79 protein-coding genes (1 of these 79 only partly in view) are annotated in these 95315 nt (G+C 73.0%); 55 read left to right on the top strand and 24 right to left on the bottom strand.

All coding sequences use genetic code 11. The features are described 5' to 3' along the window. Positions 1-402: 402 nt before the first annotated feature. The 5 genes from leuS (at position 403) to ACZ4FH_RS21230 (ending at position 9684) form a co-directional block, all read left to right on the top strand. Positions 403-3270, top strand: a complete 2868-nt coding sequence (gene leuS / locus ACZ4FH_RS21250) for a leucine--tRNA ligase (protein WP_467306549.1) — start codon at positions 403-405, stop codon at positions 3268-3270. A 170-nt stretch (positions 3271-3440) separates the two neighbouring features. Beyond that, positions 3441-4187 (top strand): hypothetical protein, encoded by a 747-nt coding sequence (locus ACZ4FH_RS21245; protein ID WP_467306548.1) that lies wholly within the window; start codon positions 3441-3443, stop codon positions 4185-4187. A 271-nt stretch (positions 4188-4458) separates the two neighbouring features. Continuing rightward, positions 4459-5304 carry a DegV family protein gene (locus ACZ4FH_RS21240; protein WP_467306547.1) on the top strand — a complete coding sequence of 282 codons (846 nt, stop codon included), beginning with the start codon at positions 4459-4461 and terminating at the stop codon, positions 5302-5304. Positions 5305-5914: 610 nt separating this feature from the next. After that, the gene (locus ACZ4FH_RS21235) at positions 5915-6709 is read left to right on the top strand and encodes a ComEA family DNA-binding protein (RefSeq protein ID WP_467306545.1); all 795 of its coding nucleotides are present in this window, start codon (positions 5915-5917) and stop codon (positions 6707-6709) included. A gap of 176 nt (positions 6710-6885) precedes the next feature. Next, positions 6886-9684 (top strand): ComEC/Rec2 family competence protein, encoded by a 2799-nt coding sequence (locus ACZ4FH_RS21230; protein ID WP_467306544.1) that lies wholly within the window; start codon positions 6886-6888, stop codon positions 9682-9684. Between the two features lie 248 nt (positions 9685-9932). Here the strand turns inward: ACZ4FH_RS21230 and ACZ4FH_RS21225 are convergent, their stop codons facing one another. Beyond that, positions 9933-10412 carry a pyridoxamine 5'-phosphate oxidase family protein gene (locus ACZ4FH_RS21225; protein ID WP_467306543.1) on the bottom strand — a complete coding sequence of 160 codons (480 nt, stop codon included), beginning with the start codon at positions 10410-10412 and terminating at the stop codon, positions 9933-9935. A 101-nt stretch (positions 10413-10513) separates the two neighbouring features. Between ACZ4FH_RS21225 and ACZ4FH_RS21220 the strand changes: the two genes are divergently transcribed. Continuing rightward, positions 10514-11380: an arylamine N-acetyltransferase family protein gene (locus ACZ4FH_RS21220; RefSeq protein WP_467306541.1), complete on the top strand. Its 867-nt coding sequence runs from the start codon at positions 10514-10516 to the stop codon at positions 11378-11380. Between the two features lie 185 nt (positions 11381-11565). Further along, positions 11566-12450 (top strand): YceI family protein, encoded by an 885-nt coding sequence (locus ACZ4FH_RS21215; RefSeq protein WP_467306539.1) that lies wholly within the window; start codon positions 11566-11568, stop codon positions 12448-12450. Positions 12451-12481: 31 nt separating this feature from the next. Here ACZ4FH_RS21215 and ACZ4FH_RS21210 read toward each other — a convergent pair whose 3' ends face one another. Continuing rightward, positions 12482-12727: a hypothetical protein gene (locus tag ACZ4FH_RS21210; protein ID WP_383633232.1), complete on the bottom strand. Its 246-nt coding sequence runs from the start codon at positions 12725-12727 to the stop codon at positions 12482-12484. An 85-nt stretch (positions 12728-12812) separates the two neighbouring features. On the opposite strand from ACZ4FH_RS21210, the gene holA reads away from it, so the two are divergent. Beyond that, entirely contained in the window at positions 12813-13805 is a 993-nt protein-coding gene (holA, locus tag ACZ4FH_RS21205; protein WP_467306536.1) for a DNA polymerase III subunit delta, read from the top strand. A 249-nt stretch (positions 13806-14054) separates the two neighbouring features. Here the strand turns inward: holA and rpsT are convergent, their stop codons facing one another. Further along, the gene (gene rpsT, locus ACZ4FH_RS21200) at positions 14055-14321 is read right to left on the bottom strand and encodes a 30S ribosomal protein S20 (protein WP_266778644.1); all 267 of its coding nucleotides are present in this window, start codon (positions 14319-14321) and stop codon (positions 14055-14057) included. A gap of 214 nt (positions 14322-14535) precedes the next feature. On the opposite strand from rpsT, the gene lepA reads away from it, so the two are divergent. The 4 genes from lepA to hemW all read left to right on the top strand — a co-directional run bounded on the left by lepA (position 14536) and on the right by hemW (position 22016). Further along, positions 14536-16410 carry a translation elongation factor 4 gene (lepA, locus tag ACZ4FH_RS21195; protein WP_383633225.1) on the top strand — a complete coding sequence of 625 codons (1875 nt, stop codon included), beginning with the start codon at positions 14536-14538 and terminating at the stop codon, positions 16408-16410. A gap of 238 nt (positions 16411-16648) precedes the next feature. Next, positions 16649-18538: an AMP-dependent synthetase/ligase gene (locus tag ACZ4FH_RS21190; RefSeq protein WP_467306535.1), complete on the top strand. Its 1890-nt coding sequence runs from the start codon at positions 16649-16651 to the stop codon at positions 18536-18538. Positions 18539-18784: 246 nt separating this feature from the next. Further along, the gene (locus tag ACZ4FH_RS21185) at positions 18785-20683 is read left to right on the top strand and encodes a SpoIIE family protein phosphatase (RefSeq protein ID WP_467306569.1); all 1899 of its coding nucleotides are present in this window, start codon (positions 18785-18787) and stop codon (positions 20681-20683) included. 91 nt (positions 20684-20774) lie between these two features. Next, the gene (gene hemW / locus ACZ4FH_RS21180; protein WP_467306534.1) at positions 20775-22016 is read left to right on the top strand and encodes a radical SAM family heme chaperone HemW; all 1242 of its coding nucleotides are present in this window, start codon (positions 20775-20777) and stop codon (positions 22014-22016) included. Between the two features lie 36 nt (positions 22017-22052). Here hemW and ACZ4FH_RS21175 read toward each other — a convergent pair whose 3' ends face one another. Further along, positions 22053-22874, bottom strand: coding sequence for a DUF3097 domain-containing protein (locus ACZ4FH_RS21175; RefSeq protein WP_383633216.1), 822 nt, complete (start codon positions 22872-22874; stop codon positions 22053-22055). A gap of 70 nt (positions 22875-22944) precedes the next feature. Continuing rightward, complete coding sequence (locus tag ACZ4FH_RS21170) at positions 22945-23676, bottom strand: MBL fold metallo-hydrolase (protein WP_467306532.1); 732 nt, start codon at positions 23674-23676, stop codon at positions 22945-22947. Between the two features lie 185 nt (positions 23677-23861). Here ACZ4FH_RS21170 and hrcA point away from each other — a divergent pair, with 185 nt between their 5' ends. The 9 genes from hrcA (at position 23862) to ACZ4FH_RS21125 (ending at position 34338) form a co-directional block, all read left to right on the top strand. Continuing rightward, the gene (gene hrcA / locus ACZ4FH_RS21165) at positions 23862-24878 is read left to right on the top strand and encodes a heat-inducible transcriptional repressor HrcA (protein ID WP_383633211.1); all 1017 of its coding nucleotides are present in this window, start codon (positions 23862-23864) and stop codon (positions 24876-24878) included. Then, a complete protein-coding gene (gene dnaJ, locus ACZ4FH_RS21160; protein WP_383633208.1) occupies positions 24879-26018 on the top strand; it encodes a molecular chaperone DnaJ in 1140 nt (379 codons plus the stop codon). A gap of 116 nt (positions 26019-26134) precedes the next feature. Then, entirely contained in the window at positions 26135-27208 is a 1074-nt protein-coding gene (locus tag ACZ4FH_RS21155; RefSeq protein WP_467306530.1) for a nitronate monooxygenase, read from the top strand. After that, positions 27205-27951: a 16S rRNA (uracil(1498)-N(3))-methyltransferase gene (locus ACZ4FH_RS21150; RefSeq protein WP_467306528.1), complete on the top strand. Its 747-nt coding sequence runs from the start codon at positions 27205-27207 to the stop codon at positions 27949-27951. The genes ACZ4FH_RS21155 and ACZ4FH_RS21150 overlap by 4 nt, the downstream gene beginning before the upstream one ends. Before the next feature lie 104 nt (positions 27952-28055). After that, positions 28056-28604, top strand: coding sequence for a hypothetical protein (locus tag ACZ4FH_RS21145; RefSeq protein WP_467306526.1), 549 nt, complete (start codon positions 28056-28058; stop codon positions 28602-28604). Positions 28605-28683: 79 nt separating this feature from the next. Continuing rightward, positions 28684-31896: a S41 family peptidase gene (locus tag ACZ4FH_RS21140; protein WP_467306524.1), complete on the top strand. Its 3213-nt coding sequence runs from the start codon at positions 28684-28686 to the stop codon at positions 31894-31896. Positions 31897-32023: 127 nt separating this feature from the next. Next, positions 32024-32383 (top strand): histidine triad nucleotide-binding protein, encoded by a 360-nt coding sequence (locus ACZ4FH_RS21135; RefSeq protein WP_467306523.1) that lies wholly within the window; start codon positions 32024-32026, stop codon positions 32381-32383. A gap of 19 nt (positions 32384-32402) precedes the next feature. After that, positions 32403-33311: a ribonuclease Z gene (locus tag ACZ4FH_RS21130; RefSeq protein WP_467306521.1), complete on the top strand. Its 909-nt coding sequence runs from the start codon at positions 32403-32405 to the stop codon at positions 33309-33311. A gap of 34 nt (positions 33312-33345) precedes the next feature. Next, on the top strand, positions 33346-34338 hold the full coding sequence (locus tag ACZ4FH_RS21125) for an adenosine deaminase (RefSeq protein WP_467306519.1): 993 nt from the start codon (positions 33346-33348) through the stop codon (positions 34336-34338). Here the strand turns inward: ACZ4FH_RS21125 and ACZ4FH_RS21120 are convergent. Then, on the bottom strand, positions 34302-35654 hold the full coding sequence (locus ACZ4FH_RS21120; protein ID WP_467306517.1) for an MFS transporter: 1353 nt from the start codon (positions 35652-35654) through the stop codon (positions 34302-34304). The two genes, ACZ4FH_RS21125 and ACZ4FH_RS21120, sit on opposite strands and share 37 nt — an antisense overlap. Before the next feature lie 376 nt (positions 35655-36030). Here ACZ4FH_RS21120 and ACZ4FH_RS21115 point away from each other — a divergent pair, with 376 nt between their 5' ends. The 5 genes from ACZ4FH_RS21115 to ACZ4FH_RS21095 all read left to right on the top strand — a co-directional run bounded on the left by ACZ4FH_RS21115 (position 36031) and on the right by ACZ4FH_RS21095 (position 40486). Further along, positions 36031-37146 (top strand): PfkB family carbohydrate kinase, encoded by a 1116-nt coding sequence (locus tag ACZ4FH_RS21115; RefSeq protein WP_467306516.1) that lies wholly within the window; start codon positions 36031-36033, stop codon positions 37144-37146. A gap of 141 nt (positions 37147-37287) precedes the next feature. Further along, positions 37288-38337, top strand: a complete 1050-nt coding sequence (locus ACZ4FH_RS21110) for a PhoH family protein (protein WP_467306514.1) — start codon at positions 37288-37290, stop codon at positions 38335-38337. 9 nt (positions 38338-38346) lie between these two features. After that, on the top strand, positions 38347-38844 hold the full coding sequence (gene ybeY, locus ACZ4FH_RS21105; protein ID WP_383633177.1) for an rRNA maturation RNase YbeY: 498 nt from the start codon (positions 38347-38349) through the stop codon (positions 38842-38844). Then, positions 38841-40136, top strand: a complete 1296-nt coding sequence (locus tag ACZ4FH_RS21100) for a hemolysin family protein (protein WP_467306513.1) — start codon at positions 38841-38843, stop codon at positions 40134-40136. The genes ybeY and ACZ4FH_RS21100 overlap by 4 nt, the downstream gene beginning before the upstream one ends. After that, positions 40133-40486, top strand: coding sequence for an MmcQ/YjbR family DNA-binding protein (locus ACZ4FH_RS21095; RefSeq protein ID WP_467306512.1), 354 nt, complete (start codon positions 40133-40135; stop codon positions 40484-40486). Before ACZ4FH_RS21100 ends, ACZ4FH_RS21095 begins: the two co-directional genes overlap by 4 nt. A 16-nt stretch (positions 40487-40502) precedes the next feature. Here ACZ4FH_RS21095 and ACZ4FH_RS21090 read toward each other — a convergent pair whose 3' ends face one another. Next, on the bottom strand, positions 40503-41150 hold the full coding sequence (locus ACZ4FH_RS21090; RefSeq protein ID WP_467306510.1) for a dihydrofolate reductase family protein: 648 nt from the start codon (positions 41148-41150) through the stop codon (positions 40503-40505). Positions 41151-41207: 57 nt separating this feature from the next. On the opposite strand from ACZ4FH_RS21090, the gene ACZ4FH_RS21085 reads away from it, so the two are divergent. Then, complete coding sequence (locus tag ACZ4FH_RS21085; protein ID WP_467306508.1) at positions 41208-41756, top strand: winged helix-turn-helix transcriptional regulator; 549 nt, start codon at positions 41208-41210, stop codon at positions 41754-41756. A gap of 31 nt (positions 41757-41787) precedes the next feature. On the opposite strand, the gene ACZ4FH_RS21080 is transcribed toward ACZ4FH_RS21085, so the two are convergent. Continuing rightward, positions 41788-43200, bottom strand: coding sequence for an MFS transporter (locus ACZ4FH_RS21080; protein WP_467306507.1), 1413 nt, complete (start codon positions 43198-43200; stop codon positions 41788-41790). A gap of 102 nt (positions 43201-43302) precedes the next feature. Between ACZ4FH_RS21080 and ACZ4FH_RS21075 the strand changes: the two genes are divergently transcribed. The 5 genes from ACZ4FH_RS21075 (at position 43303) to era (ending at position 48243) form a co-directional block, all read left to right on the top strand. Next, complete coding sequence (locus tag ACZ4FH_RS21075; protein WP_467306506.1) at positions 43303-44196, top strand: helix-turn-helix transcriptional regulator; 894 nt, start codon at positions 43303-43305, stop codon at positions 44194-44196. A 52-nt stretch (positions 44197-44248) separates the two neighbouring features. Then, complete coding sequence (locus ACZ4FH_RS21070; RefSeq protein ID WP_467306504.1) at positions 44249-44602, top strand: cytidine deaminase; 354 nt, start codon at positions 44249-44251, stop codon at positions 44600-44602. Between the two features lie 182 nt (positions 44603-44784). Then, a complete protein-coding gene (locus tag ACZ4FH_RS21065) occupies positions 44785-46161 on the top strand; it encodes a WxL domain-containing protein (RefSeq protein ID WP_467306503.1) in 1377 nt (458 codons plus the stop codon). Between the two features lie 74 nt (positions 46162-46235). Continuing rightward, on the top strand, positions 46236-47207 hold the full coding sequence (locus tag ACZ4FH_RS21060; RefSeq protein ID WP_467306501.1) for a WxL protein peptidoglycan domain-containing protein: 972 nt from the start codon (positions 46236-46238) through the stop codon (positions 47205-47207). A gap of 61 nt (positions 47208-47268) precedes the next feature. After that, complete coding sequence (era, locus tag ACZ4FH_RS21055; RefSeq protein ID WP_383633147.1) at positions 47269-48243, top strand: GTPase Era; 975 nt, start codon at positions 47269-47271, stop codon at positions 48241-48243. Positions 48244-48271: 28 nt separating this feature from the next. Here era and ACZ4FH_RS21050 read toward each other — a convergent pair whose 3' ends face one another. Both ACZ4FH_RS21050 and ACZ4FH_RS21045 read right to left on the bottom strand, forming a co-directional pair. Then, on the bottom strand, positions 48272-48538 hold the full coding sequence (locus ACZ4FH_RS21050; protein ID WP_467306500.1) for a protealysin inhibitor emfourin: 267 nt from the start codon (positions 48536-48538) through the stop codon (positions 48272-48274). A 31-nt stretch (positions 48539-48569) separates the two neighbouring features. Beyond that, entirely contained in the window at positions 48570-49646 is a 1077-nt protein-coding gene (locus tag ACZ4FH_RS21045) for a M4 family metallopeptidase (RefSeq protein ID WP_467306499.1), read from the bottom strand. Positions 49647-49938: 292 nt separating this feature from the next. Between ACZ4FH_RS21045 and leuA the strand changes: the two genes are divergently transcribed. From leuA to ACZ4FH_RS21010, 7 genes are all read left to right on the top strand, one after another. Next, positions 49939-51735, top strand: coding sequence for a 2-isopropylmalate synthase (gene leuA / locus ACZ4FH_RS21040; protein WP_467306497.1), 1797 nt, complete (start codon positions 49939-49941; stop codon positions 51733-51735). A gap of 217 nt (positions 51736-51952) precedes the next feature. Continuing rightward, entirely contained in the window at positions 51953-52657 is a 705-nt protein-coding gene (locus tag ACZ4FH_RS21035; RefSeq protein ID WP_467306495.1) for a TerB family tellurite resistance protein, read from the top strand. Positions 52658-52804: 147 nt separating this feature from the next. Beyond that, a complete protein-coding gene (locus ACZ4FH_RS21030; RefSeq protein WP_467306494.1) occupies positions 52805-54898 on the top strand; it encodes an MMPL family transporter in 2094 nt (697 codons plus the stop codon). Between the two features lie 65 nt (positions 54899-54963). Further along, positions 54964-56235 (top strand): sensor histidine kinase, encoded by a 1272-nt coding sequence (locus ACZ4FH_RS21025; protein WP_467306568.1) that lies wholly within the window; start codon positions 54964-54966, stop codon positions 56233-56235. Beyond that, positions 56232-56915: a response regulator transcription factor gene (locus ACZ4FH_RS21020; RefSeq protein WP_383633130.1), complete on the top strand. Its 684-nt coding sequence runs from the start codon at positions 56232-56234 to the stop codon at positions 56913-56915. The genes ACZ4FH_RS21025 and ACZ4FH_RS21020 overlap by 4 nt, the downstream gene beginning before the upstream one ends. Before the next feature lie 58 nt (positions 56916-56973). Further along, the gene (gene recO, locus ACZ4FH_RS21015) at positions 56974-57720 is read left to right on the top strand and encodes a DNA repair protein RecO (RefSeq protein WP_383633128.1); all 747 of its coding nucleotides are present in this window, start codon (positions 56974-56976) and stop codon (positions 57718-57720) included. Positions 57721-57741: 21 nt separating this feature from the next. Continuing rightward, positions 57742-58560: an isoprenyl transferase gene (locus ACZ4FH_RS21010; RefSeq protein ID WP_467306491.1), complete on the top strand. Its 819-nt coding sequence runs from the start codon at positions 57742-57744 to the stop codon at positions 58558-58560. Between the two features lie 48 nt (positions 58561-58608). Here the strand turns inward: ACZ4FH_RS21010 and ACZ4FH_RS21005 are convergent, their stop codons facing one another. The 4 genes from ACZ4FH_RS21005 to ACZ4FH_RS20990 form a co-directional block, all read right to left on the bottom strand. Continuing rightward, entirely contained in the window at positions 58609-59043 is a 435-nt protein-coding gene (locus ACZ4FH_RS21005) for a Fur family transcriptional regulator (protein ID WP_383633122.1), read from the bottom strand. Positions 59044-59108: 65 nt separating this feature from the next. Next, positions 59109-60002 (bottom strand): metal ABC transporter permease, encoded by an 894-nt coding sequence (locus ACZ4FH_RS21000; RefSeq protein WP_383633119.1) that lies wholly within the window; start codon positions 60000-60002, stop codon positions 59109-59111. 2 nt (positions 60003-60004) lie between these two features. Further along, positions 60005-60829, bottom strand: coding sequence for a metal ABC transporter ATP-binding protein (locus ACZ4FH_RS20995; RefSeq protein ID WP_467306490.1), 825 nt, complete (start codon positions 60827-60829; stop codon positions 60005-60007). Then, entirely contained in the window at positions 60826-61779 is a 954-nt protein-coding gene (locus ACZ4FH_RS20990) for a metal ABC transporter substrate-binding protein (RefSeq protein ID WP_467306488.1), read from the bottom strand. The genes ACZ4FH_RS20995 and ACZ4FH_RS20990 overlap by 4 nt, the downstream gene beginning before the upstream one ends. A gap of 155 nt (positions 61780-61934) precedes the next feature. Here ACZ4FH_RS20990 and ACZ4FH_RS20985 point away from each other — a divergent pair, with 155 nt between their 5' ends. Together ACZ4FH_RS20985 and ACZ4FH_RS20980 are read left to right on the top strand one after the other, a co-directional pair. Beyond that, complete coding sequence (locus ACZ4FH_RS20985) at positions 61935-63317, top strand: glycine--tRNA ligase (protein ID WP_467306487.1); 1383 nt, start codon at positions 61935-61937, stop codon at positions 63315-63317. A gap of 219 nt (positions 63318-63536) precedes the next feature. Then, entirely contained in the window at positions 63537-63779 is a 243-nt protein-coding gene (locus ACZ4FH_RS20980) for a DUF6243 family protein (RefSeq protein WP_467306486.1), read from the top strand. A 63-nt stretch (positions 63780-63842) separates the two neighbouring features. On the opposite strand, the gene ACZ4FH_RS20975 is transcribed toward ACZ4FH_RS20980, so the two are convergent. After that, entirely contained in the window at positions 63843-64094 is a 252-nt protein-coding gene (locus ACZ4FH_RS20975) for a hypothetical protein (RefSeq protein WP_467306484.1), read from the bottom strand. Positions 64095-64305: 211 nt separating this feature from the next. On the opposite strand from ACZ4FH_RS20975, the gene ACZ4FH_RS20970 reads away from it, so the two are divergent. Then, a complete protein-coding gene (locus ACZ4FH_RS20970; protein ID WP_467306482.1) occupies positions 64306-65265 on the top strand; it encodes a LysR substrate-binding domain-containing protein in 960 nt (319 codons plus the stop codon). A gap of 53 nt (positions 65266-65318) precedes the next feature. On the opposite strand, the gene ACZ4FH_RS20965 is transcribed toward ACZ4FH_RS20970, so the two are convergent. The 5 genes from ACZ4FH_RS20965 to ACZ4FH_RS20945 all read right to left on the bottom strand — a co-directional run bounded on the left by ACZ4FH_RS20965 (position 65319) and on the right by ACZ4FH_RS20945 (position 69696). Then, entirely contained in the window at positions 65319-66311 is a 993-nt protein-coding gene (locus tag ACZ4FH_RS20965) for an amidohydrolase family protein (RefSeq protein WP_467306481.1), read from the bottom strand. 2 nt (positions 66312-66313) lie between these two features. Then, the gene (locus tag ACZ4FH_RS20960) at positions 66314-66835 is read right to left on the bottom strand and encodes a 3-hydroxyanthranilate 3,4-dioxygenase (RefSeq protein WP_383633094.1); all 522 of its coding nucleotides are present in this window, start codon (positions 66833-66835) and stop codon (positions 66314-66316) included. Beyond that, on the bottom strand, positions 66832-67269 hold the full coding sequence (locus ACZ4FH_RS20955; RefSeq protein WP_467306478.1) for a RidA family protein: 438 nt from the start codon (positions 67267-67269) through the stop codon (positions 66832-66834). Before ACZ4FH_RS20955 ends, ACZ4FH_RS20960 begins: the two co-directional genes overlap by 4 nt. Next, entirely contained in the window at positions 67269-68033 is a 765-nt protein-coding gene (locus ACZ4FH_RS20950; protein WP_467306477.1) for a 2-keto-4-pentenoate hydratase, read from the bottom strand. Before ACZ4FH_RS20950 ends, ACZ4FH_RS20955 begins: the two co-directional genes overlap by 1 nt. 187 nt (positions 68034-68220) lie before the next feature. Further along, positions 68221-69696 (bottom strand): 2-hydroxymuconic semialdehyde dehydrogenase, encoded by a 1476-nt coding sequence (locus ACZ4FH_RS20945; RefSeq protein WP_467306476.1) that lies wholly within the window; start codon positions 69694-69696, stop codon positions 68221-68223. A 290-nt stretch (positions 69697-69986) separates the two neighbouring features. Between ACZ4FH_RS20945 and ACZ4FH_RS20940 the strand changes: the two genes are divergently transcribed. Both ACZ4FH_RS20940 and ACZ4FH_RS20935 read left to right on the top strand, forming a co-directional pair. Then, positions 69987-71312 carry an MFS transporter gene (locus ACZ4FH_RS20940; RefSeq protein WP_467306475.1) on the top strand — a complete coding sequence of 442 codons (1326 nt, stop codon included), beginning with the start codon at positions 69987-69989 and terminating at the stop codon, positions 71310-71312. Continuing rightward, the gene (locus ACZ4FH_RS20935) at positions 71309-72523 is read left to right on the top strand and encodes a carboxylesterase family protein (protein WP_467306474.1); all 1215 of its coding nucleotides are present in this window, start codon (positions 71309-71311) and stop codon (positions 72521-72523) included. The genes ACZ4FH_RS20940 and ACZ4FH_RS20935 overlap by 4 nt, the downstream gene beginning before the upstream one ends. A 66-nt stretch (positions 72524-72589) precedes the next feature. On the opposite strand, the gene ACZ4FH_RS20930 is transcribed toward ACZ4FH_RS20935, so the two are convergent. Continuing rightward, the gene (locus ACZ4FH_RS20930) at positions 72590-73567 is read right to left on the bottom strand and encodes a LysR substrate-binding domain-containing protein (RefSeq protein WP_467306473.1); all 978 of its coding nucleotides are present in this window, start codon (positions 73565-73567) and stop codon (positions 72590-72592) included. A gap of 238 nt (positions 73568-73805) precedes the next feature. On the opposite strand from ACZ4FH_RS20930, the gene ACZ4FH_RS20925 reads away from it, so the two are divergent. From ACZ4FH_RS20925 to ACZ4FH_RS20905, 5 genes are all read left to right on the top strand, one after another. Then, complete coding sequence (locus ACZ4FH_RS20925; protein ID WP_467306472.1) at positions 73806-74618, top strand: ABC transporter ATP-binding protein; 813 nt, start codon at positions 73806-73808, stop codon at positions 74616-74618. A 32-nt stretch (positions 74619-74650) separates the two neighbouring features. Next, entirely contained in the window at positions 74651-75721 is a 1071-nt protein-coding gene (locus tag ACZ4FH_RS20920) for a sugar phosphate isomerase/epimerase family protein (protein WP_467306470.1), read from the top strand. Continuing rightward, the gene (locus tag ACZ4FH_RS20915; protein WP_467306468.1) at positions 75718-77181 is read left to right on the top strand and encodes a chlorohydrolase family protein; all 1464 of its coding nucleotides are present in this window, start codon (positions 75718-75720) and stop codon (positions 77179-77181) included. The genes ACZ4FH_RS20920 and ACZ4FH_RS20915 overlap by 4 nt, the downstream gene beginning before the upstream one ends. Continuing rightward, a complete protein-coding gene (locus ACZ4FH_RS20910) occupies positions 77178-78689 on the top strand; it encodes an amidohydrolase family protein (protein ID WP_467306466.1) in 1512 nt (503 codons plus the stop codon). Before ACZ4FH_RS20915 ends, ACZ4FH_RS20910 begins: the two co-directional genes overlap by 4 nt. Positions 78690-78844: 155 nt before the next feature. Beyond that, positions 78845-80221 carry an MFS transporter gene (locus ACZ4FH_RS20905; protein WP_467306464.1) on the top strand — a complete coding sequence of 459 codons (1377 nt, stop codon included), beginning with the start codon at positions 78845-78847 and terminating at the stop codon, positions 80219-80221. A 63-nt stretch (positions 80222-80284) separates the two neighbouring features. On the opposite strand, the gene ACZ4FH_RS20900 is transcribed toward ACZ4FH_RS20905, so the two are convergent. The 3 genes from ACZ4FH_RS20900 to bla all read right to left on the bottom strand — a co-directional run bounded on the left by ACZ4FH_RS20900 (position 80285) and on the right by bla (position 83911). Continuing rightward, positions 80285-81280, bottom strand: a complete 996-nt coding sequence (locus ACZ4FH_RS20900) for an AraC-like ligand-binding domain-containing protein (protein WP_467306462.1) — start codon at positions 81278-81280, stop codon at positions 80285-80287. A 162-nt stretch (positions 81281-81442) separates the two neighbouring features. Further along, positions 81443-82945 (bottom strand): MFS transporter, encoded by a 1503-nt coding sequence (locus ACZ4FH_RS20895; RefSeq protein WP_467306461.1) that lies wholly within the window; start codon positions 82943-82945, stop codon positions 81443-81445. Between the two features lie 15 nt (positions 82946-82960). Further along, on the bottom strand, positions 82961-83911 hold the full coding sequence (gene bla / locus ACZ4FH_RS20890) for a class A beta-lactamase (protein WP_467306460.1): 951 nt from the start codon (positions 83909-83911) through the stop codon (positions 82961-82963). A gap of 141 nt (positions 83912-84052) precedes the next feature. Here bla and dusB point away from each other — a divergent pair, with 141 nt between their 5' ends. From dusB to ppdK, 6 genes are all read left to right on the top strand, one after another. Next, complete coding sequence (gene dusB / locus ACZ4FH_RS20885) at positions 84053-85201, top strand: tRNA dihydrouridine synthase DusB (protein ID WP_467306458.1); 1149 nt, start codon at positions 84053-84055, stop codon at positions 85199-85201. Positions 85202-85290: 89 nt separating this feature from the next. After that, positions 85291-86526, top strand: coding sequence for a hypothetical protein (locus tag ACZ4FH_RS20880; protein ID WP_467306457.1), 1236 nt, complete (start codon positions 85291-85293; stop codon positions 86524-86526). Further along, the gene (locus tag ACZ4FH_RS20875) at positions 86523-88784 is read left to right on the top strand and encodes a VMAP-C domain-containing protein (protein WP_467306456.1); all 2262 of its coding nucleotides are present in this window, start codon (positions 86523-86525) and stop codon (positions 88782-88784) included. The genes ACZ4FH_RS20880 and ACZ4FH_RS20875 overlap by 4 nt, the downstream gene beginning before the upstream one ends. 22 nt (positions 88785-88806) lie before the next feature. Continuing rightward, a complete protein-coding gene (locus ACZ4FH_RS20870; RefSeq protein WP_467306455.1) occupies positions 88807-89796 on the top strand; it encodes an AAA family ATPase in 990 nt (329 codons plus the stop codon). Beyond that, complete coding sequence (locus tag ACZ4FH_RS20865; protein ID WP_467306453.1) at positions 89796-93326, top strand: SAV_2336 N-terminal domain-related protein; 3531 nt, start codon at positions 89796-89798, stop codon at positions 93324-93326. Before ACZ4FH_RS20870 ends, ACZ4FH_RS20865 begins: the two co-directional genes overlap by 1 nt. Positions 93327-93822: 496 nt before the next feature. Further along, positions 93823-95315, top strand: the 5' portion of a protein-coding gene (gene ppdK / locus ACZ4FH_RS20860; RefSeq protein WP_467306451.1) for a pyruvate, phosphate dikinase. It continues 1219 nt past the right edge of the window; 1493 of the gene's 2712 nt are visible here — the first part of the coding sequence; the start codon lies at positions 93823-93825; its stop codon lies off the right edge, out of view.

The raw sequence follows: 95315 nt of genomic DNA, 5'->3' as shown, positions 1-95315 counted from the left end.
CACCTCCCCATGTGTCTTGGGGGTCCGCGCCCTTCTTTGTAGTCGGTCATCACTTCTTAAATTCCCCCAAACCCCAAAACAACAAACCCCCGGCGGGCCCCCCCCCCCCCCCGCCCCCCCCACGACGCGTTTACGGGTCCGTGCGCCGTCCTCCGCCGGACCCTGCGCGGTGTCCACGGACCGGCCGCACCCGATGCCGTCCGGGGCAGTGCGGTACCCTGACGCCATGCGTGCCGTACGCCTTCTGCTTAGCGAGCCGCGCTGATCAGTCCCGACCGGTGAGAATGCCTGGTCGGCATCAGCGCGGCGTCCCCTCCTGTGCGAGGGGATTTTTCGTTTCCGTGGACCCGTGTCCGCAGACGTGGACGCCGGCAGATGACGATCGATGGAGCTTTGAGGATCATGAGCGAGACGAATTCCGCAGCCGACGTCGCTGCGCCGCACCGCTACACGGCAGCGATGGCCGCCGACATCGAGGCACGCTGGCAGGACTTCTGGGACGCCGAGGGCACGTACGAGGCGCCGAACCCGAGCGGTGACCTGGCGGGCGACCCCGAGATGGCCGCCAAGCCCAAGAAATTCATCATGGACATGTTCCCGTACCCCTCGGGCGCGGGACTGCACGTCGGACACCCGCTGGGCTACATCGCCACCGACGTCTACGCCCGTCACCAGCGGATGAGCGGCCACAACGTGCTGCACACGCTGGGCTTCGACGCGTTCGGCCTGCCCGCCGAGCAGTACGCCGTCCAGACCGGCACGCACCCGCGGGTCTCCACCGAGGCCAATATCGAGAACATGACGGCGCAGCTGCGCCGGCTGGGCCTGGGCCACGACAAGCGCCGCTCGTTCGCCACGATCGAGTCCGAGTACTACAAGTGGACCCAGTGGATCTTCCTGCAGATCTTCAACTCCTGGTACGACACCGACGCGGACCGCGCCCGGCCGATCGCCGACCTGGTCGCGCAGTTCGAGTCCGGTGAGCGCGCCACCCCCGACGGCCGCGACTGGAGCGCGCTGAGCGCGAAGGAGCGCGCGGACGTCCTGGGCGAGTACCGCCTGGCGTACGCCTCCGAGGCCCCCGTCAACTGGGCGCCCGGCCTGGGCACCGTCCTGGCCAACGAGGAGGTCACCGCCGACGGCCGTTCCGAGCGCGGCAACTTCCCCGTCTTCAAGGCCAAGCTGCGCCAGTGGAACATGCGCATCACGGCCTACGCGGACCGGCTGCTGAACGACCTGGACGGGCTGGACTGGCCCGAGGCGATCAAGCTGCAGCAGCGCAACTGGATCGGCCGCTCCGAGGGCGCCCGCGTGGTCTTCCCGGTCGACGGCGCCGGTGCCGTCACCGTGTTCACCACCCGCCAGGACACCCTGTTCGGTGCCACGTACATGGTGCTGGCGCCCGAGCACGAGCTGGTCGAGCGGATCATCCCGGCCGCCTGGCCCGAGGGCACCCACCCGGTCTGGACCGGCGGACACGCCAGCCCGGCCGAGGCCGTCACCACGTACCGCAAGCAGGCCGCCGCCAAGTCCGACGTGGAGCGCCAGGCCGAGGCCAAGGACAAGACCGGCGTCTTCACCGGCGCGTACGCGACCAACCCGGTCAGCGGCGAGCAGATCCCCGTCTTCATCGCCGACTACGTCCTGGCGGGCTACGGCACCGGCGCGATCATGGCCGTGCCGGCGCACGACGCGCGCGACTTCGCCTTCGCGCGCGCCTTCGAGCTGCCGATGCGCTGTGTCGTCGAGCCGTCGGACGGCCGCGGCACCGACCCCTCGACGTGGGAGGACGCCTTCTCCTCGTACGAGGCGAAGCTGGTCAACTCCGCCAACGACGAGATCTCCCTGGACGGTCTGGGCGTCGTCGACGCCAAGGCGCGCATCACCGAGTGGCTGACCGAGCACGGCGTCGGCGAGGGCACCGTCAACTTCCGTCTGCGCGACTGGCTGTTCAGCCGCCAGCGCTACTGGGGCGAGCCCTTCCCGATCGTGTACGACGAGGAGGGCATCGCCCACCCGCTGCCCGAGTCGATGCTGCCGCTGGAGCTGCCGGAGGTCGACGACTACTCGCCGCGCACCTTCGACCCGGACGACGCCGACACCCAGCCCGAGACGCCGCTGTCGCGCAACGCCGACTGGGTCCACGTCACCCTGGACCTGGGCGACGGCCCCAAGAAGTACCGCCGCGAGACCAACACCATGCCCAACTGGGCGGGCTCCTGCTGGTACGAGCTGCGCTACCTGGACCCGAACAACTCCGAGAAGCTGGTCGACCCGGCCATCGAGCAGTACTGGATGGGCCCGCGCGAGGGACAGCCGACCGGCGGCGTCGACCTGTACGTGGGCGGTGCCGAGCACGCCGTGCTGCACCTGCTGTACGCCCGCTTCTGGTCCAAGGTGCTGCACGACCTGGGCCACGTCTCCTCCGCCGAGCCCTTCCACAAGCTGTTCAACCAGGGCATGATCCAGGCCTTCGTCTACCGCGACAGCCGTGGCATCGCCGTCCCGGCGGCCGAGGTCGAGGAGCGCGACGGCGCCTACTACTACCAGGGCGAGAAGGTCTCCCGCGTCCTGGGCAAGATGGGCAAGTCCCTGAAGAACGCCGTCACGCCGGACGAGATCTGCGGCGAGTACGGCGCGGACACGCTGCGGCTGTACGAGATGGCGATGGGCCCCCTGGACGTGTCGCGTCCCTGGGACACCCGCGCGGTCGTCGGCCAGTTCCGGCTGCTGCAGCGGCTGTGGCGCAACATCGTGGACGAGGAGAGCGGCGAGGTCACCGTCGTCGACACCGAGCCCGGCGAGGAGACGCTGCGCGCCCTGCACAAGGCCATCGACGGCGTCGGCGGCGACATGGAGGGGATGCGGTTCAACACCGCGATCGCCAAGGTCACCGAGCTGAACAACCACCTGACCAAGGCGGGCGGGCCGCTGCCCCGCTCCGTCGCCGAGTCCCTGGTGCTGCTGGTCGCGCCGCTGGCCCCGCACGTCGCCGAGGAGCTGTGGCACCGGCTGGGCCACACCGAGTCGGTCGTGCACCAGGACTTCCCGGTCGCCGACCCGGCGTACGTCGTGGACGAGACCGTGACCTGTGTGGTGCAGGTCAAGGGCAAGGTCAAGGCGCGCCTGGAGATCCCGCCGACGATCGCGGACGCGGAGCTGGAGGCCCTGGCCCTGGCGGACCCGGCGGTCGTCGCCGCGCTGGGCGGGGCGGGCATCCGGAAGGTCATCGTCCGGGCGCCCAAGCTGGTGAACATCGTCCCTGCCTGACCGGCGGGACACCCTCCGGTCCGGGCGGACCGGGGCGGGCCGGGGTGTGAGGGCTTTCCCCTACGGGCAGGTTGGGGGTTCCGACGGAACCCCCAACCTGCCCTTTCCGTTTACGGTGGAGGGGCGGGTGAAACCGTGCCGTATGCCGCCACACCATCCGAGGGGCGCTCATGGAAGCCGTGATCCTGATTCTGGGGCTGCTCGTCGTGGCCTTCCTGGCCCTGGGCGTCTACGCGACGGTCAAGGTGGTCGGGGCGGCCAAGCGCGGTGTGGACCGCACGATCGGCCAGGCCCGTCGCACGGTGGAGGACACCGCGCTCAAGGCCAAGAGCTATGGACAGGTCGGTGTCGGCGGCGAGCTGGCCCAGCTCCGCCTCTCCCTGCGCACCTCGATGCGCGCCACGCAGGAGGCCCTGCGGGCGGGCGTGGCCGAGGACCCCTCGCTCAAGGAGTCCCTGGCGCTCTTCGAGCGCCTGGGCGTGCACGGCCACGAGCTGGAGAACGACCTGAAGCGCCTGGAGCGCGAGCCGGACAGGGCGACGGTCGCCGCACGTCTGCCCGACCTCAAGGAGCGCGCCGGACGGATCACCCACGCGGCGGAGTCCCTGCGCTGGGCCGCCCGCGACCGCGCCCGGCAGTTCGCCGACGACGATCTCGCCGCGCTGAACGAGCAGATCGACATCGAGGCCGGCGCGCTGCGGCACTGGACGAGGGCGGAGCAGGGGACCGGGACGGACGGGGGCGGGGAGACGGGCGTGGGTTCCGGGACGGACGTGGGTTCCGGGACGGGCGTGAGTTCCGGGACGGATGTCGGTGCGCGCGGGGGCGGCCGGGCCGAGGCGATCACGGCGGGGGAGACGCTGCGGGGGATGGGGTATCCGTGGCGGAAGACGGCTCGTCCGGAGACGACGAACTGACCGACGAACTGACCGACGAACTGGCCTGAGAGCGGCGTTGCGCGTCGCGCGCCTCGCGTTTCGCCCTTGCGCCTCGCGTCGCGGGACTGATCACGGTCGTGGGCGATTCCGGGGCCGAAATCCCTTCGGGCCCGGTACGCAGACGGGTTCCGGGCGTGCCGGGCGTGATCGGTGACCGGACGTGGCAGGATGCGGCCCGAAGCGACTGGAACTGATCATTCGGTCGGGGTCGGACTGCCGGGCCGCGCCCCCGGGAGGTAACCTCCCGCTCATGTCCCGCCATGTCGCGATCGTGACCGATTCCACGGCCTACCTGCCGCCCCAGGCGATGGAACGGCATGGCATCACCTCAGTGCCGCTGACCGTCGTGCTCGGCGACGAGGCGCTGGAGGAGGGCACCGAGATCTCGTCCCGCTCCCTGGCGCTGGCGCTGCAGAAGCGCCGGTCCGTGACGACCTCGCGGCCCAGCCCCGAGGTCTTCGCCGCCACCTATCGCGCGGTCGCCGAGGCGGGCGCGAGCGCCATCGTGTCGCTGCATCTGTCGGCGGAGTTCTCCGGTACGTACGACGCCGCGCTGCTCGCCGCGAAGGACGCGCCGGTGCCGGTGCGGGTGGTCGACACGGGCATGGTCGCCATGGCCCTCGGCTTCTGCGCCCTGGCCGCCGCCGAGACGGCGGAGGCCGGGGGCGGCGCGGACGAGGCGGTGGCGGCGGCGGAGAAACGGGCGGCCGGCACCTCCGCCTACTTCTACGTCGACACCCTGGACTACCTGAGGCGCGGCGGCCGGATCGGGGCGGCGCAGGCGCTGTTCGGCTCCGCGCTGGCCGTGAAGCCGCTCCTCCAGCTGGAGGGCGGCAGGATCGAGATGCTGGAGAAGGTACGGACGGCCTCGAAGGCCATTGCCCGGCTGGAGGAGATCGTCGTCGACCGGGCGGGGGACGGGCAGGTGGACATCGCCGTCCACCACCTCGCGGCCCCCGAACGCGCCGACGCCCTGGCCGAGCGGCTGCGTGAACGCGTGCCGGGTCTGGCCGACCTCCACGTCAGCGAGGTCGGCGCGGTGATCGGCGCGCACACCGGGCCGGGTCTGCTGGGAGCGGTGGTCTCGCCGCGCTGAGCGGGTGGGACCGGCATCCGACCGGGTGTGGCATCACTCTTCGTGGTGGCCGAGTTATCCACAACTGCTTGCTTTTCCACCGAAATTCGGTGCGCTCAGCGGGATTTCGGGAAGGCGCCTAGCGTCGTGAGGCATGGCTTCCCGATCACATCGTGCAATCAGTCGTGCCGTGCGTTCTGCCGGCAGCGGTCCCGGCGGCGGTCCTGGCCGTGGTCCCGGGCGTGGTCTCGGCCGTGGTCCCGGGCGGGGCTTCGCGACGGACGTCCGAACGAGGTCCGGTACGGGGACCGGTCCCGGCCGCCGTCGCGCCCGTCACCGCACCGCCCTCGCCGCGGCCTCGCGCAGCCGCGCGGACGCGCTCATGTCCGGCGGCGCGTATGCAGGAGGAGCGGCGCCTCCGGTGCGCGGGACGGGGGCGGGCGAATCGTGGTCACAGGCGCCGCCAGACGCGGGCGCGGGCGCGGGGGCGGGGGCGGGTGCGGGAAAGACGGACGTGGGGATGGGCCCGGGGACGGGTGCCGACGCCGGGGTGGGGGCCGGGCGTGGGGCCGAGTACGACGTGGGTCCGGGGTTGGAATCGGCTACGGCTACGGCTGCGCCCGCGGAGGCCGTGGGGTGGCGGTCGCGGGTCGGGCCCGCGCTGCGGGAGCGGCTGCCGGTGTGGCTCCAGGTGAGGTGTGGCCTGGAGCCGAGGACTCTGGCCGCGCTGGCTGTTGTTCTGGTCGCTGCGGCCGTGTTCGCCGTGACGCACTTCTGGTCCGCGCGCCCCGGTTCCGTGCCCGCCCCGGAGCGGGTCGCGGTCGACGAGGCCGCGCGGGAGCCGTCGGCGAAGACGGGTGGCGGTGCGGATTCCGGCGAGGTGGCCGGGGCCGGCATGGACGCCTTGAGCGCGGAGGCGGGCGGGGCCGTGGATCCCGGTTCGTCCGGCGGAGTGCCGCCGGGCGCGGGGCCGGGCAGCCGGATCGTGGTGGACGTCAGCGGGAAGGTGCGCCGTCCGGGGATCCAGGAGCTGCCGCCCGGTGCCCGGGTCGTGGACGCGCTGCGCGCGGCGGGCGGGGCCCGGCCCGGGGTCGACCTCGACGACCTCAACCGCGCCCGGCTGCTTGTGGACGGGGAGCAGATCGTCGTGGGGGCCCCGCCGGGCCAGGTCGTGTCCGGCGGTACGGGAAACGGCGCGGGCGGCGGGCCGTCGGCGTCCGGGGCCGGCGCCACGGGGCCCGTGAGCCTCAACAGCGGGACCGTGGACCAACTCGACACGCTGCCCGGCGTCGGCCCCGTCCTGGCCCAGCACATCGTCGACTACCGGGTCAGGCACGGGGGGTTCCGGTCCGTCGACGAACTGCGCGAGGTCAACGGCATCGGTGACCGCCGCTTCGCCGATCTGCGACCGCTGGTGCGGCCGTGAACGGCGGCCGGTTCGTGATCCCCGGTGCGGGGCGACGCGGCGGTCGGTCCTCGATTCCCGGTGCGGGCATGGACGGCGGTCGGTCCGAGGGCTCTGGCGCGGGCGCCGGCGTTCGGTCCGCGAGGTCTGCGACGCCCGGGACGTTTGGCAGGTCCGCGGTGCCTGAGACATCTGAGATGTCCGCGAGGTCTGTGACTTCTGCGAGGTCCGTGACTGAGGGTGCGGTGCAGGGCTGCCGGTCCGCGACTCCCGGCGTGGCGGTTCCCGGCGCCGGGTTCGCGGATGGCGGGTTGTCCGGGACCCCCGAGGACATTCACGCGGCGTCGGGCCTGCGGCTCGGGGTGTCCCACCCGCGTCAGGAGGGCCCGCTCGATCTGCGCCTGGTCCCGCCGGCCCTCGCGGCTTGGGCGGGCGCGGCAGCGGCTCTGGGCGCTCCGGGACGTTGGGTGATTGTGGGCGTGGTGCTCTGCGTCGGGGCGGCGATGGTGCTGCTGGCCTTACCCGGGGCCGGAGGGGCGGGGCGGGGAGGTGGAGCCAGTGGGACCGGTGGGGCCGCTGGGGTCGCTGGGCGGGAAGGCGGGCGTCGGCGGCTCGGGGGCGGCCGGAGCGGCGGGGCTGGGCGGACCAGTGGGGTAGACCACAGCAGCGGGGTGGGGCCGAGGGGTGGGGTGGGTGTCGGGTGGGGTGGGGTGCGCCAGGGGAGGGCCGTGTTTCCGGTGGTGTCCGCCACGGCACTGGCGGCGGTGCTGTTGTGCGGGGCGGCGGGAGCGACGGCGGCGGGGCTGCAGCGGGCGGCGGCACGTCAGGGGCCGGTCCCCGCCCTGGCCGGGGAGTTCGCGCGCGTCGAGGCGGAGATCACCCTCACGTCGGACGCCCGGCGCACCGTTCCCCGGGTGCGGGGCGACCGCAGCACCCCCGTGTCCCTGCTGCTGGACGCCGAGATCGTCCGCCTGACCGTACCGGACGGCAGGAGGACCCGGCTGCGGACACCGGTCCTGGTCGTCGTCACGCCGGGTCAGGGCGGAGGCGGGCCGTGGGAGCGGCTGCTGCCGTCCACCCGGCTGAGGGTCACAGGCCGGCTGGCCCCGGCCGCGCACGCCGGGGAACGTGCCGCGGCCGTGCTGAGGCCGGAGGGGAAGGGGCCTCCGCGCGTCGTCGGTCCGCCCAGCCGGCTCCAGCGCACGGCGGGCGCGTTGCGGGCCGGTCTGCGGGAGGCGACGGAGGGCCTCGACCCGGACGCACGGGCCCTGCTGCCCGGACTGGTCGTCGGCGACACCACACGCGTGGACCCGGCCCTGCGGGAGGCGTTCCGGGCGACCGACCTCACGCATCTCATGGCCGTGTCCGGGGCGAACCTGGCGATCCTCCTCGTCCTGCTCATCGGCCCGCCGGGCCGCGCGCTACGGGCCGAACGAGGTGGGCTGGCGCCCCGGTTGGGCCTCTCGCTGCGGGGGACCGCGTTGCTCGGGGGTGGGCTCACGCTCGCGTTCGTGCTGGTCTGCCGACCTGAACCGAGCGTGCTGCGGGCCGCCGCCTGCGGCCTGATCACCTTGCTGGCCATCGGCACCGGGCGGCGTCGGAGCCTGATCCCCGCCCTGGCCGCCGCCGTTCTGCTGCTGGTGCTGTACGACCCCTGGCTGGCGCACAGTTACGGCTTCGTCCTGTCGGTCCTGGCCACCGGCGCCCTCCTGACCCTGGCCCCGCGGTGGAGCGAGGCGCTGCGCCGGCGTCGGGTGCCGCCGAGGCTCGCGGAGGCGCTGGCCGCCGCCGCGGCGGCGCAGGTGGTGTGCGCGCCCGTCGTGGTGCTGCTCGCCTCACGGGTGAGCCTGGTGGCGGTGCCGTGCAATCTGCTGGCCGAGTTCGTGGTGGCGCCCGCCACCGTGCTCGGGTTCGCGGCGCTGGCCGTCGCTCCGGTGGCCATGCCGGTGGCCGAACTGCTGGCCCGGATCGCAGGGTGGCCGGCCGGATGGATCGCGTCGGTGGCCCGCACCGGGGCCGGGCTGCCCGGCGCCGGGGTGGACTGGCCCGACGGGCCGGCGGGGGCGCTGCTCCTGGCCGCCCTGACCGTGCTCCTGGTGGTGGCGGTCCGGCGGATCGGGCACCGGCCCTGGGTGTACGTGGCCACCGCGCTGCTCCTGCTCGTCGCCGTGCTCCGCCCGGTGCCGTTGACCCGGGTGCTCACCGGATGGCCGCCGCCCGGCTGGGCGTTCGCGATGTGCGACGTCGGCCAGGGGGACGCCCTGGTCCTCGCGGCGGGCCCGGGAGCCGGGGTGGTGGTCGACGCGGGACCCGACCCCCGCCCCGTCGACCGGTGCCTGAGCGAACTGGGTGTCACCCGCGTCCCGTTGCTCTTGCTCACTCACTTCCACGCCGACCATGTGCGTGGACTGCCCGGTGTGCTGAGGGGCAGGACGGTCGCGGCGATCCAGACGACGAGCCTGGACCGGCCCCCGGAACAGGCCGCGTTCGTGCGGAGGACGGCAGCGGCGGCCGGTGTCCCCGTGCTGCGCACCGTGCCGGGCGAGCGGCGCCGGATCGGGGCCCTGCGCTGGCAGGTGCTGTGGCCGCCCGGACCGGGGGCGGGGGCGGTGCCCGCCGGGCCGGTGCCCCAGGAGCCGAACGATGCCAGCGTCACCCTGTTCGTGCGGGCCGGACCGCTGACGCTGCTGCTGCTCGGGGATCTGGAACCCCGCGCTCAGCAGGCGTTGTTGAGGAGCCGTCCGGTGATGCCCCGGGTGGATGTGCTGAAGGTCGCCCACCACGGTTCGGCGTACCAGGACCCGGCCCTGATGCGCGGCGTCCGGCCCCGCTTCGCGCTGGTCAGCGCCGGCCGCGACAACCCGTACGGACACCCGGCCCCACGGACGCTCGCGGCCCTCGGGGCCGGAGGAGCGGTGGTGCTCCGCACGGACCGGGACGGGGCCGTCGCGCTCACGGGCACCGGCGCCGGACTGCGGGCGGTGAGCCGGTCATGAGGCGGGGAACGTACCGGCGGAGTTCCGTACGGGCGCGTGCGACGACCGGCCGCACCGGGACCGGCCGTACTCGGGCCGGCCTCACCGGAGTCGGCTTCACTCGAACCGGCCGTACCCGGGCGGGCCTCACCGGAAGCGGCTTCACCGGTACCGGCCTCACCGGAACCGAAGGAACCGAGGCCGGCCGCACCGACCCCGGCCGCACCGGCCCCGGCCGGATCAGCCCCGGCCGGCCGGGGCCGGTTCCGTCACCGCTCGTCGGTGTGAGGGTCCTCGTCCAGCCAGCGTCCGTCGGCCATCAGCTCGCGGCCGGCCAGTTCGTTCTCCTCGCGCCAGGCGCGGATCGCGTACGGGGTGAAGCGCAGATAGACCCAGGAGGGACGGCCGCGCAGATCCCACGAGAGCTTGGCGGCGAAGGCGTCGCCGGAGGTCTGCGGGAGATCCGTGCCCTCGACGAGTTCGGCCGTGGCCTCGATGAGCACGACGTCGCGGGTGGGGCCGAGTGCGATCCGGGCCTGTCCGGACGGTGTCAGGTTGACGGCTGTGGGGTTGGTGCGGCGGGTGGCCATGAGAAGGGTCCCGTCGTCCCAGACGAACGACAGGGGGACGAGGGTCGGCACCCCGTCCGCGGACGCGGTCGACACCCAGGCGTCCTCGTCCTTCTCCAGATGGTCGAACACGTCCTGCTTGCGCTGTTCCCGGCTGCGCGCCGGTTCACGAACGGTCATGCCCGGCACGCTAGTGGGGCGGGTTCCTCCGGCGCCACGGGCGCAGGACCTAGGACCACCGGCTCATGGCGGACCGTGGCGCGCCGGGACAGACTCGCCGCATGGAACCGAGAGCGCAGCAGACCGTCGACGCCTACCTGGAGCGGATCGGGGCGGTCGCGCCCGTCCGCGCCGATGCCGCCGCGCTGCGGGAGTTGCAGGGACGCCATCTCGCCGCGGTGCCCTTCGAGAACCTCTCGATCCACCTGGGCGAGGACATCGTGCTGGAGGAGGCGGCGCTGCTGGACAAGGTGGTGGCCGGCCGGCGGGGCGGGTTCTGCTACGAACTCAACGGGGCCTTCGCGGTGCTGCTGCGCGCGCTCGGGTTCCGGGTCGACCTGCTCCAGGCGCGGGTGTACGGGGGCGACGGGCGGCTCGGCATCCCGTACGACCACATGGCGCTGCGGGTGGAGACGGTGGACGGGAGCGGGCCGTGGCTGGCCGACGTGGGGTTCGGCGACCACGCCCGGCATCCGCTCGCGCTCGACGGACGGGCGGACCAGGAGGATCCGGCCGGCACCTTCCGGATCGGTCCCGCACCGGCGGAGGACGGGGTGCGGGGCGGGAGCGGCGGACCGGCGGGTGACGGAGACCTCGACGTGCTGCGGGACGGTGCGCCGCAGTTCCGGCTGGATCTGCGGCCCCGGGCGCTGGCGGACTTCCGGGCCGGGGCCTGGTACCACCGGACCTCGCCGGATTCCGGCTTCACCCGCGGACCGGTCTGCTCACTGTTCACCGAGGACGGGCGGATCACGCTCAGGGGCCACCGGCTCCTCACGACGCGAGGGGAGCGGCGGGACGAGACGGTGCTGGGAAGCGACGCGGAGGTGTTCGCGGCCTACCGTGAGCATTTCGGAATCCGGCTGGACCGGCTGCCTCCTGACCAGGGAGCTGGCCCGTTTACGGTGTTTTCTTCTGCGAATGGGTGATGCACACAAGCGGAACTGTGAATTCGGACCTTCGGTAACACCTCCACCCAAGCCCCTGCGAGCTGCTCTGTTTGCCTCGAACGCCGCAAGGGTGATCGAATGCATGCTCGTCGGCGGGCCGCTGCTCCGACAACGACGTCCAGACCTTCGGCCCGAGGTGAAACCGCCCCCGGGAGTGCGTGAAGATGTTCGGCCGTTGGCTCGGAAACAAGAGAGGGACCGGTGCCGTGCGCGGCGGCGCCCTCGCCGGACTCGCGGTGCCGGAGTCCGCGGGTGTTCTCAGCTGCCGGGTTCTCGACCCGGTCAACGAGCCCGTGCAGCAGGCCGAGTTCGTGGTCACGGACGCGGCGGGACGCAAGATCGTCGGCGGCGAGACGGACCCGTACGGCAATGTGCTCGCCACGGTGCCGGCGGGGGAGTACCGGCTGGCCGTCACCTCGGAGGGCTTCACCCCGTTCCATGGCACGGCCTCGGTGGCCGAGAGCGGGCACGCGAGCCTCGGGGACGTGATGCTCCAGGTCGCCCAGCCGCCCCAGCTGCCCGATCCGGGCGAGTGGGAGATCGAGCCGATGCACTCGCAGATCGGCTTCACGGCCCGGCACATCGGGATGGCCCGCATCCACGGCCGGTTCAACACGTTCGCGGGTGCGGTCCGGATCGCCGACCGCATGGAGGACTCGGCGATGCACGTGGTGATCGACGCGGCGTCGATCGACACCAACGTGCAGATGCGCGACGACCACCTGCGCTCAAGCGACTTCCTGGACGTCGGCCGCTTTCCGACGCTGGAGTTCTACAGCGACCGCTTCGTCCACCGGGGCGGCACGCGCTGGGGCGTGAGCGGCGCGCTCACCCTGCACGGGGTGAGCCGTACGGTCACGCTGGACACCCAGTACCTGGGCCTCGGCAACGGGCTGGAGGGCGAGACCCGGGCCGCCTGCCGGGCCACCACCGAACTGCACCGCGAGGACTTCACGCTCACCTGGCAGACGATGCTGGCGCGGGGGATCGCCGCGGTCGGATCCAGCATCGCCATCGACATGGACATCCAGATCGTCCCGAAGAGCTGACCCCGGCGCACTCCGCCCCGGCCGGTCCGGGCTACGGGGCCTCGCGCCACCCCTCGTACTCCGCGGCGAAGGCGTCGAGCGCCGCGGGGTCGAGCCGTCCGTCCGGGTCCTCCACGACGACCAGCCACTGGGCGTCCTCGGCGTCGTCCTCGCCCGCCAGGGCGTCCCGCACGATCTGCGGTTCCTCGTCGACCCCGAACCGCGCGGCCAGCTCCTCGGAGGCCTCCTCCGCGGCGTCGCGGTCGGGCAGGACCAGTACATGTCTCTCATCGCTCACCCGGACATTCTGGGGTACGTCCGGGGCGGCCCGGACGGGCGGTGGGCGGCCGGGCTGTCAGTGGCCCGTGGGATGCTGGACGGCGATGGCCACCAGAAGGAATTCCACCGACGACCCGCTCGCCCCCCTCACGCTCGCCGTGGGCCAGGAGGACCTGCTCCTGGACCGCGCCGTGCAGCAGGTGGTGGCGGCGGCCCGCGCCGCCGACGCCGACACGGACGTCCGTGACCTCACCTCCGACCAGCTCCAGCCGGGCACCCTGGCCGAGCTGACCAGCCCTTCGCTCTTCGCCGAGCGCAAGGTGGTGATCGTGCGCGGCGCGCAGGACCTCTCCGCCGACTCGGTCAAGGACGTCAGGAAGTACCTCGACGACCCGGTCGAGGAGATCACCCTCGTGCTGCTGCACGCGGGCGGCGCCAAGGGCAAGGCGCTGCTCGACGCCGCCCGCAAGGCCGGGGCCCGCGAGGTCGCCTGCCCGAAGACCACCAAGCCCGCCGAGCGGCTCTCCTTCGTCCGGGCCGAGTTCCGGACGCTGGGACGCTCCGCGACCCCCGAGGCCTGTCAGGCCCTGGTCGACGCGATCGGCAGCGATCTGCGGGAGCTGGCGAGCGCCGTGTCGCAGCTCGTCGCGGACGTCGAGGGCACGATCGACGAGGCCGTCGTCGGGCGGTACTACACGGGCCGCGCGGAGGCGTCCAGCTTCGCCGTCGCCGACCGGGCCGTGGAGGGCCGGGCGGCGGAGGCCCTGGAGGCCCTGCGCTGGTCGCTCTCGACCGGGGTCGCCCCCGTCCTGATCACCAGCGCCCTCGCCCAGGGCGTCCGCGCCATCGGCAAGCTCTCCTCGGCGCGCGGCGGCCGGCCGGCCGATCTCGCCCGGGAGCTGGGCATGCCGCCGTGGAAGATCGACCGGGTGCGCCAGCAGATGCGCGGCTGGACGCCGGACGGCGTCGCGGTGGCCCTGCGGGCGGTCGCGGACGCGGACGCCGGCGTCAAGGGCGGCGGGGACGATCCGGAGTACGCGCTGGAGAAGGCCGTCGTCGCGGTGGCCCGAGCCGCCCGAGCCGGGCGTGGTCGGTAACCACCCCCCCCGCCCCACCTCCACCCCCCCGCCCCGCCCCGCCTCCACCCTCCCTGCCCCTACCCGCCGCACCCCCAACAGCCGAAGGCCCCGGTCGTTTCCCTGGGGAGGGGAACGGCCGGGGCCTCGGATCACGCTTGGTGCGCCGCACCCGCGTGGCGAACGCAGGTTCGGTGTGCGGCGCGGGGTGCCGGTCAGGAGCGGGAGAGAGGGCCCGCTGGATCCGTTCCGGCGATCACATCAGAATGCTCAGCCCTGGAGGGTGGCAACCTTGGTGGCCAGCGCCGACTTCTTGTTGGCGGCGGCGTTCTTGTGGATGACACCCTTCGAGACGGCCTTGTCGAGGGCGCGCGAAGCGTCGCGAACGGCCACGGTGGCCTTCTCGACGTCGCCCGCGACGACGGCCTCACGGGCCTTGCGGATCGCGGTCTTGAGCGAGGACTTGACGGCCTTGTTGCGCAGGCGCGCCTTCTCGTTCGTCTTGTTCCGCTTGATCTGGGACTTGATGTTCGCCACGAAAGAGCCTTTTCAGGTTCGTTGGATCTTTGATGTGCGCCCGGTGGCGGAAGAGCCACCAAACACAGCTGTCCACGGTACCAGCCGCGCTCCGACCGGCCCAAACCGGCCTCCGCCCCCCGGGCGTGGGACGATGGAGGCTACGTACAGATCCGACCCGACCCGACATCGACCCGAGACACGGCGTTCGGCGTCTCAAGAATCAGGACCCTGCGTGCCCGCGACTCCTCTCCACGTGCCCGAGCCGAGCCGTACCGACCCGGCGCTGATCCGCAATTTCTGCATCATCGCGCACATCGACCACGGCAAGTCGACCCTTGCCGACCGGATGCTCCAGCTGACCGGGGTGGTCGACCAGCGGCAGATGCGCGCTCAGTACCTCGACCGGATGGACATCGAGCGCGAGCGCGGCATCACCATCAAGTCCCAGGCGGTCCGGCTGCCCTGGGCGCCGACGAGCGGCGAGGGCCAGGGCAGCACCCACGTCCTCAACATGATCGACACCCCGGGACACGTCGACTTCACCTACGAGGTCTCCCGCTCGCTGGCCGCCTGCGAGGGCACGATCCTGCTGGTCGACGCCGCGCAGGGCATCGAGGCCCAGACGCTGGCCAACCTCTACCTGGCGATGGAGAACGACCTCACCATCGTCCCGGTGCTCAACAAGATCGACCTGCCGGCCGCCCAGCCCGAGAAGTTCTCCGAGGAGCTGGCCACCCTCATCGGCTGCCAGCCCGAGGACGTGCTCAAGGTCTCCGCGAAGACCGGCATGGGCGTGGACGCGCTGCTGGACCGCGTGGTCAAGGACATCCCGGCGCCGGTCGGCGTCGCGGACGCCCCGGCCCGCGCGATGATCTTCGACTCGGTCTACGACTCCTACCGGGGCGTCGTCACGTACGTCCGGGTCGTCGACGGTTCGCTGAACAAGCGCGAGCGCATCCGGATGATGTCGACCGGCGCCACCCACGAGCTGCTGGAGATCGGTGTCTCCTCCCCGGAGATGACCCCGTCCGACGGCATCGGCGTCGGCGAGGTCGGCTACATCATCACCGGCGTGAAGGACGTCCGGCAGTCCAAGGTCGGTGACACGATCACCTCGCTGAACAACGGCGCGACCGAGGCGCTGGGCGGGTACAAGGACCCCAAGCCGATGGTGTTCTCGGGGCTCTACCCGCTGGACGGCTCGGACTACCCGGACCTGCGCGAGGCCCTGGACAAGCTCCAGCTCAACGACGCCGCCCTGGTGTACGAGCCCGAGACGTCCGCCGCGCTCGGCTTCGGCTTCCGCGTCGGCTTCCTCGGCCTGCTCCACCTCGACGTGGTCCGCGAGCGCCTGGAGCGCGAGTTCGGTCTCGACCTCATCGCCACCGCGCCCAACGTGGTCTACCGGGTCGAGATGGAGGACGGCACCGAGCACACCGTCACCAACCCGAGTGAATTCCCCGAGGGCAAGATCGACAAGGTGTACGAGCCGGTCGTCCGGGCCACGGTCCTGGCGCCCAGCGAGTTCATCGGCGCGATCATGGAGCTGTGCCAGCAGCGCCGCGGCACCCTGCTCGGCATGGACTACCTCTCCGAGGACCGGGTCGAGATCCGCTACACCCTGCCGCTCGCGGAGATCGTCTTCGACTTCTTCGACCAGCTGAAGTCCAAGACGCGCGGTTACGCCTCGCTGGACTACGAGCCCACCGGCGAGCAGGACGCGCAGCTCGTCAAGGTCGACATCCTGCTGCACGGCGACAAGGTGGACGCCTTCTCCGCGGTCACGCACAAGGACAAGGCGTACGCGTACGGTGTGCGGCTGGTCGCCAAGCTGCAGAAGCTCATCCCCCGGCAGAACTTCGAGGTGCCGATCCAGGCCGCCATCGGGTCCCGGGTCATCGCCCGTGAGACCGTCCGCGCCATCCGCAAGGACGTGCTCGCCAAGTGCTACGGCGGTGACATCTCCCGTAAGCGGAAGCTGCTGGAGAAGCAGAAGGAGGGCAAGAAGCGGATGAAGATGGTCGGCAACGTGGAGGTGCCCCAGGACGCCTTCATCGCGGTGCTGTCGACCGACGAGTCCGCGGGCGAGGCCAAGGCCAAGAAGTAACTACCGGCCGGTAGGAAAACGGGCCCCCGTGCCGCAGAACCCTGCGGCGCGGGGGCCCGTTCGTTATGAAGCGGGGTCCCGTTGCCTCTTACGCCCGGCGCGCGGGCGCTTTACCCTGATCACGGCTTCGTAGTTACTCGCCAGTTAAACAAGCAGGATCAAGCACATAGACGCACGCGGAGAGCAAGCCGCAACCAGCAGCCGGTCGTGAAGCACTGCCGTAGGCCCGGAGGATGTCGTGAGCGACACACAGACCATGATCGAGAACCGTCCGCCGTCCGTGGCGACCCTCTTCATCGACCGGGTGGCCGCCACCCCGGACGCGGAGGCCTACCGCTACCCCGTCCCGCCGGCCGACGGCGAGGGCCCCGACGCCTGGCGTTCGCTCAGCTGGGCCGAGGCCGCCGAGCGCGTCTACGCCGTCGCGGCCGGGCTGATCGCGCTGGGCGTACGCCCGGAGGAGCGCGTCGCGCTCGCCTCCAGCACCCGGGTCGAATGGATCCTCGCCGACCTGGGCGTCATGTGCGCGGGCGCCGCGACCACCACGGTCTACCCCTCCACCAACGCCGACGAGTCGGCGTTCATCCTCTCCGACTCCGAGAGCCGGGTCCTCATCGCCGAGGACGCCGCCCAGCTCGCCAAGGCCCGCGAGCGCCGCGCCGACCTGCCCGCCCTCTCCCACGTCGTCGTCATCGACGCCGAGGGCGTGGAACCGGCCGAGGGTGACCCCGAGGGCTGGCTGCTCACCCTGGCCGAACTGGAGGCGCTGGGCAACGAGCACCTGGCCGAGCACCCGGACGCCATCAAGGCGCGGGTCGGGGCGATCACCTCCGACCAGCTCGCCACCCTCATCTACACCTCCGGCACCACCGGCCGCCCCAAGGGCGTACGGCTGCCGCACGACAACTGGTCGTACATGGCCAAGGCCACCGTCGCCACCGGGCTGATCACCAAGGACGACGTCCAGTACCTCTGGCTGCCGCTCGCCCACGTCTTCGGCAAGGTGCTCACCTCCGGCCAGATCGAGGTCGGCCACGTCACCGCCGTCGACGGCCGGGTCGACAAGATCATCGAGAATCTGCCGGTCGTCCAGCCGACCTACATGGCGGCCGTCCCGCGCATCTTCGAGAAGGTCTACAACGGGGTCGCGGCCAAGGCCCGCGCCGGGGGCGGGGCCAAGTACAAGATCTTCCAGTGGGCGGCCGGCGTCGCCCGCGAGCACGCCCGGGTCTCCCAGGACAACTTCCGCCGCACCGGCACCGCCTCCGTGCCCTTCGGCCTCGGCGCCAAGCACAAGGTCGCCGACACCCTCGTCTACGCCAAGATCCGCGAGGCCTTCGGCGGCCGGCTCCGCGCCTGCGTCTCCGGCTCCGCCGCGCTCGCCCCCGACATCGGCTTCTTCTTCGCCGGCGCCGGCATCCACATCCTGGAGGGCTACGGACTCACCGAGTCCAGCGCCGCCTCCTTCGTCAACCCCGGCGAGGCCTACCGCACCGGCACCGTCGGCAAGCCGCTCCCCGGCACCGAGGTCCGCATCGCCGACGACGGGGAGATCCTGCTGCGCGGCCCCGGCATCATGCAGGGCTACCAGGGCCTGCCCGACAAGACGGCCGAGGTGCTGGAGGCCGACGGCTGGTTCCACACCGGCGACATCGGCGAGCTGTCCGTGGACGGCTATCTGCGGATCACCGACCGCAAGAAGGACCTGATCAAGACCTCCGGCGGCAAGTACATCGCGCCCGCCGAGGTCGAGGGCCAGTTCAAGGCCGTCTGCCCGTTCGTCTCCAACATCCTCGTGCACGGCGCCGACCGGAACTTCTGCACCGCGCTGATCGCCCTCGACGAGCCGACCATCCTCGGCTGGGCCGCCGAGAACGGCATGGAGGGCAAGGCGTACGCCGACGTGGTGGCCTCCCCGAAGACCGTCGAGCTGATCGACGGCTACGTCAAGCGCCTCAACGAGGGACTCCAGCGCTGGCAGACCATCAAGAAGTTCCGTCTGCTCCCGCGCGACCTCGACATCGAGCACGGCGAGGTCACGCCCAGCCTCAAGCTGAAGCGACCCGTCGTCGAGCGCACCTACAAGGACCTCATCGACGAGATGTACGCGGGTTCGCGCGAGGCCTGAGACACGACACCGCTCCACGGCCCCACCAGCCCGGCGCGCACCGTGCGCCGGGCTGGTGCGCCGGAGTGCGCCGCGCGGCCAATTCCGTAACTCGTCGCGTATGCCAGGAGCCGATCTGTCACTCTGTCCGTGTCGTCGTCGGTCCTGGGCCGGCACCGCGAGCCCTCCCACGGCCCGCGGCACCGCCCGAACGGAGAACAGGCAGAGCGAGAACAGGTCAGGAGCCGCCCTGTGGGGTCCATTCCCTTGCAGCGGGACATCGTGGAGCATTCCGGAGCCGCCGGCCCGTCCGGCGCGGGACAGCCGGTCGCCCGGACGAGTCTGCCCGGGAACCTGCTGGCGCCCGCCGCGGCCCGGCGTTTCGTCGCCGCCGCGCTCACCGAATGGAGCGGGCTCGGGCTCCCCGCGGCCGTCGGCTTCAGCGAACGGCTGTCCGACGACGCGGCGGTCGTCGTCAGCGAACTCGTCACCAACGCCGTCGTCCACGCCGGAACCAACGTGGAACTCCTCTTCCGGCTGGAGGAGGCCACCGACGAGGAGGCCTCCGCCCTGGTCCTGGAGGTCTCCGACCACCACCCCACCCGCGCCGTGCGCAGCGACCGTGCCGACCACGCCGCGGCGGCCGGCGCCCCGGGCGAACCCGCCGAGTACGGACGCGGTCTGGAACTCGTCGCCACCCTCGCCGAACGCTGGGGCATCACCTACCGCACCGGCCTCAAGACCGTCTGGGCCCGGCTCCCCGTCGACGACTGGAACCCCTTCCCCGACAACCGCCCCGAATCCGGCTTCCAGCAGGGGCTGCGCGCCGCCGAACTCCTCGCCCCCACCGCCCGGCGCGCCCTGCGCGACGACGCGGACTGGGCGGGCCGGGGCGCGCTCTCCTTCCTCGCCGAGGCCTCGGACCTGCTGGCCGGACAGCTCGACGAGGACATCGTCGCCGCGCTCGCCGGACAGTTACTGGTCCCCAGGCTCGCCGACTGGTGCGCGATCTGGCTGGAACCGGAGAGCGGCGGCCGGGCCGCCGTCCCGCGCCTGGCCAAGGTGTGGCACGTCGACGAGACCCGCATCCCGAACCTGCGCGCCCAGCTGGAGGACGACCCGCTGCGCCTGCCGGAACGGGTCGGGACCGGCCCCGTCTCCATGGACTGGCCCGGCAGCGGCGAGGAGGAGGGCGAGAAGCCCGGCGAGGGCGTCGCCCTCGCCTACCGGATCACCTCCGGCGGCCGCACCCTCGGCGCCGTCTACCTCGGCCGCGAGGGCATCGTCCGGGTCCCCGACGAGGTCACCGCGCTGATCGAGGACTTCGTCCGCCGGGTCGGCCTCGCCGTCGGCGCCGCCCGCGCCTACACCCGCCAGGCCACCATCAGCCGGATCCTCCAGCGCGGACTGCTGCCCAGCAAGGTCGCCGACATACCGGGAGTGGCCAGCTCCCTCGTCTACGAGCCCAGCGACGACGGGGTGGTCGGCGGCGACTTCTACGACATCTTCCCGTGCCCCGGCGACCGCTGGTGCTTCGTCCTCGGCGACGTCCAGGGCAGCGGCCCCGAGGCGGCCGTCGTCACCGGGCTCGCCCGCCCCTGGCTGCGGCTGCTGGCCCGCGAGGGCTTCCAGGCCGACGAGGTCCTGGTCCGGCTCAACCGGCTGCTCCTCGACGACGCGATGGAGGCCGCCGAGGCCGCCGCCCTCATGGTCGCCGCCGCCGGGGGCCAGCACTCGGCGGACAGCGGGCAGTCCCGGTTCCTCTCCCTGCTCTACGGGGAGCTCGTCCCGCTGCCCGGCGGCGGGGCCCGCTGCACCCTGGCCAGCGCCGGCCATCCGCTGCCCCTGCTCCTGCGCCCCGACGGCACGGTCCGCCCGGCCGCCGAACCGCAGCTGCTCCTCGGGGTGATGGACGACGCCGTCTACGAGACCCAGAGCTTCGAGCTGGCCCCGGGCGACAGCCTGCTCTGCGTCACCGACGGGGTGACCGAGCGGCGCTCGGGACCGCTGATGTTCGACGACGGGGACGGGCTCGCGCAGGCGCTCTCCGGGTGCGCGGGGCTGGACGCCGAGGGCATCGCGGAGCGCATCAAGAACGCCGTGCACGCCTTCGCCGAACGCCCGCCGGACGACGATCTGGCCCTGCTGGTCCTCCAGGCCGAATAGCGAGGCCGAGCGGCCGTCGTGCGGCCCTTCGTACGGCCGTCGTGCGGCCTTCGTACGGCCGTGGCGTCCGTTCGCCGGACGGCGCGCGACAATGGGCGGTATGCCTTCCGTACTGCCCGATGGTGAACCCGTGCCCGACGACGGGGCGCTGCCCCGCCACGCCCTGGAAGGCGCCGCAGACCGCCCGCTCGGCTTCTACCTGCACGTGCCCTACTGCGCGACCCGCTGCGGCTACTGCGACTTCAACACCTACACCGCGACCGAGCTGCGCGGCTCCGGCGGGGCACTGGCCTCCAGGGACAACTACGCCGCCCATCTCGTCGGCGAGGTCCGCCGGGCCCGGAAGGTCCTCGGCGACGACCCCCGGCAGGTCCGTACGGTCTTCGTCGGCGGCGGCACCCCGACCCTGCTGGCCGCGGCCGACCTGGTGCGGATGCTGGCCGCGATCCGGGAGGAGTTCGGACTCGCGGACGACGCGGAGATCACCACCGAGGCCAACCCCGAGTCGGTCGGCCCCGCCTACCTCGCCGAACTGCGCGGGGGCGGCTTCAACCGGATCTCCTTCGGCATGCAGAGCGCCAAGCAGCACGTCCTGAAGATCCTCGACCGCACCCACACCCCCGGCAGGCCCGAGGCGTGCGTCGCCGAGGCCAGGGCTGCCGGCTTCGACCACATCAACCTCGACCTGATCTACGGCACGCCCGGCGAGTCCGACGACGACTGGCGCGCCTCCCTCGACGCGGCGATCGGCGCCGGTCCCGACCACGTCTCGGCGTACGCGCTGATCGTGGAGGAGGGCACCCAGCTGGCCCGCCGGATCAGGCGCGGCGAGATCCCCATGACGGACGACGACGCCCACGCCGACCGCTATCTCATCGCCGACGAGGTGCTGGCCGCTGCGGGCTACTCCTGGTACGAGGTGTCGAACTGGTCCCGGACGCCCGAGGGCCGCTGTCTGCACAACGAGCTGTACTGGCGCGGGGCCGACTGGTGGGGCGCCGGTCCAGGCGCCCACAGCCACGTCGGCGGGGTGCGCTGGTGGAACGTGAAGCACCCCGGGGCGTACGCGCAGGCGCTGGCCGAGGGGCGCTCGCCCGGCGCGGGCCGCGAGATCCTCTCCGACGAGGACCGGCGCGTCGAGCGGATCCTGCTGGAGCTCCGCCTCGTCGACGGCTGCCCGCTCTCCCTGCTCGCCCCGGCCGGACTCGCCGCGGCCGCCCGCGCCGTGGCCGACGGCCTGCTGGAGCCGGGACCGTACGGCGAGGGGCGCGCGGTGCTCACCCTGCGCGGGAGGCTCCTGGCGGACGCGGTGGTACGGGACCTGGTGGACTGAGCCCCCGGGGCCCGGCGGACGCTCCCCGGCCCCGCCCTACTCGGCGGGGGCGGTCACGAAATCGATGAGATGCTCCACCCGCCCCAGCAGCTCCGGCTCCAGGTCCTTGTACGAGCGAACCTTCGACAGGATGTGCTGCCAGGCCGCGCCCGTGTTCTCCGGCCAGCCCAGCGCCCGGCAGACGCCCGTCTTCCAGTCCTGGCCGCGCGGGACCCGCGGCCAGCCGGGGATGCCCAGCGACGACGGCTTCACCGCCTCCCAGACGTCGATGTACGGATGGCCGACCACCAGCACGTTCCCGTCGGTCACCCGGGCCGCGATACGGGACTCCTTGGAGCCCGGGACCAGATGGTCGACCAGGACCCCGAGCCGGGCGTCGGGCGCCGGCCCGAACGCGTCGACGATCGCGGGCAGGTCGTCGATGCCCTCCAGGTACTCGACGACCACGCCCTCGATCCGCAGGTCGTCGCCCCAGACCCGCTCCACCAGTTCGGCGTCGTGCCGGCCCTCCACGTAGATCCGGCCGGCGCGCGCCACCCGTGCCCGCGCGCCGGGCACCGCGACCGAGCCCGAGGCCGTGCGCGCGGGACGCACCGGCCCCCCGGCCGCCGGGCGCACCAGCGTGACCACGCGCCCCTCCAGCAGGAAGCCGCGCGGGGCCATCGGGAAGACCCGGTGCTTGCCGAACCGGTCCTCCAGGGTGACGGTCGGCCCCTCGGCGGTCTTCTCGCAGCGGATCACCGCACCGCAGAAGCCGGTGGCGACCTCCTCCACGACCAGATCGGGATCCGCGGGCACCTCGGGCACGGGGGCGGACCGCTTCCACGGCGGGGTCAGGTCCGGCTGGTAGCTGCGCATCGCACGACGATAAGCGGCGGGCGGTCCGCGGTCCCGCCTTTCGGCTCCACGCCGGGCCCGCCCATCGGAATCACGCCGGGTGCGGCACGCCGAAGCGCCGGGCCAGTTCGTCCCGCTGGGCCCGGACGAACGCGGCGTCCACCACGGCCCCGTGCCCCGGCACGTACCGGGCCTCCTCGCCGCCCAGCTCCAGCAGCCGGTCCAGGGAGGCCGGCCAGCGCGCGGGGACGGCGTCCGGGCCCGCCTGCGGCTCGCCCGACTCCTCGACGAGATCGCCGCAGAACACGACCGGGGGAGACCCGGGCACCAGGACGGCCAGATCGTGGCCGCTGTGCGCCGCGCCGAGGTTCACCAGCAGCACCTCGCGCCCGCCGCCAAGATCGAGCACCGACTCGCCCCGCACCTCGTGCGCCGGGGCCACCAGCGCCTCGGCGGACTCGGCGGCGTCCCGCTCCGGCAGTCCGTGGGCCACGGCGTCGGCGCGCAGCTCCCCGGCCCCGGTCCGCAGCAGTGCGGCGGTGCCGGCCGCCCCGTACACCTGTGCCCCGGGGAACGCCGCGGTGCCGAGCACATGATCGAAATGGGGGTGGCTGAGTGCGATATGCGTCACCCTCCGGCCCAGCATCGCCTCTGCCTGGGCGCGCACTTCGGCGGCTTCGCGGAGTGACGAGCCGGTGTCGCAGAGCAGCACACCGTCGGCCCCGGCCACCAGGAGAACGGTCGCGTCCCACACCGGAAGGCGTCGCCGCCCCACCCCGTGTCCGAGCCGCTCCCAGCCGAAGTCTTCCCAAGAGGCGTCCATACCGCGACGCTATCGGCAACGACCTGCGCAGTCTCGGGGTAGCGTGGCCGGTCGCCCTTGCTAGGGGGCCACCCCGTCGCCGTACACTGACCGGGGCAGGGCTGGCACTCGTCCGCGCAGAGTGCCAGGGACGGACCCGGGATCGGCCCGAGAACGACCGAGGTACACAGCTGGAGGTGTGCGCGATGCTCAGCGAACGCAGACTCGAAGTGTTGCGCGCCATCGTCCAGGACTATGTCGGCACCGAGGAGCCCGTCGGCTCCAAGGCGCTCACCGAGCGGCACAAGCTGGGGGTCTCCCCGGCCACCGTGCGCAACGACATGGCGGTGCTGGAGGACGAGGGCTTCATCGCCCAGCCGCACACCAGCGCCGGGCGCATCCCGACGGACAAGGGCTACCGGCTCTTCGTCGACAAGCTCGCGGGCGTCAAGCCCCTGTCGTCGCCGGAGCGCCGCGCGATTCAGAACTTCCTCGACGGCGCGGTCGACCTCGACGACGTCGTGGGCCGCACCGTACGGCTGCTCGCGCAGCTGACCCGGCAGGTCGCCGTCGTGCAGTACCCCTCGCTGACCCGTTCGACGGTGCGGCACGTGGAGCTGCTCTCGCTGGCGCCCGCCCGGCTGATGCTCGTGCTCATCACGGACACCGGCCGGGTCGAACAGCGCATGGTGGACTGCCCCGCGCCCTTCGGCGAGACGTCCCTGGCGGATCTGCGGGCGCGGCTCAACAGCCGCGTCGTGGGCCGCCGTTTCGCGGACGTCCCGCAGCTGGTGCAGGACCTGCCGGAATCCTTCGAGAGCGAGGACCGGGGAACCGTGTCCACCGTGCTCTCGATCCTGCTCGAAACCCTCGTCGAGGAGACGGAGGAGCGGCTGATGATCGGCGGCACCTCCAACCTCACCCGCTTCGGACACGACTTCCCGGTGATGATCCGGCCGGTGCTGGAGGCACTGGAGGAGCAGGTCGTGCTGCTGAAGCTGCTCGGCGAGGCCAAGGACTCGGGCATGACCGTACGAATCGGGCATGAGAACGCCCACGAGGGGCTGAACTCCACGTCCGTCGTCGCGGTCGGCTACGGTTCGGGCGACGAGGCAGTCGCCAAACTCGGCGTGGTCGGACCGACCCGCATGGACTACCCCGGAACGATGGGAGCGGTACGCGCAGTGGCACGTTACGTCGGACAGATCCTGGCGGAGTCGTAAGTGGCCACGGACTACTACGCCGTACTCGGCGTGCGCCGCGACGCTTCCCAGGACGAGATCAAGAAGGCCTTCCGGAGACTCGCCCGCGAGCTGCACCCGGACGTGAACCCCGATCCGAAGACCCAGGAGCGGTTCAAGGAGATCAACGCCGCTTACGAGGTGCTGTCGGACGCCCAGAAGAAGCAGGTCTACGACCTGGGCGGCGACCCGCTCTCCGCCTCCGGCGGCGGCGGTGCGGGCGGCTTCGGACAGGGCGGCTTCGGCAACTTCTCCGACATCATGGACGCCTTCTTCGGCACGGCCTCGCAGCGCGGACCGCGCTCGCGCACCCGCCGCGGCCAGGACGCCATGATCCGGCTGGAGATCGACCTCGCCGAGGCGGCCTTCGGGACGACCAAGGACATCCAGGTCGACACCGCCGTCGTCTGCACCACGTGCAGCGGCGAGGGCGCGGCCCCCGGTACCTCCGCGCAGACCTGTGACATGTGCCGCGGCCGCGGTGAGGTCTCCCAGGTCACCCGGTCCTTCCTGGGCCAGGTCATGACCTCGCGCCCCTGCCCGCAGTGCCAGGGCTTCGGCACGGTCGTGCCGACCCCGTGCCCGGAGTGCGCCGGTGACGGCCGCATCCGCTCGCGGCGCACGCTCACCGTGAAGATCCCCGCCGGAGTCGACAACGGCACCCGCATCCAGCTCGCCGGCGAGGGCGAGGTCGGCCCCGGCGGCGGCCCGGCCGGTGACCTCTACGTCGAGATCCACGAGCTGCCGCACAGCGTCTTCCAGCGGCGCGGCGACGATCTGCACTGCACGGTCACCATCCCCATGACGGCGGCGGCCCTCGGCACCAAGGTGCCGCTGGAGACGCTGGACGGTCTGGAGGAGGTCGACATCCGGCCCGGCACCCAGTCCGGCCAGTCCGTCCCGCTGCACGGGCGCGGCGTCACGCATCTGCGGGGCGGCGGCGGTCGCGGCGACCTCATCGTGCACGTCGAGGTGATGACCCCGACCAAGCTCGACCCCGAGCAGGAGCGGATGCTGCGCGAGCTGGCCAAGATCCGCGGCGAGGAGCGGCCCACCGGGCAGTTCCAGCCCGGCCAGCAGGGCCTGTTCTCGCGCCTCAAGGACGCGTTCAACGGCCGCTAGACCGTGTGATCGACGAGGTACGGGCCCGGTTTCGCCGGGCCCGTACCTCATTTACGGACAAATCACGGACACGGGGTGTGCGTCACGGGACGGGAAGGACATGACACGATTCGGTCATGTCATCCGCACTGACCGATCTCTGCCGGTATCCGATCGTGCAGGCCCCGATGGCGGGCGGTGCCGCCTGTCCGGAACTGGCCGCCGCCGTCTGCGAGGCCGGCGGGCTCGGCTTCCTGGCCGCCGGGTACAAGACGGCGGACGGCATGTACCACGAGATCACCCAGACGCGCGGACTCACCGGCCGGCCCTTCGGCGTCAACCTCTTCATGCCGCAGCCCGTGGTCACCGACCCGGCCGCCGTCGAGGTCTACCGGCAGCAGCTCGCGGGCGAGTCCACCTGGTACGAGACCCCGCTCGGCGACACCGACTCCTGCGGCGACGACGGCTTCGACGCCAAGCTCGCCATCCTGCTGGAGGACCCGGTCCCGGTCGTCTCCTTCACCTTCGGCTGCCCCTCCCGCGACACACTGGACGCCTTCGCCGCGGCCGGTACGTACACCGTCGTCACGGTCACCACGCCCGAGGAGGCCCAGGCCGCCCAGTGGGCCGGGGCCGACGCCGTCTGCGCCCAGGGCGTCGAGGCGGGCGGCCACCAGTCCACGTTCCACGACGACCCGCAGACGGGCGGCGCCGGGACCGGGCTGCTCAGCCTGGTCACCCAGGTCCGCGAGACCGTGCAGATACCGGTCGTCGCCGCCGGCGGGCTGATGCGCGGCGCGCAGATCGCCGCCGTGCTCGCCGCGGGGGCCGACGCCGCACAGCTCGGCACCGCCTTCCTGCCCTGCCCCGAGTCCGGGGCCCATGTGCTGCACAAACAGGCCCTCACCAACCCCCTGTTCACGCGCACCACCCTGACCCGGGCCTTCTCCGGCCGCCCGGCCCGCGGCCTGGTCAACCGCTTCGTGCGCGAGCACGGACCGTACGCCCCCGCCGCCTATCCGCAGGTCCACCATCTGACCGCGCCGCTGCGCAAGGCGGCCGCCCGCACCGGGGACGCCCAGGGCATGGCACTGTGGGCGGGGCAGGGCCACCGGATGGTCCGCGAGATGGCGGCCGGCCGGCTGGTACGCCTGCTCGCCGAGGAACTGGACGCCGCGAGCGCGGCGTTGAGCACGAGGAGCACACCGTGACGGCACCCGTCTTCGTCGTCGACCAGCTGCCGCAGGGCCCCGGATTCGTCCTGGACGGCCCCGAGGGCCGGCACGCCGTGTCGGTGAAGCGCCTGCGCGCGGGGGAGGGCGTCGTCCTCACCGACGGCCGGGGCCGCTGGGCCGAGGGCGTCGTCACCGCGGCCGAGGGCAAGGACCGGCTGACCGTCGGCGGCCTGGAGACCGTCCACGAGGAGCCGCCGGCCGCCGCCCGCATCACCGTCGTCCAGGCCCTGCCCAAGGGCGACCGGGGCGAACTGGCCGTCGAGACGATGACCGAGACCGGTGTCGACGCGATCGTGCCCTGGCAGGCCGCCCGCTGCATCACCCAGTGGAAGGGCGAACGGGGCCTGAAGTCGCTTGCGAAATGGCGCGGTACGGCCCGCGAGGCCGGCAAGCAGTCCCGCCGGGTCCGCTTCCCGGACGTCGCGGACGCGGCGACCACCCGCCAGGTTGCCGCACTTCTGGCCACGGCCGACTTCGCCGCCGTCCTGCACGAGGACCGCGACCACCCCAGCGAACCGCTGGCCACCGTCCCGCTCCCCGCCGAGGGCGAGATCGTGCTGGTCGTGGGCCCGGAGGGCGGCGTATCGCCGGAGGAACTGGCCGTCTTCGCCGAGGCCGGGGCGCGGATCTGCCGGCTCGGCCGGAGCGTGCTGCGCACCTCCACGGCGGGCACCGCGGCCACCGCGTTGCTGCTGGGACGCACGGGCCGCTGGTCATGAGGGGTGGCGCCCGCACCCCTCACGGGTGAATCGGCGTCCACTTCAGGGGTGTTGTGGCCGCAAGCGGACTACCGCTCCGTCAGGAGCGGTGGGAAGCTGCCCGTATGGGGACATCAAGGGCATGGGGTCGCCGAACGACCCGTCGCTTTCCGGCCGCGTTCGCTCTGGCCGCCGCAGCCGTCGCGGGCCTGACCGCCTGCGAACCGGGGAGCGGGCTGAACACCGCGTCCATCGCCGTGACCACCGACAGCACCGCCACGCGCGCCCTGGAGCACGAGGGCGTCCATGTGCAGTGGCTGAGCTGCACCGCCTCCACCGACGGGGGCGACGGCGGGGCGGGTTCGCCGAGCACCTCCGCCGAGCGCATCGCCTCCGTGGACTGCAACGGCCGCACCAAGGAGGGCAAGGACATCAGCGTCAGCGGCCGGGTCGACCGCGAGGTCGAAGGCCGGTGCGTCCGGGGCGACATGACGGCGAAGGCCGCCGGACGCACCGTCTTCCGGGCCAGCCTCCTCGGCAACTGCTCCGCCCCGCCCTCCACCCGCGCACCGGTGGGCCTCATCGGGGGCGGGAGCGGTGACGGCGGGGGCGGCGGAGCCCGGCCGACGGTCACCGTGACCGTCACGGTCACCGAACATCCCCAGGGCAAATGACCGGGCCGTCCCCCGCACGGAGGGCGGACTCCGGCCAACCCCGTTCCGCCCGCCGGACCGGAGACCTAGGCTGATCGTCGTGACACAGCCTTCCTACCTCCGGTATCCCCATGTCCAGGGCGAACTGATCGCCTTCACCGCCGAGGACGATGTCTGGCTCGCGCCGCTGGAGGGCGGTCGCGCCTGGCGGGTCAGCGCCGACAACCGCCCCGTCACCCAGCCGCGCATATCGCCCGACGGCACCCTGGTCGCCTGGACGTCCACCCGGGACGGGGCGCCCGAGGTGCACCTCGCCCCCGTCGACGGCGGGCCCGCGCGGCGGCTGACCCACTGGGGCGACGCCCGGACCACCGTCCGCGGCTGGACGCCCGACGGCGAGGTGCTGGTCACCAGCACCCAGGGCCAGATGTCGCTGCGCCGCACCTGGGCGCGGGCCGTCCCGGTCGACGGCGGACCCGCCCGCACCCTGCCGTATGGACCGGTCGGCTCCCTGGCGTACGGGCCCGGCGGACGCGTCCTGCTGCTCTCGGCCACCATGGGGCGCGAGGCCGCCACCTGGAAGCGCTACCGGGGCGGCACGGCCGGCAAGCTGTGGCTCGCGACGGAGGAGGACCCGGCGGAGTTCGCCCGGGTCCACGCCGGACTCGACGGCAACATCGAATGCCCGATGTGGGTCGGCGGACGCCTCGCGTTCCTCTCCGACCACGAGGGCGTCGGCGCCCTCTACTCCTCCCTCCCCGACGGCACCGACCTGCGCCGCCACACCGGCACCGACGGCTTCTACGCCCGGCACGCCACCACCGACGGCACCCGCGTCGCCTACGCGAGCGCCGGCGAACTGTGGCTCCTGGACGATCTGGAGGGCGCCGAACCGCGCCGCGCCGACATCCGGCTCGGAGGCCAGCGCGCCGACCTCCAGCCGCACCCCGTGCACGCCGGCAGCCATCTGAGCGCCGCCTCCCCGGACCGCACCGGCCGCGGCAGCGCCGTCGGCTCCCGGGGCGCCGTCCACTGGGTCACCCACCGAGAGGGCCCGGCCCGCGCGCTGGCCGCCGAACCCGGCGTACGGGCCAGGCTGCCGCACACCTTCCAGGCCGACGGCGACCAGCACGTCGTCTGGGTCACCGACGCCGAGGGCGACGACGCGCTGGAGTGCGCGCCCGCCACCGGCACCGCCCCGGGCGCCGTCCCCCGCCGCCTCGCCGCGGGCCGGATCGGCCGGGTCCTGGACCTCGCGCCCGCCCCCGACGGCAGCCGGTTCGCCGTCGCCGCCCACGACGGCCGGATCCTGATCGTCGAACGGGAGAGCGGCGAGGTCCACGAGGTGGACCGCAGCGAGCACGGCGACGCCTCCGGGCTGGTTTTCTCGCCCGACTCCGCCTGGCTCGCCTGGTCGCACCCCGGACCCGAGCCGCTCGCCCAGATCAAGCTGGCCCACCTCGCCGACCTCTCGGTCTCCGAGGCCACCCCGCTGCGCTTCCGGGACTTCGCCCCCGCCTTCACCACCGACGGCAAGCACCTGGCGTTCCTCTCCGAGCGGGCCTTCGACCCGATCTACGACTCGCACGTCTTCGACCTCGCGTTCATCGGCGCCTGCCGGCCGCATCTGCTGACGCTCGCCGCGACCACCCCCTCCCCGTTCGGACCGCAGCTCCACGGCCGGCCGACCGAGAAGGAGAAGAGCGGCGACGGCGAGGACAACCCCACCGCGCTCCCCGTCACCCGCATCGACCTCGACGGACTGGCCGACCGGATCGTCCCGCTGCCCGTCGAGGCCGCCAGCTACTCCTCGCTGAAGGCGGCCAGGGACGGACTGCTGTGGCTGCGCCACCCCGTCGTCGGCGTCCTCGGCACCAGCGCCGCCGGCCCCGACGCCCACCAGCCCGAGACCGTCCTGGAGCGCTACGACCTGGAGAAGCTGCGCTGCGAGGAACTGGCCTCCGACATCCGCCGGTTCGCGGTCAGCGGCGACGGCAAGCGGCTGGTGCTGCACAGCCGGGGCCGGCTCCGCGTCGTGCCGTCCGACAGCCGGGTCTCCGGCGACGACGACCACGACAGCGACGGCAACGTCGTCGTCGACCTCTCCCGGATCCGCCGGATGCTCGACCCGGCCGCCGAATGGCGCCAGATGTACGACGAGACCGGCCGCGTGATGCGGGACAACTACTGGCGGCCCGACATGGGCGGCGTCGACTGGGACGGCGTCCTGGACCGCTACCGCCCCGTCCTGGACCGGGTCGCCACCCACGACGACCTGGTCGACCTGCTCTGGGAGGTCCAGGGCGAACTCGGCACCTCGCACGCCTACGTCAACCCGTCCGGCGGCTGGCGCGACGACGCCGCCCGTCAGGGGCTGCTCGGCGCCGACCTCTCCCGCGCGGACGACGGGAGCTGGCGGATCGACCGCATCCTGCCCTCCGAGACCTCCGACCCGGAGGCCCGCTCCCCGCTGGCCGCGCCCGGCGTCGCGGTGCGGCCCGGCGACGCGATCACGGCCGTCGACGGCCAGGCCGTCGACCCGCTGACCGGCCCCGCCCCGCTGCTCGCCGGCTCGGCGGGCAAGCCCGTCGAGCTGACCGTCTCCCCGGTCGACGGCGGGGACCCCCGCCACGTCGTCGTCGTCCCGGTCGCCGACGAGGAGGCCCTGCGCTACCACGCCTGGGTCGCCGACCGCCGCCGCCACGTCCACGAGCGGTCCGGCGGACGCCTCGGCTACCTCCACGTCCCCGACATGGTCGGCTCCGGCTGGGCCCAGATCCACCGCGACCTGCGCACCGAGGTGGCCCGCGAGGGCCTGGTCGTGGACGTGCGGGAGAACCGCGGCGGCCACACCTCGCAACTGGTCGTCGAGAAGCTGGCCCGCCGCATCGTCGGCTGGGACCTGCCCCGCGGCATGCGCGCCACCAGCTACCCGGGCGACGCCCCGCGCGGCCCGGTGGTGGCCGTGGCCAACGAGTTCTCCGGCTCGGACGGCGACATCGTGAACGCGGCGATCAAGGCGCTGGGCATCGGCCCCGTCGTCGGGGTGCGCACCTGGGGCGGTGTGGTGGGCATCGACAGTCGCTACCGGCTCGTCGACGGCACGCTGGTCACCCAGCCCAAGTACGCCTTCTGGCTGGACGGATACGGCTGGGGCGTGGAGAACCACGGCGTCGATCCCGACGTCGAGGTCGTCATGACGCCGCAGGACCACGCGGCCGGCCGCGATCCGCAGCTGGAGGAGGCGATCCGGATCGCCCTGGAGTCGCTGGCGCACACCCCGGCGAAGACGGCGCCCGCCCTGCCGGAGTGAGCCGGGCGGGCCGGTGCGGGTGCGCGGGCGGAGCGGTTACGCGGCCGTCGGCGCCCCGCACCGGCGGCCCGCACCCGCCCGATAGGCTGCCCCGTAACGGATCACCGCGACCCCAAGGAGCGTCCCCATGGCGGGAGAGCCGCAGCCCGACTGCCTGTTCTGCAAGATCGTCTCGGGGGAGATCCCGGCCACCATCGTCCGGGAGACCGACACCACGGTCGCCTTCCGCGACATCAACCCCCAGGCCCCCACCCACGTCCTCGTCATCCCGCGTCTGCACCACCCCGACGCCGCCTCCCTCGCCGCCGCCGAGCCCCAGGTCCTCGCCGACATCCTGCGCGAGGCGGGGAACGTGGCCGCCGACGAGAAGATCGACGGGACCGGCTACCGGGTCGTGTTCAACACCGGCGCCGGCGCCGGACAGACCGTCTTCCACGCCCACGCCCACGTCCTGGGAGGCCGCGGCCTCCAGTGGCCCCCCGGTTAGAGAGGAACGGCGACCGCCCGTGTCCGCCCGTGAGCTCGTCGTCCTCGGCACCGCCAGCCAGGTCCCGACCCGGCACCGCAACCACAACGGCTATCTGCTGCGCTGGGACGGCGAGGGCATCCTCTTCGACCCCGGCGAGGGCACCCAGCGCCAGATGCTGCGGGCGGGCGTCGCCGCGCACGACATCGACCGGATCTGCGTCACGCACTTCCACGGCGACCACGCGCTGGGCCTGGCCGGGGTGATCCAGCGGATCAACCTCGACCAGGTCCCGCACCCCGTCACCGCCCACTACCCGGCGAGCGGACAGCACTTCTTCGACCGGCTGCGGTACGCCACCGCCTACCGCGAGTCCGTCGAGCTGACCGAGGCCCCGGTGGACACCGACGGACCGCTGGCCACCACCGCCGCGTACACCCTGGAGACCCACCGGCTCTCCCACCCCGTCGAGTCCTACGGCTACCGGGTCGTCGAGCCCGACGGACGGCGCATGCTGCCCGCGAAACTCGCCGAGCACGGCATCACCGGACCCGACGTCGGACGGATCCAGCGCGAGGGCTCGCTCGGCGCGGTCGGTCTCGACGACGTCTCCGAGCCCAGGCGCGGACAGCGGTTCGCGTTCATCATGGACACCAGGCTCTGCGACGGCGTCCACGCCCTCGCCGAGGGCTGCGACCTGCTGGCCATCGAATCGACCTTCCTCGACGAGGACGAGCGGCTGGCCACCGACCACGGCCATCTGACCGCCGGGCAGGCCGCCCGGGTCGCGAAGGAGGCGGGCGTACGGCATCTCGTGCTCACCCACTTCTCGCAGCGCTACCCGGACCCGGAGGCCTTCGAGACCCAGGCCCGCGCCGCCGGCTTCGAGGGCGCGCTGACCGTCGCCGAGGACCTGATCCGCGTCCCCGTACCCTCCCGGCACCCCTGACAGACCCGCACCACCTGCGTAAGCGAGAAACCCCGTGCACCTCCCCAAGGCAGAACTCCACCTCCACATCGAGGGAACCCTCGAACCCGAACTGGCCTTCGCGCTCGCCGCCCGCAACGGCGTCACCCTGCCCTACGCCGACACGGGGGAACTGCGCACCGCCTACCTCTTCGAGGACCTCCAGAGCTTCCTCAACCTGTACTACGCGCTGATGGCCGTCCTGCGGACCGAGGACGACTTCACCGAACTCGCCGACGCCTATCTCGCCCGCGCCGCCGCGCAGGGCGTGCGCCACGCGGAGATCTTCTTCGACCCGCAGGCGCACACCGCCCGGGGCGTCCCGGTCTCCACCGTCGTCGAGGGACTCGGCCGGGCCCTGGAGCGCAGCGAGGAGAAGCACGGCATCTCCACCCAGCTGATCATGTGCTTCCTGCGCGACCAGTCCGCCGACTCCGCCCTGGAGACCCTGGAGGCCGCCCGGCCGCATCTGCACCGGATCAGCGGCGTCGGCCTGGACTCCGCCGAGGTCGGCCACCCGCCCGCGAAGTTCCGGAAGGTGTACGAGGCCGCCGGCGCGCTCGGGCTGCGCAAGGTCGCCCACGCCGGCGAGGAGGGGCCGCCCGCCTACATCCGCGAGGCGCTCGACGTCCTCGGCGTGGAGCGCATCGACCACGGGCTGCGCTGCATGGAGGACCCGGAGCTGGTGGAGCGGCTGGTCGCCGAGCGGGTGCCGCTCACCCTCTGCCCGCTCTCCAACGTCCGGCTGCGGGCGGTCGACACCCTGGAGGACCACCCGCTGCCGGCCATGCTGGACGCCGGGCTGCTCTGCACGGTCAACTCCGACGACCCCGCCTACTTCGGGGGCTACGCCGGGGACAACTTCCGGGCCGTCCACGAGGCGCTCGGCCTGGACCACGAGCAGTTGCGCACCCTGGCGCGCAACTCCTTCGAGGCGGCCTTCCTCGACCACGACGAGGAGCGCAGGGCGCGCTATCTGTCGGAGGTCGAGGCGTACGCGTTCGACTGACCGCTCCCGGCCGGCCCGGCCGCCCGGAAGGCGCTGCGGACCGGGCGCCTGCGGCGTACCGGCAGGCTGATCTCCGCGACGGGCTGCTCCGGCGCGCCCAGCTTCGGGACCGCGCCCGGCACCGCGCCGGTGGTGACCGCCAGCAGGGCCGCCGGGGCACCGCCCCTGCGGCGCACCGAACCCGGCACCAGCGGACGCCCGCCGGTGTGCAGCGCCACCGCCGTCACCGGCACCGCGACCAGCAGGGTCACCGTGCCCAGGATCAGCCCCATCACGGGGAACCCGGCCTCCTCGGACAGCACGCTGCCGAGCACCGGGCCGCAGGCCACGCCGACCGAGGAGGCGGAGCCCGCGAGCACCGCCCAGCGGCCGCGCACGTCCAGCGAGGCGGCCAGACCGATCAGGTACGAGAGGACCACCGGGTAGACGGTGTTCCAGAGGATCTCGCCGGTCGCGAACGAGCCGAGGCTGCCCGCCGAGGAGCTGAGCACGATGCTCGCCGCGATGACGACGGTGCCCAGGCCGATCGGGACGGCCCGGCCGAGCCGGGCCCCGAGCACCCCGGCCCCCATCACACCGAGCAGACCGGCGCCGAGCGCGGCGGCGAACACCGCGCCGATGGTGACCTCGGAGAGGCCGACCTGGTCCACGCCGATGCGGCTGCTGACGCCCCACAGCGCGTTCTGCGCCATCGACCAGACGAGCATGCCGCCCGCCAGCACCAGACCGGAGCGGCGGTGCGGCAGCCGCCCCGAGGCGGGGACGGCCGGTCCGGCCGGGGCGAAGTCGCCGAGCCGTGAGGTGGCCGGCCACACCAGGAGCGCCACCAGGGCGATCGAGGCGAACGGCAGCCGGTGGCCGCCGCCGAGGTGGGGGACGGTCAGGTAGAGGGCGCCCGCGGTCGCCGAGACGCTGAGCAGCCCCAGCGAGGAGGCGCGGTGCGGGTCGCTCTGCGCGGCGATGCCCGAGGCGGCCACCGCGGTCGCCGTACCGGAGCCGAGGCCGCCGATCACCACGCCCAGGACGACCAGCGGCACCGAGTGCGCGAGCGCCGCGCAGCCGTAGCCGACGGCGGCCAGCACCAGTCCGAGCCGGGCCGGCCGGCGCGGGCCGAGGGTCTCCACGCGCCCGGCCAGACAGAAGCCCGCCGTGGCCGAACTCAGCAGCAGCGCGCTGCCGACCAGACCGGCCTGCGCGGTGCTGAGGCCCAGATGGACGGAGAGCCGTCCCACGATGGTGGGGAGGAGGTAGGCGGCGAGGTAACCGGCGGTGAACACGGCGACCAGGGGCCACGCGGCGCGAGGGCGCGAGGACATGGGCGTTCCTGAAGACATGCCAGAGGAGGCGGAAAGGCGGAGCGGGAGGGGTGATGCGGGAAAACCAGGCACAACGGGGCGATGCGAAGCAGAGCGGCGTGATGCTGGGTCATGCGGGATTCGGCCACACATGTCGGGAGATCCCCGACGGTGGTCGCGGGCCAATTTGTATCAAGCGCCCCCGGTTCCCCGAAAGGCGACATGCCGTGATCTGGGTCACATATGCGTTTGGCATGGTCCGGCCTGGGTAGTGGCGCATGTTTATGCAGGTCAGGGTCTGGTTGTACGGAGCCGCCGCCGGGCACGGCGCGGACCCCGCACCCACGGACGGGAATCGGGCACACTGGCCGGAACCGCCACGACCGGGGAGTGCAGGGTGAGCGCAGAGAATCCGGGGATCGACCCGCTGGACGGCCTGCGCGCACCGCAGGACCCGCAGTGCGACGTCTTCCTGACCGGCACGGTCTTCCTCGACATCATCTTCACCGGCCTGGACAGCGCTCCGGTCCGCGGCACCGAGTCCTGGGCGCGCGGCATGGGCTCCAGCCCCGGCGGCGTCGCCAACATGGCCACCGCGCTCGCCCGCCTCGGCCTGCGCACCTCGCTCGCCGCCGCCTTCGGCGACGACCACTACGGCGAGTACTGCTGGGACGCCCTCGAACAGGGCGAGGGCATCGACCTGTCCATGTCCCGCACCGTCCGCGGCTGGCACTCCCCGGTCACCGTCTCCATGGCCTACGAGGGCGAACGCACCATGGTCTCCCACGGCCACGAGGCACCGCCGCCCTCACCCGGGGCCGCCGAGCCCGGCACCGCCCCCGCCCCCTTCCCGCAGTGCCCGCCCCGCGCCCGCGCCGCCATCGCCTCGCTCGCCCCCGGCCGCTCCGAACCCTGGGTCGCCGCCGCGGCCCGCCGGGGCGCCGCCGTCTTCGCCGACGTCGGCTGGGACGACACCGGCCGCTGGGACCTGGACGCGCTGCCCGACCTGGAGCACTGCCAGGCCTTCCTCCCCAACGCCGAGGAGGCCATGCGCTACACCCGTACCGCCTGCCCCCGCGCCGCCGCCCACGCCCTGGCCGAACGCGTCCCCCTCGCCGTCGTCACCCTCGGTGCCGAGGGGGCCTACGCCGTCGACGCCTCCACCGGCACCAGCGCCGAGGTCCCCGCCATCGCCGTGGAAGCCCTCGACCCGACCGGCGCCGGGGACGTCTTCGTCGCCGGCTTCGTCACCGGCACCCTCGCCAACTGGCCCCTCGCCGACCGCCTCGCCTTCGCCGGGCTCACCGCCGCGCTCTCCGTCCAGGAGTTCGGCGGCTCGCTCTCCGCCCCCGGCTGGCAGGAGGTCGCCGCCTGGTGGGAACGCATCCGCACCCTCAGCGGCCAGGACCCCGCCGCCCTCCACCGCTACGCCTTCCTCCAGGACCTGCTGCCCGCCGCCGCCCGCCCCTGGCCGCTGCGCCGGGCCGTGCCCACCATCGGCTTCCGTCCCTGACCGGACGGGGTCTTCCGCGGGATTTCCGCCGGTGAAAACCTCTCGGCGTTGTCGGTGGGGAGTCGTAGGCTTGGTACTCCGGAGGTTTTCGAGCAGCGAGAGCCCTGAACGGGAGGTATGCGCAGGCCCGAGGGCCGGCCCATGACTCAGACACCCACACAGCCACAGGCGCGTGCCCACATCAGCGTCCCGGCCGCACACCCGATGGTGATGCTCCTGGGATCGGGCGACTCGCTGCTGCGCGTGATCGAAGCGGCGTTCCCGGCGGCCGACATCCATGTCCGGGGCAATGAGATAAGCGCGACGGGCGACCCGGCGGACATCGCCCTGATCCAGCGCCTGTTCGACGAGATGGTGCTGGTGCTCCGCACCGGTCAGCCGATGACGGAGGACGCCGTGGAACGTTCGATCGCGATGCTCAGGGCCTCGGACAGCGGCCAGGCCGACGGCACCGAGACCCCGGCCGAGGTGCTGACGCAGAACATCCTCTCCAGCCGCGGCCGCACCATCAGGCCCAAGACCCTGAACCAGAAGCGGTACGTCGACGCGATCGACAAGCACACGATCGTCTTCGGCATCGGCCCCGCCGGCACCGGCAAGACCTACCTGGCCATGGCCAAGGCCGTCCAGGCCCTCCAGTCCAAGCAGGTCAGCCGCATCATCCTGACCCGCCCGGCCGTCGAGGCCGGCGAGCGCCTGGGCTTCCTCCCCGGCACCCTCTTCGACAAGATCGACCCCTATCTGCGCCCGCTCTACGACGCCCTGCACGACATGCTGGACCCCGACTCGATCCCGCGCCTGATGGCCGCGGGCACGATCGAGGTGGCGCCGCTGGCGTACATGAGGGGCCGGACGCTCAACGACGCCTTCATCATTCTCGACGAGGCGCAGAACACCAGCGCCGAGCAGATGAAGATGTTCCTGACCCGGCTCGGCTTCGACTCGAAGATCGTCGTCACGGGCGACATCACCCAGGTCGACCTGCCGGGCGGCACGAAGAGCGGTCTGCGGGAGGTGCAGGCGATCCTGGAGGGGATCGACGACGTGCACTTCTCCCGGCTCACGTCCCAGGATGTCGTCCGGCACAAGCTCGTCGGCCGTATCGTCGACGCGTACGAGAAGTACGACAGCCAGGGCGAGCAGGACGGCAGGGCCGGCAAGGGCCGTGGCCGCCACAACGGGAAGCAGTAGCAGCGCACCATGTCGATCGACGTCAACAACGAGTCCGGAACCGAGGTCGACGAGCAGGCGATCCTCGACATCGCCCGCTACGCGCTCGCCAGGATGCGGATCCACCCGCTCTCCGAGCTCTCGGTGATCGTGGTGGACGGCGAGGCGATGGAGCAGCTCCACATCCAGTGGATGGACCTGCCGGGCCCGACGGATGTCATGTCCTTCCCGATGGACGAGCTGCGTCCGCCGGCCAAGGACGACGAGGAGCCCCCGCAGGGGCTCCTCGGTGACATCGTGCTCTGCCCCGAGGTGGCCAGGAAGCAGGGCGAGGACGCCGAGACGCGGCACTCCATGGACGAGGAGCTCCAGCTCCTCACGGTCCACGGGGTGCTGCACCTGCTCGGTTACGACCACGAGGAGCCGGACGAGAAGGCCGAGATGTTCGGTCTCCAGGCGGCCATCGTGGACGGCTGGCGCGGTGAGCGCGGACTGACCGGTCCGTCCCCGGCCCCCACCGTCTCGTGAGCCTGGCACTCGTCTCCGGGGTTGTCCTGCTGCTCGTCGTCGGCTGGCTCGCGGCCTGCGCCGAGGCGGGCATCGCCCGTACGTCCAGCTTCCGGGCCGCCGAGGCGGTCCGTTCGGGACGGCGCGGCAGCGACAAGCTGGAACAGGTCGCGGCCGATCCGACGCGCTATCTGAACGTCGCGCTGCTGGTGCGGGTGGCCTGCGAGATGGCGGCCGGGGTGCTGGTCACCTACGCCTGTCTGAAGGAGTTCCCGGAGACCTGGGAGGCACTGGCCGTCGCCATCGGGGTGATGGTCCTCGTCTCGTACGTCGCGATCGGGGTCTCGCCGCGCACCATCGGCCGTCAGCACCCGCTGAACACGGCCACGGCGGCGGCGTACGTGCTGCTGCCGCTGGCCAGGGTCATGGGGCCGGTGCCGCAGCTGCTGATCCTCATCGGCAACGCGCTGACGCCCGGCAAGGGGTTCCGCAAGGGCCCGTTCGCCAGCGAGGCGGAGCTGCGTGCGATGGTGGACCTGGCCGAGCAGGAGTCGCTGATCGAGGACGAGGAGCGCCGCATGGTGCACTCGGTCTTCGAGCTGGGCGACACCCTCGTGCGCGAGGTGATGGTGCCGCGCACCGACCTCGTCTGCATCGAGCGCTACAAGACGATCCGGCAGGCGCTGACCCTGGCGCTGCGCTCCGGGTTCTCGCGGATCCCGGTCACGGGCGAGAACGAGGACGACATCGTCGGGATCGTCTATCTGAAGGACCTGGTCCGCAAGACGCACATCAACCGGGAGTCCGAGGCCGATCTGGTCTCCACGGCGATGCGCCCGGCCGCGTTCGTGCCCGACACGAAGAACGCGGGCGATCTGCTGCGCGAGATGCAGCAGGAGCGCAGCCATGTGGCCGTCGTGATCGACGAGTACGGCGGCACGGCCGGCATCGTCACCATCGAGGACATCCTGGAGGAGATCGTCGGGGAGATCACCGACGAGTACGACCGCGAGCTGCCGCCGGTCCAGGAGCTGGCCGACGGCTGCTTCCGGGTGACCGCGCGGCTGGACATCGGTGATCTGGGCGAGCTGTTCGGGCTCGACGAGTACGACGACGAGGACGTGGAGACCGTCGGCGGACTGCTCGCCAAGGCGCTGGGCCGGGTGCCGATCGCCGGGGCGAGCGCCGAGGTGGAGCTGCCGGACGGGCGCCGGCTGCGGCTGACGGCGGAGTCCCCGGCCGGCCGGCGGAACAAGATCGTCACGGTGCTGGTGGAGCCGCTGGCTCCGGACGAGGAGGAGACGGCCCCATGACTCCGCAGCAGTTGCGGGCGTTCTGCCTGGAGTTCAACGCCGCTGTCGAGGAGTTCCCGTTCGGGCCCGAGACGTCGGTCTTCAAGGTGCTCGGCAAGATGTTCGCGCTGAGCGCGCTGGACGCCACCCCGCTGACGGTGAACCTCAAGTGCGACCCCGACGAGGCGGTGCGGCTCCGGGAGGAGTACGAGGCCGTGGCGCCGGGGTGGCACATGAACAAGCGGCACTGGAACACCGTCACGGTGTCCGGTCTGCCGGAGGCGAAGCTGCGCGAGCTGATCGAGGACAGCTACGACCTGGTGGTGGCCGGGCTGCCCCGGGCGGAGCGGCTGCGGCTCGACCGGGCGTAGGGCGCGCCCGCCCGGCTCACTTCCGCCAGAACAGGTGGTGCACGATGCCGCTGTTCGGACTGGGCACCCGCTCCAGGTGGAAGCGGTCGGTCAGCTCGTCGGGGCTCTCCCAGAACCGTTCGCCGGCCTTGATCTCGACCGGGGCGACGGCGATGTGGAGCGTGTCGACGAGATCGGCCTCCAGGAACTCCCGGACGGTGGCGACCCCGCCGCCGATGCGGACGTCCTTGCCCTCCGCGGCCTCGAAGGCGCGGTCGAGCGCTTCCCCGGGGGAGGCGTCGAGGAAGTGGAACGTGGTCTCGCCCTTGACGAGGGTGGGCCGCTCGTGGTGGGTGAGGACGAACACCGGGGTGTGGAAGGGCGGTTCCTCGCCCCACCAGCCCTCCCAGTCGTAGTTCTTCCACGGTCCGCGCTCCGGGCCGAACTTGTTGCGCCCCATGATCTCGGCGCCGATGTTGTTGGTGAAGTCGCGGGTGAAGTAGTCGTCCAGGCCGAGGCTGCCGCCGGGGTCGGTCCGGTTGGGCCAGTGGGCGGTGGCCCCGGCCCAGGACATGAGTGTGCTGGGGTCGGCGCTGCCGAACGGGCGGTCGAGTGTCTGCCCCTCGCCGGCGCCGAAGCCGTCCTGGGAGAGGGCGAAGTTCTGGACGCGGACCAGCTGTTTCATCGGATCCCCTTCCGGTTGCGATCTGCAACCGGTTGTCAAACTATCTAGACTGATCCCATGGTGCAACCAGTTCCCGCCGAGAAGCTGCCCGTGTCGCGGGGCCGGTCCGGCTGCCCGATCAACATGACGGTCGAGCTCCTCGGGGACCGCTGGAGCCTGATCGTGCTGCGCGACATCATGTTCGGCGGCCTCACCCACTTCCGGGAGCTGCTCAACGCCTCCGTGGAGGGCATCGCCTCCAACATCCTGGCCGGCCGGCTGGCGAAACTCGTCGAGGCGGGGCTGCTCACCCGCCACGACGACCCGAGCCACCGCCAGAAGGTCGCCTACCGCCTCACCGAGGCGGCCGTACAGCTCGTCCCGGTCCTCGCCCAGCTGGGTGCCTGGGGTGCCCGCTGGCTGGACACGAGCGCCGAACTGACGGTGCGGGCCGAACTGCTGGCCGCCGGCGGGCCCCCGATGTGGGACCGCTTCATGGACGAACTGCGCGCCACCCATCTGTCCGGGGCCCCGGCCCCCGAGGACGGCGTCCTGGCCGAACTGACCGCCGCCTACCAGCGCGTGCTCGCCGAAGAGCGGCAGCGGGAGGACGCGGCGGCCGGCTGACCCGCCCGGCGCGGCCCCGCACGGCGGCCGCTCAGGCCCGGCGCAGCCCCGCCGCGACCACCCCCGCGCCGAGGACCAGCAGCGCGGCGGCCACCACGATCACGGTCCGCACGCCGTCCAGCAGGGAGTCCTGAGCCGTCGCCACCGCGCCGAGCAGCGGGATGCCCACCGTGAGCCCCACCTGCTGCGTCGTCGTGACCAGGCCCGTCGCCAGACCCTGCTCCGTGTCGGGCACGCCCGAGGTGACGGTCAGCCCGTACGCGATGATCGCCCCCAGATGGAACATGCTGGCGAGCGAGACCGCGACGGTGGCCTGCCAGACGCCGGAGTCCGCGCCGATGCTCAGCAGGGCCGCGAGGAACAGGCCCTGGCCGAGCAGGGAGAGGGCCAGCGTGCGCCGGGCCCCGACGCGGCCGATGACCTTCGGGGCGTACACCCCGGCCACCACCGAGGCGAGCCCCTGCACCCCGAAGACCAGCCCGGTCCCGAAGGCCGACAGGTCCAGGACCTCCTGGAGGTACAGGGTCAGCACGAAGACGATCGTGCTCATCGTCGCGAAGGTGAGCAGCCCGCCCAGATTGCCGAACGCCACCGTGCGCCGGCGGAGCATCGGCAGCGAGACCAGCGGGGCGGCGGCCCGCGACTCGACGACGGCGAACGCGACGAGCAGTACCACCCCCGCGGCCAGGGCGGCCCCCACGTCCGTCCGCCCGAAGCCGTGCTCGGCCGCCGTGGACAGGGCGTAGATCACGGCCAGGAGGCCCCCGGTGACGGTCACGGCACCCGGGACGTCCAGCCGCGGCCGGTCGGGCGTACGGGACTCCGGCAGCAGCCCCGGCGCCGCCGCGAGGACGGCCACGGCGGCCACGGTCAGCAGCCCCATCGTGGAGCGCCAGCCGAGGGTGTCCGTCAGCGTGCCTCCGGCGACCATGCCGACGGTGAAGCCGAGGGAGAGCAGGGTGCCGCTGATGCCGAGGGCCCGGTCGCGCAGCGGACCCTCCGGGAAGGTGGTGGTCAGCAGGGACATGCCGGTCGGCACGATGGCCGCGGCACCGAGGCCCTGGAAGGCCCGCCCGGCCAGGAAGGCGCCCGGACTCCAGGCGAGCGTGGCCAGCAGCGAGGCCGCGCCGAAGACGGCGAGCCCGGTGAGGAACAGCCGGCGGCGGCCGTAGAGGTCGGCGATCCGGCCGAACAGGAGCAGGAAGCCGCCGGACGGCAGCGCGAAGGCGGTGATCGCCCACTGGAGTCCCGACCGGCTCAGACCGAGGTCATCACCGAGCACGGGCAGCGCCACGTTCAGGACGGAGAAGTCGAGCGACACCATGAATTGGGCGGCGCACAGGACGAGCAGGACCAGCCGGGCCCGGCCGGAGAGCCGTGCCGGGGCGGGCGGCGGGGGGACGGGGGCCGTGGAGGGGGCCGGGACGGGGGAGTCGATTGCCATGGCGACGAGCCTGCGGCGCACGGAATATCCGTGGGGAGCGGGAACTTATCCTGTTGGCCGCACCACCAGGCACGGCCGGACACGGACACCAGGGGGAGTGACGTGGGCACACCGGCCGGGGTCGCGGAGGACACCGGAAAGGCGCATCGGCTGGCGGAGCTGCGCGCGTTCCTGATGAGCAGACGGGCCAGGGTCAGCCCGGCCGAGGCCGGTCTTCCCGACGGCGGGGCCCGCCGCCGCACCCCGGGACTGCGCCGCGAGGAGGTCGCCGTCCTCGCGGGCGTCGGCGTCTCCTGGTACCAGTGGCTGGAGCAGGGCAGGGACATCACCGTCTCGCCCCAGGTGCTGGACTCCGTGGCCCGGGTGCTGCGCCTCAGCAGCGCCGAACGGCGCCACCTCTACGTCCTGGCGGGGCTCAACCCGCCCGCCCCGGAGGTCGATCCGGCCCACGCGGACATGTGCGACGGACTGCGGCGGCTGCTCGACGGCTGGATGCCGTACCCGGCACACATCATGGACGCGTACTGGAACGTCGTCCTCTGCAACGAAGCGGCCTCGGTCGTCATGGGCCTGGACCCCGACCGTCAGCAGAACTGCGTCATCTCCTTCTTCACCGATCCGGTCCACCGGGCCCGGTACAAGGGCTGGGAGGAGATCGCCGCCCGGGTCGTCGCCCAGTTCCGGGCGGCGTGCTCGGACCGCCCCGACGACGAGGGCTTCCGGGCCGTCGTGGACGAGGCGAAGGAGCGCAGCCCCGAATTCGCCGCGCTGTGGGAGCGGCGCGACATCGCGCCCGGCGGGCAGCTGCGCAAGGAGCTGGCGCATCCGGTGGCGGGACCGCTGGTCATGGAGGTCACCCAGCTGCGCATTCCGGCCCGCCCGGACCTGGTGGTCGTGCTGCACCACCCGTGGCCGGACACCGGCACGGAGGAGAAGCTGCGGTGGCTGGTCTCGGCGGAGGGCCGGCGCGGCTCGATGCGGCGGGTCGGCGCATGACGCCGCGCCGCCCGCGTGACGTGTCCGGCACCGCGCTTCGTATGCTCGGCACATGACTGAGAGCACCGACCTCGGCGCCGAGGACCGCAAGATCGTCACGCTGGCGCGCAGCGCCCGCGCCCGCAACGGCGTGCCCGAGGGCGCGGCCGTGCGCGACGAGACCGGACGTACGTATGTGGCGGGCACCGTGGAACTGGAGTCGCTGAGGCTCAGCGCGCTGCGCACCGCCGTCGCGATGGCCGTGGCCAGCGGGGCCACGTCCCTGGAGGCGGCCGCGGTCGTCTCCGGTGCCGAGACTCCCTCGGAGGAGGACCGGGCCGCGGTGCGGGACCTGGGCGGGGCGGACACACCGGTGTTCCTCGCGGGGCCCGACGGCGCGGTGCGACTCGTCGTGCAAGCGGGCTGACACCCCCGCGGAACCGGGCCCCGCGGTCGTGCGCGGGGCGCGGAACGCGGTGATCTTGACAGTGTCTGATGGCCCATCAGTCGACGCGTTTCGCTTGCATTGACTTCTTTTCGGCCGGAGTCATCAATGGCCCCCTGCCGGCGCGGAAGAGCCGCCGCGCCGGATTCCGCAGGAGGGGGCTTATGCGTCCAGCCATCCGAAGATCAGCGAGCCGAAGATCCTTCCGCCGTTCCGGGCGCGGCCGCCGCTGGGCCGCCGCGCTGGGCGTCGGCGCACTCGTCGTCACCGGGGGAGGGCTGCTCGCCGGGCCCGCGCAGGCCGCGGCGACCGCGTCGGTCGCGGTGGACTTCCCGACCCACTGCATCCCGCCCGCCATCGCGGGCATCCCGCCGATCGACGGGACGACCTCCGCCGAGATCACCGTCGACAACGCCGCCCCGAAGGTCGGCGAGACCGTCACGGTGACCTACACCGTCGTCACGGCGGCGGCGAGCAATCCCGTCGAACTGGCGCTGCCCGCCGACATCATGACGCCCACCGGCACGGTCGCCCTCGGCGGCGCGCAGAGCGGCTCCGTCACGGTGGCGGGCCCGAAGAAGAACGACCCGGTGCCCCCCAAGGGCGCCTTCCCGTCGTTCTCCATGACCGGCACCTTCACGGTCACCGCGCCCGGGGAGATCACCCTCTCGCCCGGCGACTACAACATCCACACCAGCTACATCATGGAGCTGGACACGCCCTGCACCGTCACCGATCCGCCCGCTCCGGTCTCCCAGCGGATCATCGCCACCCAGGACGGCGGCGGGGAGGTCAACAAGCGGACGATCTCGCTGGGCACGGCCTCGGGCAAGCCCGGTGACCGGGTGACCGTCACCGGAGCCGAGTTCACCCCGGGCGCCGATGTCACCGTGGCCGGCTGGAACGGCTCCGGCCCGACCGCGGACCGGATCACCGCCGAGGCGGCCGACGACGGCACCTTCACCTTCCGGCCCGCCATCAGCGATCCGGCCACCGTCGGCATCGTCGCCTTCGAGGGCGCGAGCTGGGACCCGGCCAAGGGGGCGGGCCCGCAGGCCTACACCCTCACCGGGGGCGGGGAGATCCCGGACAACAGCCAGCGGCTCACCTCGTCGGTGCGCGCGGGCACCCTCACCATGAGCCAGGCCGGGGACGCCGTCGCCCTCTCGGCGGTCGACTTCGGACAGGGCGGCGCCTCCGGCGGCGCCCTGAACACGGTGACGGTGAAGGACTTCCGCGGCGGCCCCGCCGGCTGGTCCCTGACCGGCAAGGTCACCGACTTCACCGGTCCGGGCGGAGCCGTGATCGGCGCGTCCGCGCTCGGCTGGAAGCCGGCCTGCGCCACCAGGTCCGGCAGCCCGAGCACCTGCGCGGCCGGATCCGAGGGCAGCGTCGGCAGCGCCGGGGCCACCCTGGCCTCCACGCCCGACGGCGCCTTCACCGGCGGGGAGTTCACCGTCGACGCCGGGCTGACGCTCGACGTACCGGCGTTCACCGCTCCGGGCGCGTACGCCGGAGTGCTCACGCTCACCCTGACGTGAGCCGCACCTGATCGACCGGTGGGCCGGCCGCGCACCCGGCCGGCCCACGCCGCCCGAACCCGGGAGCCCGCACCGTGCGCACACCACTCCGCACCCCGTCGTTCCGACGCGCCCCGGCCCTCCTGCTGGCCGGGGTTCTCCTCCTGTCCGCCGCGCCCTCGGCCGGCGCCGCCGACAACGGCAGCTTCTCCGTCTTCCCGGCCACCGCCGACACCGGCGGGCGGCCGTACTTCTACCTCTCCGCCGACCCCGGCGCCACCCTCACCGACAAGGTCACCGTCACCAACAAGACGGGGACCGCGATGACCTTCCGGCTGTACGCGGCCGACGCGTACAACACCGCGCGCGACGGCGGGTTCGCCGTCCGGGCGCAGAACGAGAAGCAGCGCTCCGTCGGCGCCTGGGCCAGGGCCGCCCGCGACCGGGTCACCGTGAAACCGCACGGTTCGGTCACCGTGCCCGTCACCATCCGGGTGCCCGAGGACGCCGAGCCGGGCGACCACCCCGGAGCCGTCGTCGCCCTCGACGAGCGCATCGACCCCGCCGACGAGGGCGCCGTCGCCGTCGGCATCCGCAAGGCGGTCGGCGCCCGGATCTATCTGCGGGTCAACGGGCCCACCGTGCCCGCGCTCTCCGTCGAGGACGTGAAGGTCGAGCACAGCCAGCCGCTCGTCCCGGGCACCGGCGCCTCCCGCGCCGTCATCTCGTACACCCTCCGCAACCGGGGCAACGTCACCCTCAGCCCCAAGGTCGCCCTCAGGGCGGAGGGGCTGTTCGGCCGGACCCTGCTCGCCCGCGACCTCACCCGGATCCCGTCCGAACTGCTGCCCCGCCAGGAGGTCCGGCTCACCGAGGAGTGGGCGGGCGCGCCGCAGCTGGAGTGGGGCGAGATCAAGCTGACCGCCAGCGCCCGCGACACCCGCGAGTCCGCGGCCGTGTCGTACTTCGCCCTGCCCTGGCTGGTCGCCGGGGTGCTGCTCGTGGTGCTGGGCGGCGGCGCCGCGCTGTGGATCAGGGCCCGGAGGGGGCGCCGCGCCGCGGCCTGAACGGGGCGGCCGGTGGCCGCGGGGGCGCCGTGGTGCCCCGCGGCCACCGGGATCGGGGACAATGGGCGCCATGAGCGCTCGACCTAACCCTGAACCCGCTGCCCGGCCGGCCGGTACCACCGCCCCCCACCGGGCCGGATTCGCCTGCTTCGTGGGACGTCCCAACGCGGGCAAGTCCACCCTGACGAACGCTCTGGTCGGTCAGAAGGTGGCCATCACGTCCAACCGGCCCCAGACGACCCGCCACACCGTGCGCGGCATCGTGCACCGGCCGGACGCGCAGCTGATCCTGGTCGACACCCCCGGCCTGCACAAGCCGCGCACCCTGCTGGGCGAGCGGCTCAACGACGTCGTGCGCACCACCTGGGCCGAGGTCGACGTCATCGGCTTCTGCCTGCCCGCCGACCAGAAGCTCGGCCCCGGCGACAAGTACATCGTCAAGGAGCTCGCGGGCATCAGGAAGACGCCCAAGATCGCGATCATCACCAAGACCGACCTGGTCGACTCCAAGCAGCTGGCCGAACAGCTGCTGGCCGTCTCCCGCCTCGGCGAGGAGCTGGGCTTCGAGTGGGCGGAGATCATCCCGGTCTCGGCGGTCAAGGACAGCCAGGTCGGGCTGCTGGCCGATCTGATCGTCCCGCTGCTCCCCGAGAGCCCGCCGCTCTACCCGGAGGGCGACCTCACCGACGAGCCGGAGATGGTCATGGTCGCGGAGCTGATCCGCGAGGCCGCGCTCGAAGGGGTGCGCGACGAGCTGCCGCACTCGATCGCCGTCGTCGTCGAGGAGATGCTGCCGCGCGAGGACCGTCCGGCGGACAAGCCGCTGCTCGACATCCACGCCAACGTCTACATCGAGCGGCCCAGCCAGAAGGGCATCATCATCGGCCCGAAGGGCAAGCGGCTGAAGGACGTCGGCACCAAGTCCCGCAAGCACATCGAGGCGCTGCTCGGCACGCCCGTCTATCTCGACCTGCACGTCAAGGTCGCCAAGGACTGGCAGCGTGACCCCAAGCAGCTGCGCAAGCTCGGCTTCTGACCCCGCCGCGCACCCGGCCGCGCCGGTCTCACGCGCCCTCCTTCAGGACGCGTGAGACCAGTGCGCGCTGGGCGTCGGTCAGCTTGGGGTCGGCGCAGTGCACCGTCCGGCCGCCGACCGTGATCCGGTAGTGGAAACCGTCCGGGACGCCCCGGGGCGGGGTGTCCGGGCAGCCGTCGACGGCCGCCTCGGCCAGGGACTCCCAGTCGGCGGCGTCGGGCCGCCCCGCGGTGTCGATCTCGCGCTCGCGCGCGATCCCGGCGAAACCGCCGGTCCTGCTGACCCTGATCCGCATGCCTGCCCCTTCTCGACGACGGCCCGGTGCGTCACCCGGTCGGTACGCCGACCTCCGACCAGGCCTTGAGGACCGCCTCCACCTCGTCGCCGTCGCCGAAGCGGCTGCGGGCCATCGCCACGGTCAGCCGGGCGAAGTCCGCGAAGTCCGCGTCCACCGACAGTTCACCACCGGTGAGGACATCGAACCAGAGCTGGCCCGCCCGCTCCCAGGCATTGCCGCCGAGCGCGGTCGCCAGCAGGTAGAAGGCGCGGTTCGGGATGCCGGAGTTGAGGTGCACCCCGCCGTTGTCGTCGCCCGTGTGGATGTAGTCGTCCATGGACGCCGGCTGCGGGTCCTTGCCGAGCACGTCGTCGTCGTACGCCGTGCCGGGTGCCTTCATCGAGCGCAGGGCCACGCCCTGGACCCGGGGGGCCAGCAGCCCGGCGCCGATCAGCCAGTCGGCCTCGGCGGCGGTCTGGCCCAGGGAGTACTGCTTGACCAGGGAGCCGAAGACGTCCGACACGGACTCGTTGAGCGCCCCGGACTGTCCGTAGTAGTTCAGGTTGGCCGTGTACTGGGTGAGCCCGTGGGCCAGCTCGTGGGCGATCACGTCGATGGCGACGGTGAAGTCGAGGAAGACCTCCCCGTCCCCGTCGCCGAAGACCATCTGCTCGCCGTCGAAGAAGGCGTTGTTGTACTTCTCGTCGTAGTGGACGGAGCCGATCAGCGGCAGTCCGTCGCCGTCGATGGAGCGGCGGCCGTAGGCGCTGAGCAGCAGGTCGAAGGTGGCGCCCAGGCCCGCGTACGCGCGGTTGACGCTGGCGTCGTTGGTCGGCTCCGCGCCCTCGGCGCGGACCTTCCTGCCCGGCAGGTCGGTGCCGTGGCGGCAGTCGTAGATCGTGCGGTCGGGGGTGCCGGAGCGGTCGCCGTCGGCCGGGACGGGGGCGACGGAGGTGCGGACGACGGTGGTGACCTGGCGGCGGGTGCGCCGGGCGGCGTCGGCCTCCAGGGTGCGGCGGGCGGGGTCGGCCAGGGCGGGGTCGTCGGACTGCGACAGCTTGTCGAGGACGTGGGGCGGCACGATGGTGCAGAAGACGGGGTGGGACCCGTGGGTTCGAGGCTGCATACAACGACTGTGGCAGTACGTGTTCGGGCTGTCACTGGTTGCCACCGTGATTGACGAAATAGAGTGATCCATCACTGTTCACCCGTTACCGGCAGCCGATCCCGCATACTGATACGGCACCGACGTCCCGGGCGCCTCTCCGCTACGCTCGACGCATCATGCGTTTCGGGCTGCTTCTTCTTAGCTGCCGCGGCGAGGGCCTGTAGTCGTAGGCCGACCCCCTCCCCGCGGAGTCTGGTGCTGCAGCAGCACAGTCGGCCGTCCCCTTGAAGGACCCCGAGGAGCCCCCGCCATGACCGCAGTGAATCCCGCGCAGACCCCCGCCTCCGGCGCCGTCGGCCGCCCCACGCCGATCACCAACGCCACGGGACTCCAGAAGCCGTCCGGGATGCCGGTGCACAAGTACGGCCGTTACGAGGCCGTCGACATCCCCGACCGCACCTGGCCCGACCAGCGGATCACCAAGGCTCCCCGCTGGCTCTCCACCGACCTGCGCGACGGCAACCAGGCCCTGATCGACCCGATGTCGCCGGCCCGCAAGCGCGAGATGTTCGACCTGCTGGTACGCATGGGCTACAAGGAGATCGAGGTCGGCTTCCCGTCCTCCGGCGAGACCGACTTCGCGTTCGTCCGCTCCATCATCGAGGAGGGCGCGATCCCCGAGGACGTGACCATCTCCGTCCTGACGCAGGCCCGCGAGGAACTGATCGAGCGCACCGTCGAATCCCTGCGCGGCGCCCACCGCGCCACCGTCCACCTGTACAACGCGACCGCCCCCACCTTCCGCCGTGTGGTCTTCCGCGGCTCCAAGGAGGAGGTCAAGCAGATCGCCGTGGACGGCACCCGGCTGGTCATGGAGTACGCCGAGAAGATCCTGGGCGACGAGACGATCTTCGGTTACCAGTACAGCCCCGAGATCTTCACCGACACCGAGCTGGACTTCGCCCTGGAGGTCTGCGAGGCGGTCTGCGACGTCTGGCAGCCCGAGGAGGGCCGCGAGATCATCCTGAACCTGCCCGCCACCGTGGAGCGTTCGACGCCGTCCACGCACGCGGACCGCTTCGAGTGGATGTCGCGCCATCTGTCGCGCCGCGCGCACGTCTGCCTGTCCGTCCACCCGCACAACGACCGCGGCACCGCCGTCGCCGCCGCCGAACTGGCCCTGATGGCCGGGGCGGACCGCGTCGAGGGCTGCCTGTTCGGCCAGGGCGAGCGCACCGGCAACGTCGACCTGGTGACGCTGGGCATGAACCTGTTCTCCCAGGGCGTCGACCCGCAGATCGACTTCTCGCAGATCGACGAGATCCGCCGCACCAGCGAGTACTGCAACCAGATGGAGGTCCACCCGCGCCACCCCTACGCGGGCGACCTGGTCTACACCGCCTTCTCCGGCTCCCACCAGGACGCCATCAAGAAGGGCTTCGACGCCATGGAGGCCGACGCGGCCGCCCAGGGCCGGACGGTCGACGACATCGAGTGGGCCGTGCCGTACCTGCCGATCGACCCGAAGGACGTCGGCCGCTCCTACGAGGCCGTCATCCGGGTCAACTCGCAGTCCGGCAAGGGCGGAATCGCCTACGTCCTGAAGAACGACCACAAGCTGGACCTGCCCCGCCGGATGCAGATCGAGTTCTCCCGGATCATTCAGGCCAAGACCGACGCCGAGGGCGGCGAGGTCACCCCGTCCCAGATCTGGACCGTGTTCCAGGACGAGTACCTGCCCAACCCGGACGAGTCCGCGGACCGTTGGGGCCGCGTGCAGATCCGCTCCGGCCAGACCACCACCGGCTCCGACGGCCAGGACACGATCACCGTCGAGGCGACGGTGGACGGCGCGGACACCGTGCTGACCGGCACCGGCAACGGCCCGATCTCCGCGTTCTTCGAAGCGCTGCAGGCCATCGGCATCGACGCCCGGCTGCTGGACTACACCGAGCACACCATGAGCGAGGGTGCGAGCGCCGTCGCCGCCTCCTACATCGAGTGCGCCATCGACGGCAAGGTCCTGTGGGGCATCGGCATCGACGCCAACACCACGCGGGCCTCCCTGAAGGCGGTCGTCTCCGCCGTCAACCGCGCCTCGCGCTGAACCACGCGGTGCCCGGAAGGGCCCGCCCCGTACGGTTCGTGAACCCCGCCCACCCGCTCCCGGGAGGGCGGGGTTCGGCCATCTCCGGAGGGTTGTGACGGGCGAGGTGCTGACGCCGCCAGGGCGATGTGGTTAACATCACGTTCACACGGCAACGATGCCGAGGGGTGCCTCCCGTGCCCGAGCGGCCCGCGGGGGAGTGACGGAGGTGTGCGACGTGCGGTCAGCCCTGGGACAACGCGCCAAGAAGCTGCGTATCTGCGGCGTCCGCACGCACTGGGACACCGTCGGCGACGGCGAGTTCTTCTGCCCCGGCTGCGGCGGCGACCGCAACTACCGCCGTCTGAACGGGCGTCGGCGCTTCATCGTCCTCGGACTGCCGCTGCTGCGCCGCGGCGAGGCCGGTCCGGTCGTCGAATGCGCCGCCTGCCGCGCCCACTTCGACACCGAGACGCTCGACCACCCCACCACCACCCGGTTCTCCGCGATGCTCAGGGACGCCGTCCACACGGTCGCCCTCGGCGTCCTCGCGGCCGGCGGATCCACCTCCCGTACGGTCCTGGAGGCCGCCGCCGAGACCGTGCGCGGCGCGGGCTTCGACGACTGCACCGAGGAGCAGCTCGCCACCGTCGTCGAGGTCCTCTCCGCCGACATCGGGCAGGGCTCGGCCACCGGCCCCGCCGCCGAGGCGTGCGGCGCCGCCCTGGCCATCGAGCTCCACGAGGCGCTGGAGCCGCTCGCCCCCCATCTGGCCCCCGCGGGCCGCGAATCGATTCTGCTCCAGGGCGCCCGGATCGCCCTCGCCGACGGCCCCTACAGCCCGGCCGAACGCGAGGTCCTGAGCACCGTCGGCGGCGCGCTGCGGCTCTGCGGCGAGGACACCGCCCGGCTGCTCGCCGCGGCCGCGCGTACGCCCTCCTGAGCACCTCCCGTTACTCCCCGGGGAGTAACGGGACCGCCGCACCCACCCCCGCAGTAGCCCCGAACTCGGCCCTCGGCGCGATGAACCGCCCCTGCCCCGGCGGGAGTCTGGACACGACCGGACACCCGTACGGAAGGGGGGCCTCCCATGAGGGGCGCAGAACAGGACGGCCGCGAGCGGACACGGACGCGGTGGCGATGGCTGCCCTGGGCGATCGTCGGACTCTGGGCCGCCGTGCTCGCCGTCGCCGGACCGCTCGCCGGCCGGCTCGGTGACGTCCAGGTCAACCGCGCCGTCGACTACCTCCCGGCCGGCGCCGACTCCACCCAGGTGGCCCGGATCCAGGAGACGCTGCCCGGCGGCGAGTCCACCGACCTGGTCCTCGTCTACCACCGCGACGGCGGACTGACCGCCGCCGACCGGGCCCTCGCGGCCCGGCAGAGCGACGAGGTGGCCCGGGACCACCCGCTCACCGCGCCGCCGCACGGCGTCCCGTCCAAGGACGGCACGACGCTGATGTACCCGGTCTCCACGACCGCGCCCGGACAGGACGACGAGGCCCGCACGGCGTTCGTCGACGCGGTGCGCGGGACCGTGCGCGCCGGTGACGGGCTGGAGGCCGAGGTCGGCGGGCCCGGAGCGCTGACCGCCGACGCCCAGAAGGTCTACGGCTCGGTCGGCGGCCCGGTCCTCTACACGACCGTCGCCGTCGTCGCGGTCCTGCTGATCCTCATCTACCGCAGTCCGCTGCTGTGGCTGGTCCCGCTCGTCGTCGCCGGAGCCGCCGACGCCCTGTCCATGGCCGTCGTCTACGGCCTCAACCACGGCTTCGACACCACCGTCACCGGCCAGAGCTCCGCCGTCATGACCATCCTGGTCTTCGGCGCCGGCACCGACTACGCCCTGCTGCTCGTCTCCCGCTACCGCGAGGAGCTGACCCGCCTGCGCAGCCCCCACGCGGCCATGGCGGCCGCCCTGCGCGGCTGCGGACCCGCCGTCCTCGCCTCCTCCGCCACCGTCGCCGCGGGCCTCCTGTGCCTGCTGGCCGCCGATCTCAACAGCAGCCGCGGTATGGGACCCCTCGCCGCCGTCGGCGTGCTGTGCGCGCTCCTGGCGATGCTGACGCTGCTCCCGGCCGTCCTGGTCCTGCTGGGCCGCCGGGTCTTCTGGCCGCTCGTCCCGGTCCACGGAGCCGAACCGCGCCGGCGCCGCTCGGTGTTCGCCGCCATGGGCGGATCCGCCGGACGCCGGCCCGTCGCCGTTCTCGTCACCGGCGGGGTGCTGCTGGGCGCGCTGTCCCTCGGGGCGTTCGCGCTGCCGGGCGACCTCAAGCAGGAGGACTCCTTCACCAGCGCACCGGACTCGGTCACCGCCATGACCACGCTCGCCGACGCCTTCCCGGGCCGCTCCACCCAGCCGATCACCGTGATGACCCCCACGAGCCGGGCCGACGACGCCCTGGCCCGCGCCCGTACGACCGAGGGCGTCGCCTCCGCCGCGCGCGTCCGCAGCGGCGGCGGCTGGACCGAACTCTCCGTCGTCGCCACGGCCGCACCCGAGTCGGCGGGGGAGCGCAGCACCGTCCGGGCCCTGCGCGACACCCTCGACGGCAGCCACGTGGGCGGGCCGGGCGCCCAGCAGATGGACCTGGACACGGCCAGCGCGCGCGATCTGCGGAGCGTCGTCCCGCTCGTCCTGCTCTCCGTGCTCCTGATCCTCGTCGTCCTGCTGCGCGGACTCGTCGCCCCGCTGCTGCTCGTCGCGGCCGTCGTCGCGGTCTGGGGCGCCTCCCTCGGCATCGGCGGCCTCCTCTTCGAACCGCTCCTCGGGCTCAAGGGCACCGACCCCGGGCTGCCGCTGCTCTCCTTCGTCTTCCTCGTCGCCCTCGGCGTCGACTACGGCATCTTCCTGATGCACCGGGTCCGCGAGGAGGCCAGGGCGGGCGCCGGACCCACCGAGGCGGCGCTCACCGGACTGCGCGCCACCGGAGGGGTCATCGCCTCGGCGGGACTCGTGCTCGCGGCCACCTTCGCCGTCCTGACGAACATGCCGATGACCGGCCTCGTCGAACTGGGCTTCGTCATCGCCGTCGGCGTCCTGCTCGACACCTTCCTCGTCCGCACCTATCTGGTCACCGCGGCGAGCGTGGCCCTCGGGCGCCGGATCTGGTGGCCGGGAGCGCTCTGCCGTACCCCGGCCGCCCCGGCCCCGCGCGAACCCGAACTCGTCGGGGCCCCCTGACAGTGCCCCGTCCCGTAGCGGAGGATGACCCCGTGTCCGCTCCCGCAGGCCGTCGCGAACGCGTCATGGCCGTCATCAACCGCGACCCGATGAGCGCGCCGCACCGGACGCGCACCGACGCCCTCGTCGCCGTGGGCGCCGGTGCGCTCTCCGCCGCCCTCGCCCTGGGCCCGGCCGACCGCCCCGACGTACTCGGCTGGTGCCTGCTGCTCGCCACCGCCGTCCCGCTCGCCCTGCGGCGCCGGGGCCCCGTCCTCGCCCTGCTCGCCATGACCCCGCTGCTGGCGCTCTACCACGGACTGGACTACGCCCACTCGGCCCCGATCCCGCAGACCTGGATCATGCTCTACACGGTCGCCGTCACCGGCCGGCCGCTGCGCACCCTGCTCGTCGGCATCGGGGTCACCTCGGTGATGGTGACGGTGGTCCTCGGCATCGACGCCCACCGGGGCCTCGAACTCCTGCGGATCTCCGGCTGGATCGTCGCCATCCTGTTCTGCGGGGTCGACGTGCGCATCTACCGCCAGTACGTCGCCTCCATGGTGGAGCGCGCCGAACGGGCCGAGCGGACCCGGGAGGAGGAGGCCCGCCGCCGGGTCGCCGAGGAGCGGCTGCGCATCGCCCGGGACCTGCACGACCTGCTGGCCCACAGCATCACGCTCATCGGCGTGCAGACCTCGGTCGCCTCGCACATCCTCACCGTGGACCCCGGGCGTCTGGACCGTACGGCGATCGCCGCCTCCCTGGACGACATCGCCGAGACCTGCCGGGAGGCCAGGGCGGAGCTGCGCACCACCCTCCAGGTGCTGCGCGACACCGGCCGCGACGACGGCCCCGCGCAGGGGCCGCTGCCGGACCTGGCGGCCCTGCCGGGGCTCGTCCGGGCGGCGGAGACCGCCGGGGCCCGGGTCGGACTGGAGGTCCGCGTCCCCGACGGCCGCCTCGCCCCGGTGACCGCGGCCGCCGCCTACCGGATCGTGCAGGAGTCCCTGACCAACGCCGTGCGCCACGCGGGCCCCGGCGTCCGCGTCACCGTCTGCGTCGAACCGGCCGGCGCGGCCGGACTGCGGGTCACGGTCAGCGACGACGGCACCGGTCCGGTGGACGACGGCACCCCGCCCGGGTTCGGCATCGCCGGGATGCGGGAGCGGGCCCGCAGCACGGGCGGCACCCTGCGGGCGGGACCCCGCCCCGGCGGCGGCTTCGAGGTCACGGCGCTGCTCTCCCCGGGCGCCGGCCCCCCGGACCCGCGCCCCGCCCCCGGACCCGCACCCGCGGCGGACGCCCCGGCCCCCGTCGTCGTACCGTCCGCCCCCGCCCCGGAGGCCGCCCCGTGATCCGTGTCCTGCTCGCCGACGACCAGACCCTCGTGCGGGCCGCCTTCGCGATGCTCGTCGGCTCCGATCCGGAGATGGAGGTGGTCGGCGAGGCCGCCACCGGGCTCGAAGCCGTCGCGCTCGCCCGGGAGGCCCGCGCGGACCTCGTCGTGATGGACATCCGGATGCCCGAGCTCGACGGCATCGAGGCGACCCGCCGCATCGCCGCCGACGAGGACCTGGCCGGGGTGAAGGTCCTCGTCCTCACCACGTACGACACCGACGACCACATCCTCGACGCCCTGCGCGCCGGGGCCTCCGGCTTCCTGGTCAAGGACACCCGGCCCGCCGAGCTGCTGGCCGCGATCCGCACGGTGGCGGCAGGCGAGTCGCTGCTCTCGCCCGGTCCCACCGCCCGGCTGATCGCCCGGGTGCTCAGCGCCCCGCAGCCCCCGGCCCGCACCGCGCCCGGCGGCCCCGGGAACCTCTCCGACCGGGAGCGCCAGGTCCTCGCCCTGGTCGCGCGCGGGCTGAACAACACGGAGATCGCCGAGACCCTCGGCCTCAGCCCGCTCACCGCCAAGACCCATGTCAGCCGGATCATGGGCAGGCTCGGCGCCCGCGACCGGGCCCAGCTGGTGATCGCCGCCTACGAATCGGGGCTGGTCGTCCCGGCGGGCGGCGCGGCGGAACGGGACTGAACGGACCGGGTCGCGGGGGCGGCCCGCCCGAGCGGCCGCCGTACCGGACAATGGAGCCATGAGCTTGTTCCGGGACGACGGTGTGGTGCTCCGCACGCAGAAGCTGGGCGAGGCCGACCGGATCATCACGATCCTCACCCGCGGCCACGGCCGGGTGCGGGCCGTCGCGCGCGGCGTGCGCCGCACGAAGTCGAAGTTCGGGGCCCGGCTGGAGCCGTTCTCCCACGTCGACGTGCAGTTCTTCGCCCGGGGCAGCGAGCTGGTCGGACGCGGGCTGCCGCTCTGCACCCAGAGCGAGACGATCGCCCCCTACGGCGGCGGCATCGTCACCGACTACGCCCGCTACACCGCCGGCACCGCGATGCTGGAGACCGCCGAACGCTTCACCGACCACGAGGGCGAGCCCGCGGTCCAGCAGTACCTCCTGCTGGTGGGCGGACTGCGCACCCTGGCACGCGGCGAGCACGAACCGCACCTCGTCCTCGACGCCTTCCTGCTGCGCTCCCTCGCGGTCAACGGCTACGCGCCGAGCTTCGACGACTGCGCCCGCTGCGGACTGCCCGGCCCCAACCGGTTCTTCTCCGTCGCGGCGGGCGGCGTCATATGCGGCGACTGCCGGGTGCCCGGCAGCGTCGTACCCTCGGCGGAGGCCGTCACCCTGCTGAGCGCACTGCTCACCGGCGACTGGGCGACGGCGGACGCGTGCGAGGCGCGTCATGTCAGGGAGGGGAGCGGACTGGTGTCCGCGTATCTGCACTGGCACCTGGAGCGCGGGCTGCGTTCGCTGCGGTACGTAGAGAAGTGACACAGGGAGACAGAGAAGCTCATGGCAGTACGCGGAATCCTCGGTGGACGCAACCGGCGCGAGTACAAGACCCCCGAGCCGCACCCCTCCGGTGCCGTGCCCCCGAAGATCCCCGGTGAACTGGTGCCCAAGCACGTCGCCGTCGTGATGGACGGCAACGGCCGCTGGGCCAAGGAGCGCGGACTGCCGCGCACCGAGGGCCACAAGGTCGGCGAGGGCGTCGTCATGGACGTCCTCAAGGGCTGCATCGAGATGGGCGTCAAGAACCTCTCGCTGTACGCCTTCTCCACCGAGAACTGGAAGCGTTCCCCGGAAGAGGTGAAGTTCCTGATGAACTTCAACCGGGACGTCATCCGCCGCCGCCGCGACGAGATGGACGAGCTGGGCATCCGGATCCGCTGGGTGGGCCGTATGCCCAAGCTGTGGAAGTCGGTCGTCCAGGAGCTCCAGGTCGCCCAGGAGCAGACCAAGGACAACGACCGGATGACGCTGTACTTCTGCGTGAACTACGGCGGCCGGGCCGAGATCGCGGACGCGGCGCAGCGGATCGCGCAGGACGTGGCGGCCGGGAGGCTCGATCCGGCGAAGGTCAACGAGAAGACCTTCGCGAAGTACATCTACTACCCGGACATGCCCGACGTCGACCTGTTCGTGCGCCCCAGCGGAGAGCAGCGCACCTCCAACTACCTGATCTGGCAGAGCGCGTACGCCGAGATGGTCTTCCAGGACGTGCTGTGGCCGGACTTCGACCGCCGGGACCTGTGGCGGGCCTGTCTGGAGTTCGCCCAGCGCGACCGCCGCTTCGGCGGCGCCGAGGAGGTGGCTCCCTCCGGGAGCTGAGCACGGGACGGCCCCGGGGGATCCACCGCCCCCGGGGCACGGATGTGCTCAGTCCTGCGCGTTCGCGCAGTCGGCGCAGGTGCCGAAGATCTCGACCGTGTGCGCCACGTTCACGAATCCGTGCTGGGCGGCGATCGTCTCGGACCACTGCTCGACGGCCGGGCCCTCGACCTCGACGGCCTTGCCGCAGACCCGGCAGACCAGATGGTGGTGGTGGTCGCCGGTCGAGCACCGCCGGTAGACGGACTCGCCCTCGGTGGTGCGCAGCACATCGACCTCGCCGGCGTCCGCGAGGGACTGGAGCGTGCGGTAGACGGTGGTCAGCCCGACCGAGTCGCCCCGGTGCTTGAGCACGTCGTGCAGCTCCTGCGCGCTGCGGAACTCGTCCACCTCGTCGAGCGCGGCCGCCACCGCGGCCCGCTGCCGGGTCGACCGGCCGCGGACCGGGGCCGCGTTCGTCCCACTGATCGGCGCTGTCGCCACAGCAGCCTCCTCGTGTCGCCCGTACGTGTGTCGGGCCATTGTGCCAGTCCGCCCCGGGGGTGCGGTCAGACCCGCACGTCGTCCGGTGCCGGGCGGCCGGCCGGTACCTCCAGGGTGCACCGGCTGTCGGCCGTTTCGCGCCGCCTGGCCCGGCTTCTGGCCAGCGGGGCGGCGAGCAGGGTCATGCCGACGAAGACCGCGATGGCCATCAGCACGATCGTCGCGCCGGGCGGGACGTCCTGGTAGTACGAGGTGACCGTACCGGCCAGGGTGACCACGACCCCGGTGACGACCGCGAGCACGAACGTCAGCCGGAAGGAGCGGGCGAGCTGCTGCGCGGCCGCGACCGGGACCACCATCAGGGCGCTGACCAGCAGCAGCCCGACGACCCGCATGGCGACGGTGACGGTGACCGCGGCGGTCACCGCGACCAGCAGGTTCAGGAAACGCACCGGCAGCCCGGTGACCCGGGCGAACTCCTCGTCCTGGCTGACGGCGAACAGCTGCCTGCGCAGCCCCACCGTCACCAGCAGCACGAACGCCGCCAGGATCGCGATCGCGGTGATGTCCTCGGGGGCGACCGTGGACAGCGAGCCGAAGAGGTACGAGGTGAGGTTGGCGTTCGACCCGGTGTCGGAGAGGTTGATCAGCAGGACACCGCCGGCCATGCCGCCGTAGAAGAGCATCGCCAGCGCGATGTCGCCCCGGGTGCGGCCGTACCAGCGGATCAGCTCCATGGTGACCGCGCCCGCGACGGCGACGGCCGTGGCCATCCAGACGGGGCTGGTGGAGAGCAGGAAGCCGAGGCCGACGCCGGTCATCGCGATGTGGCCGATGCCGTCGCCCATCAGGGCCTGCCGGCGCTGCACCAGGTAGACGCCGACGGCGGGGGCGATCACGCCGACCAGGACGGCGGCGATCAGTGCCCGCTGCATGAAGGGAGGGGTGAGGAATTCCATGGTCAGCTCAGCAGTCCCGTCCGGACGGGCTCGGAGGCCGCGTGGGGGTGTACGTGGTCGTGGCCGGGCAGGGCGTGCTGCCCCACGGCCTTCGGGGGCGGTCCGTCGTGCAGCACACAGCCGTCGCGCAGCACCACCGCCCGGTCGATCAGGGGCTCCAGCGGGCCCAGCTCGTGCAGCACGAGCAGCACGGTGGTGCCGGCCGCGACCTGTTCGCGCAGGGTGGCGGCGAGGATCTCCTGGCTGGCCAGGTCGACGCCGGCCATCGGCTCGTCCATGATCAGCAGCTCGGGTTCGGCGGAGAGCGCACGGGCGATGAGGACGCGCTGGTGCTGTCCGCCGGAGAGCGCGTCGACGGAGTCGCGGGCGCGGTCGGCGAGGCCGACGAGGGCGATGGCGCGGTCGACGGCGGCCCGGTCGGCCCTGCGGAGCAGCCCGAGGCGGGTGCGGGAGAGCCGGCCGGAGGAGACGACCTCGCGGATCGTGGCGGGCACCCCGCCCGCCGCGGTGGTGCGCTGCGGTACGTAGCCGACGCGCGCCCAGTCGCGGAAGCGGCGCAGCGGGGTGCCGAAGAGTTCGACGCTGCCGCCGGTCAGCGGGACCTGGCCGATGACGGAGCGGACGGCGGTGGACTTGCCGGAGCCGTTGGCGCCGAGCAGGGCGACGACCTCGCCGCGGCGCACGGTCAGGTCGATGCCGCGCAGGACGGGGCGCGCGCCGAGGACGGCGGTGGCGTCGCGGACGGCGATCACGGGGTCGGGTGCGGGGCTGGGCTCGGACACGGGCGTCTCCGGTGCTGCTTCGGGCTGCGGGTGGTGGGTGCTCATGCGGGGCCGAGGGCCTTCTTGAGCGCGGCGAGGTTGGACTCCATGACCTCGATGTAGTCAGCGCCCTTGGACTTGCCGGTGATTCCCTCCAGCGGGTCCAGGACGTCGGTGCGCAGCCCGGTGTCGCGGGCGACGGTCTTCGCGGTCCTGTCGCTGGCGAGGGTCTCGAAGAACACGGTGGTGACCCTCTTCGCCTGCGCGATGGAATGCAGCTCGCTGATCCGGGCGGGGCTGGGCTCGGCCTCGGGGTCGATGCCGGCGATGCCCTCCTGGGTGAGCCCGTAGCGCTCGGCCAGGTAGCCGAAGGCGGAGTGGGTGGTGATGAAGGTCTTGGTGGCGGTCCCCGCCAGGCCCTGCTTGAACGCGGTGTCCAGGGCGCCGAGCCGGGTGACCAGGGCGTCGGTGTTCCTGCGGTAGTCCGCGGCGTGCTCGGGGTCGGTCTTCTCCAGGGACTTGCCGACGCCCCGGGCGACCTCGGCGTACTTCACGGGGTCCAGCCAGACGTGGGGGTCGGCGCCGGCCTCGTCGCCGTGGTGCTCGTGGCCGTGCTCCTCGCCGCCGACCTCGGCGCCGTGGTCCTCCAGGGAGGTCAGCGTGGCGGCGTCCAGCGTGTGCTTCGACTCGGACAGCTTGATCGCGTCGTCCACGGCGGGCTGGAGGCCCTTGAGATAGAGGATGAAGTCCGCGCTGCTCAGGCGGCCCACCTCGCGCGGGCTCAGCTCCAGGTCGTGGGGTTCCACGCCCGGCTTGGTGAGCGTGGTGACCGAGACGTGGTCGCCGCCTATCCGCTCGGCCAGGAACTGCATCGGATAGAAGGACGCCACCACGTCCAGCCGGTCGCCGTTCTTCCGGTCGGCGGCGTCGGACGCGGAGCAGGCGGTGAGGGCGGTGAGACCGAGGACGACTGCCCCCGCGACGGCCGGTGCGGGTATGAGACGGCGTATGTTCATGACAGTCATTTTCAACAAAAGTGGAAACGATTGTCAACAAGGGGTCCGGTCCGGTCCCCGGACGGTCCGGGCCGATACCGATTTGATCGAAGGGGCGGGCCCGCCGGTAACCTGAGTGCTTCTCCGTTCGTCGCCGTCGTAATGAAGAGAGCACCGTGGCCGCCGACAAGATCGACTCCATCGTCAGCCTGAGCAAGCGCCGTGGCTTCGTTTTCCCCTGCAGTGAGATCTACGGCGGTCAGCGCGCCGCCTGGGACTACGGGCCGCTGGGCGTTGAGCTCAAGGAGAACCTCAAGCGCCAGTGGTGGCGTTACATGGTCACTTCGCGCGAGGACGTGGTCGGACTCGACTCGTCGGTCATCCTGGCCCCCGAGGTGTGGGTGGCCTCCGGCCACGTCGCCACGTTCTCGGACCCGCTGACCGAGTGCACCTCCTGCCACAAGCGCTTCCGCGCGGACCACCTGGAGGAGCAGTACGAGGAGAAGCACGGCAAGCCGCCGGTCAACGGCCTCGCCGACCTCAACTGCCCGAACTGCGGCAACAAGGGCACCTTCACCGAGCCCAAGCAGTTCTCCGGCCTGCTCTCCACGCACCTCGGCCCCACCCAGGACACCGGCTCGGTCGCCTACCTGCGCCCCGAGACCGCCCAGGGCATCTTCACCAACTTCTCCCTGGTGCAGACCGCCGCGCGCAAGAAGCCGCCGTTCGGCATCGCCCAGATGGGCAAGTCCTTCCGGAACGAGATCACTCCGGGCAACTTCATCTTCCGCACCCGCGAGTTCGAGCAGATGGAGATGGAGTTCTTCGTCAAGCCGGGCGAGGACGAGCAGTGGCACGAGTACTGGATGGAGCAGCGCTGGAACTGGTACACCGGCCTCGGCCTGCGCGAGGAGAACATGCGGTGGTACGAGCACCCGAAGGAGAAGCTCTCCCACTACTCCAAGCGCACCGCTGACATCGAGTACCGCTTCCGCTTCGGCGGCAGCGAGTGGGGCGAGCTGGAGGGCGTCGCCAACCGCACGGACTACGACCTCAAGGCGCACTCCCAGGCCTCGGGCACCGACCTCGTGTTCTACGACCAGGAGGCCAACGAGCGCTGGACCCCCTACGTCATCGAGCCGGCGGCCGGTGTCGGCCGTTCGATGCTGGCCTTCCTGATGGACGCCTACATCGAGGACGAGGCGCCCAACGCCAAGGGCGTCATGGAGAAGCGCACCGTGATGCGCCTCGACCCGCGCCTGGCGCCGGTCAAGGTCGCGGTGCTGCCGCTCTCCCGCAACGCGCAGCTCTCGCCCAAGGCCAAGGGCCTCGCGGCCGACCTGCGGCAGAACTGGAACATCGAGTTCGACGACGCCGGCGCCATCGGCCGCCGCTACCGTCGCCAGGACGAGATCGGCACCCCGTTCTGCGTCACCGTCGACTTCGACACCCTCGACGACAACGCGGTGACCGTGCGCGAGCGCGACACCATGAAGCAGGAGCGCGTCTCCCTGGACCAGATCCAGGCCTACCTCGGCGCCCGTCTCCTCGGCTGCTGACACCGCGCACCCCGAGCCCCCGGCCCCGTACGGAGCCGGGGGCTCCGCGCGTCCGGGGGCGAAAATGCGGTGCCCCGTCCGGCCGGGGCGGGTACGGTGCCCTCATGTTTTCGTTCTTCCAGATCTACGAGTGAGAGCGCGGCGGGTCCGCGCACCCGCCGCCCACCGGATCGATCCAGGGTCTGCCGAGACCTCACTTCACCATGCATGGGAGAACCCGTGGCCAAGAGCCGTAACAACCTTCTCGGCGTCGGCGGACAGCGCAAGAAGCTGTCCCGCGCCGACCAGCAGGGCACCGGCCCCGCACGCGAGGCCGACCGCAGGACGGCCGCCGACCAGAAGCAGGACCTGCTGCGCCGCATGCGCGAGCGCGCCGGGGTCCCGCAGCCCGACGCGCCCGCCGCCGAGGAGCCGGCCGCCGCGCCGGAGACCCCGGAGCAGGAGCCGTCCGCCCGGGACTGACCGCATGACGGTGGGCCCGGAGTGCCGCGAGGCGCTCCGGGCCCACCGTCATGACCGGCCGCGTCAGACGGCGACGCTCCCGGCGGGACCGACCGGGAACCAGCCCGTGGGACCGACCGGGAACCAGCCGGCGGGGTCGACCGGGAACCAGCCGTTCGGGTCGACCGGGAACCAGCCCGCCGGGGTCGCGGTGGCGTGCGACGCGGAGGCGGAGGCGGTGGACGGGGAGGCGGCCGTCGCGGCGGGGGCGACGGCGCCGCCCGCGACGAGGAAGGCCGCGGCGGTCAGTCCGGTAAGGGCGTACTTGATCTTCATCGGGTTCCCCTGTTCGTGTCGGGCTCAGGTGTGTCCATGCCGGTGGTGACCCCGGTTCGCGGCCCCCGTTGCTCCGGTGACTCCCCGCGAACCGGGTGGTTCCAGCATCGGGCCGTAGTCCCGCGGCTGTCCTTGACCGTCGGTGACCGATGACTTGACCACCGGTCGCCTCCTGGCCGGTGGGCCGGAAGGGCTCCGTTAGGGTCGTGGGGTGGAGATCCCCCGCCTGCTCGACGGCCGGCTCAAGATGCGGCACCTGCTGCTGGTGGACGCGCTGTCCCGGCAGGGTTCGGTCGTGGCGGCGGCGGCCGAACTGCACACCACGCAGCCGGCGGCCACCCGGAGCCTGCACGAGGTGGAGGACATCCTCGGCGTCGCGCTGTTCGAGCGCGGCCCGCGCGGTGTGCGCGCGACCGTGTTCGGCGAGGCGTTCACCCAGCACGCGCGCGCCGTCCTCGCCCAGCTCGCCCAGGCCGGGCGGCACGTCGTGGAGCTGGCCGACGCGGACCGGGGGACCGTCGTCGTGGGCACCCATCTGGCCGGGTCCAACATCCTGCTGCCGAGGGCCGTGGCCGAGCTGAAGCGCGACCACCCCTTCCTCACCGTGGTGGTGCGCGAGGCGTCCCCCGAGGATCTGCTGCTGGACCTCGAAGCCGGGCGGGTCGACCTCGTCGTGGGCCGGCTGACCGCCTCCTCCGGCGAGGGCCTGATCCGGCGCCCGCTGTACGACGAGTCCGTCGGGCTGGTCGTCCGCGCGGGCCACGCGCTGACCGCGTCGCCGGCCGTCGCACTGGCCGACACCCTCGGCTTCCCCTGGATCCTGCCCGGCACGCAGACCGTGCTCCGCCGCGAGGTGGAGGAGCTGTTCGCCCTCCACGGCCTCGGACTGCCCCGGAACCGGGTGGAGGCCACCTCCTTCCTGACCGTGCGCCAGCTGCTGCTGGAGACGGACGTGGTGGCCGTCCTGCCCAGCTCCCTGATCCGGGACGACGGCCGGCTCGCCGAGGTCCCGGTGCCGATGGACCGGATCGGGCACCGGGTGGGCCTGACCCTGTCGGCGGACCGCACGCTCAGCCCGTCGGCGCACGCGCTGCTGCGGAGTCTGGAGGAGGCGGCCAGGGGACTGACGACAGGGCCCCCGGACCCGCACGGGAGCGGGCCGGGGGCCTGAGGGCGGGCGAGGGCCTGTACGAGGTTTCCTTCCGTGCCCGACGGGGAGCGGGGTCAGAGCCCGAGGTAGCGCTCCGCGTTCCCACGGGTGATCTTGTGCCGTGCCGTCTCGGTGAGCGAGGGGCTCGTGCGGACCACCCCGCCCGCCGGGCGCTCGCCCAGCGGGTACGGGTAGTCGCTGCCGACCATCACATGGTCCTCGCCGACCGTGTCCACCAGCAGCCGCAGCGCGCGGTCGTCGAAGACGACGGAGTCCACGGAGAACCGGCCCAGATAGTGCGAGGGCGGGTACTGCGAGGTGCCGATCACGTCGTTGCGCCCGTGCCAGGCGTTCTCCATCCGGCCCAGCCAGAAGGCGAACGAGCCGCCGCCGTGCGCGAAGCAGATCTTCAGGCGCTCGTCGATACGGTCGAACGCGCCGCCCAGGATCAGCGCGAGGATCGACAGATGGGTCTCGGCCGGCATCGCCGTCAGCCAGCGGGCCATCCACCGGTCGAGCCGGGGCGAGGAGTCCATGTCCCAGGGGTGGACGAACACCGGCACGTCGAGCGAGGCGCAGTGCTGGAGGAAGGTGACGACCCCCTCGCTGTCCAGGTCCCGGTCACCGACGTGGTTGCCGATCTCCACGCCCCGGTGGCCGGCGGCGACCGCCCGCTCCAGCTCGCGGCACGCGGCGTCCGGGTCCTGGAGGGGCACCTGGCAGAACGGGATCAGCCGGTCCGGGGCCGGGGCGGTGATCTCCAGGGCCAGATCGTTGAAGATCGTGGCGATCTTCGCGGCCTCGGCGCCGCTGCGGCCGTAGGAGAAGAAGGCCGGGGTGGGGGAGACCACCTGGGCGCGTACGCCGTCCGCGTCCATGTCCCGCAGCCGGGTCCCGGCGTCCCAGCAGTCCGCCTGGATGCGGCGGAACTCCGAGGAGCCGGTCATGATCATGGCCTCGGACTCGGACTCGATCCGCAGCCAGGGCGCGTCCGGCCCGCCGAGGGCCGTCAGATCGGGCCAGCCCTTCGGCACGTAGTGGGTGTGGACGTCGATCAGGTCCGCCACGGTCAGCCCTTCCCGGGGTGCAGGGCCCCGCACCGGGAGCAGCTCCGGGCCCGCTCGTCGCCGTAGAACTCCTCGAAGACCGGCGGCAGATCGGCGACGATGTCGCGGACCTGGAGCTCCACCTCGTGCACGGGTGCGGAGCAGGAGGGGCAGAACCACAGGAACTTCTCCAGGGTGCCCTCCTCGCGGACCCGCTCGATCACCAGGCCGATGGAGTCGGGGTCGGGGCGCTGCGGGGAGTGCGGGACGTCGCCCGGCAGCAGCCACGCCTGCCCTTCCTTGATGTGCACGGTCCGCGGGCCGTCGTCGGTCATGAGGTTGACGTGCATGTCCCCCTTGACCTGGTAGAACCACTCCTCGTACGGGTCCAGGTGGAAGTCGGTGCGCTGGTTGGGGCCGCCGACGATCTGCACGATGAAGTCGTTGCCGAGGGACATGGTGCGGTTGTTCACCGGGGGCTTCAGCAGATGCGCGTGGGCGTCGATCCAGCCCTGGAAGTCGATGACCTCGGGGATGTCCGTCACGATGTCTCCTTCGGGGTGGTGGCGGCGGGCAGATGCGCCACGGCCTGGATCTCGATGAGCAGATGGGGATGGGGGAGCTGGTGCACGGCGACGGTGGTCCTGGCCGGACCGCTCTCGTCGAAGTACCGGCCGTAGACCTCGTTGTAGCCGCCGAAGTCGTTCATGTTGACCAGATAGGCCGTGACCTGGACGACGTCCGAGAGGGAGCCGCCGGCCTCGGCGAGGATGCCGCCGATGTTCTCGATGACGGCGCCGGTCTGCGCGCGGATGTCGAGGTCGGTGGTGCCCAGCTCGTCCGTCGCCACGCCGACGAAGGTGTTGTCGGGCCGGCGGGAGCTGGTGCCGGAGACGAAGACGAGGTCCCCGGCGCGGCGGTAGTGCGGGAACCGGCCGCGCGGGCGCGCCTTGCCGGGGATGATACGTGCCTGGTCCATCAGACGCCCCTCACGCCGACCCGGCCGAGGCCGTCGACCTCGCAGGTGATCGTTCCGGGTGTCAGGGGCACCGCCGCGGTGGCCGCCCCCGCGAGCACGACCTCGCCCGCGCGCAGCGGAATGCGCCGCCGGCGGGCCATGTCGAGCAGGGCGTGCAGGGCGTTGACCGGGGCGCCGAGAATGGCCGCGGTCGTCCCGCGTACGTCGTGGTCCCCGCCGTGCAGCCGTACGGCCCGGTCGGAGACGTCCTCGACCGGGCGCCACGGGCCGATGGCGTAGCCCGCCGCCGACGTGTTGTCCGCGACGACGTCCTCGTAGGTGAAACGGAAGTCGCGGTAGCGGGAGTCGATGATCTCCAGGGCGGGTGCGACGGCGTCCACGCAGGCGACGATGTCGGTGTCCGGATCGTCCGGGTCCACGTCGCGCGCCAGCCGGAACGCGACCTCGGGCTCCACCTTCGGGTGGATGAACCGGGCCAGGTCGACCGTGCCGCCGTCCGCCACGCACATGGCGTCGGTCAGCCGGCCGACGATGATCTCGGAGACCCCCATCTGCTCCATCTTGGCCTTGCTGGTGAACCCCAGCTTGACGCCGGTGACGCGCTCGCCGCGTCCCTGCCGCAGGGCGAGGAGCGCCGCCTGCACGGCGTAGGCGTCCTCGACGGACAGGGTGTGCGTGTCGGCCAGGCTGAGGGTGTCCGTCACGGTGCTCTGGGCGGTGTGGAGCCGCTCGGCCAGGGCCCGGACCGTCTCTTCGGGGATCATCGGCTGCCTCCTTCGCCGGGGTGCGCGGGGGGTGCGCAGGGGGTCGGGTGCGCGCCGGGCACGGGGGCCCGGCCGCGGCACGGGGCGTGGTCGCCCATGGTCACGTCCTTCCGGCCGCCCGCGGGAGGGGCGGCCTTCGCTCGGTCGGGGAAGCCGGGGAGCACCGGCCTCCGGGGCGCGGGAGCCGTCACAGCCGCACGCACACATTGGTCGGCTCGGTGTAGAAGTGCAGGGAGGACGCACCGCCCTCCCGGCCCAGACCGGAGAGGCCGACGCCGCCGAAGGGCGAGCGCAGATCGCGCAGGAACCAGGTGTTGACCCAGGACATCCCGACGTTCATGGCCTGGGCCACGCGGTGGCCGCGCCGCAGGTCGCGGGTCCACACGGAGGCCGCGAGACCGTAGTCGGTGTCATTGGCCAGCGCGACGGCCTCGTCCTCCGTGTCGAAGGGGATCAGGGCCGCGACGGGGCCGAAGATCTCCTCGCGCACCGGGCGGTCGGCGTGCGTCAGCCCCGTCCACAGCGTCGGTTCGATCCACGATCCGCCGTCCAGCTCCGCGCCGAGCGCGGGGGTGCCGCCGCCGGTGAGGACCTTCGCGCCGGACTCCCGGGCGAGGTCCAGATAGCCGCGCACCTTCTCCCGGTGGGCCTGCGAGATGAGCGGCCCCGTGGTGGTCGCCGGGTCCTGCGGGCTGCCCAGGCGCAGCGAGCGCGCCCGCTCGACCAGTCCGTCGGCGATGTCGGCGAAGACCGACCGGTGGACGTAGACCCGCTCGGTGCACAGGCAGACCTGGCCGGTGTTGGTGAACACCGACCGGGTCAGGCCGTCCAGCGTCTCGTCGAGGTCGGCGTCGGGGAAGACGAGCGCGGCGTTCTTGCCGCCCAGCTCGAAGGAGACGGGGCGGACGCGCGGCGCGACGGTCCTCATCACCTGGGCGCCGGTCGCCGAGGATCCGGTGAAGGTGACGCCGTCGATGCCGGGGTGCGTGGTGACGAACTCCCCGGCCGATCCGCCGCCGAAGCCGTGCACGACGTTGTACGCCCCGGCCGGGAGCCCCGCGTCGGCCAGCACCTCGGCGAGCAGGGTTGCCGTGCCCGGCGTCTCCTCGCTGGGCTTGACCACGACGGTGTTGCCGCAGGCGAGCGCGGGGGCGACCTTCCAGGTGAGCAGCAGCAGCGGGAGGTTCCACGGCACGATGACCGCGACCACCCCGAGGGGCTTGCGCACCGCGTAGTTGAGGGCGTGGGCGCCGCCCGGCAGATCGGTCAGGAAGGACTCCTGGCCGGCGGCCGCGACGACGTCGGCGAAGGTACGGAAGTTGGCGACGGCCCGGGAGACGTCGAGATCACGGGCGAGCGCCACGGGCTTGCCGGTGTCGGCGACCTCGGCGGCCACGAACGCGTCGAACCGCTCCTCGATCAGGTCGGCCGCCCGGCGCAGGACCTCGGTCCGCTCCCGTACGGGCGTCGCCGACCAGGGCCCGAGCGCCCTGCGCGCCGCCGTGACGGCGCGGTCGACCAGAGGCGCGTCGGCCTCGTGGACGCGGGAGTGGACGAGGCCCGTGGCCGGGTCCGTCGCGTCGAAGCTCTTGCCGCCGTCGTCGGGGTCGATGAAGCGTCCATCGACGAAGTTGCGGATCCACCGCGGTGTCTGTGCCGTCATGGTCTCCACCCTGGGAGCGGGCAGCCATGACCACAAATGACGTTTTGCGCAGCAGGTATGCCGACTTCGGTATGGCAGGGCCGGTGGTCTTCCCCGCGGCCCGGTTTCCACGCGGGACAGCCACCGGCCGGGCGGCGGCCGGCGCTCCCCGGTCCGACGGATTCGGTCCTCCGGTATACCCGCACCGCTATAGCTCCGGGGCGAACCGGCATTTGTCCGCTTCCGCCGGGGGGCCCAGGATCCACCGAAAGCGGGGGCTCCCCCCGCGTCCCCAGCAGACGAGGTGATCCATGAGCGACGCGGACCGTTCCACGGGCGCGAGCAGAACGGCGCTTGCCACGCTTCTCGGAACCACATTGGAGTGGTACGACTTCTTCCTGTACGGCACGGCCGCCGCCCTCATCTTCGACAAGCAGTTCTTCCCCGACCTGAGCCCGGCGGCGGGCACCCTGGCGGCCTTCTCGACCCTCGCGGTCGGCTTCGTCGCCCGGCCGCTCGGCGGTCTGGTCTTCGGACACTTCGGCGACCGGCTGGGGCGCCGGTCGACGCTGGTGGTGTCCCTGGTGATGATGGGGATCGGCTCGACCCTCATCGGCGCGGTGCCCAGCTACGACACCATCGGCATCTGGGCCCCGGTCCTCCTGGTCCTCCTGCGCGTCGTCCAGGGCATCGGCCTCGGCGGCGAGGGCGCCGGCGCCACCCTGATGTCCATGGAGCACGCGCCCGAGGGGCGGCGGAACCTGTACGCGGGCTTCCCGCAGATGGGCACCCCGGCCGGTCTGGTCCTGGCGAACATGATCTTCCTGGCCACCAGCTCGCTCGCCGGACACGCCGCGTTCACCGCCTGGGCCTGGCGCATCCCGTTCCTGCTGAGCTTCGTCCTGGTGGGCGTGGGACTGGTCGTCCGGCTGCGCGTCACCGAATCGCCGTCCTTCGACCGGGCCCGGCAGGAGGACGAGGTGGTCCGCTTCCCGCTGGCGGAGGCGGTGCGCACGGGACTGCCGAGGCTGGCCGTCACCCTGCTCGCCGTGGTGGCCAACTCCGCGGTCGCCTACGTCTTCATGGTCTTCACGCTGTCCTACGGCACCAAGCACCTCGGCTTCGACCAGCGGTTCCTGGTCCTCGGGGTGAGCGCCGCCGCCGTGCTCTGGTTCGTCTCGATCCCCCTGTGGACCGCGGTCGCCGACCGCAGGGGGCGCCGCACCCTCTTCATCGGCGGATCGGTCGCCATCCTGCTGTGGTGCGCGGTGTTCTTCCCGCTGCTCGACACGGGGGACCGGCTGCCGGCGCTGCTCGCGCTCGCCGGCATGGGCCTGATCATCCCGGTGACCCACTGCGTCCAGGGCGCGATCATCGCCGACACCTTCCCCGTACGCGTGCGCTACTCGGGCACCTCCCTGATCCTCCAGATCGGCGCGGTGCTCGGCGGCGGGCTGGCCCCCATGATCTCCAGCGCGCTTCTGGACGCGAGCGGGTCGTCGACCGGTGTGACCTGGTACCTGGTGGGCATGTGCGCCCTCAGCCTCGTCGGGGCGGTGGCGCTGTTCCGTTTGGTTCCCGAGCGTCCCGCCGCCCCGGCCCGACGCCTCGTCCCCGAACCCGCAGGTGAGGCATGAACACTCCGCGTACGGTCCGCAGCGGCCCCTTCCGGTACGCCACGGCCGCACGATTCGCCCGGCCCCGGCCCGTGCCGTACGGGGACACCGCGTCCTCGTCCGGCGCGGTCTGCCCCCAGCCGGACTCCCGCCTCGAAGCACTGATGGGCCCGCCCCCGGGCCGGCACCCGCACGACGAGGACTGCCTCCACCTCACGGTCACCCGCCCCGCCGCCCCCGCGGCGGGGCGGCGGCCCGTCCTCGTGTGGTTCCACGGCGGCGGGTTCAGCAGCGGGGCCGGGATCCTCGACTGGTACGACGGAAGCTCCCTCGCCGCCGAGCAGGACGTCGTCGTGGTCGCCGCCAACTACCGGCTCGGCGCGCTCGGCTATCTCGTCCACGACGGGGTCAGCGAGGGCAACCTCGGCCTGCACGACCAGCTGGAGGCGCTCCGCTGGGTCCGGGACCACATCGCGGACCACGGCGGCGACCCCGGCAACGTCACGGTCTTCGGCCAGTCGGCCGGCGCCCTGTCCGCCCTGCTGCTCCTGGAGACGCCCGGGGCCCGCGCCCTGCTGCGCCGGGTGATCCTCCAGAGCCCGCCGCTGTCGCTGCTCACCCGCACCCCGGCCGAGGCCCGCGCGACCGGGCGGATCTTCGCCGCCCACCTCGGCACCGACCCCCGCACCGCCCCGGCGGACGCACTGCTCGCCGCCCAGGCGCGCACCGCGGCCGACCACCGGCAGCGGACCGGGAACTTCCTGGAGCCGCCGTTCGGGCCGGTGGCCGGCACCGCGCCGCTGCCCGAAGGACCCGGCCCCGCGTCCTTCGGCGACCAGGCCCCGGACGTGCTGTACGGCTGGAACGCCGACGACATGTCCGCCTTTCCCGAGGGCCCGTCCGACAGCGGCGGCGTCGCCGCACGCACCCGCCGCGTCTACGAGGAGCCGCTGCGGGAGCTGCGCGAGCGGCTGGAGCGCCGGGGCGCCCGCGTCCACGGATACCGGCTGGACTGGCGGCCGGCCGGCTCGCCCCACGGCGCCACCCACTGCGTCGAGATCCCGCTGCTCCTCGGCTCGGCCGACGCCTGGCGGCACGCGCCGATGCTGGGCAGCCTCTCCTGGGCACAGGTGGACGCCGTGGGCCGGGGCGTCCGCGCGGCCTGGGCCTCCTTCGCCCGTACCGGCGACCCGGGACCGCTGCCCGCACCGCTCGTTCCGCTGACTCGCTGACGTCACCCGGTCCCGGCTCCCGGCTTCCGGCGGACGTTCGCGGGGGAGCCGACACGCGTGCGCGCCTCAGCCGGTCCCGGTCCCGGCCCCCGTCTCTGCCCCCGCCACGGGCCGGAGCATGCCCCGGATCTCGGCCGCCACGTCCCGCAGATGCTGGAGCAGGGCCTGGGTGCTCGGGCTGGGCGCGCGGTCGTGCGGCAGCGTCACCCCGACGAGGCGGGAGACCGAGGGCAGGGGCGTCGGCAGCACGGCCAGCCGGTCGTCACGCTGCGGGATGAGCACCGGCAGCGTGGCCACGGTGTCCGACTCCTCCAGCAGGGTGCGCAGGGTCAGGATGGACGTGCACTCCACCCGGTCTTCGGGCAGCGGCAGTTCCGCCTCGAAGAAGACCCGCTCCACCTCCCTGCGCAGGGAGGTGTTGGCGACCGGCAGGCTCCACGGGAAGTGCATCAGGTCCGCCAGCCGCGGGGCGGCGAGGGACTGCGCCGGGTGGCCGGCCCGGGTGACCAGCTTGACCGGTTCGCTGTAGAGCTGGATCTGCCGGGTGCGGCCCCCGGGGTCCGAGGCGTTGAGCCGGCCCACGGTCAGATCCACCTGACCGGCCATGAGGTCGGCCAGGAGCACGTCCGGCGGGGCCTCCTTCACGACGACGGTGACCCGGGGGCGCTCCCGCTTGAGCCGGGTGATGGCCTTCGGCAGCAGCAGACCGGCCCCGGCCAGATGCGTGCCCACGGTGACCGTGCCCACCTGACCGCTGTTCAGCTCGGCCACGTGCTGGCCCGCCTTGCGGATATGGGCCAGCACCACCTGCGCGTGCCCGATGAACGCCTCTCCGCAGACGGTGGGCGTCACCCCGCGCGGACCGCGCTCGAAGACCTCGGCGCCGAGGATCGCCTCCAGTTCGCGCAGCCCGCGCGTCACCACCGGCTGGGTCACCCGCAGATGTTCCGCGGCCCGCATCACGGAGCCGTGCTCCGCGATGGTCGTGAGGAGCACCAGATGGCGCAGCTTCAGACGGCCGTCCAGCAGCTTCTCGGGATCCATCGGCCCAGGGTATGCCCCGGCGGCTATGACGCAAGGGGTTCAGCAGCCGGAACGGGCAAGGGTGCGGGGCGGTCCCGGCCGGGGGACGGCCTCGCCCGACCCATGCCCGTACGGCTATGCCGTGGACGGCAAGAGGTATTGGACACGCATGACGTCCCGCGCCGAGACTCACCAGCAACGAACGCGGCCGGAACGACCGGGACCCACCCGCGTCACCCCGGCGGACTGGGAGAACGACGTGACGGCGCACCACATACCGGCTTCACCGGGCCCGAGGGTCGCGGCCCGCGACGTACGGCTCCGGGTGCGCGGCCTGCGTGCGGCGCTCCCCCTCGACGGCGCGGTGCGCACGGTGCTCGACGACGTGAACTTCGATCTGCGCCGGGGCGAACGGCTCGGCGTGCTGGGGGAGGACGACGCCGCCCTCCCGCTGCTCGCCCGGACCCTGACCGGCCGCCCCGCCCCGGGCGACCGGGTCCTCGCGGGGACGGTCCGCCTCGCGGACGGTCCGGCGGGCGATCCGGCACAGGCCGGGGGACCGGCGTCCGGCATCGCCCTCCTCGACCCGGCGGCGCCCGCCCTCCCGCACACCGGTCCCGTACCGGCCGGGACGCGGGTGCTCGTCACCGTCCTCACCGGCCTCCCCGCCGACGAGGCCGGGGCCCGGACCGACCGGCTGAGGGCCGTCGCCCCGGCCCTCGAAGCGGACGGCACCGCGCTGATCGTGATCGGCGGCCCGTTCGGAGCGGTCGCCGGACTCTGCGACACGCTCCAGATCGTCGCGGGCGGGCGGATCGTCGAGCGAGGGCCCGCCGCCGAACTCCGCGCCCGCCCCCGGCACGGGCTCACCGCGGCCCTGCGGACCGGGGCCGGCGCACCCCCGTACGGCTCCGGGACCGGGCGCGGCTGCTTCTTCGCGGCGCACTGCCCCCAGGGCCGGGGCCACGACCGGTGCCTCCACGAGGTCCCGGGCCCCACGCCCTTCGGCTCGCCCCACGGCTCGGTCACCGTGAAGTGCCACCGCCCGGCACCGGCCGCCGTCCTGTCATGAACCGCAACGGAACAGCGCAAGGAGACATACGCATGAAGGTGGGAGTGGACGGCCGCAAGCTTCCCGGGGCGGCGACGCGCCCGGCGGTCGAGAGCCTGGAGAAGGCCGCCGAACTGGGCCTGGACGGGGTCTTCTTCAGGACCGTCCTCGACATCACGCCGACGCTGGACCGGCACGTCCTGAAGGAACTGCGCCGGCGCGCGGACGAACTCGGCCTCTACCTCGACATGGGGCTGGCCAAGGTCAACCCCTACGCCAACGCGGAGGCGCCCGAGGTCCGGGAGCTGGGCAACGGCGACTACACCGCCGGCATGATCCGCATGATGCGGGCCTGCGCGGAGATCGACTGCCGGGAACTCTGGGTCGGCACCGCCAACTACAAGCCCCGGCTGCCCGGTTACCACGTCTTCGACCGGTTCCGCACCGACGCCCCCTGGAGCGACCAGCTCGCCGGGATCGAGAAGTTCCTCCGCGTCCTGCGGCCCGCCGCCCTCGACCTGGGCATCCACCTCAACGTCGAGACCCACGAGGAGATCACCTCCTTCGAGGTGGTCCGCCTGGTGGAGGCCGTCGGACCGGACGCCGTCGGGATCACGTACGACTCCGCCAACGTCGTCGCCCGCGCCGAGGACCCCGTCGAGGCCGCCCGCCGCGTGGCGCCCTACGTGCGGATGAGCCACGTCCGGGACGTCGCGCTGTTCCGTACCGACTACGGCATCGGACGCATGCTGGCGCCCTGCGGCGAGGGCGTCATGGACTGGCAGGCCATCCTCGCGGCCCTGGGCGCGCACCGGCCCGGCCTCCGGCTGTCCATCGAGAACTCCCGCGACCGCACGGTCATGCCGATGCACGTGTACGACCCCGACTGGCTGGCCGCGCACCCCGACCTCACCACCACCGAACTCGCCGAGGTCTTCCGCCTCACCCACACCTACGAGGACCTGGCAGCGGCCGGGCAGCGGCCGGACTTCGGCCACCTCACCGGCACCCCGTGCGACGGCCCCGAACAGCTCCGCTTCATCACCCGCACCGCCGAGCACCTGCGCGAGATCCTCGCCGCGGACGGCGCACCCGGCACCGCGTCCGACGGGGCGGCCCGATGAGGACCCGTGTCTCGGCGCGGTTCGTCGTCGGGTACGACGGGACCGGCCACGTCGTGTACGAGAACGGCGCGGTCGTCTACGAGGACGACACGGTCGTCCACGTCGGCCACGGCTTCGAGGGGCGGGTCGACGTCGAGCGCGACGAGGGACTCGCCCTGGTCGGGCCCGGCTTCGTCGACCTCAACGCCCTCGGCGACATCGACCACGCCGTCTTCGACACCTACCAGGACGACGCCCTCGCCACCGGGCAGCGGTGGTCCGAGCGCTATCTGGAGCGGCGCCACGAGGTCTTCGGCCGCGAGGAGGAGGCGTTCAAACGCCGCTACGCCTTCGGCCAGCTCCTCCTCAACGGCATCACCACCGCCCTGCCCATCGCCTCGGAGATCTCCAAGGAGTGGGCGGAGACGTACGAGGAGACGGCCGACGCGGCCGAGGCCGCCGCGGACCTCGGACTGCGCGTCTACCTCGGCCCCAGCTACCGCTCGGCCGTGCCCGTGGTCGACGGCCGGGGCCGCACCCGGCTGCACCGCGAACCGAGGCTCGGCGAGGCCGGACTGGACGCCGCCGCCCGGTTCGTGGCCGACATCGAGCGGGCCGGCCACGGCCTGGTGCGCGGCATGCTCGCCCCCTCCCGCGTCGAGACGGTCGACCCCGCGCTGCTGCGCCGCACCCGCGCCCTCTCCGACGAACTGCGCTGCCCGGTCCGGCTGCACGCCGGACAGACCCTGTTCGAGGTCGGCCTGCTGCGCGAGGCGCACGGCCGCCGCCCCATGCAACTCCTCCACGACCTGGGCTTCCTGGGACCGCGCACCCTGATCCCGCACGCCTGGGCGGTCGCCGGGCACAGCCAGCTCCCCGGCCCCGGCAACGATCTCGACCTGCTGCGCGACAGCGGCACCACCGTGATCTTCTGCCCCATGGCGGTGGCCCGCTACGCCGTCGTCCTGGAGTCCTTCGACCGCTACCTCGCCCACGGCATCCGCATGGCCATGGGCACCGACACCGCCCCGCCCGACATGATCCGCGCGATGGACACCGGAATGGTCCTCACCAAGGCGGTCGAACGGCGCCGCTCCGCCGGCTCCTGCCGCGACCTCTACGACGCGGCGACCCTCGGGGGAGCCGACGCGCTCGGCCGCCCCGACCTCGGCCGGCTGGCCGAGGGCACCCGGGCCGACCTCACCGTGATCGACCTGTCGGGCCCCCGGACCGGCCCCGTCGACGACCCGATCCGCACCCTCGTCCTCGCCGGCGACGGCCGGGACGTGCGCACCGTCGTCGTCGACGGGCGGACCGTCGTGGACGGCGGCGTGCTCCTCGGCGCACGCCCCGGCGACCGCGAACGCGCCCAGGCGTACCTGGACCGCTACCGGGCCGCCTACCCCGAACGCGACCACCTCGGCCGTACGGAACAGGAACTCTTCCCGCCGACCTACCCGATCAGGAGGGCCGCACCATGACCGGCCACGGCGACCCCGGCCGGCGCACCGCCGACCTCCTGCTCACCGGCGGCTGCGTGATCACCATGGACCCGGCCCGGCGGGTGCTCACCGACGGCGCGGTCGCCGTCACCGACGGCCGCGTCACCGCCGTCGGCCCCACCGAGGACGTCCGGGCCCGCTGGAGCGCCGCCGACACCCTCGACTGCACGGGACAGGTGGTCCTCCCGGGTCTCATCGACGCCCACGGCCACGGCGGGCACGCCCTGCTGAAGACGATCGGCGTCGACACCCTGTCCTGGTGGATGCGGATCGCCACCCGGACCTACTTCGAGCACACGGACACCGGCTACTGGTACGCGGACGGACGCCTCGCCGCCCTGGAGCGGCTGAGGTTCGGCGTGACCTGCGGGGTGAGCGTCCTCGGCTCCCAGCCCCGCTCCGACCGGCCGGAGTTCGGAGACGCCCACGCCCGCGCCTACGCGGAGACGGGCACGCGCCTGGTGCTCGGCGTCGGCCCGAGCGGTCTGCCCTGGCCGCGCGAGAACGGCCACTGGACGGACGAGGGCACCCACCACCGCACCCGCGTGGACCTCGACCGGATGATGGCGGGCGCGGAGGAGACCGTCGCCGCCTGGCACAACGGCGCCGACGGCCGGATCACGGTGGCCGTCACCCCGTACACCATGGTCCCCTCCCTCGATCCGAGCGGCCCGGCCACGCCCGACCGCGCCACCCGGCTGACCGCACAGGACCGGGAGCAGTCCGCCCGCGTACGCGACCTCGCGGCCCGCTACGGCACCCGCGTCCACACGGACGCCTTCGGCGGCATGGTCGAACTCGCCCACCGGCTCGACCCGCACGCGCTGCTCGGCCCCGACGTCCACTTCCAGCACGGTTTCGGTCTCAGCGCCCGCGAGGTGGCGATCCTGGCCGAGACGGGGACGAGCGTGACGCACGGCCCCGGTGTGGTGGTCGGCGCGCTGCGCGGACGCTGCCCGGTCCCCGAACTGCTGGACGCGGGGGTCACGGTGGCCGTCACCACCGACGGCTGCGCGCCGATGTCGAGCTTCGACCTGTTCACCGCCGTGCGCCAGGCCCAGACGCTCACCCAGCTGCAACAGCGCGACACCTGTCTGCTGCCCCCCGGCAAGCTGCTGGAGATGGTCACCATCGACGCGGCCCGCGCGATCGGCCAGGACGCCGAGATCGGCTCGCTGGAGGAGGGCAAGGCGGCCGACATCACCGTCGTGGACACCCGCCGGCCCCATCTCCAGCCCCTGCACATGCCGGTCCACGCCCTGGTCTACAAGGCGGGCGGCCAGGACGTCAGCCATGTCGTCGTGGCGGGCCGGGTGCTGCTGCGCGACGGACGCCCGACCCGCGCCGACGAGGCCGAGGTGATCGACGCGGCGGGCGAGGCGGCCCGGCGGGTCGTCGCCCGGGGCCGGCTCGGCCGCTTCGTCACCGCCCCGCAGTGGGGCGCCTCGCGTCAGTCCTTCCCCGACCCCGTCCCCTTCGAGGAATGAGCCAGGCCATGCCGCTCACGCACCGCCGCTCCCGTGTCTTAGGCCCCCGCCCCCGTCCGCAGTGACCCCGATCGACCCGAGAGTCCGGCCCGCACCGTGGTATGCGGCGGACGGACCGCTGAATCCCCTTCCCGCCGACCTGACAGGGCCACGGTATGAAGAACAGCCGCAGTACCGGAAGCAGCACCCCAAGAACCCCCAGCACCCCCGGCACCCAGGACGGCCGGGCCACCCGCAGGGTCGCGCTGGCGACCCTCAGCGGAACCGTGCTGGAGGGATACGACTTCTTCGTCTACGGGACGACGTCCGCCCTCGTCTTCAACTCGCAGTTCTTTCCCTCGCTGAGCCCCACGGCCGGCACGCTCGCCGCGTTCAGCACCTTCGCCGTGGGCTTCGCCGCCCGCCCCGTCGGCGGCCTGGTCTTCGGCCACTTCGGTGACCGCGTCGGCCGCAAGGGAACCCTGGTCGTCTCCCTCCTGATGATGGGGATCGCCACCACCCTCATCGGCCTCGTCCCCACCTTCGCGGTGATCGGGGTCTGGGCACCGGTCCTGCTGGTGCTGCTGCGCTTCGTGCAGGGCATCGCCCTCGGCGGCGAGATGGCCGGCGCCACGCTGCTCTCCATGGAGCACGCACCGGACGGCAGGAAGAACCTGTTCGCGGGGTTCCCGCAGATGGGCACGCCGGCCGGCCTCGTCCTGGCGAACCTGGTCATCCTCACCACCGGCGCCGTGATGCCGGACGCGGCCTTCACCGCCTGGGGCTGGCGGATCCCGTTCCTGCTCAGCGGAGTCCTGGTCGTCCTCGGCCTCTTCGTCCGCCTGCGGGTCGCCGAGTCGCCGTCCTTCGCGGCCGCGGTCTCCGCCGACCGCGTCGTCGCCAATCCGCTGCGGGAATCCCTCAAGGTCGGCTTCCCGAGGCTCGCGGCCACCCTGTTCGCCGCGGTGGCCAGCGGGGCGGTGGGCTATGTGTTCATGGTCTACAGCCTCTCCTACGGCACCTCGACCGTCGGTTTCGACCGGCAGTACCTGGTGCTGTGCGTCACCGCTGCCGCCGCCGTCTGGTGCTGCCTCATCCCGGTGTGGACGATGGTCGCGGACCGCTTCGGCCGGCGCCGGATGTTCCTGGCGGGATCGGGCGCGCTCCTGGTGGCGGGCTCCGTCTTCCTGCCGCTCGTCGACACGGGCTCCCGGGGCGTCACGCTCGCCGCGTTCCTGATGATGGGACTGGTCATGCCCATCACGCACAGCGTGCAGGGCGCGATCATCGCCGACACCTTCCCGGTCCACGTCCGCTACTCCGGCTCGTCCCTCGTCATGCAGACCGGGGCGATCATCGGCGGCGGTCTCGCCCCCATGATCGCGGTGGCCCTCCAGGACGCCACCGGTTCCTCCGTCGGCGTCACCCTCTACGCCGGCGGGATCAGCCTGATCAGCCTCGTCGCCGCGGTCCTCATGTTCCGGATGCCGCCCCTCGCCACCGGGGAACCGGTCTCCGCCCCGGCGCGCGAGCGCCAGAGCGAAGCGGTCTGAGACCACGGGAGTCCGGGAGCACCGGTCCGCGCCGCCCCCGGCCCGGACCGGTGCTCCGGGCCGTCAGCCCGGCGTCGGCAGGACCCCTCCCGGACCCGGCGGGACATGGCGGTAGTCCCGGGGCGACATCCCGTACGCCGTGCGGAAGCTGCGGGTGAAGGTCGAGTGGTCCCTGAAGCCCCAGCGCGTCGCGATCTGGTGCACGGTCACCTCGCGCAGCGCGGGATCGCGCAGGTCCCGGCCCGCGTACGTCAGGCGCAGACCCCGGATCCAGGCCGCGAGCGTGGTGCCCCGGGTGTGGAACAGCCGGTGCAGATGGCCGACCGAGAGATGGTGGGCGCCGGCGATGACCCGCGGCGACAGCTCCGGATCGTGCAGCCGCTGCCGGACGAACGCCTCGATGCTCAGCAGCAGGGCGCCCCGCCCCGAGGGGTCCTCCGGATCCGTTCGCTCGTCGAGGTGGTGGGTGACCAGGGCCGTGAGGAGGTCGCCGCTGATCTCGGACAGCCGGGGCAGGTCATGGGACCCGTACGCGTGCGCCTCGCCGGCCAGGCTGTTCATCAGGTGGACGACCATGCCCGCGAAACCGTCCCGGCCCGGTAACGGCCGGGCGAGCAGCGGGCGCAGCTGCGCGGGGGACCGGCCCAGCAGCGACCGGGGGATGTGGGCCCGCAGGAGCGTCGCCGGCCCGCCGTCGCCGTCGAGCCGGATCTCGTAGGGGTACGAACTGTCGTACAGCGCGAGCGTGGTGGGGTCCAGGACCGCGTCCCGCCCGGCCTGGCTCAGCACCACGGACCCGGACGCGGCCACGACCACGGAGACCAGCTCCGGATCGGCCTGCCGCACCATCCTCTCGGAGCGCACCACCTTCCCCGGCGACATGGTCAGCTCCGCCATGTGCACCGAGGCCAGCTCCACGCCGCGCAGCGAGGCGGCGAAGCCGTCCGCCTCGTCGCCCACGACGCCCATGGGGTGCTTGCTCGTCAGGAACATCTCGTTGAGCGCCGTCAGCTGTTCCCTCGGCGGCAGACCGTCGAGGTCGAGCAGAGCCGTCATCATGAGCCGCCCCCCGGGCATGTCACGGTGGCCGATGTCGCCTGGGCCGTGCCCGTCCTTGGGCCGGACACGGCCCAAGGACCAACGTGTCCGGACGGCCCGGTGTTCCCGGAGCGCCGCCGTGACCGCGCGGGCAGCCGCGGTGACCGCGCGGGCCGCCGCCCCTCAGCCCCGGGCGCCCGCCGAGGACGGCCGTTCCCGCGCGCCTCCGGGCGGGGCCGGGGCCGCCGCGTCCCCCTCCAGCCGTTCGGCGGTCCGGCGGGCCGTCGCCAGGGCCCAGCGCCCGCTGCTCACCAGGCCGACCAGCAGGACGCAGACCCCGCAGCCGGTGATGATCCACCAGGCGGGCCGGCTCGCCGCCACGAAGCCGGCCGCCGGAATCCCTCCGTCCGGGGTGCGCGCCGCGGTCGTCCCGGCCGCCAGGACCGCCCCGATCACGGCGACCCCCAGGGTCTGCCCGATCTGCCGGCTGGTCGAGGCGACGGCCGCGGCCACGCCCGCCTGGGCGCGGGGCATCCCGGAGACCGCGGTGTTGGTGATCGGCGCGTTCACCGCGCCGAAGCCCACGCCGAAGACGACGTACGCGGTGAACATCGTCGCCGTACCGGTCTCCGCGTCGAAGGCCGCGAACATCAGCCCGCCCACCGCCATGCCGATCCCCGCCACCAGCAGCGGCAGACGCGGCCCCCGGGTGGCGACGACCCGCCCGGAGAGCGGCGGCAGCACGCAGACCATGACGGCCATCGGCAGCATGTGGAGCCCGGCGTCCAGGGCGCTCAGGCCCCGTACGTCCTGGAGGTAGAGGGTGGTGACGAAGAGGAAGCCGCCGAGGGCCGCGAAGGCGCTGACCGCGATGACGGTGGCCCCGCTGAAGGGGGCGCTGTGGAAGAAGCGCACATCGATCAGCGGGTCGGTGCGCCGCGGTTCGTACAGCACCAGACTGGCCAGGGCGCCCGCCGCGACGGCGGCGAAGAGCAGGATCTCCGGCGAGGTCCAGCCCTTCTGGGGCGCCTCGATGATCGCGTACGTGAGCGCGCCCAGCAGCGCGATGACCAGCAGCTGGCCCACCGGGTCCGGGCGGCGGGCCCGGGGTGCGCGGGACTCGGGGACGAAACGCCAGGTGAGCAGGAGGGCGGCGAGGCCGACCGGCAGATTGATCCAGAAGATCGACCGCCAGCCGACCGAGTCGACCAGCACCCCGCCCACCAGTGGGCCCGCCGCCATCGAGACGCCGACGACGCCGCCCCACACCCCGATCGCGCGGGCCCGCTCACGCGGGTCGGTGAAGGTGTTGGTGATGATCGACATCGCCACCGGGTTGAGCATGGAGCCGCCGACGGCCTGCACCATGCGGAAGACGATGAGCGCGTCCAGGCTGGACGCGAGCGAGCAGAGCGCCGATCCGGCGGTGAACAGGACCAGGCCCGCCATGAAGACCTTGCGGCGGCCGATCCGGTCGGCGGTGGATCCGGCGAGCATCAGGAGGGAGGCGAGGACGAGCGTGTAGGCGTCGATCGTCCACTGCATGCCCGAGACACTGGCGTCCAGGTCCTGGCGCATGGCGGGCAGGGCGACGTTCAGGACGGTGACATCGAGGCTGACGATCAGCAGGCTCATGCAGCAGATCGCGAGTACGAGCATCCGTCCCCGGCGGGTGAGCTCGGGCATGCATGGATAGTACGCCTAACTAACGACTTCCGCCGCCAGGACGCCGGAGACGGCCGCCACCAGGGGATGGTCCCCCGCCGCGTCCGCATCGGGCTTGGTCGTCAGCACCGTCAGCACCACCGGAACCCCCTCGGGCGTCCAGGCGATTCCCGCGTCGTTGCAACTGCCGTACGCACCGCCACCCGTCTTGTCCGCGACCGTCCACTCCGGGGGCAGCCCGGCCCGGAACCGCGTGCCGCTGGTCCGGCAGTTCAGCAGCCAGCCGGTCAGCCGCTCCCGGTCGCGCGGCTCCAGGACGTCCCCGAGGACCAGCCGGGCGTAGGAGCGGGCGAGGGCGGCCGGGGTGGTGGTGTCCGTTCGCCGTCCGGGCTCCGCCGAATTGAGTACGGGCTCCCAGCGGTCGAGCCGGGTCACCGGATCCCCGATCGAACGGGCGAAGCGGGTGACCGCGCGCGGCCCGCCGAGTTCGCGCAGCAGCAGATTGGCGGCCGTGTTGTCGCTGTCGCAGATCGCCGCGTCGCACAGCTCGGCGATCGTCATCCCGCTCGCCAGGTGCTCCGGGGTGCCGGTGACAGGGGAATCCGCGACGCAGTCCGCCTCCGTGTACCGCACGAGCCGGCCCAACACCTCGCCGTCCCGGTCCAGGTCCCGCAGCACCGCCGCCGCCGCGAGCGTCTTGAACGTGGACAGCACCGGGAACCGCTCGTCGGCCCGGTGGCGCACGGACACCCCGGTGGCCAGGTTGTACGCGTACGCGCCGACGCGGGCCCCGTGGATCCGCTCCAGCTCCCGCAGCCGGGCCGTCGCGGACGCGGGGCCGCGGACGGCGGCGTGCGCGGGCCCGGCGAGGAGCAGCGCGCCGGCCGCGGAGGCCCCGCCGAGCGCGAGCAGCCCGCGCCGGGTGGGAGCCGCGCCGCCGGCGCGGCGCGAGAGGGCTGTCGGGTCTAAGCGTGTCCGAGAGGTCATGGTCCGGATCTCCTTCGTGGGCCGGCGTCCCTCGCCGGCCCCTCCACGCTACGGCGAGGGTCCGACAACAGCGGGTCACCGCCGTGCCCCGGCGGGCCTCCGCCACCGGAGCAGTTCCGCGGGTACGCGACAATGGAGGGCATGACCACGCTCGCCCCCTCCTCCCCGCTGCTCCGCGTCGGCCCGCACACCGTGCAGCCGCCGGTGGTGCTGGCCCCCATGGCCGGGATCACCAACGCGCCCTTCCGCACCCTGTGCCGGGAGTTCTCGGGCGGCAAGGGGCTGTTCGTCAGCGAGATGATCACCACCCGGGCGCTGGTCGAGCGCAACGAGAAGACCATGCAGCTCATCCACTTCGACGCGAGCGAGACCCCGCGCTCGATCCAGCTCTACGGAGTGGACCCGGTCACGGTCGGCAAGGCCGTCCGCATGATCGTCGACGAGGACCTCGCCGACCACATCGACCTGAACTTCGGCTGCCCCGTCCCCAAGGTCACCCGCAAGGGCGGCGGCTCGGCCCTCCCGTACAAGCGGCCGCTGCTGCGCGCGATCCTCCGCGAGGCCGTCTCCGAGGCCGGGGACCTCCCCGTCACCATCAAGATGCGCAAGGGCATCGACGACGACCACCTCACCTTCCTGGACGCCGGCCGGATCGCCGTCGAGGAGGGCGTCACCGCCGTCGCCCTGCACGGCAGGACCACCGCCCAGCACTACGGCGGCACCGCCGACTGGGACGCCATCGCCCGCCTCAAGGAGCACGTCCCCGAGATCCCCGTCCTCGGCAACGGCGACATCTGGTGCGCGGACGACGCGCTGCGGATGATGCGCGAGACCGGCTGCGACGGCGTGGTCGTGGGCCGGGGCTGCCTGGGCCGCCCCTGGCTCTTCGGCGACCTGGTCGCCGCCTTCGAGGGCACGGCGGCCCGGCAGGCACCGTCCCTGCGCACGGTCGCCGACGTGATGCTGCGCCACGCGACGCTCCTGGGGGAGTGGATCGGCGACGAGGCGCGCGGCGTGATCGACTTCCGCAAGCACGTCGCCTGGTACCTGAAGGGTTTCGCCGTCGGCTCCGAGATGCGCAAGAAGCTGGCGATCACCTCCTCCCTGGAGGAGCTGGGCTCCCAGCTCCAGGAACTGGACCTGGACCAGCCCTGGCCCGAAGGCGCCGACGGCCCCCGCGGCCGCACCTCGGGCAACAACCGCGTGGCACTGCCGGACGGCTGGCTGAAGGACCCGTACGACTGCGCGGGCGTGGGCGCCGACGCCGAACTGGACACCTCCGGCGGCTGACCCGCCCGCTCCAACCACTCTCGCCGACCCCGGGATTGACGGCCCGTCCGTTCGTTAGAATGCGTCACTCGGCCACAGTGGGGGATCGCGTGACGAGCGTTGTCTTTGTGCACGGAACGGGCGTACGGGAGGACTCCTACCGGAAGTCCTACCAACGGGTCGCCCGCGGGCTCGCACGGGTACGGCCCGAGGTGAGCCTCGCGCCCTGCTACTGGGGCGACACCTATGGAGCCCATCTCGCGCTGGGCGGTGCCAGCTTCCCGGAACGGGAGCAGGACCGGGCCCTGCCCGGAGCCGGCGCGGACGATCCGCTCGCCGTGTGGGCGCTGCTCGAACAGGACCCGTTCGCGGAGATCGAACTGCTCGCGGACAGCGCCCGGGAGGACGAGGGCGGCGGCTTCGCGCCCGGCCGCACCGACCCGTGGGACGCCCTCTCCGACCGGGTGCGCGCCCTCGCCGGGGCGGGCCCGGTGACGGACGCGGCGGACACGACGGACGACGGCGACGCCGCCGCGCTCGCCGAGGAGCTGGGCCCCCGGCTGTACGACGCCGCCCTGCGCGTCGCCGAGGAACTGTCGCTGCGGCTCTCCGGCACCGCCCCGGGCCGCGACACCGAGGCGATGGCCGCCCGCGCGGTCGTCGCCCTCGCGACCCGGCTGACCGAGCACACCGAGGACGCCGAGGAACCGCTGCCGGTGGACGGGGCGGACCGCGACGCCCTGGTCCGGGTGCTCACCGACCGCCTCGGCGGCACCGACCGCGGCCTCAAGGGCGCCGCGTCCTGGGTCGGCGGCCGACTGCTCGGCGACCCGCTCCTGTGGGCCTCCTCGCCCGTCGTCCAGCTGGGCCGCCGCCCGATGACCGGCAAGATCCTCCCCGGTAGCGGAGACATCCTGCGCTACCAGGGCCGGGGCACCGGACTGCGCACCCGGATCGCCGACACCGTCGCGCTGGCCAGGGAGCGCGAGGGCGGCCCGGTCGTCCTGCTCGCCCACAGCCTCGGCGGCATCGCCTCCTTCGACCTGCTGGCCATGGAGCCCGACCACGGCGTCGACCTGCTGATCACGGTCGGCTCGCAGGCGCCGTTCCTCTACGAGATCGACGCGCTGACCGGGCTGCGGCGCGGCGACGAGCTGCCCGCCACGTTCCCGCGCTGGATCAACGTGTACGACCGCAGGGACCTGCTCGGATTCGTCGGGGAGCGGGTGTTCCCCGGCCGCGTCACCGATGTGCGGGTCAATCTGCGTCAGCCCTTCCCCCGCTCCCACACCGGCTATTTCGCGCATCAGGGCCTCTACGAGCGCATAGCGGCCGAGCTGCCGTGAGGCCCGCCGGGCACGACTGGCGGCGCACCCACGCGGTCGTCGTCGCGGTCGAGCGGTACGCGACCCGGGGGGAGGGCTGGGACCTGGACGGTCCGGCGAACGACGCCGCCCGCATGATCCGGTGGCTGCGGGGACGGGGCGTCCCCGAGGACCACATGCACCTGCTGGCCTCGCCCCTGGAGCGCAACGAGGGGCTGCTCGCCGAGTTCACCGGGGTCCGGCGCAGCACGGCCGACCGGAAGCACGTCCGCCGCGTCTTCCAGGACGACCTGCGCGACCTCGACGTCGACTGGCTCTGGGTGTACTGGGCGGGCCACGGGGTCCAGGCCGCGCACAACCGCTGGAGCCTGCTCTACCCGGAGTCCCGCGACGGCGACCCGCAGGGGGCCGACGCCGAGAACCTGATCTCCCTGCTGCGCACGGACCGGCTGCCGGCCCGCGCGGCACAGCGCGCCGTCGTCGTCCTGGACGCCTGCCGCACGACCCTGAGGCCGGGCGAGCAGGCCCACGCCTCCGACGCCGACACCCTCACCAACCGGACGGAGGCCAACGTCGACCGCCCGCTGTTCGTGATGCGGGCGTCGCGGCCCGGGGAGGCCGCCAAGTCCGTGCACGGGGCGGGGCTCTTCACCTCGAAACTGATGGACGAGCTGGAGGCGGGGTCACGGCGGGACCCGGCCGCCGCCCCCGATCTCGACCGGGTGTGGCGCGAGATCCGGCACCATTTCGAGGAGTTGGCGGCACGCCATGGTGCCGGGCAGGTGCCGACGGCGCTGTGCCGCAACTGGACGAGCGACGACGACTGCGCGCCCCGAAGCCTGTCCGCCGCGGCGACACCGTCCACCGAGCGGAATCCGGCGCGCGACGGACTGGCCCTGCTGGTCCGTGCCGCGCTGGCCGACGACGGCCCCGCCCTGGCCCGGGTGGCCCAGAAGCTCGGCACGCACCTGGGCACACCGCTGCCCTGCGAGCCCGCGGCGATCGACGCCGTGGCCCTGGTCGACTGGGCGCTGACCCGGCCGCACGGCACCGCCACCCTGATCCACCTGCTGGAGTCCTCGCCGGGCGGCCTGGACCCGGCCGACCTGGTGGCCATGAAGGCCGACGGACACCGGCTGGCCCCGGACCGCTGGCTGCTGTGCGGCGAGTACGACGCCCTGCTGGCCCTGATCGACGCCCAGCCCGACGAGGTGGCGCGGGAGTTCGCGGACGCGGCCCGCAGGGAGGCGGTGGGCACCGACCTCACGGCGACCGGGCCGAGGGCGGTCGTCGACGCCCTGGAGTCCCTGGTCCCCCATCCGCCCCGGCTGCCCCGGCTGCTGGGCACGGTCGAACGCGCCGCCGCCGCGGCCGGGGACGGCCCGTACGCCGAGGCGCTGCGCCGGTGGTCGGACGCCTGCGCGGGCCGGCTGGACGCCGCCCTGCCGGCGGTCCTGGCCGACCGGCGCGCCACGCTCGCCGAACAGGCCGCGGCCGCCGGGGCAGCGGCCGCGGACGAACGGGTGCAGATCCGGCTCTCCGCGCCGTCCGGACCCGCCGGGCACCGCACGTACCAGGTGTGGACGCACGGCGCCTCGGGCGCGGAGTCCGTCGAGGTCCGGGACACGGCCGTGGAACCGGCCGCGATCCAGCGCGCGCTGGACACGCTCCTGGCCCGGCACGGCCGGGCGCACACCACACCGGTGGAGTTCTTCCTGGACGCCCGCGATCTCGAACTCGACGTCCACCGCTGGAAGATCGGCTCCGACGGGCCCTTCCCCCGCTCGCTGGGCGCCGAGTTCCCGGTCGCCGTCCGCTGCACCGAGCACCGCTCCGCCCAGCGGGAGCACCTCTGGCGCGGCCGCTGGGGCGGGGTGGCGCACGCCCGGACCGGGGACCTGCACTGGCTCCCCGGCGATCTGCCCACGATGACCGCCGCGCACGGCTGTGTGAGCGCCCGCGAGGACGCGCCGGGCGTCGTCGTGACCGCGGCCGAGTCCGCCGCCGAGTCCGCCGCCCCGCGCACGGACGTGTTCACCGCCTGCGTCTTCGGCGGCGTCCCCGTGATGGTCTGGTGCGGCCACGGCGAACCGGAGCGGGCCGCCGAGGAGTTGAAGAACCTCCTGACGGACTGTCCGCTGCCGGAACTGCCCGCCCGGTTGCGTAGGCTGCGAGCGGACTGCGACGGCGACGACACGCACCCGCGCGGCGGGCTGGCCCTCCTCTGGGACGACCCGGAACGGCAACTGCCCCCGCGCCTCGATCTGTCCGCACCATGAGAAGCACGAGACGAGGGAACCGATGAGCACCGACTGGCGGCTCTTCCACGGAGGCGACGTCGAGCCGCATCCCGTCACCGCGTGGCCCGCGCCACCGCCGTGGCGGACCTTCGGCGGCGGCGAGGCCCCGGCGGAGGGCGAGGAGACGGCGCCCGAGCGGCCCCGGCGCCGGTACGTGATCTCCGAGACCGACCGCGACATCGTGAACACCGCCCTCCACCTCCACCGCCCGCTGCTCGTCACCGGCCGCCCCGGCACCGGCAAGTCCACGCTCGCCCGTGCCGTCGCGCGCGAACTCTGCCTGGGCGAGGTCCTGCACTGGCCGGTCAACAGCCGCTCCACCCTGGCCGAGGGGCTGTACCGCTACGACGCGGTCGGCCGGCTCAGGGACGCCTCGCTGCGCGGCGGCACCGGCGACGGGGAGGACACCGCCGAGCCCGATATCGGCGACTACCTCAGGCTCGGCCCGCTCGGCACCGCCCTCCTGCCGCGCACCGCACCACGGGTGCTGCTCATCGACGAGCTGGACAAGGGCGATGTCGACCTGCCCAACGACCTGCTCACCGTGTTCGAGGAGGGGACCTACGAGATCCCCGAACTGGCCCGGCTGAAGGGCGAGTCCGCGCAGGTCCGGGTCACCGGCCCGGACGACGGCCGGGTCACCGTCACCGGCGGCCGGGTCACCTGCCGCACCTTCCCCGTCGTGGTCATCACCAGCAACGGCGAACGCGACTTCCCGCCCGCCTTCCTGCGCCGCTGCGTCCGCCTGGACCTCAAGCAGCCGGACGCCGAACAACTGCGCTCCATCGTCGGCATGCACCTCGGCACGGACGCCGCCGCACAGGCCGAGCGGCTGATCGAGGAGTTCCTGCGGCTGCGCGACAACCAGGCGCACGACCTGGCGACCGACCAGCTGCTCAACGCCGTCCATCTGCGCGTCTCGGGCGCGGCGATGGACTTCGACAAGCTGCGCGACACGGTGTTCCGCTCACTCGGGGAACTGGACGCCTGATGTTCGACCGGCTCACCTCCCTGCTCGGCCGCGCCGGAGTGGACCTGTCCACCGAGGAGCTGCTCGACGTCCTGTGGATCGCCGAGGTGCGGCGACGGGGCGGGCCGGGGCACGAGCCGCCGCCCGGCCCGGAGCCGGACACCCGCCCGGTCCGCCCCCTCGAACCGGAGGAGGCGGCCCGCGACCACGACGCGCGCCGGCCCGGCCACGACCTGCCGGCGCTGCCCGAACCCGAACCGGAACGCGCCGAACCCCAGGGCCTGTACGCCCCCGCCGCCGCCGGCCCCGCGGCGGGCCGCACCTCGCGCCCGGTCGGCGTGACCGGGGTGCGGTCCCTGGAATCCCAGCGCGCCCTGAACCGGGCGATGCGCCCGCTGCGCCGCACGGTCGCCTCCCGCACCGACCTGGTGCTCGACGAGGCGGCGACCGTCGAGCGGATGGCCGAGTCCGCCCTGCCCGAACCCGTCCTGCGGCCCCGGCCCGAACGCTGGCTGAGCGCCGTCCTCGTGGTCGACGACGGCCCCTCCATGGTGCTCTGGCAGCGGTACGCCGCCGAGGTCCGCGCCCTGCTGGAGAGCCAGGGCACCTTCCACGACCTCCGCGTCCACGGCCTCGACAGCTCCGGCGGCCCCGGCCCGCTCCTGCACGCCCACCCCTTCGCCCCCGGCCCGCACCCGCCGGCCGTCCTGCGGACCGACCCGGTGCGCCCCACCGTGGTCCTGGTGGTCTCCGACACGGTGGGACCCGCCTGGCGCTCCGGCGCCGCCCCCGCCCTGCTGCGGGGCTGGGCGCGCAAGGGCCCCGTCGCGATCCTCCAGCCGCTGCCCGAACGGATGTGGCCCACCCCCGGCGGCCACCCCGCCGAACGCCTCCTGGTCCGCTCCCGCCACCCCGCCGCCCCCGGCCGCGCCCTGCGCGTCCGCCACCCGGTGCTCCCGCCCGAGCTGATGTCCTACGGCGGCACCGCGGTCCCGGTCCTGGAGGCGACCGAGGGGCAGCTCGCCCCCTGGGTCTCGCTCCTCACCGAGGGCGACAGCCGCGCCGCCCTCCCGGTGCTGATGATCCCCGACACCGACCCGGACCCCCGCCCCGAGCCCCCGGTGCCCGCCCCGGCGCCCCCGCCGACCCCCGAGGAGCGGTTCCGCCGCTTCCGGGAGGCCGCCTCCCCGGAGGGCCGGCGGCTGGCCGGCGCCCTGGCCTCGGTCACCCCGCTCACCCTGCCCGTCATGCGCGTGGTCCACGAGGCCCACCGCGCCGCCGGGGGCACCTTCCACCGCGCCCAGCTCGCGGAGGTCTTCCTCGGCGGTCTGCTGCGCCGCTCGGACCGGAGCGCGACCGGCGACGGCGCCGAGTACGCCTTCCTCCCCGGCGTCGCCGACCTGCTCCTCGACACCGTTCGCACCTCCGTGGCCCTGGACACCGCCGACCGCGTCGCCGCGTACCTCCTGGAACGCAGCGGCCCGGGACCCGAGTTCCGCGCCCGCCTCTCCGGCGACGGCCCCGACGCCACGACGCGCCTCCCCGACCACGCCGGCCCCTTCGCCGCGGCCTCCCCGGAACTCCTGCGCCGCCTCGGCCTCACCGACGCGCGACGCACCGACCCGCCCCCGGACACCCCCGACCCGGCCCCCGACGGCGAGCCGGAGCCCGACGGACCGGTGGGCCCGGCCGAGCTGTACGTGATGGAGGAGGTGGCGCCGGCGCTGGTGGCGTTCGCGCAGAGGGTGCTCGACGATCCCTCGGCTCCCGGGGCCGTGGTACTGGAGGCCGACGCCATCGTCGACCTCGCCGAGAGCTGGCAGGCGGGGTTCGGATGGAACCCGGTGACCCACGTCGCCGGCCTGGGCCGGCGGCTCGTCGACTGCGGGCTGAGCGACTACCGGGACGAGCTGACGCGGCTGATCCGCGGACTCCTGGCGGACCTGCGGACGCGGACCGACCTCGTCACCCGGACCATGTGGGGCCACCTCGCGATCGCGCTGAGCGGCCTGGGGGAGACCGCCGAGGCGACGGAGGAACTGCGGGCGATCATCACCATTGCCGCGGACATCCACGGGCCGGACCACGACTACACCCTCAACGCCCGCCGTTTCCTCCTGGAGATGCTCTACGACGACGACTGCTACGCCGAGGCGGTCGAGGAGGGCGACGCCCTGCTGGCGACGTACCAGCGGCTGGACGGCGAGGAGTACCGGTGGGAGTACACCCAGGCCCTGAAGTACCAGGCGTACGCCCTCTACCGGCTGGACCGGCCGCAGGAGGCGGAGGAACTGCTGTCCAGGGTGCTCGCGCGGCAGACGAGGGCCGAGGACGCGGTCACGCTCAGCACGAGACTCCACACCCGCTCCTGGTACTCGGCCACGCTCTCCGAGCAGGGCCGGTACGCCGAGGCGGAGGCCGAACTGCGCGCCGGTCTCGCGGAACTGGAGGCGTCCGACGAGGACGTCGAGGGCGCGGGCCCGATCAGGATCACGGACAGCCTGGCCGACCTCCTCGACGACCTCGGACGGTACGAGGAGGCGGAGCCGTTCCGCCGGGCCACCGTCGTGGCCAGCGAGCATTACTACGGACCCGACCGGAGGACCACGTTCCAGGCGCGGCGGGACCTGATCGCGACGCTGCGCGGTCTGGAGCGCTTTCCGGAGGCGCGTGACGAGGCCGACGCGCTGGAGCCGCACGTCGTGCAGGCGCTGGGCGAGTACCACCGGGAGACCCTGCTCGTGCGCGAGCTGCAGGCGCTCGTCCGCGCGGACCTGGCCGAGTACGACGACGCGGTGGAGCGGATGCACCGGCTGATCGGTCAGACGGAGAGCCTCGGCCCACGGGAGCGGCGGACCCTGCTCAGCTTCCGCCACGACCTGGGGACCGTGCTGCACGCGGCAGGACGCTCCGAGGAGGCGGCGGACCTGCTGCGCGCCCTCGTGACGGACATGAGCGAGGAGAGGGGCCCGGAGGACACCTTCACCGGGCTGACCCGCTACCACCTGGCCCATGTGCTGACGTCCCTGGACCGTGACGAGGAGGCGCTCGCCCTCTTCCAGGAGCTGCTGGTCGTCGAGGAGCGCACCCTGCCCGAGTGGAGCCTGTCCCTGGCGAAGACCCGGCACCGGATGGCGACGGTCCTCACGGACCTCGGACGGCACGGGGAAGCGGCCGCACTCATGGATCTCGTGTGGAGCGCACACGCGCGCGCGATGGGCCCGGACGCCCTGCCCACGCTCTCCGTCGGACACCGCTACGGCGTCACCCTCACCGCCGCCGGCCGCCCCCAGGAGGCCGTCGAGCTCCTCGCCTCCGTCGTCGAGGGACGCCGCACCCGCCGCGGCGAGGCGCACCCCGACACCCTCCGCTCCCGCCAGCGGCTGGGCGACGCGCTGGCCGCTCTCGGGTCGGCGGACCGGGCCCGCGCCGAGTGGACGGCGGTGCGGGACATCGCGTCCCGGGAGCTGGGCGAGGACGATGCGATCGTGCGCACGGCGACGGAGGCTCTGGCGGCACCGGGTGCCCCGCCCGACCCGCCGCTCACATGAGCGCGCAAGGGGGAGTCAATCGCGCGTGAATCACCCTCCGCTTCCGCTTTCGCGGCGCATCAAGGGCCAGGAGATGGCCATGCGTGACCGCATCAGCACCATCCGCTGCCTTCCAGGTGTCCGGATGGTGACATCTGAGCGGCCCCTCCGGCGTGATCCTCGCCACGCCTGATGGCTTGATCGCTCACATGAGCGCTCTTTCGGGGGATGCACTTCTCAAATGACGGCACTGCGTGCCAGTGGCTCGAACTTTGATCGATCGACGCTTCCCTCACGCGCTGTGGTGAAAGTCGGCGAATCCCCTCGCGCTGTGCAGTTATGCGTTCAAGAAGTGAACACATCGCTGCGCCAGAACTCCGACTCACTCCACTTTCGATCTGCTGGCGGACGGGTGGTTGCGGCCGTACGACGCGCAAGTGGACGTACCCAGGCACCTTCGATCTGGGTATGTTCCTCGCCGTCAGGGCAGCCACCGCGTCTTCGAGGAGTCGAGACCGTGTCGGAAAACAGTGATGTGCAGAAGTTCGTCTACGACTTCACCGAGGGCAATAAAGATCTGAAGGACCTCCTCGGCGGGAAGGGGGCCAACCTCGCCGAGATGACCAACCTCGGTCTTCCCGTCCCTCCCGGGTTCACCATCACGACCGAGGCGTGCAAGGTCTACCTCGACAGCGGTGAGGAGCCGGCCGCCCTGCGCGACGAGGTGAGTGCGCACCTCGACGCCCTGGAGAGCCGGATGGGCAAGAAGCTCGGCCAGGCGGACGACCCGCTGCTGGTCTCCGTACGCTCCGGCGCCAAGTTCTCCATGCCCGGCATGATGGACACGGTCCTCAACATCGGGCTCTCCGACGCCTCCGTGACCGGTCTCGTCGCGCAGTCCGGCGACGAGCGGTTCGCCTGGGACTCCTACCGCCGGCTCATCCAGATGTTCGGCAAGACCGTCCTCGGGGTCGAGGGCGACCTCTTCGAGGAGGCGCTGGAGGAGGCCAAGGCGGCCAAGGGCGTCACCGTCGACGTGGACCTGGACGCGGCCGATCTGAAGAAGCTGGTCAAGCAGTTCAAGAAGATCGTCGCCCGGGACGCCGGACGCGACTTCCCGCAGGACCCGCGCGAGCAGATGGACCTGGCCATAAAGGCCGTCTTCGAATCGTGGAACACCGACCGGGCCAAGCTCTACCGCCGCCAGGAGCGCATCCCCGGCGACCTCGGCACCGCCGTCAACATCTGCTCCATGGTCTTCGGCAACCTCGGCCCCGACTCCGGCACCGGAGTCGCCTTCACCCGGGACCCGGCCAGCGGCCACCAGGGCGTGTACGGCGACTACCTGCAGAACGCGCAGGGCGAGGACGTCGTCGCCGGGATCCGCAACACCATGCCGCTCGCCGAGCTGGAGTCCATCGACAAGAAGTCGTACGACGAGCTCATGGGCATCATGGAGACGCTGGAGACCCACTACAAGGACCTCTGCGACATCGAGTTCACCATCGAGCGCGGCCGGCTGTGGATGCTCCAGACCCGGGTCGGCAAGCGCACCGCCGGCGCGGCCTTCCGGATCGCCACCCAGCTCGTGGACCAGGGGCTCATCGACGAGGCCGAGGCCCTTCAGCGGGTCAACGGCGCGCAGCTCGCGCAGCTGATGTTCCCGCGCTTCGACGACGACGCGAAGACCGAGCTGCTCGGACGGGGCATCGCCGCCTCCCCGGGCGCCGCCGTGGGCAAGGCCGTCTTCGACTCGTACACCGCGATCAAGTGGTCCCGCTCCGGCGAGAAGGTCATCCTGATCCGCCGCGAGACCAACCCCGACGACCTCGAAGGCATGATCGCCGCCGAGGGCATCCTGACCTCGCGCGGCGGCAAGACCTCGCACGCCGCGGTCGTGGCGCGCGGCATGGGCAAGACCTGTGTCTGCGGTGCCGAGGAGCTGGAGGTCGACACCAAGCGCCGCCGGATGACGGTCGGCGGCACGGTGATCGAGGAGGGCGACCTCGT

This window comes from Streptomyces sp. NPDC024555, assembly GCF_055559335.1.
This window is presented reverse-complemented; position numbering and strand designations above follow the sequence as displayed.

Excerpts from the sequence above, each read along its gene's own strand:
- ACZ4FH_RS20870 (WP_467306455.1), top strand. The coding sequence starts at position 88,807 with ATGAGCACCGACTGGCGGCTCTTCCACGGAGGCGACGTCGAGCCGCAT.
- ACZ4FH_RS20955 (WP_467306478.1), bottom strand. The coding sequence starts at position 67,269 with ATGGACCAGGCACGTATCATCCCCGGCAAGGCGCGCCCGCGCGGCCGG.
- ACZ4FH_RS21220 (WP_467306541.1), top strand. The coding sequence starts at position 10,514 with ATGGAACCGAGAGCGCAGCAGACCGTCGACGCCTACCTGGAGCGGATC.
- ACZ4FH_RS21215 (WP_467306539.1), top strand. The coding sequence starts at position 11,566 with ATGTTCGGCCGTTGGCTCGGAAACAAGAGAGGGACCGGTGCCGTGCGC.
- leuA (WP_467306497.1), top strand. The coding sequence starts at position 49,939 with ATGACCGCAGTGAATCCCGCGCAGACCCCCGCCTCCGGCGCCGTCGGC.
- ACZ4FH_RS21065 (WP_467306503.1), top strand. The coding sequence starts at position 44,785 with ATGCGTCCAGCCATCCGAAGATCAGCGAGCCGAAGATCCTTCCGCCGT.
- ACZ4FH_RS21070 (WP_467306504.1), top strand. The coding sequence starts at position 44,249 with ATGACTGAGAGCACCGACCTCGGCGCCGAGGACCGCAAGATCGTCACG.
- leuS (WP_467306549.1), top strand. The coding sequence starts at position 403 with ATGAGCGAGACGAATTCCGCAGCCGACGTCGCTGCGCCGCACCGCTAC.
- ACZ4FH_RS21135 (WP_467306523.1), top strand. The coding sequence starts at position 32,024 with ATGGCGGGAGAGCCGCAGCCCGACTGCCTGTTCTGCAAGATCGTCTCG.
- ACZ4FH_RS21145 (WP_467306526.1), top strand. The coding sequence starts at position 28,056 with ATGGGGACATCAAGGGCATGGGGTCGCCGAACGACCCGTCGCTTTCCG.
- ACZ4FH_RS21030 (WP_467306494.1), top strand. The coding sequence starts at position 52,805 with ATGAGGGGCGCAGAACAGGACGGCCGCGAGCGGACACGGACGCGGTGG.
- ACZ4FH_RS20900 (WP_467306462.1), bottom strand. The coding sequence starts at position 81,280 with ATGATGACGGCTCTGCTCGACCTCGACGGTCTGCCGCCGAGGGAACAG.
- dusB (WP_467306458.1), top strand. The coding sequence starts at position 84,053 with ATGACCACGCTCGCCCCCTCCTCCCCGCTGCTCCGCGTCGGCCCGCAC.
- ACZ4FH_RS21050 (WP_467306500.1), bottom strand. The coding sequence starts at position 48,538 with ATGCGGATCAGGGTCAGCAGGACCGGCGGTTTCGCCGGGATCGCGCGC.
- hrcA (WP_383633211.1), top strand. The coding sequence starts at position 23,862 with ATGCTCAGCGAACGCAGACTCGAAGTGTTGCGCGCCATCGTCCAGGAC.
- ACZ4FH_RS21010 (WP_467306491.1), top strand. The coding sequence starts at position 57,742 with ATGGCAGTACGCGGAATCCTCGGTGGACGCAACCGGCGCGAGTACAAG.
- ACZ4FH_RS21110 (WP_467306514.1), top strand. The coding sequence starts at position 37,288 with ATGACTCAGACACCCACACAGCCACAGGCGCGTGCCCACATCAGCGTC.
- ACZ4FH_RS20995 (WP_467306490.1), bottom strand. The coding sequence starts at position 60,829 with ATGAGCACCCACCACCCGCAGCCCGAAGCAGCACCGGAGACGCCCGTG.
- ACZ4FH_RS20910 (WP_467306466.1), top strand. The coding sequence starts at position 77,178 with ATGACCGGCCACGGCGACCCCGGCCGGCGCACCGCCGACCTCCTGCTC.
- ACZ4FH_RS20915 (WP_467306468.1), top strand. The coding sequence starts at position 75,718 with ATGAGGACCCGTGTCTCGGCGCGGTTCGTCGTCGGGTACGACGGGACC.
- ACZ4FH_RS20975 (WP_467306484.1), bottom strand. The coding sequence starts at position 64,094 with ATGAAGATCAAGTACGCCCTTACCGGACTGACCGCCGCGGCCTTCCTC.
- ACZ4FH_RS21170 (WP_467306532.1), bottom strand. The coding sequence starts at position 23,676 with ATGGACGCCTCTTGGGAAGACTTCGGCTGGGAGCGGCTCGGACACGGG.
- ACZ4FH_RS21155 (WP_467306530.1), top strand. The coding sequence starts at position 26,135 with ATGTCATCCGCACTGACCGATCTCTGCCGGTATCCGATCGTGCAGGCC.
- ACZ4FH_RS20895 (WP_467306461.1), bottom strand. The coding sequence starts at position 82,945 with ATGCCCGAGCTCACCCGCCGGGGACGGATGCTCGTACTCGCGATCTGC.
- ACZ4FH_RS20905 (WP_467306464.1), top strand. The coding sequence starts at position 78,845 with ATGAAGAACAGCCGCAGTACCGGAAGCAGCACCCCAAGAACCCCCAGC.
- bla (WP_467306460.1), bottom strand. The coding sequence starts at position 83,911 with ATGACCTCTCGGACACGCTTAGACCCGACAGCCCTCTCGCGCCGCGCC.
- ACZ4FH_RS20865 (WP_467306453.1), top strand. The coding sequence starts at position 89,796 with ATGTTCGACCGGCTCACCTCCCTGCTCGGCCGCGCCGGAGTGGACCTG.
- ACZ4FH_RS21175 (WP_383633216.1), bottom strand. The coding sequence starts at position 22,874 with ATGCGCAGCTACCAGCCGGACCTGACCCCGCCGTGGAAGCGGTCCGCC.
- recO (WP_383633128.1), top strand. The coding sequence starts at position 56,974 with ATGAGCTTGTTCCGGGACGACGGTGTGGTGCTCCGCACGCAGAAGCTG.
- ACZ4FH_RS21090 (WP_467306510.1), bottom strand. The coding sequence starts at position 41,150 with ATGAAACAGCTGGTCCGCGTCCAGAACTTCGCCCTCTCCCAGGACGGC.
- ACZ4FH_RS20950 (WP_467306477.1), bottom strand. The coding sequence starts at position 68,033 with ATGATCCCCGAAGAGACGGTCCGGGCCCTGGCCGAGCGGCTCCACACC.
- ACZ4FH_RS20930 (WP_467306473.1), bottom strand. The coding sequence starts at position 73,567 with ATGGATCCCGAGAAGCTGCTGGACGGCCGTCTGAAGCTGCGCCATCTG.
- ACZ4FH_RS21230 (WP_467306544.1), top strand. The coding sequence starts at position 6,886 with ATGTCCGCGAGGTCTGTGACTTCTGCGAGGTCCGTGACTGAGGGTGCG.
- holA (WP_467306536.1), top strand. The coding sequence starts at position 12,813 with ATGGCCACCAGAAGGAATTCCACCGACGACCCGCTCGCCCCCCTCACG.
- era (WP_383633147.1), top strand. The coding sequence starts at position 47,269 with ATGGGCGCCATGAGCGCTCGACCTAACCCTGAACCCGCTGCCCGGCCG.
- ybeY (WP_383633177.1), top strand. The coding sequence starts at position 38,347 with ATGTCGATCGACGTCAACAACGAGTCCGGAACCGAGGTCGACGAGCAG.
- ACZ4FH_RS20940 (WP_467306475.1), top strand. The coding sequence starts at position 69,987 with ATGAGCGACGCGGACCGTTCCACGGGCGCGAGCAGAACGGCGCTTGCC.
- ACZ4FH_RS21245 (WP_467306548.1), top strand. The coding sequence starts at position 3,441 with ATGGAAGCCGTGATCCTGATTCTGGGGCTGCTCGTCGTGGCCTTCCTG.
- ACZ4FH_RS20945 (WP_467306476.1), bottom strand. The coding sequence starts at position 69,696 with ATGACGGCACAGACACCGCGGTGGATCCGCAACTTCGTCGATGGACGC.
- ACZ4FH_RS21000 (WP_383633119.1), bottom strand. The coding sequence starts at position 60,002 with ATGGAATTCCTCACCCCTCCCTTCATGCAGCGGGCACTGATCGCCGCC.
- ACZ4FH_RS21095 (WP_467306512.1), top strand. The coding sequence starts at position 40,133 with ATGACTCCGCAGCAGTTGCGGGCGTTCTGCCTGGAGTTCAACGCCGCT.
- ACZ4FH_RS21240 (WP_467306547.1), top strand. The coding sequence starts at position 4,459 with ATGTCCCGCCATGTCGCGATCGTGACCGATTCCACGGCCTACCTGCCG.
- ACZ4FH_RS21025 (WP_467306568.1), top strand. The coding sequence starts at position 54,964 with ATGGCCGTCATCAACCGCGACCCGATGAGCGCGCCGCACCGGACGCGC.
- ACZ4FH_RS21225 (WP_467306543.1), bottom strand. The coding sequence starts at position 10,412 with ATGACCGTTCGTGAACCGGCGCGCAGCCGGGAACAGCGCAAGCAGGAC.
- ACZ4FH_RS21080 (WP_467306507.1), bottom strand. The coding sequence starts at position 43,200 with ATGGCAATCGACTCCCCCGTCCCGGCCCCCTCCACGGCCCCCGTCCCC.
- ACZ4FH_RS20920 (WP_467306470.1), top strand. The coding sequence starts at position 74,651 with ATGAAGGTGGGAGTGGACGGCCGCAAGCTTCCCGGGGCGGCGACGCGC.
- hemW (WP_467306534.1), top strand. The coding sequence starts at position 20,775 with ATGGGCGGTATGCCTTCCGTACTGCCCGATGGTGAACCCGTGCCCGAC.
- ACZ4FH_RS20990 (WP_467306488.1), bottom strand. The coding sequence starts at position 61,779 with ATGAACATACGCCGTCTCATACCCGCACCGGCCGTCGCGGGGGCAGTC.
- ACZ4FH_RS21045 (WP_467306499.1), bottom strand. The coding sequence starts at position 49,646 with ATGCAGCCTCGAACCCACGGGTCCCACCCCGTCTTCTGCACCATCGTG.
- ACZ4FH_RS20935 (WP_467306474.1), top strand. The coding sequence starts at position 71,309 with ATGAACACTCCGCGTACGGTCCGCAGCGGCCCCTTCCGGTACGCCACG.
- ACZ4FH_RS21120 (WP_467306517.1), bottom strand. The coding sequence starts at position 35,654 with ATGTCCTCGCGCCCTCGCGCCGCGTGGCCCCTGGTCGCCGTGTTCACC.
- ACZ4FH_RS21085 (WP_467306508.1), top strand. The coding sequence starts at position 41,208 with ATGGTGCAACCAGTTCCCGCCGAGAAGCTGCCCGTGTCGCGGGGCCGG.